We start from the raw sequence: 115343 nt of genomic DNA, 5'->3' as shown, positions 1-115343 counted from the left end.
GTGGTGAACCTGGACTCCCAGGACGCCTACGACGCGATCCCCGAGGGTCACGGGCACGGGTAGTGATCGCGCGGCGCGGCGCCGCCTGAGGCCTCTGCGCCCCACGGCGGCGCCGCTGTGCGGATCCGCACACAGCAGGCCTGCGTCCCCCGGCACTCCGCGGGTGCCGGGGGACCGCTCTGTGTCGGAGCCCGTCCGCGGCCGCGACTCGGGGAGCGACCGCGCCGGCGTACACACCGTGTACCTCAGCACGAGGACGAGGAGCCAGGAGGGCCATGCGCGTCGACGATCCGGGTGCCCGCACCGCCCGCACCGCCCGCACCGCCCGCACCGCCCGCACCGCCCGCACCGGGCGGGCGGCGGCGGTACTGTGCCTGCTCGCTCTGCTCGGCGGCTGCGCCACGGCTCCGGACCCGGCCGAACACCAGGACGGGCAGGGCGCATCGCCCGCGCCGCCGCCGTCGGCCACCGCGGGCATGAGGCCGCGGGAGGGGGCGTCCACCCCGGCTACGCCACCACAGTCGATCTTCGTCTTCAACACCCACGGAAACGAGCAGGGCAAGCCCGAACGGCGCCCCGAGGACCTCGTCGCCAGCCCTTCCACCACCTTCACCGGTCTGGAGTGGAGCACCTGGGGCGGCGGCCCCGCGGTCGCCGAAGGCGAAGTGCAGGGCACCTGGTGCCTGCCCGACTGCCAGGACGACCCCTACCCGGTGACCGTCGAACTCAGCGGCGCCCAGGTCGTCGACGGCGCCGCCTTCTACTCCCGCTACTCCTTCGGCGGCCGTGCCGGCTTCCCCGAACGGATGCGCGAGCGGGTGCGCGAGGTCGGCAGCGGCCGGCTGACACTGCCTTCGGCATGGTGATCCACGGCCCGCCGGCCGTCCCACTGCGACAGCACCGCGTCGAGACCGCACCAGAAATACCCATCTCCGTTTCCTTGCAGGTCAGAAGGTCGGAACGGGGCGGATTCCGGCTCCGCGAACCCGGGTTCGGTGCGCGACGGTGGCCGGGGGTCTTTAGTCTGCTGAGTTGTGGGTGTCTCAGCGGATCAGGCGAGAACGGAGGGTCCCGGCGGCGGCGCCGCGGGGCCCCGGCAGCGGCTGCCCGGACGCACGCGGTCAGAGGGGCCGGTGCCGCGGCACGGCCGCGCAGCCCTGCTGCGCCTGGCGGCCTGGTTCGAGGGCGCCGACCCCCGCTCCGCCCACGAGATCTGCTCCGCTGCCTTCGCCGTGCACGGCGCCACCCACCTCGGCGGCCCCAGCGAGGAGCCCGCCGGCGCCACGTCCAGTTGGTGGAACGCCCCGCTGGCCGGCGGCGCCGCCGCACGCCTGGCCAACGCCCTGCCCGCCGCCCCCGTCCGCGACCACACCGAGCAGCGTTCACGGCTGCGCGACGCCGCCGAGTCCTCCGCGCACTGGCGCCGCTCGGCCGCCCAGGAGCTGCGCCGCGTCCTGGCAGAGGCCACCGGCGGGGACTCCCGCATCCGGCTCTCCACACCCGCCATGGAGGTCCTGATGGAACTGCTCACCGCCGCGCTGGGGAGCGGCGACGCCACACGTCACCCCGTCTCGGCCGGCGACCTCGAACTCGGCATCCGACTGCACATCCGCCACGACCCCCGCGCGGCGATCACCCTCCGCGGCTCCGACGGCGACCTGGGCCTTGAGGGCCTGCGCCTGCGGGTGACCTCCTTCGACACACCCGGCGAGACCGCCGCAGCCCCCGCCACCGAATCCCGCGACCGCCCCACGCCCCCGTCCGGCACCGTTCTGCCGTTCGCACGCGAAGCCTGACGCGCTCCCGCCGGCGCCGCCGGCGCGAGCGCACCGTCCCCGACCGCCCCGCAAGGTCCGCTTCCCCCTCCCCGATCCGGGCCGTATCGCGACCGGGGCAACGAGCAATCCGCCAACAGCGACGCCAGGAGGTGGCGACGACCGTGACGTCCGAGGACATCGCCCTCACGGGGGAGCGCCAGGCGGCCGCGCGGCGGCTGCTGGCCGATCCGATCGTCACCGACCGCACCCATCCCGAGGACTTCGCTCTCATCCGCGCCCACTCCGACTGGCTGATCCAGCGCTTCCGCCGCGTCCTCGGCTACGAGCTCACCATCGCCGCCGACCACGCCCGCCTGGCCAAGACCGGTCTGGCGCGGGACACGGCCCGTCCTCTCGCCCGGCCCAGCGGCGCCCACTTCACGCCCCGCACCTACACCTACCTGGCGCTGTGCCTGGCCGTGCTCGTGGAGGCCCCCGCGACCCTGCTCCTCGAACGCCTGGCCGAGGACGTCGGAGCGGCCGCCGCCGAGGCCGGGCTCGCGCTCGACCCGCGCGAGCGGATGGGGGAGCGCCGCGCATTCACCGCCGCGCTGCGCAAGCTCGCCGAATGGGGCGCGATCGGCGAGGACCGGGGCGGGCTCGCCGCCTACGCCGACGACTCCGGCGAGGAGGTGCTGCTGACCGTGAATCCGGAGGTCGTGCGCCGCGTGGTCGCCCATCCGCCGCACGCCACCGCCGACGCACGCGTGTTCGTCGACGAGAACAGCGCCACCGACCCCGCGGGCGAGGACGCCGGCGAGATCGCGCTGCGCCGAGCGCTCGCCGAGACCGCCGTCGTCTACCGTGCCGACCTGTCCGAGCGCCAGCGCAGAAGGCTCGCCAACCACCAGTGGCGGGCCGCGGCCGAACTCGGCGACCTGCTCGGCTGCGAGGCCGAGATCCGCGCCGAGGGGGTCGCCCTGATCATGCCCTCCGAGGCCGCCGCCGAAGGGGTGGCCGCCTTCCCCAGCGCCGACCCGGTCGGCCAGGCGTCGCTGCTGCTCGTGGAGCGGTTGGTGGCCCGGCTGCGGCCGGTCTCGGTGCCCGAAAGCGGAGTGGAGGTGCCCGAGGACGTGCTGGAAGGCGAACTCGCCGAGGTGCTCGCCGCCGAGACCCGGGCCGAGCCCGGCCGCGGCACCCGGTCGGCACTGCGCCACGAGCCCGACCCCGATACGCTCGCGGCCCGGGCTCTGCGTCTGCTCCACGACACCGGCCTGCTCCACCACCCCGACCCCGCGAGCGGCGATCGCTCGGGGTGGAGGCTGCGGGCGGCGTCCGCGCGCTACGGCGGGCGGCCCTCCGGCGGTTCCCCGACCTCCCCCTCCGGAGGGGCCGCCGGCGAAGGCGGAGCACCGGACGGCGCCGCGGTACCGGCGACCACGGCGCGATGACCGGGCGGCCCGGTTCCATCCGAGTCGGGGAGCCCGCGGCGGGCGCCCGCGGCATCCGGAACAATGGCAGGATCGTCGGCCGCCGGAAGACACTCCGGCGGCGCGGCGCGAGAGGGTACAGAGCGGAGGACGGGCGATGACCGTCGCCAACGCCCACGGGCGGACGGAGCCGTCGCCGCACGGCGGCGGCACCGAGCGGCCGGGCGGCGCCATCGGCGCCCAGCACTCCCCGGCGGCCGGCGCAGCCGCGGCCGGGGAGGCCGCACGCCTGCCCGAGGGGCAGGGGCTCGCGGCCCGAGGCGGCGCGCCTGCCGGAGACCTGCTCGGCGGCGCCGAGGCGCCCGCGGTCGGCGCTCCTTCCGAGGGAGGCGCGGCGACCGGCACCGCTCCCGGCACCGCTCCCGGCACCGACCCCGGAACCGAGGCGCCGACGGAGGACGGCGAGCCCGCGGGCGGCCGCTACCGGCTCAGCCGCGCCGGCATCCACAACGTCTGGCACTACGACGACCACGTCTTCGACTTCGCCGACGGCCGCCTGCTGCTGCGCGGACGCAACGGCGCCGGCAAGTCCAAGGCGCTGGAGATGCTGCTGCCGTTCCTGCTCGACGGCGACGCACGCCGACTGGACACCACCGGCAGCAGTCGCACCAGCCTGCGCTGGCTCCTGCTGGAAGGGCGCGACGACCGCTCGTCGGGATCGCGGCGGCGCACCGGCGACGGAACCGAAGCCGACCCCCTGTCGGAGAACGCCTCCGCGGACGGGGACGCCGCCGAGTCCCCCGCCGCCGGCGCGGACTCCGACAGCGAGGACGGCCCCTCGGCCACCCTCGGCTACCTGTGGGTGGAGTTCACCCGTTCCGCCGACGCCCCCCGAACCTCCTCCGACGAGCACGGCGCCCGGGCCTCCACCGACGACGGCGCCGCCGCTGGCACCCGCCGCATCACCCTCGGCGCCGCCGTCACCGCATCACCCGGCGCCGAAGCCCGCAGCGTGTTCTTCATCACCGACCGCGAGGTCGGCACCGACCTGCTGCTGATCGACGACGGCCGCCCCATGCCCGTCGACCGCCTGCGCGCCGAGGTCGGCCCGCACAACTGCTACGACGCCCCGGTCAACTACCGGGCCCGCGTCATGCGCGAGCTGTTCGGCATCGACGACCCGGTCCGCTACCGCAACCTCATCCACCTGCTGTACCGGTTGCGCCGTCCCACCATCGGCGAGCGCCTGGAGGCCGGCGAGCTCGTCTCCGTCCTCGCCGAGGCGCTGCCGCCCATGGACGAGACCATCCTCGACGAGATGGCGCGCAACATCACCGACCTGGAGCAGGCCCGCGCGCGGCTGCAGGCCCTGCGCTCCGCCCGCGAGCAGGTCTCCGGCTTCCTCACCGACTACCGCGGCTACCTGCAGCGGACCCTGCGCGTCCAGGCCGAGTCCGTGCGTGAGCAGGTCGACGCCTACCGCCGCCGCGACGCCGAGGTCGAGCGGCTCACCGGCGAGCTGGAGGAGCTGGTCACCGCCGAAGGCGCCGTGCAGGAGGAGCGCGACAGGCTGCGCCGAACCCGCGACACCGCCTCGTCCGACGCCACGACGCTCTCGCGCAGCGGCGACGCACCCGAGGACGCCTCCGACTTCGAGCGGCAGGCCCGCGACGCTGCCGTCTCCGCCTACATCCGCGCCGCCGAGGCGACGTCGGCGGCCGCCGGCTACGCCAACACCAACGAGGAACAGGCCGAGCAGCGCCTCGGCGCCGACATCACGGCGATCGAGCGCGCCCTGGACGGGCTGGGACGCCTGCACGAGCGGCTGCGCACCACCGCGCGCGCCGCCGGTGTGGACCCCGCCGGCCTGGGCCAGACCCCCCACCCCGTGCCCACCACGCTCGCTCCCCGCGAGAGCGTCACCCGGGTCAATCTGGAGGGCCTGGAGCAGGCCGTCGAGCGCGAACCCGTCTCCGGGATCGACGTGGGCGACCTGCGCGCGCGCCTGGCCGAGCTGCACGACCTGTTCACCGCGGCCGACACGGCCGCCGCCGAGCGCGAGACCGCCGTCGCCGACCTCATCGACCGGGCCGAGCGGCGCACGGCCGCCGAGCAGCGCGAGGCGGCCCTCGCCGGCGAGGCCGAGTCCGCCGAGTCCGCCTTGGAACGCGCCCGCGAACGTGAGCAGGCGGCCATCGGCTCCGTCCGCTCGGCCAGCGCCGACTACGCCGACCGGGTCCGCGCCTGGTGCACCCGGCTGCGCGAGACCTCGCCCGACGCCGACCTGGGCACGCAGCTGGCCGAGCTGGAGTCCCTGGTCGAGCTGCCGCTGGAGGACAGCCTGCGCGTCCTGGACGCCGACGTGCCCGAGCGGGTCGCCCGCCAGGCCCACGGCACCGTCGACCCGCTCCTGCGCGAGCTGCGCACCCGCCGCGACACCGCGGTGGGGGAGGAGCGGGAGCTCTCCACCGAGCTCGACGAGCTCTCCGAGCGCCGTGGCGCCGCCTCGGGCCACATCGCCCCCGAGCGTCCGGCGTGGGCCACCGCAGGGCGCGACGAGGCCGCAGGCGCCCCCTTCTACCTCGCCGTCGACTTCGCCTCCGATCTGACGTCCGACGAACGCTCCGGGCTGGAGGCCGCCCTGGAGGCCTGCGGCGTGCTTTCGGGCTGGATCGCCGCCGACGGCTCCCTGACCGACGGCACCACCCGCGACCTCCTGCTGGCGCCGGGCCGCCCGGTCAAGGGCCGCAGCCTGCGCGACGTGCTCGTGCCCGCCGACCCGGTGCCCGGCGGCATCACCAGCGGCGCGGTCTCGGCGCTGCTGGACTCCATCGGCCTGCTGCCGCCGCCCGGTGAGGAGGAGCCCGAGCCCCGCCACCGCCGCGACAGCCCTCCGCCGGTCTCCAGCGCCGTCTCCGTGGACGGCCGCTGGCGGCTGGGCGCGGCTTCCGGCGCCCACAGCAAAACCAGCGCCGAGTACATCGGCAAGGAGGCGCGCGCCGAGACCAGCGACCGCCATCTCGCCAACATCGACCGCCGCATCGCCATAGCCGAGGCGCTGCTGGCCGAGGCCGAGGAGCGCCGCGGCGACATCGAGCGGATGCACGCCGCGCTCGTCGAGACCGACAGGGCTCTGCCCGATCCCTCCGGCGTGCTCGCCGCCTGGTCGAGCCTGGACAACGCCCGGTCCTGGCTCGCCGAGACCCAGCGTGCCCACAGCGCAGCCCGCGACGAGTACGACAAGGCCCGCCAGGCCACCCTGAACCTGCGCGCGGAGCTGGCCGAGCCCGCCGCGCGCTACGAGCTGCCCACCGGCGCCGACCAGCTCGCCGCCACCCGGACCGCGCTGGAGCGGCTGCGCACCGGGTTGGCCGCCGCCCATCGCGACCTGGAGGACCTCGCGGTCCTGCTGGAGGACTACCGCGGCCACACCGCGGCCTGGGAGGACGCCCGCTCCGGGCGGGTCCTCGCCGAGGACGCCCGCACCGCCGCCATCACCGACATGATCACCGTGCGGCGCGAGATCGAACTCACCGACCGCGCCCGCACGGCCGCCCCCGACCAGATCTCAGTGGCCGTGGACCAGGTCCGCGATCGGATGGAGGACGCCGCCGGGCAGCTTCCCGAGGTCGAGCGCAAGGCCCAGCGCGCGCGTGACGACCGCGTGGCCGCCGAGACACGGCTGGACACCGCCGTGCTCGAACGCGCCGCGCAGGCCCGCCGCGCCCTCGACTCCGGCGGCGTGCTGCGGGCGATGCTCGCCCGTGAGGACGGCGGCGCCGACACCGCTCTGCTGACCGCCGCCGGAATCGAGTCGATCGCCGCCCACCTGGAGCCGGAGGAGGCCGCAGAGGCCGCCGAGTCCGGGCAGGAGGCCGATGCCGACCACGACGTCCTCGCCGGACGCGTCGCGGCACTCGACGCCCTGCTGTCGGAGCTGGAGGCCGGCCTCGGTGAGCCCGACGCCGACGAGCTCGACGACAGCGGCATCCTGCGCCGCCGCGAGGAGCTGCACGGCGTGCTCGCCGCGAGCGAGGCGGTGGGGGCCTGGACCGAGCTGACCGAGCCCGCGGGCCTCAAGCGGCTCACCGTCCACGGCGACGACGGCAGCCACGACGTCACCGCCTACGCCGACCATCTCGACGAGGCCGCGGCCGCCGCCGAGGAGGACGCGCTGCTGCGCGAGGAGGAGGCCTTCGAACGCCATCTGCTGGGCGAGCTCGCCGGTCATCTGCGCGGGCAGATCGAGGAGGCCCACGCGCTCATCTCCACGATGAACGACGTGCTCGGCGACACCACCACATCCCAGGGCCTGGGCGTGCGCCTGGACTGGCAGCTGGCACCCGACGCGGACGAGGACATCCAGGCCGTCGTGCCGCTGCTGGCCAAACCGCCCGAGCAGCGCACCCGCGTCGAGACCACTCGGCTGCGCGACGCGCTGCGCCGCTGCATCGAGGCCATCCGCCGCCTGGACCCCACCGCCACCGGCGGCGCCCAGCTGCGCGCCGCTCTGGACTACCGTTCCTGGTTCGCCTTCACGGTCTATGTGACCGACGCCGCCCACCCCGGCCGCGAGCGGCGCCTCAGCCACCGGACCGCCCTCAGCCAGGGGGAGCAGCGGGTCGTGGCCTACCTGGTGCTGTTCGCCGCCGCGGCCGCGCAGTTCGGCTCCCTTGCGGCTCAGGCGCCGCAGGCACCGCGGCTGATCCTGCTGGACGACGCGTTCGCCAAGGTCGACGAGCCCACCCACGGCCGCCTGCTGGGACTGCTCGTCGAACTCGACCTCGACTTCGTGCTCACCTCCGAGCGTGTATGGGGGTGCTTCGAGAGTGTGCCGAGCCTGCATATCTACGAGTGCCTGCGCGATCCCGCCGTCCCGGGCATCGCCACCCTGCACTTCACCTGGGACGGCAGCAGGCGCAGACTCGTGGGGGTGTGAGCGGACGCGCGGGCCGAGGATCCGGCCGGACCGGGCCGCCCGGTCGGCGGCGCGGTCGGCGCAGGCGTCCGCACCCGGCGGCGTCGTCTCCGCTCGCGCGCCGACCCGTCGGCGGCGTGCCCAGGGAAACAGGCGGGGGCGCCGCGTCCGGTCCGCCGTCGCGGCCCCCGACGAGTTCGGGCCGTGCTACTGCTTTGCCCTGACCTGTCCTAGTCTGCTGGGCGAGGCCTACAAATGAGCGGGTGTGGTGAGGACAGTGACGACGGGCCCTGCGACCTCCACCGGCGCTGCGCCGCGCCGGTACGACAGCAGTGCTGTGGCCGCGCGTTCGCTCCTGGACCGCCTGGCCGAGTCCGGTCTGGACCCCGCCGCGCGCCGGTGGGTGCTGGCGGCGCTGCAGGGAGACGACGCGCTGGCGGCCTGCGGCCGCGGCGAGGAGGTGCCCGAGCCGCCGCCCGAGCTCGCTGACGCTCCTTCTGCGGGCGCCCCGGCCCACGGCCGCCGCAGTTTCCTGCGCCGCATCGAGGTGCAGGGCTTCCGCGGCATCGGCAGGCCGAGCTCGCTGGAGTTCCCGGCGGGGCCGGGCCTGACCGTGATCGTGGGCCGCAACGGCTCGGGCAAGTCGAGCTTCGCCGAGGCCGCCGAGGCCGCCCTCACCGGCCGCAACCTGCGCTGGGACGCGATGCCCGCCGACTGGCGCGACGGCTGGCGCAACCTGCACTTCGACGACCGAACCGAGATCACCGTCGAGCTCCAGCTCGCAGCCGAAGACGGCCCCACCCGCGTGACCCGCGCCTGGACCGGGGAGAGTGTGCGCTCGGCGCGCGGCGAGGTGGTTTCGCCCGACGGCACCACGGCGCCGCTGCGCAGCCTGGGCTGGGACCCCGAACTGGCCCGGTACCGGCCGTTCTTGTCCTACGACGAACTGGGCAAGGCCGTCACCGGCCGTGCCGCCGAGCTCTACGACACGCTGACGGCCCTGCTGGGCCTGACCGACCTGACCGAGGCCGAGCGCCGCCTGGCCAAGGCCTGCGACCGCCTCTCCAAGCAGCGGGACCGGCCCGGCCACGAGCACGGCCACCTCGTGCGGCGGTTGCGAGCAAGCGACGACCGGCGCGCGGCTCAGGCGGCGGACCTGCTGGAGGCCCGGGACATCGACCTGGACCGGCTGGCCTCCATCGCCGACGACGACGGTCCGGCCGACCGCCAGCAGCACCGGGTGCTGCGCCGCCTGCGCCGCCTCTCGGTGCCCGAGCGCGGCCTGATCGGCGACGTCGTCAACGAGTTGCGCGGTGCGGCGATGGAGCTGGCGATGGCGGCCGGCACCAAGGGCGACCGCGCCCGCGGCATCGTGGAGCTGCTCAACCGCGCTCTGGAGCACCGCGAGCGCCACCCCTCCGAGACCGACTGCCCCACCTGCGGAACCGCCGGCGTGTTCGGCGCCGACTGGGAGCGGCGCGCCCGCGCCGAGATCAAGGCGCTGCAGCCGGTCGCGGCCAACGCCGCGGCGGCCTATGAGCGCGCCGACAACGCCCGCGACCAGGCCCGCTTCCTGATGGCGCCGATGCCCTCCTGGCTGCCGCCCGACAGCGAACTGGGGCGGGTGTGGGCCGAGTGGGAGGCCGGGGCCGAGATCGCCGACCTCACTCAGCTCGCCGAGCACATCGAGACGGTGGGCCGCCGGCTGCGGTCGACGGCGATCGCCGCGCGCAAGGCCGCCGGGGAGAAGCTGGACGATCCCGGCGACGGCTGGGGCGAGCTCGCAGAGCAGTTGGGCGCGTGGGTGCGCGACGCACGGGCCGCGAACGCCGCGAGCGAGACGCTGGGTCCGGCTGAGCGCGCTCTGGAGTGGCTCGCCGGGATCGCCAAGGAGATCCGCGCCGAGCGGCTGCGCCCGCTGGCCTCCCACGCCGAGCAGGTCTGGCACCGGCTGCGCCAGGAGCGCCGCATCGATCTGGAGGCGCTGCGCCTGGTCGGGCGGGGCGCGCGGCGCCGTGTCGCCGTCGACGTGGCGGTCGACGGCTCCGAGAACGAGGGCAACGCGCCCGGCCTGCTCAGCCAGGGCGAGTTCCAGGCGCTGGCGCTGTCGATCTGCCTGCCGCGGACCATGGTCCCCGACAACCCGTTCGGCTTCCTGGTGCTGGACGATCCGGTGCAGGCGATGGACACCGAGACCGTCGAAGGCCTGGCGGCGGTTCTGGCCGAGGTGGGCCGCCACCGGCAGCTGATCGTGTTCACCCACGACACGCGGCTGCCCGACGCTCTGCACCGGCTCGGCCTGCCCTCCGACATCCGGCGCATCCAGCGCGATGCGACGTCCAACGTGTGGGTCGCGGAATCGGGCCGCACGGGTCCTGCGGGGACGCCGGCCGAGGGGGCTCCGCCTGCGGGCGGGGGCGGTGCCGGCTATGGCGGTGCCGGCTCCCGCACCCCGTCGGGGTCGACGGAATCCGGGCATGCGGGCGATCTGCTGGGCGGCGCCGCCGGAGCGGGCTCGGACCCCTGGCGCGACTACGGCTCGCAGCCGGGCCCCTTCTCGGACCTGGGCCGTTAGCCGGGTACGGCGTCCGCGGCGGCGGCGGGAGCGAGTCGCTCGGCCACGTCGGAGACTCCGCCCTGGCGGCCCCGCGGTCGCCGATTTGGCAGAACACCCCCGGATCCCTGTATAGTCATCACCAACGCGAACGGCGGCGAACCCCCAGGGGGAACACCGCACAGGGCGTGCCCCTTTAGCTCAGTCGGCAGAGCGTCTCCATGGTAAGGAGAAGGTCTACGGTTCGATTCCGTAAAGGGGCTCCACCGCTTGATCGAGGTTGCGAACCACTCAAGTGGGAATGCGAACCGGTGGAGCACGTGTTCCCCGGTTCGTCCGGGTTGGGGTAGTCTCTAGAGATGCCCGGTGTGCCCGGGTCCATGGCGGAGTAGCTCAGTTGGCAGAGCAAACGGCTCATAATCGTTGTGTCGTCGGTTCGAGTCCGGCCTCCGCTACTGCCCTCGCCGCCCCTGCTGCGCAGGGTGCTGCGCGGGTTCTGAAGTTGTGTCCACTGTTACCAGCGAGAAAGGCACTCCGACGTGGCTGTCACTGACGTCAGGCCGAAGATCACCCTGGCCTGCCAGGAGTGCAAGCACCGTAACTACATCACGCGCAAGAACCGTCGGAACAATCCCGACCGTCTCTCGCTGAAGAAGTTCTGCCCGAACTGCCGGCAGCACCGCGAGCACCGCGAAACCCGCTAGTCGGCCGCGCCCACCGGGCGCTTCGGCCAGGCCCGGCGAGTGGCGGCGGCCCTACCGAGGCACGCGTGCACGAGCCCAGCGAGCACACCCGCTCGCTGGGCTATTAGTGTGTCGCCTGACCGCGGCCGCTCCGCCTCTGCGGTCGGCGCCGCGGGCGCGCCTGTCGGCGGGGCGCCAGAGGACAGTGAGAGGGAGCCGATGGGGATCAACCGCGAGTACGTGGGCCGGGAGTACCGGTCCCCGCAGCCCTACGAGGTGACCCGGGTCAAGATCCGGGAGTTCGCCGAGGCGATCGGGGACCCCAACCCGGTCTACTTCGACCCCGCCAGCGCGCGCGCCGCCGGCTACGGCGACGTCGTCGCGCCACCGACCTTCCCCGTCATCATGGGCATGGAGGGGATGTCGCAGGCGGTCGTCGACCCCGAGCTGCGGTTGGACTTCTCCCGGGTCGTCCACGGCGACCAGAGCTTCGAGTACCGCCGCCCCTTGCAGGCCGGCGACGTGGTCGAGACGGTCACCCGCATCACCGACGTCTCGGCCCTGGGCGGCAACGAGCTGCTGACGCTGGAGAGCGAGATGCGCACCGTCGAAGGCGAGCACGTGCTCACCGCGAAGAACATGCTTGTGGTCCGCGGCGCCGCCGAGGAGCCCCGCGAGCAGGACGCGAAGGGGCAGGGGAGCAGCGCATGACCGCCACCGTCCGCTACAGCGACGTCGAGGTCGGAACCGAGATCCCCGAGCGTGTCTTTCCGGTGCGCCGTATCGACCTCGTCCGCTACGCCGGAGCCTCGGGCGACTTCAACCCCATCCACTGGAACGAGCGCACCGCCAAGGCGGTCGGCCTGCCCGACGTCATCGCGCACGGCATGTTCACCATGGCCCAGGCCGGGCGCCTGGTGACCGACTGGGTGGGCGACCCCGGCGCGCTCGTGGAGTACAAGGTGCGCTTCTCCGCCCCGGTCGTCGTGCCCGACGACGAGAAGGGCGCCGAGGTCACGGTCAGCGGTGTCGTCAAGGAGAAGCTCGACGGCAACCTGGTGCGTGTCGCCCTGACCGCCCGTTCCGGCGGAGCCAAGGTCCTGGCGCGCTCCACCGCCGTCGTCCGCCTGGCCTGAGTCCAGCGGTCCCCGCCCGCGCGGGCGGGGACCGGCACATCCGTGAAGCAGGGGTTGCCCGTGTCCCGTCCCGAACCCGGCTCCGACCCGGCCGCCGCAGCAGAGCCCCGGCCGGACGGACCGCCCGGCCACGCGCCGCGCGAACCCCGCGGCCCGGAGGTGGCCGCCGACGTGCCGCTGGCCGACTACACGACCCTCGGACTGGGCGGCCCCGCATCCCGCTTCCGTGTCGCAGTCGACACCGAGGAGCTGATCGCCGCGGTGGCCGAGACGGACGCGGCGGGCGACGCGCTGCTCGTCCTGGGCGGCGGGAGCAATCTCGTCGTCTCCGACGCGGGGTTCCCGGGCACGGTCGTGCACGCCGAGTCCCGATCGATCTCCTTCAGCGACACCGACGACGGCCGCGTCCGGCTCCGCGCCGGCGCCGGAGTGCCCTGGGACCCGCTGGTCGCGCGCACCGTCGCCGAGGGGTTCAGCGGCATCGAGTTCCTCTCCGGCATCCCCGGCCGTGTGGGCTCCACCCCCATCCAGAACGTCGGCGCCTACGGCCAGGAGGTCAGCCAGAGCATCGTCGAGGTCCTGGTCTACGACCGGCGTACCGGCGAGCGGCTCACCATGGGCAACGCCGACTGCGGCTTCGCCTACCGCGACAGCGTCTTCAAGGGCGGCGACCGCTACGTCGTCTGCGAGGTCGTCTTCGAGCTGGAGCGCTCGGAGCTGAGCCGGCCCGTCCGCTACGCCGAGGTCGCCCGTGCGCTGGGAGCCGAGGCCGGCGCCCGGGTCCCGCTCGCCCAGGCCCGTGAGACGGTGCTGGAGCTGCGCCGCGGCAAGGGCATGGTGCTCGACCCCGACGACCCCGACACCTACAGCGCCGGCTCGTTCTTCACCAATCCGGTTCTGGACCCGCCCGAGTACGCGGAGTTCGCCCGCCGCGCGGCCGATCACCTCGGCCCCGACGTCCGGCTTCCGGCGCACGTGGACGACGAAGGCCGGGCCAAGATCTCCGCGGCCTGGCTCATCGACCACGCCGGCTTCACCCGCGGCTACGGTTCGCCCGCCCGCATCTCCACCAAGCACACCCTGGCCCTGACCAACCCCGGCGATGCCACCACCGAGGACCTGCTCGCCCTGGCACGCGAGGTCCGCGCGGGAGTCGCCAAGGCGTTCGGTATCACCCTGGTCAACGAGCCGGTGCTGGTGGGTGCGGCGCTGTAGGGAAGCAGCGCTGCAGGGAGTCGCGCGCCGCAGGGCTGCCGGGCTGTCGGAGGGTGCCGCCAGGCGCGTCCGGACGGCGCGGGAGCGGCGCCGGATGCCCGCCCCGCTCTCCGCAGCACCGAGCGACGCCCGCCCCGGCCATCCGCCCGCCGGCCCCGGACGACGCGGACGCGAACACCGCGATCCCGGCCTTCCCGATGCATCCGCGGACAGGCGATAATCCGGCGAATCTTTTTCTTCGTCCGGCCAAACTTGATTATTGGCGCCGCTTGCCCTTGTTAATGGCTTTGCCCATGAATTGCTAAATCATATTCCACTGCTATCGTGGAAAACATCGAAGGGGAGTAGTCCTCCATTCGCGCGGTCGACACACCGGCGGATCTTCGCGGACACAGGAGTCCGTCGCGATCGGCCCGGCCGTGCGGCCTGAGCTGGAAGCAGGCGGACGAGACCTTCGTCCCGGCACGTTTTGCCGCCGGGGCGAGGCGCCCGTTTCCGCTTCCGCCCGGCAAGGACGACGGAGGACGCATGGAATTCCTGCTCGCGCTCGCGGCCAGCACGGCTGTGGTCTTCATCGCAGAAATGGGCGACAAAACCCAGCTGGTCGCCATGTCCCTGGCGAGCCGTTACCGCGCCGCGACGGTCCTGCTGGGAATCACCGCCGCGACCCTCCTCGTCCACGGACTGAGCGTGCTCATCGCCGAGGTGGTGGGGCTGGCGCTGCCCACGGACTGGATCACCCTCGTCGCCGGCGTCGCCTTCGTCGGCTTCGGCGTGTGGACGCTGCTCGGCGACGAGCTGAGCGACAAGGACGAGGAGCGCGCGGCCTCGCGGCGGATCCGCTCCGGGCTCGTCACGGTGGCCGTGGTGTTCTTCACCGCCGAGCTCGGCGACAAGACCATGCTGGCGACCATCACCGTGGGCACCAACTACGAGTGGTTCCCCGTGTGGATCGGGTCCACGGTCGGGATGGTGGCCGCCGACGCGCTGGCGATCGGACTGGCTTTCATCCTCGGCAAGAAGGTGCCCGAGCGCGCCATGCAGATCGGCGCCGCCCTGCTGTTCTTCCTCGCGGGCGGCGCGATGGTGTTCGAGGGAGTGCGCGCGGTCGCCGGCTGATCCGCGGACCCCGCCCGCTAGTCATCCTCCGGCGGCGTGGCCAGCCACGTGTCCACCCCCGCCAGCAGTTCCTTCTTCAGCGCCTCGGGAGCGGCCGACCCGCGGATCGACATCCGTGCCAGCTCGGCCAGCTCCGAGTCGGCGAACCCGAACACTTCCCGCGCGATGCGGTACTGCTCCGCCAGGCGCGGACCGAACAGCAGCGGGTCGTCGGCGCCCAAGGCGATCGGCGCGCCCGCATCGAAGAGCCGCCGCAGCGGGACGTGGCCGAGCTCGTCGTAGACCCCCAATGCCACATTGGAGCTGGGGCACAGCTCCAGGGTCACCCCTTGGGTGGCGATGCGCTCCAGCAGGTAGGGATCCTCGGTGGCGCCGACGCCGTGCCCCAGGCGGTCCGCGGAGAGCTCGTCCAGGCACTCGCGCACGCTGCGGGCGCCGAGCAGTTCGCCGCCGTGGGGGGCCGAGAGCAGGCCCGCGCGCCGGGCGATGCGGAATGCTCCCTCGAAGTCCAGCGCCCGCCCCCGCCGCTCGTCGTTGTTCAGCCCGAAGGAGACCACGCCCCGGCCCGCGTACTGGGCGGCCAGCCGGGCCAGCGCCTTGGCGTCGAGCGGATGCTTGGTGCGGTTGGCCGCGACCATGATCCCGATGGCCACGCCGGTCTCGCGCTCGGCGGCGCGCGCGGCGTCCAGCACCAGCTCCAGCGTGGAGGTCAACCCGTCGAAGCGGGAGGCGTAACCGCTGGGATCGACCTGGATCTCCAGCCACCCCGACCCCGCCGCGCGCTCCTCCTCGGCGGACTCGTGCAGCAGCCGGTACATGGCCTCGGGTGTGGCCAGCACCGAGCGCGCGATGTCGTAGAGCCGCTGGAAGCGGAACCACCCGCGTTCGTCGGTCGCCCGCAAGTGGGGCGGCCAGTCCGTCGCCAGCGCCTGCGGCAGGTGGACGCCGTAGCGTTCCGCGAGTTCGACCAGGGTCGAGTGCCGCATCGAGCCGGTGAAGTGCTGGTGCAGGTGGGCTTTGGGGAGGCGGGAGATGGGACGTTCCATGACCCAAGGGTGCCTCAGACGCGAGCGGCGGCGCCGGGGTCCCGCGGAATCCTCCGGCGCCGCCGCTTCCCGCGCGGGTCGGCCTATGCGGACTCCCCGATCAGCTTCTGGATGCGGCCGACGCCTTCGGCGAGATCGGAGTCGCCCAGCGCGTAGGACAGCCGCAGGTAACCGGGTGTGCCGAACGCCTCACCCGGAACCACGGCGACCTCGGCCTGCTCCAGGATGACCTCGGCCAGCTCGGTGGAGGTCTGCGGGCGCTTGCCGCCGATGTCGCGGCCCAGCAGCCCCTTGACCGAGGGGTAGGCGTAGAAGGCGCCCTCGGGCTCGGGGCACAGCACGCCGGGGATCTCGTTGAGCATGCGCACGATCGTCTGCCGGCGCCGGTCGAAGGCCGCGCGCATGTCGGCCACGGCCGCCAGGTCGCCGGAGACCGCGGCCAGGGCGGCGGCCTGGGGGACGTTGGCGACGTTGGAGGTGGCGTGCGACTGCAGGTTGCCCGCCGCCTTGACGACGTCCTTGGGGCCCACGATCCAGCCCACGCGCCAGCCCGTCATCGCATAGGTCTTGGCGACGCCGTTGACGACGACGGTGCGCTCGGCCATCTCGGGGACCTCCACCGGCAGCGAGGTGAAGCGCGCATCGCCGTAGACCAGGTGCTCGTAGATCTCGTCGGTGAGCACCCACAGCCCGTGCTCGGCGGCCCACTGCCCGACGGCCCGGACCTGCTCGGGCGGGTACACCGCGCCCGTGGGGTTGGACGGGGAGACGAACACCAGCACCTTGGTGCGCTCGGTGCGGGCGGCCTCCAGGTCCTCGACCGAGGCGAGGTAGCCGGTGGACTCGTCGGTGACCACATAGCGCGGCACACCGCCGGCCAGCTTGATCGACTCCGGGTAGGTCGTCCAGTAGGGCGCCACGACCAGGACTTCGTCGCCGGGATCGATAAGTGTGGCGAACGCCTCGTAGATGGCCTGCTTGCCGCCGTTGGTCACCAGAACCTGGGAGGGCTCGACCGAGTAGCCGGAATCGCGCAGCGTCTTCTCGGCGATGGCCTCCTTGAGCTCGGGGAGCCCGCCGGCCGGGGTGTAGCGGTGGAACCGCGGCTCGCGGCAGGCCCGCGCCGCGGCCTCGACGATGTAGTCGGGAGTCGGGAAGTCGGGCTCGCCGGCGCCGAAGCCGATGACGGGGCGCCCGTCGGCCTTCATCGCCTTTGCCTTGGCGTCCACGGCCAGCGTCGCTGACTCGGAGATGCCGCCGATACGTGCGGAGATGCGAGGTCGGTCAGTCATATCACCATGCTTACACGCGCGGACCACTCGTTTTCCGCCTCTGCGGGGAAAGCTTCGGGCCCCGCATACGGGGGGTGCGCTGCCATGGGACCGCCGACGGGGGATTCGGGTTGGTCCCGCACCGCGATTGGGCATACACTCGTGCAACCGACGGTCCGGTCACCGGGCGCCGAGGGTTGTACTTCGGTGCGCGCCATCCGGATCGGAGGCTAGTGTGGGTACCGCGGTATCCGCTGAAGGGCAGTGGCTCAATTGGAAGAGCACCGGTCTCCAAAACCGGCGGTTGGGGGTTCGAGTCCCTCCTGCCCTGCAAAGGACACTTGGGCGAGACACGGCGCAGCTTCGCACTCGCGCGGCAGGCGTCCTCGATCGAGGCAGTTCCGCCGGAACAGTCCAGCCGAACCGTCGACTCCTAAGGACCTCAGGTGACACAGACTGACGCGGACGCCAAGCCGGACAGGGAGCCACAGCGTCGTACCGGTCCGGTGACCTTCACCAAGCAGGTCGTGGGCGAACTGCGCAAGGTCCGCTGGCCCACGCGGCGCGAGCTCGTCACCTACACGATCGTCGTCATCGTGTTCGTGCTCATCATGGTCGGTTACGTCTCCCTGCTCGACTTCGGGTTCGGCGAGGCGGTCACGTGGCTCTACAGCCAGTTCACCCCGGACGCGGGCGGCGGAGCCGGAGCCGGAGCCCCCGCCCCCGGTCAGTAGCGGCGCGCGGGCGAGTGCCCGTAATGGCCGCGACGTGTCCGGCCGGCCCGTAAGCTGGCAGTAACCGGCGGCGGCGCTATCCAAGTGCGCCGTCCAGCGCGCAACCGACGAGAGAAAGAGCTGCCGTGTCCGAGTCCCCACTGAGCCCCGGCGACCTCCCCACCGAGGAGCTGGATCAGTCGTCGGAGGAAGAGGCCGGTCAGCGCGCCGAACACACCGATGCCGCCGACGAGGCCGCGCTCGGGGCCGAACCCGAGCAGGGTGGCGCCGAGGAGTCCCAGGGCGAAGAGGCCGAGGACGGCGACGCGGTCGGCGGTGCCGATGAGGCCGACGCGGCTGGCGAGGCCGACGAAGCCGACGAGGAGGCCGCGCCTCCTCGGATCGACCCCGTCGAGGAGTTCAAGCAGGAGCTGCTGGTGCTCCCCGGCGACTGGTACGTGGTGCACACCTACGCCGGGTACGAGAACCGGGTCAAGACCAACGTGGAGAGCCGCACCCAGTCGCTCAACATGGAGGAGTACATCTTCCAGGTCGAGGTGCCCACTCAGGAGGTCACCGAGGTCAAGAGCGGCAAGCGGCAGCAGGTCACCGAGAAGGTCCTGCCCGGCTACGTCCTCGTGCGCATGGAGCTGACCGACGAGTCCTGGGCCGCCATCCGCAACACCCCCGGTGTCACCGGATTCGTCGGGCTGTCGAACAAGCCCGCTCCGCTGAGCCTGCAGGAGGTCGCCGACCTCCTCGCGCCCGAGCCCGAGGAGCAGCCCGAGCAGCCGCAGAAGGAGAAGGCCGAGCCTCGCGCCGACGTCGCCTTCGACGTCGGAGAGTCGGTCACCGTGATGGAGGGGCCGTTCGCGACCCTGCCCGCCACCGTGAGCGAGATCAACGCCGACACCCAGAAGCTCAAGGTCCTGGTGTCGATCTTCGGCCGCGAGACGCCGGTCGAGCTCGGTTTCAACCAGGTCTCCAAGATCTAGGGAGCCCTCTCCGGGAGCCCTGGCCGAGCGGTCGCCGCGAAAGCGGTGCCGGTCGGCGCATAGACTTGACGGGTTCGCCCTTTGCCGGGCGGACCCGTCGCGCCCCTTTGCGCCGCAGCGCGGGGGCGCGCACGCCTGAGCGGGGATCCGGCGAAGGCGTGGCCTCCACCGCGGACGCGAAGCTTCCGCTGCGGCCCGGCAGGGCGCCGGCCGCTCGGGATCCACGACACACAGCAGATCAGGCAAAGGACCCGATATGCCTCCGAAGAAGAAGATCGCAGCACTGGTTAAGGTCCAGCTGCCCGCCGGCCAGGCGACTCCGGCGCCGCCCGTCGGTACCGCGCTCGGTCCGCACGGCGTCAACATCATGGAGTTCTGCAAGCAGTACAACGCTGCTACGGAAGGCCAGCGCGGGAGCATCATCCCCGTAGAGATCACCGTCTACGAGGACCGCTCCTTCAGCTTCATCACCAAGACGCCGCCGGCGCCGAAGCTGATCCTCAAGGCCGCGGGCCTGGACAAGGGCAGCAACGACCCCAGCCGCAACACGGCCGGCTCGGTGACCGAGGACCAGCTCCGCGAGATCGCGCAGACCAAGCTGCCGGACCTCAACACCGAGGACCTGGACCTGGCGACCAAGATCGTGAGTGGCACCGCCCGTTCCATGGGCATCCGGATCAAGTAACAGCCCGAGTCGGCCCGAAAGCCGACAGGCCGACCGTGGAAGGGCCGGCGCTGGCCCTCACCACACCTCTCGTTTTGGAGAAGCAGTGAAGCGCAGCAAGAACCACGCCAAGGCCAGCCAGCTGGTCGACAGGAACAAGCTCTACGCGCCGCTGGACGCGGTGAAGCTGGCCAAGCAGACCAGCGTCGTGAAGTTCGACCCGACCGTCGAGATCGCACTGCGCCTGGGCGTCGACCCGCGCAAGGCCGACCAGATGGTCCGCGGCACCGTGAACCTGCCGCACGGCACCGGCAAGACCGCCCGGGTCCTGGTCTTCGCCACCGGTGACCGCGCCGAGCAGGCCCGCCAGGCCGGCGCCGACTACGTCGGCGACGACGACCTCGTCGAGGAGATCCAGAAGGGCTTCCTGGAGTTCGACTCCGTCGTGGCCACACCCGACCTGATGGGCAAGGTCGGTCGCCTGGGCCGCATCCTGGGTCCCCGCGGCATGATGCCCAACCCCAAGACCGGCACCGTCACGCCCGACGTCGCCAAGGCCGTCTCCGAGATCAAGGGCGGCAAGATCGAGTTCCGCGTCGACCGGCACGGCAACCTGCACTTCATCATCGGCAAGCTCTCCTTCGACGAGAGCCAGCTGGTGGAGAACTACGGGGCCGCGCTCGACGAGGTCATTCGGCTCAAGCCCTCCGCGGCCAAGGGCCGGTACCTGCGGAAGTCGACCCTGACCACGACCATGGGTCCGGGCATCCCGGTCGACCCCAACATCACCCGGCCCGCCGCCGCCTGACGGCGGCCGTGTGACGGCAGCGCTACGAACGCCCCGGCTCTTCGCGAGGAGCCGGGGCGTTCGTTCGTGCGGCGGCCTCAGGGCAGAAGCCGGGGGCCGCGGGCGGCTAGAGCCGGTGGACCTCGCCCGGCTCGGGGGCCTCGAAGGAGGTGGAGCCGATGTCGGAGAAGGCCAGTTGCACCTCGACGTCGTCGTCGGAGGTCTCCAGGCGCACCGGCAGGCCCTCCTCGTCGATCCACACGGCGAAGGCGACCGGGCCCGCGGCCGGGCCGCCCAGAATCCCTTCGACGGTCTCGCGGGCCTGGCCGAGGTCCTCGACCTCGGCCTGCTTTGCCTCGCCCTCGACGAGCGTCGCGGTGGTGCCGTCGACCTTCTCCGCGTCCTCCTGCGTGATCAGGTCCTCATCGGCGAGTTCCTCCAGCAGGGGCGCCAGCTCGCCGGGAGCCAGGGGCGGCGGCGCGGGCGCCTCGGCGCCTTCGAGACCGCGGACCCACTCGGTGCCGCCCGGGAACGCGCCGTGGCTGTTGGAGATGATCGGCGAGCCGCCGTCCGGCTCGACGATCATGGTGACACTGCTCAGCTCCTCCGCGGAGAGCCCGGCGTCCCGGCCGGTCATCTGCAGGGACTGCAGGATGAGTTCGCCCAGCGCCGGCATGGTCGCGGTGACGCGGTCGGGCAGGTCCGGGCCCTGCACCTCGTAGGTGTTGCTCGCCGAGGACATCGCGGCCTCGGAGTCCACGGCCGCCGCCTCGGCGTCGAGTGTGAAGTTGTCGGTCTCCGCGGTGCTCTCGGCGAGGGTGTCGATGAGGCCGGGGAGCCCGCTCTTCTCCGTCGGCGACGGATCGGCGGTCGCGGTCGGCCCGGAGGACTCCTCGGGCGCCCCGTCCGTTCCACCGCAGGCGGACAGCGGCACGAGGGCGGCCGCAAGCGCGGTGGAGGCCAGGGGCTTTCGGGGGATCTGCACGCGAACGGTTCCTGTTCTTCGTTCGGGGGATTTCGGGCGGTGACGGAGCACCGTCGGTGAGCGGGGGATGCTCCAAAAGGGCGATTATGCCCTAGATGCAGGACATAACATCAGAAACCGGGCGTGCTGCGGGTGGAGGTTACGGTTTCGGTACCGTTCCGCGGCCAGGCGGCTGCCCGGCCCCTCGGGGGCGCCGCGTGTCGCCGATCCGGCCTCGGCCCCGAACGAGGCGGAGCCGAAGCCGCGGGGCACGCGCACCGCCTCGGCCGTGCGGTCCGAGGCCTCCATGCGCAGCGGCATGCCCTCCTGGCCGACCCGTGGCGCGATCTCGGCCACGCACTCGGCCGGACCGACGACCGGCCCCGGCACTCCCGTGCGTCGGTTAGACTGGTACACGCCGAAGACCGCCGGTCGCCACCCCGAGGGTGGCCTAAGGCCCCATGCGAATGGGCGGCCCGCGCAGGTGTCACGAACGAGCGACGGCCATGCCGTGTCGCGCCCCGTGCCTCCTGCGCCCGGGGCTTTTTTTATGTGCCTCCCGCCTGCCCAACCGCCAGGACCTTTGCTTCGGACCGGCGTTCACAGTTGGAAGGAGTCCCATGGCGAGGCCGGACAAGGCAGCCGCGGTCGCCGAGCTCAAGAACGAATTCGAGAGCTCGCAGGGCGCTGTGCTGACCGAATACCGGGGGCTCAGCGTGGCGCAGGTGAGTCAACTGCGCCGCAACCTCGGCCAGAACGCGCGTTTCCGCATCGTGAAGAACACGCTCAGCAAGATCGCGGCCACCGAGGCCGGTCTTGACGACCAGGTCCAGGACCTGTTCGAGGGCCCCTCGGCCATCGCCTTCGTCCGCGGGGACGTGGTCGAGGCCGCCAAGGGCCTGCGTGACTTCGCGAAGGGGAACTCGCCGCTGGTGATCAAGGGCGGTGTCATCGACGGAAAGGTGATGACACCCGAGCAGATCACCCAGCTGGCCGATCTGGAGTCCCGCGAGGTTCTGCTCGCGAAGATGGCCGGCGCGCTCAAGGCCAAGCAGGGCCAGGCCGCCCGTCTGTTCCAGGCGCTTCCCCTCAAGGCTGTGCGGCTCGCCCAGGCGCTGCACGACAAGCGCTCCGACGAGGGCACCGAGGGCTAGCGACGACCCCGTCGGCGTGGCCGCGCCGGCGTCAGGCTCGGCACGGCGCCGCACGGCGCGCGTGTTGGTAGAGAAAGAGAGACCGCAATCATGGCGAAGCTCAGCAACGAAGAGCTCCTCAGCGCCTTCGAGGAGATGACCCTCCTGGAGCTGTCGGAGTTCGTCAAGCAGTTCGAGGAGAAGTTCGACGTCGAGGCCGCCGCGCCGGCCGCCGCCGTCATGGCCGCCCCGGCCGGCGGCGGGGGCGCCGAGGAGGAGGTCGAGGAGCAGACCGAGTTCGACGTCATCCTCGACTCCGCCGGCGACAAGAAGATCCAGGTCATCAAGGAGGTCCGTGGTCTGACCGACCTGGGCCTCAAGGAGGCCAAGGACCTGGTCGACAACGCCCCCAAGCCGCTGATGGAGGGCGTCAGCAAGGACAACGCCGACAAGGCCAAGGAGGCCCTTGAAGGCGCCGGCGCCACCGTCACGCTCAAGTAGCACCGAGCGGACCCCCGCCGTGCCGTGTGCGCGGCTCGGCGGATCTGCGCATAAAGGCGGCCGTCCCGCGGGACGGCCGCCTTTCGTATGTGTCGCCGCGGCAGCGCCGGTGTGCGGAGGCGCGCCCGCGTGCGGCGCGTAGCGGAGCCGACGCCGGGCGGTGCGGCCGCGCCGGCGGTGGACGGGCCCGCCGGCTCCGGAGACCGGGCCGACGGGTGCGGCGGTGGAGGCGTCTCGGGCGTGTCCGCTCCGGCCGGTTTGCGGACACGCCCGAAAGCGCGGTTCAATCGTGTCCGAATACTGACGGCCGATGCGGGCGCCCGACGGTGGCGAAGGACGGGGCGGCGGATGCCCGAGGAGAGCTCCCGCGTTCGCGTGCACGGTCCGCGGCACGGCGCGGAGAGGGCTCTGTCGATGCTGGAAGAGAAGCTACTTTCCCGCATGCCGAGCCGCTCACACCCCGACAGTCGTGTGGGGCCTCTCACGGCATTCGACCCGTGTGCCCGGGGCGACCCGGGCTTGACGGATCCGCCAGTTGGGGCGATGCTGCCTGGTGTCGTGACTGACTCCGGGGCTTGTGGTTGGACAGCGGTGTAGTATTCAGCTACACTGCCCTTTTGCGCTGCCCATTGACGATCCGTGTGCCGGTGTCCGTGCTCCGCGGCCGGATCCCGAGGCTCCCTCGGTGTTGCCGGACCCCACCGTACGTTCTCCATTACGAGGCCCTGACCGATCCATCGGCGGGTCTCAGTCAGACATCCCGGATCGTCCGGCGTGCGCGCGCATCAACCGCCACAAGCCTTCGGAAGGACCCCTGTTGGCAGCCTCGCGCAACGCCTCCGCTAACGAACTTGGTCCGAACCGCGTTTCCTTCGCCCGCATTCGGGAGCCACTCGAAGTCCCGAACCTCCTGGCCCTGCAGACCGAGTCGATGGACTGGCTGCTCGGTAACGAGAAGTGGAGTACCCGAGTCGAGGCGGCTCATAACGCAGGCCGCAAGGACGTTCCGGAGCAGTCCGGTCTCGAGGAGATCTTCGAGGAGATCAGTCCCATCGAGGACTTCTCGGGAACCATGTCGCTCTCGTTCCGCGACCACCGGTTCGAGCCGCCCAAGTACTCCGAAGAGGAGTGCAAGGACAAGGACATGACCTTCTCCGCCCCGATGTTCGTCACGGCGGAGTTCATCAACAACGACACCGGTGAGATCAAGAGCCAGACGGTGTTCATGGGCGACTTCCCGCTCATGACCACCAAGGGCACGTACATCATCAACGGCACCGAACGCGTCGTGGTGTCGCAGCTGGTCCGGTCTCCCGGCGTGTACTTCGACCGGCAGGTCGACAAGACGTCCGACAAGGACCTCTACGGCTGCAAGGTCATCCCGTCGCGCGGCGCCTGGCTCGAGTTCGAGGTCGACAAGCGCGACTTCGTCGGCGTCCGCATCGACCGCAAGCGCAAGCAGGGCGTCACCGTCCTGCTCAAGGCGCTGGGCTGGACGACCGACCAGATCCTGGAGCGGTTCGGCGCTTACGAGTCCATCCGCAACACGCTGGAGAAGGACCCCACGTCGGGTACCGACGACGCGCTCCTGGACATCTACCGCAAGCTGCGTCCCGGCGAGCCGCCGACGAAGGAGTCCGCCCAGGCGCTGCTGGAGAACCTGTACTTCAATCCCAAGCGCTACGACCTCGCCAAGGTCGGCCGCTACAAGATCAACAAGAAGCTCGGGCTCGACACCGCGTTCACACAGGGCACGCTCACCGAAGACGACATCGTCGCCACGATCGACTACCTCGTGCGGCTGCACGCCGGCGAGGAGGAGCTGGAGACCAGCCAGGGCACCCGCCCGGTCGAGACCGACGACATCGACCACTTCGGCAACCGCCGCCTGCGCACCGTCGGCGAGCTCATCCAGAACCAGGTCCGGCTGGGCCTGGCCCGGATGGAGCGCGTCGTCCGCGAGCGGATGACCACTCAGGACGTCGAGGCCATCACGCCCCAGACCCTGATCAACATCCGGCCGGTCGTGGCCTCCATCAAGGAGTTCTTCGGCACGAGCCAGCTGTCGCAGTTCATGGACCAGACCAACCCGCTGGCGGGCCTGACCCACAAGCGCCGCCTGTCGGCGCTGGGCCCGGGCGGTCTCTCCCGCGAGCGCGCCGGCTTCGAGGTCCGCGACGTCCACCCCTCGCACTACGGCCGCATGTGCCCGATCGAGACCCCTGAGGGTCCCAACATCGGTCTGATCGGCTCGCTGGCGGGCTACGGGCGCGTCAACTCCTTCGGCTTCGTCGAGACGCCCTACCGCAAGGTCGTCGACAACAAGCTGACCGACGACGTCGTCTACCTCACCGCCGACGAAGAGGACCGCTTCGTCATCGCCCAGGCGAACACCCCGGTGGACGCTCAGGGCAACTTCGTCGACGACCGCGTGCTGGTCCGCCGCAAGGGCGGGGAGTTCGAGGCCGTCTCCACCGACGAGGTGGAGTACATGGACGTCTCGCCGCGCCAGATGGTGTCGGTGGCCACGGCCATGATCCCCTTCCTCGAGCACGACGACGCCAACCGCGCGCTGATGGGGTCCAACATGCAGCGCCAGGCGGTGCCGCTGCTGCGTGCCGAGTCCCCGCTGGTGGGCACCGGCATGGAGTACCGGGCCGCCACCGACGCCGGCGAAGTGGTTCTGTCCGACAAGGCGGGCGTGGTCGAGGAGGTCACGGCCGACTACATCACCGTGATGGCCGACGACGGCACCCGCAAGACCCACCGGCTGGGCAAGTTCATCCGGAGCAACCAGGGCACCTGCTTCAACCAGCGCCCGCTCGTCGACGACGGCCAGCGCGTCGAGGAGAACCAGGTCCTGGCCGACGGCCCCTCGACCGACCACGGCGAGATGTCGCTGGGCAAGAACCTGCTCGTGGCGTACATGTCCTGGGAGGGCCACAACTACGAGGACGCCATCGTCCTCTCGCAGCGCCTGGTGCAGGACGACGTCCTCTCCTCGATCCACATCGAGGAGCACGAGGTCGACGCCCGCGACACCAAGCTGGGCCCCGAGGAGATCACCCGCGAGATCCCCAACGTCAGCGAGGAGGTCCTGGCCGACCTCGACGACCGCGGGATCATCCGCATCGGCGCCGAGGTCATCGACGGCGACATCCTCGTCGGCAAGGTCACGCCCAAGGGCGAGACCGAGTTGACCCCCGAGGAGCGGCTGCTGCGCGCCATCTTCGGCGAGAAGGCCCGGGAGGTCCGCGACACCTCGCTGAAGGTGCCGCACGGCGAGACCGGCAAGGTCATCGGCGTGCGCGTGTTCAGCCGCGAGGAAGGCGACGAGCTTCCGCCCGGGGTCAACGAGCTGGTCCGCGTCTACGTCGCGCAGAAGCGCAAGATCATGGACGGCGACAAGCTCGCCGGCCGCCACGGGAACAAGGGCGTCATCGCCAAGATCCTGCCGGAAGAGGACATGCCGTTCATGGAGGACGGCACCCCTGTCGACATCGTTCTCAACCCGCTGGGCGTGCCCGGCCGGATGAACGTCGGGCAGATCCTCGAGATCCACCTGGGCTGGCTCGCCAAGAACGGCTGGAAGGTCGAAGGCGACGACGAAGCCTGGAAGCAGGCGATGCACGAGATCGGCGCCGGCGAGATCTCGCCCGGGACCAAGGTGGCCACGCCGGTCTTCGACGGCCTGCGCGAGGACGAGATCGGCGGTCTGCTGGCCTCCAGCCTTCCCAACGAGGACGGGGAGCGCGTGATCGACGAGCACGGCAAGGCCGTGCTGTACGACGGCCGTACCGGCGAGCCGTTCGCCGAACCGATCGCGGTGGGCTACACCTACTTCCTCAAGCTGCACCACCTGGTCGACGACAAGATCCACGCACGCTCCACCGGCCCGTACTCGATGATCACCCAGCAGCCGCTGGGCGGTAAGGCGCAGTTCGGCGGCCAGCGCTTCGGCGAGATGGAGGTCTGGGCGCTGGAGGCCTACGGCGCCGCCTACGCGCTGCAGGAGCTGCTGACGATCAAGTCCGACGACGTCCTCGGCCGCGTCAAGGTCTACGAGGCGATCGTCAAGGGCGAGAACATCCCCGAACCGGGCATCCCCGAGTCCTTCAAGGTGCTCATCAAGGAGATGCAGTCGCTCTGTCTGAATGTGGAGGTGCTCTCCAGCGACGGTATGTCCATCGAGATGCGGGATACCGACGAGGACGTCTTCCGGGCAGCGGAGGAACTGGGAATCGACCTGGGGCGGCGCGAGCCAAGCAGTGTCGAAGAGGTCTAACTTCCGCGATCTTCAAGAGCAGGGGACGAATTAAGTGCTCGACGTCAACTTCTTCGACGAGCTCCGGATTGGCCTCGCAACCGCTGATGAGATCCGACAGTGGTCGCACGGCGAGGTCAAGAAACCGGAAACAATCAACTACCGGACCCTTAAGCCGGAAAAGGACGGGCTCTTCTGCGAGAAGATCTTCGGCCCGACCCGCGACTGGGAGTGCTACTGCGGTAAGTACAAGCGGGTCCGCTTCAAGGGCATCATCTGCGAGCGCTGCGGTGTGGAGGTCACCCGGGCCAAGGTCCGGCGTGAGCGCATGGGCCACATCGAGCTCGCCGCCCCGGTGACCCACATCTGGTACTTCAAGGGTGTGCCCAGCCGCCTGGGCTACCTGCTGGACCTGGCGCCGAAGGATCTCGAGAAGATCATCTACTTCGCCGCCTACATGGTCACCTGGGTCGACAACGAGGCCCGCGAGCGCGACCTGCCTTCGCTGGAGGCGCGCATCTCGGTCGAGCGCCAGCACATGGAGCAGCGCCGCGACACCGCAGTCGAGGAGCGCCACAAGAAGCTTGAGGCCGACCTGGCCGAGCTTGAGGACCAGGGCGCCAAGGGCGACGCACGGCGCAAGGTCCGCGAGTCGGCCGAGCGCGAGATGCGCCAGATCCGCGACCGGGTCCAGCGTGAGATCGACAGGCTCGAAGAGGTCTGGAACCGCTTCAAGAACCTCAAGGTCCAGGACCTCGAGGGCGACGAGATGCTCTACCGCGAGATGCGGGACCGCTTCGGCAAGTACTTCCGCGGCGGCATGGGCGCTCAGGCGATCCAGGAGCGGCTGGCCAACTTCGACCTCGACGCCGAGGCCGAGCGGCTGCGCGAGACCATCCGCAGCGGCAAGGGCCAGAAGAAGGCGCGTGCCCTCAAGCGGCTCAAGGTCGTCTCGGCGTTCCTGAACACCCGCAACAGCCCCATGGGCATGGTGCTGGACTGCATCCCGGTCATCCCGCCGGACCTGCGCCCCATGGTGCAGCTGGACGGCGGCCGGTTCGCCACGTCGGACCTGAACGACCTGTACCGCCGGGTCATCAACCGGAACAACCGCCTCAAGCGGCTGCTCGACCTCGGCGCGCCCGAGATCATCGTCAACAACGAGAAGCGGATGCTGCAGGAGGCCGTCGACGCACTGTTCGACAACGGCCGCCGCGGCCGCCCGGTCACCGGGCCGGGCAACCGTCCGCTGAAGTCGCTGTCGGACATGCTCAAGGGCAAGCAGGGCCGTTTCCGGCAGAACCTGCTGGGCAAGCGCGTCGACTACTCCGGCCGCTCGGTGATCGTCGTGGGGCCGCAGCTCAAGCTGCACCAATGCGGTCTGCCCAAGCAGATGGCGCTGGAGCTGTTCAAGCCGTTCGTGATGAAGCGCCTGGTCGACCTGAACCACGCGCAGAACATCAAGAGCGCCAAGCGCATGGTCGAGCGGTCCCGCCCGGTGGTCTGGGACGTCCTCGAAGAGGTCATCACCGAGCACCCGGTGCTGCTCAACCGCGCGCCCACGCTGCACCGGCTGGGCATCCAGGCCTTCGAGCCCCAGTTGGTCGAGGGCAAGGCCATCCAGATCCACCCGCTCGTGTGCACCGCGTTCAACGCGGACTTCGACGGCGACCAGATGGCGGTCCACCTTCCGCTGTCCGCCGAGGCCCAGGCCGAGGCGCGGCTGCTGATGCTGGCCAGCAACAACATCCTCAAGCCGTCCGACGGCAAGCCGGTGACCATGCCCACCCAGGACATGATCATCGGGCTGTACTACCTGACGACGCAACGGGAGAACGGCGTAGGCGCCGGCCGGGCGTTCCGCACCCCGGCCGAGGCCATCATGGCCTTCGACCTGGGCGAGCTGGACCTGCGGGCACCGATCAAGCTGCGCGTCGACGGCGACGTCCCGCCGCCGCGCGACTGGGTCGAGCCCGAGAACAAGGAGCCGGGCGAGTCCTACGTTCTGGAGACGACTCTGGGGCGGTACCTCTTCAACGAGACCACACCCTCGGACTACCCGTTCGTGAACTACCAGGTGGGCAAGAAGCAGGTGTCCGCGCTGGTCAACGAGCTGGCCGAGAACTACCCCAAGATCCAGGTCGCCTCCACGCTGGACGCGTTCAAGGACGCCGGCTACCACTGGGCGACCCGGTCGGGCCTGACCATCGGGATCTCCGACGTCCTCGCGCCGCCGCGCAAGACGGACATCCTCGAGGGCCACGAGCGCCAGGCCGACAAGATCCAGCGCGAGTTCGACCGCGGTCTGATCACCGACGACGAGCGCCGCCAGGAGCTCACGGAGATCTGGACCAAGGCCACCAACGAGGTCGCCACGGACATGGAGGACAACGCTCCCGCCGACAACCCGGTGTGGATGATGGTGAACTCCGGTGCCCGAGGCAACCCGATGCAGGTGCGCCAGATCGCGGGTATCCGCGGCCTGGTCTCCAACACCCGCGGTGAAACCATTCCGCGCCCGATCAAGTCCTCCTACCGCGAGGGCCTGTCGGTGCTGGAGTACTTCATCTCCACGCACGGCCAGCGCAAGGGTCTGGCCGACACCGCTCTGCGGACGGCCGACTCCGGGTACCTCACCCGGCGCCTGGTCGACGTCGCTCAGGACGTCATCGTGCGCGAGGTCGACTGCGGCACCGACCGCTCGCTGTGGCAGGACGTCGGCGAGACCAACGCGGCGGGCACGGTGGTGCGCAAGCACAACGTCGAGAACACCGGCTTCGGCCGCACCATCGCCGAGGACGTCGTCGCGGACGGCAAGGTGGTCGTCCCCGCAGGGGCCGACATCTCCGAGCCGACCATCGACAAGCTGGTCGCCCACGGCGTCGAGCGGGTGCGCGTGCGCAGCTCGCTCACCTGCGAGGCCAAGATCGGCGTCTGCAGCACCTGCTACGGCCGCTCGATGGCCACGGGCAAGCCCGTCGACGTCGGCGAGGCCATCGGCATCATCGCGGCGCAGTCCATCGGTGAGCCCGGTACCCAGCTGACCATGCGGACCTTCCACATGGGCGGTTCGGCCGGCCAGGACATCACCCACGGTCTGCCGCGTGTGACCGAGCTGTTCGAGGCCCGCATCCCCAAGGGTGTGGCCCCGATCAGCGAGCTCGAAGGCCGTATCCGCATCGAGGACACGGAGAAGAGCCGGAAGATCATCCTGGTTCCCAACGACGGGTCCGACGAGATCTCCTACCCGGTGCCCATGCGGGCGCAGCTGCTGGTCAGCGACGGCGACCACGTGGGCGTCGGCCAGCAGCTCATCCAGGGCGCCATCAACCCGCACGAGGTGCTGCGCATCCAGGGCCCGCGGGCCGTCCAGCAGCACCTGGTGTCGGAGGTGCAGGAGGTCTACAAGTCGCAGGGTGTCTCGATTCACGACAAGCACATCGAGATCATCGTGCGGCAGATGCTCAAGCGGGTGAACCTCCTGGAGTCCGGCGACACCGAACTGCTGCCCGGTGAGATGGTCGAGCGGCCGAAGTTCGAGTCGATCAACCGCCGGGTAGTGGCTGAAGGCGGTCAGCCGGCGGCCGGCCGCCCGGTGCTGCTCGGCATCACCAAGGCGTCGCTGGCCACCGAGTCGTGGCTGTCGGCGGCCTCCTTCCAGGAGACCACCCGGGTGCTCACCGAGAACGCCATCCACGGCAAGAGCGACCCGCTGGTGGGCCTCAAGGAGAACGTCATCATCGGTAAGCTCATCCCGGCCGGTACCGGTCTGCCGCAGTACCGCAACGTCCGGGTCGAGCCGACCGAGGAGGCGAAGGCGTCGATGTACTCGGTGTCGGGCTACGAGGAGCCCAGCGAGTACACCTTCGGGCAGGGCTCGGGAGAAGCCGTGCCGCTGGAGGAGTACGACTTCGGTCCCTACAACAGGTGACCTGAAGAGTCGATCGGCAGAAGCGATTGGTTGGTCGAGCGGCGGCGGTAGTCCACCCGTTTACCGGGTGGGCTGCCGCCGTTCGTCGTTGCGGGTCGGCATACTCGTGTATCGATGGGGAGAGCAGCGCGCACGCGCGGTCGGGAGATCGAGGACAGTGACGGACAACGGGGGACAGCGGTACATACCGCCCGATGGTGATCACGACGCACGCAATGAATCCGCGGACTCGTGGTTCATGCCGAGCGGCGACCGCCACCGGACTCAGTCCCAGTACCAGGACAGCTACGACGATGCCGGCGCCGCCGAGGAGGGCGACGCGGGCCGGTCCGGCGCGCCCGGTGCACAGCCCGGCGAGGAGGGCCCGGCCCAGCCGCGTTCAGGGGAGCAGGACCGTCCGCGGTCGGCTTTCCCCAACAGCGGCGGCTACCCGGGAGCCGGAGGCGACCGCCCGGCGATGGCCGAGCCCTATCCTTCGGCGCTGGGCGACCTCGGTCTCCCCGGCGACCCGCGTAGCGCGGGCGGGGCGCCGGCGAGCGGGCAGGACCCGCCGCCGCTCACCCGCCCCTATGCCGCGCCCCCCGAAGACGCGGAGCGCCGCGGCGCCGACGGCGCCGAGGGGCGGGGCGGCCGCCCGGCGGCCGGCTCGGACGACGACCCCAGCGGCACCGGCTTCGATGATCCCGGCCGCGGTCTCGCGGGTGCGGCGGGCGGCTCCGCGTTCCCGCCCCGACCGGGCTACGGCGAGGCCGGTGATCCCCTGTCGGGGGCCGACTACGGATCGGGCGGCACCGTCGCCGGTTACCGCCTGCCGGACGCTCCCGCGACCGGAGGCGAGAACACTCCGCTGACCTCGGCTGGAGGCGCCGGCGGCTATCCCGACTTCGGGTCCACCGTGCGTTCCGAGCCCGGCGCGGGAGCCGCGGACAGCGCACCGGGCGCAGAGCGCCGGGAGCCCTCGGCAGGGGCGCACCAGGGCCATGGCGGTGGCGAGTGGGGAGCGGCCGGAGCGACCCCGTACGGCTCCGGTTCCCTCGGCCCCGACACCGAGCCCTTCTCCTCCGGTGAAGGACCGGAGGCCGAGGGGCAGAGCCCTCGCCAGGCGCACCGGTCCGGCGAGGCGGATCGCAGCGCCTCCGGCGGCCCCGCCGCCGGGTGGAGCGGCCCGGGCACAGGAGCCGGACCCGGCGACCCCGCGGCAGAGGGCGGCTCCGGGTACGGCCGTGCCGACCCCGGTGCCGGAGAGCCTTTCGCCGGTGCGGGCTCCGCCCCGCCCGGCGCCTGGGAGAGCGTCGGGACTCGGCCCCGGCCCGACTCCGGGTGGCAGGGGCCGGCCGGCCCGGCGCCCGAAAGCACCGGACGGGACGCGGGTCGGCAGCCTCCTGGCGCGTATGAGGACCCCGCGACCGACCGGCCCGCGGGTGCCCCGTGGTCGGCGGACCCCGCGGGGGGCACCGGCGGCTCCTCCGCACACGCCGATCAGCGAGCCCCCCGCGGCGGTTCCGAAGAACCGCGGCGGGCCTCCTCCGGCGAGGACCGGACCGGCCCCGGCGAGCGGGCTTTCGACCACGGCATCGACTCCACCGCCGGGGAGCCCCGCCGCTACGCCTCGGAGTCCGGACACCGGCTCGACCCCGAGCCCGGCCCTCTGCCGCGCTGGGAGCCGGGGGGCGGCGATCCTCTCGACGCTCCCCCCTCCCGGCCGGTCGGCGCCGAGCCTTCCGGACCCGGCGACGCGGACGCCTACGGCGACGAGCTTTCCCGCCCCTACTCGCACCGGATCCAGACCGAGGAGGACCCGTCCCTCCGGCCGGCCTCCTCCTGGTCGCCGGATCACGCCCGCGAACCGTCGAGCCCTCTCGGGGGCGACGCCGCGGGTGACACGCCTTCCTCCCGCAGCGGATCCGGCTTCGACCGCGCCGAGCCCGCGCCTCGCCCGGACCCCGGCGGCGACCCCGTACCGGGCACCGGCGGCGGGCCGGACGGCGGGTTCGGTACCGGCAGCGGCAACACCTGGGCCTTCAGCCGCGACGACACCCGACTGCCCGAGGACGTACGCCAGGCGGTCGAGGAGCAGCGCCGCAAGCGGCGCGACGGCTCGCCCGAGCACACGACGGCCGGGTTCTCGCGTGGTGAGGACACGGGCGGTTCCCCGGACCGGCCCGAGGCCGGTCCCGGCGGGACCCCGCCCGCTCCGCCGCCGACCGCCGACCTCGGTGACGATCCGCTGGCGGCCATCGCGGCGCAGCAGGCCCGCGCCCGCGCCGCCGACGGCTCCGCCGGGGAGTCCGCACCGGCCGCCGACGAGCCGGGCCCCCACGGGCGGGGCTCCGGCGGCTCGTTCCCCGGCGACGAGCTGGGGCCGGACCTGCGGTCGGATCTGCGGGGCTCCGGCGGCTCGTTCTCCGGCGACGAGCTGGGGCCGGATCTTCGGGATTCCGGCGGCTCCTTCGACGGCGACGAGCTCGGGCCCGATCTGCGGGGCGGTGAAGCCGCTCCCTCCCGCGAGGGGGCGGCCGACCGCGGCGGGCAGTACGGCGAGCCCGACGCCTACGGCTCCTATGCGGCCGAGCCGTACGGGCGCCAGGACGAGTACGGGCGCCCGCAGCCCGCGGAGGGCTACGGCGAGTACGGCGAGTACGGCGAGTACGGCGAGTACGGCCGCGGAGGCCCCGAGGGTCCTCCCGCGGCAGGGCACGGCGCGGCCGTCGGCGGATACGGCTCCTATGAACCGCAGGGCCGCCCCCCGGGCGGCTACGGGGTCGGCGACGGTCGTGGGCCGAGTGGACCGGAGGTTCCCGACCCCTTCGCCCAGGCCCGTCCCGAGTACTACACCGACCGGCGCGGCCCCCAGAGCCGCCAGGAGGGCTTCGCCGGGGAGACCGGTACCGCGTATGCGGCCCCGGGGAGTCCTGACGCGCCGCCCGCCGACCACCCGCGGCCGGGCGGGGCCGGAGGACCGGACGGGCCCGGCACCGCCGCCATGGACCTGTCCGGGCTCGGCTCCTACGCCGAGGACGCCGACGCCTACGGGTCCGCCCCGAGCGGCGGCTCCTACGCCGGCGGATACGGCCCCGAGCCCGCCGCCGACGGAGCCGGAGCCTACGGTCCCGGCGGCCGCGAGGGCGCACCCGAGGACGCCTACGACGCCTACGACGGCTACGACGAGCAGGACCGGCGAGCCAGGTCCTCCCGCGACCCCATCAGGGAGGAGTTCCCCGACTTCGACCGGCCCCTGGGAGGCACGGCCGGCGACGACTACCCCGGCTACGACAACATCGACCACTGGCCCGACACCGCACCTGAGGCCTCGGCCACACTGTGGTTGGGGATCTCTGCGCTCGTGCCGGTGATCGGTCTGCTGACCGGCATCGCGGCCCTGGTGATGGGATCGCGCGCCAACCGCGCGATCCGGCGGTCGCAGGAGGAGTTGGAAGGGCAGAACCTGGTGCGGCTGGGCACGGTCCTGGGCTGGATCGGCATCGGGCTGTCCCTGCTGGAGATCGCCGTCTACGCGGGGGGCTTCGTCCTCTCTTGACCCTGTGCGCCCGCCGTTTTCGAGGGGCGGGCCTCCCGGGTGTGCACCGACGCCCCCGGTGCGGCCGCGGCCGCACCGGGGGCGCAGTCGTGTCCAGGCCTCCGCGGACGCCCGGCCGGCGGCGGGAGCGATGAGAACGGCCTGCGCCGATGGGTGATATCCCGCGCAAGCACTCCACAGAGCCCGTACACTAGAGGTGGACCTACGACAGCATGAGGCTGCGGAACGGAGTGCCGGAGCTGGCAGGCGTCATTTTGACCTGCTACAGAGCCTTCGGTACTCTGTAAATTCGTGCCCGTGAGTCGACGGGTCAGCACGTGCGCACTTTGCGAACGGCATTCGCCGGACAGCGCAGAGCGCGGCGCGTGACACCTCCTCCCAGAGTAACGACCGCAGGGTCGGACGTTATCCGGTTTCCGCCATGCTTGGGGTAGATCGCGACACGCCCGGGTTCGGGGGTAGGGGAGGACGGTAAGTCCACCTGGTCACAGGACACATCGGCTAAGAAGAACCGGCGTAGGTCACGAGAAAGACGGAGACGCGGTGCCCACCATCCAGCAGCTGGTCCGCAAGGGCCGACAGGACAAGGTCGCAAAGAACAAGACCCCGGCGCTGAAGGGGAGTCCGCAGCGTCGTGGTGTGTGCACGCGTGTCTACACCACTACGCCTAAGAAGCCGAACTCCGCCCTGCGCAAGGTCGCCCGTGTGCGGTTGAGCAGTGGGATCGAGGTCACGGCCTACATTCCGGGAATCGGACACAACCTCCAGGAGCACTCCATCGTGCTCGTGCGCGGCGGTCGTGTGAAGGACCTGCCGGGTGTGCGGTACCGGATCGTCCGCGGCTCGCTCGACACTCAGGGCGTCCGTAACCGCAAGCAGGCGCGCAGCCGCTACGGCGCTAAGAAGGAGAAGTAAGCATGCCGCGCAAGGGCCCGGCGCCGAAGCGCCAGCTCATCACTGACCCGGTCTACGGATCGCCGCTCGTTACCTCGCTGATCAACAAGGTGCTGCTCGACGGCAAGCGCTCGATCGCGCAGGGCATCGTCTACAAGGCGCTCGAGGGCGCCCAGGAGAAGACCGGCCAGGACCCGCTCGTGGTGCTCAAGCGTGCGCTGGACAACGTGAAGCCCGCCCTCGAGGTGCGCAGCCGCCGGGTCGGTGGCGCCACCTACCAGGTGCCGGTCGAGGTCCGCTCGTCCCGCAGCACGACACTCGCCCTCCGTTGGCTGGTCACCTACTCGCGTCAGCGCCGCGAGAAGTCCATGACCGAGCGGCTGATGAACGAGCTGGTCGACGCCAGCAACGGACTGGGCGCCAGTGTCAAGCGCCGCGAGGACACCCACAAGATGGCGGAGTCCAACAAGGCCTTCGCTCACTACCGCTGGTAATTCCCGCGGCTTTATCGATACGAGACCGAGAGAAGACGAGCCCTCATGGCTACCACTGCTCTTGACCTTGCCAAGGTCCGCAACATCGGGATCATGGCGCACATCGACGCGGGTAAGACCACGACCACCGAGCGCATCCTCTTCTACACCGGCGTGAACTACAAGCTGGGTGAGGTCCATGACGGCGCGGCCACCATGGACTGGATGAAGGAGGAGCAGCAGCGGGGCATCACGATCACGTCCGCGGCTACGACCACCCACTGGGACGACCACACCATCAACATCATCGACACGCCCGGCCACGTCGACTTCACGGTCGAGGTCGAGCGGTCGCTGCGTGTTCTGGACGGTGCGGTCGCGGTGTTCGACGCCAAGGAAGGCGTCGAGCCCCAGTCGGAGCAGGTGTGGCGCCAGGCCGACCGCTACGGGGTCCCGCGGATCTGCTTCGTCAACAAGATGGACAAGATCGGCGCCGAGTTCCAGCGCTGCGTCGACATGTTCCGCGACCGCCTCAACACCACGCCGCTGCCCGTGCAGCTGCCGATCGGCGCGGAGTCGGACTTCAAGGGCGTCATCGACCTGGTCCACATGAAGGCGCTGGTCTGGAGCGCAGAGGCCAAGCTGGGCGAGATGTACGACACCGTCGACATCCCCGACAGCCACCTCGAGGCCGCCCGCGAGGCGCACGACAAGATGATCGAGACGCTGGCCGAGGCCGACGACGAGATCATGGAGCTCTACCTCGAGGGTGTCGAGCCCACGGTCGAGCAGATCAAGCCGGCCATTCGGCGCGCCACGATCGCCGGCACCGCCATCCCGGTGCTGTGCGGTACCGCCTTCAAGAACAAGGGCGTGCAGCCGCTGCTGGACGCCGTGGTCGACTACCTCCCCGCTCCGCTGGACGTCGAGGCCATCGAGGGCCACGACCCCAAGGACGAGAGCGAGAAGGCCGAGCTGTCCCGGCGTCCGGACGAGAGCGAGCCTTTCTCGGCTCTGGTCTTCAAGATCATGAGCGACCCCCACCTGGGCAAGCTCACCTACATCCGGGTCTACTCCGGCGTGCTGGAGACCGGAACGCAGGTGCTCAACAGCGTGAAGGGGCGCAAGGAGCGCATCGGCAAGATCTACCGCATGCACTCCAACAAGCGCGAGGAGATCCAGCGCGTCGGCGCCGGCGACATCGTCGCGGTGATGGGTCTGAAGGACACCACCACGGGCGAGACGCTGAGCGACTCCTCCTCGCCGATCGTCCTGGAGTCGATGACGTTCCCGGCCCCGGTCATCGAGGTCGCGATCGAGCCCAAGAGCAAGAGCGATCAGCAGAAGCTGGGCGTAGCGATCCAGCGGCTCGTCGACGAGGACCCCTCCTTCCGGGTGGCCACCGACGAGGAGACCGGCCAGACGGTCATCTCCGGCATGGGTGAGCTGCACCTCGAGGTGTTCGTCCACCGCATGCGCGACGAGTTCAAGGTCGAGGCGAACATCGGGCGTCCCCAGGTCGCCTACCGCGAGACCATTCGCAAGAAGGTCGAGAAGATCGACTACACCCACAAGAAGCAGACGGGTGGACAAGGCCAGTTCGGCCGCGTCGTCATCGACCTGGAGCCGCTGCTTTCCGAGGGCGGCGACAGCGCGGGCTACGAGTTCGTCAACAACATCACCGGCGGCCGCATCCCGCGGGAGTACATCCCCTCGGTCGACGCAGGCTGCCAGGAGACTGCCGAGTTCGGCATTCTCGCTGGATACCCCCTGGTGGGGATCAAGGTGACGCTGCAGGACGGCGCGTACCACGACGTCGACTCCTCCGAGCTCGCCTTCAAGGTCGCCGGTTCCATGGCCTTCAAGGAAGCGGCGCGCAAGGCCAAGCCGGTTCTGCTTGAGCCGGTCATGGCGGTGGAGGTCACGACGCCCGAGGATTACATGGGCGACGTGATCGGTGATCTGAACAGCCGGCGCGGTCAGGTCCAGTCGATGGAGGAGCGCTCCGGCACCCGGATCATCAAGGCTCAGGTGCCGCTGTCGGAGATGTTCGGCTACGTGGGTGACCTGCGCAGCCGTACTCAGGGGCGAGCCTCGTACACGATGGTGTTCGACTCCTACGCGGAGGTCCCGTCCAACGTCGCAGAAGAGATTGTGGCGAAGGCGCGCGGCGAGTGACCGCGATACGTATCCAGTCCGAGCTAGCAACCATGTACGTCTAGGAGAAATCCAGTGGCGAAGGCCAAATTCGAGCGGAGCAAGCCGCACGTAAACATCGGCACCATCGGTCACATCGACCACGGTAAGACCACGCTTACCGCCGCGATCACCAAGGTTCTGCACGACTCGTATCCGGAGCTGAACCCGTTCACGCCGTTCGAGGACATCGACAACGCTCCTGAGGAGCGCGAGCGCGGCATCACGATCTCCGTCGCGCACGTCGAGTACGAGACCGAGCAGCGCCACTACGCGCACGTGGACTGCCCCGGCCACGCCGACTACGTGAAGAACATGATCACCGGTGCGGCGCAGATGGACGGTGCCATCCTGGTCGTGGCCGCCACCGACGGCCCGATGCCGCAGACCAAGGAGCACGTGCTCCTGGCCCGCCAGGTCGGCGTTCCCTACATCGTCGTCGCGCTGAACAAGGCCGACATGGTCGACGACGACGAGATCTTCGACCTGGTCGAGCTCGAGGTCCGCGAGCTGCTCAACGAGTACGAGTTCCCGGGCGACGACGTTCCGGTCACGCGGGTCTCCGCGCTCAAGTCGATGGAGGGCGACCCCGAGTGGACCCAGAACATCCTCGACCTGATGCACTCCGTTGACGAGAAGATCCCGAACCCGGAGCGCGACATCGACAAGCCGTTCCTGATGCCGATCGAGGACGTCTTCTCGATCACCGGCCGCGGGACCGTCGTCACCGGCCGCGTCGAGCGCGGTGTCATCAACGTGAACGACACCGTCGACATCGTCGGCATCAAGGACGAGAAGCAGACCACCACGGTCACCGGCGTGGAGATGTTCCGCAAGCTGCTCGACCAGGGCCAGGCCGGCGACAACGTCGGGCTGCTGCTGCGCGGCACCAAGCGCGAGGACGTCGAGCGCGGCCAGGTCGTCATCAAGCCCGGCACGACGACCCCGCACACCGAGTTCGAGGCGCAGGTCGTCATCCTGTCCAAGGACGAGGGCGGCCGCCACACGCCCTTCTTCAACAACTACCGGCCGCAGTTCTACTTCCGCACGACCGACGTCACCGGCGTCGTTACGCTGCCGGAGGGCACGGACATGGTCATGCCCGGTGACAACACCGAGATGTCCGTCCAGCTCATCCAGCCGGTCGCGATGGAGGAAGGCCTTCGGTTCGCCGTCCGCGAGGGTGGCCGGACCGTCGGCGCGGGCCGAGTGACAAAGATCATCAAGTAGCACGGACGTGCGGGGGCGGTATCCGGCGGCGACGTCGGCACCGCCCTCGGGGGCGGCCGGGTCTCCCGACCGGAATCCGGCCGCCCCCGACATGACCGACGTCATCGGGCTCTGTAGCGGTGATGCGCCTCAGGGGACAGCCCTGTTGCAGATTCTCAGGTGAATAGAGCCACACGAGGGCAAGCCCCTGTGGGGCAGGCGTGCCGGCGCAGTCGGCACCGTGCCACTACGGACACTAAGCGAAGGACGAAAAGGCCACCATGGCGGGACAGAAGATCCGCATTCGGCTCAAAGCCTATGACCATGAGGTCATCGACAGCTCGGCCCGCAAGATCGTCGAGACCGTGACGCGGACTGGTGCGAGCGTCGCTGGCCCGGTGCCGTTGCCGACGGAGAAGAACGTTTACTGCGTCATCCGCTCGCCGCACAAGTACAAGGACTCGCGCGAGCACTTCGAGATGCGCACGCACAAGCGGCTGATCGACATCATCGACCCGACGCCGAAGACTGTCGACTCGCTTATGCGACTCGACCTTCCGGCCGGCGTCGACATCGAGATCAAGCTTTAAAGGACGCACTGACATGGCCACCAAGCAGATCACGGGAGTACTGGGCGAGAAGCTCGGCATGACCCAGGTCTTCGACGACGCGGGCAAGATCGTGCCCGTGACGGTTCTGAAGGCCGGTCCGTGCGTCGTTTCGCGCGTCCGTACTCCGGAAACCGATGGCTACTCCGCCATCCAGATCGGTTACGGGAAGATCAACCCGCGCAAGGTGAACAAGCCGCTCGGCGATTACCTGCGCAAGCACGATCTCACCCCGCGCCGCCACTACGTCGAGGTTCGCACCAGCGACGCCGCCGAGTACGAGCTCGGCCAGGAGCTGACCGCCGACACGTTCGAGCCCGGCGAGTACGTCGACGTGACGGGCCGGAGCAAGGGCAAGGGCTTCGCCGGCGGGATGAAGCGCCACGGCTTCCGCGGCCTCAGCGCCACGCACGGCACCCACCGCAAGCACCGCTCGCCCGGCGCGATCGGCGGCTGCGCCACGCCCGGGCGCGTGTTCAAGGGCACCAAGATGGCCGGGCGGATGGGCAACGTCCGCAAGACCATCCAGAACCTGTTCGTCCACTCCGTGGACGCCGAAAAGGGTCTGATCCTGGTCAAGGGCTCGGTGCCCGGTCCGAACGGCGGACTGGTGCTCGTCCGCACCGCCGTGAAGGAGGGCAATTAAGCCATGGCGCCGACCATCGAGGTGAAGGACGCCCAGGGCAAGGCCGGCCGCAGTGTCGAGCTGCCTGAGGCGATCTTCGACCAGCAGGTGAACATTCCGCTCATGCACCAGGTCGTGCTGAGCCAGGAAGCAGCGGCCCGCCAGGGCACTCACGCCACCAAGACCCGCGGTATGACCCGCGGCGGCGGCAAGAAGCCCTACCGGCAGAAGGGCACCGGCCGCGCCCGCCAGGGCTCGACCCGCGCCCCGCAGTTCGTCGGCGGCGGCACGGTGCACGGCCCCCAGCCGCGCGACTACTCCCAGCGGACTCCCAAGAAGATGAAGGCCGCGGCACTGCGCGGCGCGCTCTCCGATCGCGTCCGCCACAACCGCGTCCACATCGTCAGCGAGTTCGTGGGCGAGGACGTGGCCAGCAAGCGTACGCAGACCGCCTTGAAGGCCCTGCGGCAGGTCACCGATTCGGAGAAGGTCCTCGTCGTGCTGGACCGCTCGGACGAGCGCAACCGGCTCGCCCTGCGGAACCTGCCCGAGGTGCACATCCTCGACGCCGGCCAGGTGAATACCCGCGACGTGCTCTACGCCGACGACGTGATCTTCACCGAGAGCGGCTACGAGGCCTTCCTGGCGCACGCTCAGGGCACCGCAAAGGCGGCCCGTGAGGAGTCGCAGGAGGAGGACCAGTGAAGATCCCCGACCCTCGGGACATCATCATCGAGCCGGTGATCTCCGAGAAGAGCTACGGGCTGATGGACCAGAACGCCTACACGTTCCTGGTGCAGCCCACGGCCAACAAGACGCAGATCAAGATCGCGGTGGAGAAGATCTTCGAAGTGAAGGTCACCAGCGTGAACACGATCAACCGTCCCGGCAAGCGCAAGCGCACCCGTTTCGGGTACGGCAAGCGCCCCGACACCAAGCGGGCCATCGTGAGCCTGCGTGACGGCGACCGGATCGACATTTTCGGGGCCTGATCGGTTCGCCGCTGCGGCGAGTCGGTCCCCGAGCGATCGAAACGAGTAACACGTAAAGGAATGCGCGAATAAGATGGGCATTCGTAAGTACAAGCCGACCTCTGCAGGTCGCCGCGGCGGAAGCGTGGCCGACTTCGTTGAGATCACGCGCGACCACCCGGAGAAGTCGCTGGTGCGGCCTCTCCACTCCAAGGGCGGCCGCAACCAGAAGGGCCGGATCACCGCCCGCCACCAGGGCGGGGGGCACAAGCGGGCCTATCGCGTGATCGACTTCCGTCGCCACGACAAGGACGGCGTCCCCGCCAAGGTCGCCCACATCGAATACGACCCCAACCGCACCGCGCGCATCGCGCTGCTGCACTACGTTGACGGCGAGAAGCGCTACATCCTGGCGCCCGCCGGCCTCAAGCAGGGCACCCGCGTGGAGAACGGGCCCAACTCCGACATCAAGCCGGGCAACTGCCTCCCGCTGCGCAACATCCCCACGGGTACGTTCGTGCACGCGGTCGAGCTGAAGCCGGGTGGCGGCGCGAAGCTGGGCCGGTCCGCGGGGTCGCAGATCCAGCTGCTGGCCAAGGAGGGCGCCTTCGCCACGCTGCGCATGCCCTCCGGCGAGATGCGCCAGGTCGAGGTGACCTGCCGCGCCACCGTCGGCCAGGTGGGCAACGCCGAGCAGTCCAACATCAACTGGGGCAAGGCCGGACGCAACCGGTGGCGGGGCAAGCGCCCCACCGTCCGCGGTGTGGCCATGAACCCGGTCGACCACCCCCTCGGCGGTGGCGAGGGCAAGAGCTCGGGCGGCCGGCACCCGGTCACCCCCTGGGGGCAGCCCGAGGGCCGTACCCGTAGGCCGAACAAGCCCAGTGACCGGCTCATCGTGCGTCGGCGTAGCAAGAAGAAGCGGTAAGGAGCACGTCCGATGCCACGTAGCCTTAAGAAGGGCCCCTTCGTCGACGACCACCTGATCAAAAAGGTGGAGACGCAGAACGAAAAGGGCACCAAAAACGTCATCAAGACGTGGTCGCGGCGGTCCATGGTGGTCCCGGACATGATCGGGCACACCATCGCCGTCCACGACGGCCGCAAGCACATCCCGGTGTTCATCTCCGAGTCGATGGTCGGTCACAAGCTCGGCGAGTTCGCTCCCACGCGCACTTTCCGCAGCCACGTCAAGGAAGACCGCCGTAGCCGCCGCTAGCGGTTGCAGTAGGAGTAAGAGCCATTTCCCCACGGTGCGTGGGGATGATTTCCGTGAGCGAGGGAAAAGCGATGGGAACGAGGGCACAGGCACGGTTCGTCCGTGTTACGCCCCGAAAGGCCCGCCGGGTGGTGGACCTTATTCGCGGGTTGCCCGCTGACGAGGCACAGGCGGTGCTCCGGTTCGCGCCGCAGGCGGCGAGTGAACCGGTGGGCAAGGTGCTCGCGAGCGCCATCGCCAATGCCGAGCACAACGACAAGCTGGACCGCGAGACGCTGGTGGTCGGTGGCGCTTGGGTGGACGAAGGTCCGACCCTGAAGCGCATTCAGCCGCGCGGCTTCGGCCGTGCGTTCCGGGTCAACAAGCGGACGAGCCACATCACTGTGGTCGTTGAGCCGCGCGAGACCGCGGGCGCCTCGTCGGCCAAGACGAAGGAGAGGACCCGATAGTGGGGCAGAAAATCAACCCGCACGGGTTCCGGCTCGGTGTTACCACCGACTACAAGACCCGGTGGTATGCCGACAAGCTGTACAAGGACTACGTCAAGGAAGACGTGGCCATCCGCCGGATGCTGAACCGCGGCATGGAGCGCGCAGGGATCTCCAAGGTGGAGATCGAGCGCACCCGTGAGCGGGTCCGCGTCGACATCCACACCGCCCGGCCGGGCATCGTCATCGGCCGCCGCGGGTCGGAGGCCGACCGCATCCGCGCCGACCTCGAGAAGCTGACCAACCAGAAGCAGGTCCAGCTCAACATCCTCGAGGTCAAGAACCCCGAGACCGACGCTCAGCTCGTCGCTCAGGGTGTTGCGGAGCAGCTGTCCAGCCGAGTCGCGTTCCGTCGGGCGATGCGCAAGGCCATGCAGAGTGCGATGAAGAGCGGCGCCAAGGGCATCCGCATCCAGTGCGGAGGCCGCCTCGGCGGTGCCGAGATGTCGCGTTCGGAGTTCTACCGCGAGGGCCGCGTGCCCCTGCACACGCTCCGTGCCGACATCGACTACGGCTTCTTCGAGGCCCGCACCACCTTCGGCCGGATCGGCGTGAAGGTCTGGATCTACAAGGGCGACGCTCCCGCGACCCGTGCCGAGCGTGAGGCGGCCCAGGCCGCCCAGCGCGCGCCGGGCGGCGGCGGTGGCGGCGGTGGCGGCGGCGCACAGCGCCGTGAGCGCCCCGGGCGCCGTCGTCGCGGCGGCCAGGGAGAAGCCAAGGCCGGCGCCGGGGCCGAGTCCGGTCAGGGCGCGGAGAAGTCCGGGAACGAGGGGAGCTGACCGATGCTGATTCCCCGCAAGATCAAGTACCGCAAGCAGCACCACCCCGACCTCACGGGCCGGGCCAAGGGCGGCACGAAGGTCAACTTCGGCGAGTACGGCATCCAGGCGCTGGACGCGGCGTACGTCACCAACCGGCAGATCGAGGCCGCACGTATCGCCATGACCCGGCACATCCGGCGTGGCGGCAAGGTGTGGATCAACATCTTCCCGGACCGCCCGATCACCAAGAAGCCCGCCGAGACCCGCATGGGTTCCGGTAAGGGCTCGCCCGAGTGGTGGGTGGCGCCGGTCAAGCCCGGGCGCGTCATGTTCGAGCTGTCGGGAGTCCCGGAGCCGATCGCCAAGGAGGCCATGCGCCGGGCGATGCACAAGCTCCCAATGAAGTGCAAGTTCGTGAAGCGCGAAGTGGAGGCGTGATGGCTAAGTCCCTGACCGCCCAGGAGCTGCGCGGCCAGTCCGTCGAGGACCTGGTCGGAAAGCTCAAGGAGGCGAAAGAGGAGCTGTTCAACCTCCGCTTCCAGGCCGCAACCGGGCAGCTGGACAACCACAGCCGGCTGCGCACCGTGAAGCGTGAGATCGCTCGGATCTACACGGTCATGCGCGAGCACGAGCTCGGAATCATGCCGCTGACCGGTGAGTCGGCTGAGAAGACGAAGGAAGCAGCCGAATGAGCGAGACCACGCAGAGCTCGACGCGGAATTACCGCAAGGTGCGCGAGGGCTACGTCGTCAGCGACAAGATGTCGAAGACGGTGGTCGTCGAGGTGGAAGACCGGATGAAGCACTCGCTTTACGGCAAGGTCATCCGCCGCACGACCCGCTACAAGGCCCACGACGAGGGTGAAAGCTGCGGCGTCGGTGACCGGGTCCGCCTGATGGAGACCCGGCCGCTGTCCGCAACCAAGCGCTGGCGCGTCGTGGAGATCCTGGAGAAGGCCAAGTAACCCCCGGAACCGGCGGCCGGTGCGTGGAGATCGGCCGCCCCAGGGGAGTGACCACCTAGCAGCGCGAGGCCGGCGGGCCGCGCGTGCATATATCAGGAGAAGACGTGATTCAGCAGGAGTCGCGACTCAAGGTCGCCGACAACACGGGGGCCAAGGAGATCTTGACCGTCCGTGTTCTCGGCGGCTCGGGTCGGCGCTACGCGGGCATCGGCGACACCATCGTGGCGACGGTGAAGGACGCCCTCCCCGCCGCGGGCGTAAGGAAGGGCGATGTCGTCAAGGCCGTGATCGTGCGCACCTCTAAGGAGCGCCGCCGGCCCGACGGCTCCTACATCCGCTTCGATGAGAACGCGGCCGTGCTCATCAAGGACGGCGGGGACCCGCGCGGTACCCGCATTTTCGGCCCGGTCGGGCGTGAGCTGCGGGACAAGAGGTACATGCGCATCATCTCGCTAGCGCCGGAGGTGCTCTAGGCGATGAAGATCAAGAAGGACGACGAGGTCGTCGTCATCGCCGGCAAGGACAAGGGTGCCACCGGGAAGGTCGTCAAGGCCCTTCCCCGGGAGCAGCGTGTCGTCGTCGAGGGCGTCAACCTCATCAAGAAGCACAAGCGGGCGAACCCGGCGGGCGGCCAGCAGGGCGAGGTCGTCACCATGGAGGCTCCCATCCACGTGAGCAACGTCGCGATCGTGGAGGACGGCAAGGCCACCCGCGTCGGTTACCGCTTCGAGGAAGACGGAACCAAGGTTCGGGTCTCCCGCCGTACCGGTAAGGACATCTCATGACGGTCGACACCGAGACCTCCGCTCCGCAGGCCCCGGCGATGCCGCGGCTGAAGGAGAAGTACCGCTCGGAGATCATCCCGGCCCTGCGCGACGAGTTCGAGATCCCCAACATCATGCAGATCCCCGGTCTGACGAAGATCGTGGTGAACATGGGTGTGGGCGACGCCGCGCGTGACGCCAAGCTGATCCAGGGCGCCGTAAACGACCTGTCGGCGATCACGGGGCAGAAGCCGCGGATCAACCGGGCGAAGAACTCCATCGCGCAGTTCAAGCTGCGCGAGGGCATGCCGATCGGCGTCAGCGCCACGCTGCGCGGCGACCGGATGTGGGAGTTCCTCGACCGGCTGCTCTCCCTGGCCCTGCCCCGGATCCGCGACTTCCGCGGGCTTTCGCCCAAGCAGTTCGACGGGCGCGGGAACTATACCTTCGGGCTGACCGAGCAGGTGATGTTCCACGAGATCGACCCCGACAGGGTCGACCGCCAGCGCGGCATGGACATCACGGTCGTCACGTCGGCGACCAACGACGACGAGGGGCGCAGCCTGCTGAAGCAGCTCGGCTTCCCCTTCAAGGAGTCCTAGGGGAGACCATGGCTAAGAAGGCACTGATCGCCAAGGCGAACCGGAAGCAGAAGTTCAGCGTTCGCGCATATACTCGGTGCTCGCGGTGCGGGCGCGCGCGTGCCGTCTTCAGGAAGTTCGGCCTCTGCCGTATCTGCTTCCGCGAGATGGCCCACCGCGGCGAGCTGCCCGGCATCGCCAAGGCGAGCTGGTAGGTCTTCCTGCGCCTGTGCCCGGGGAGCGGCACCGCCCCCCGGGCGGGGGCCCGGCCCCGGGCACAGGCGCGGCCGCCGACGAGGCGGCCGCCGGCTTGCGGAGCGGACGTAGGAAACACGGCCCCGGCCACGACCGGGGCGTGTGCACGACGCATTACGACAAAGAACCGACAGGGCACGGTGCCGCGATCGGCACGGTGCCCATGACCACGCCGTAGGTCCTAGAGGAGCCCGCGTCCGGCGCGGGAACAGGTCTTGCAGGGAGAGGCTTGTCCTCGGGGAAACCGCGGTGAGGAAGGGCCTATCGGCCATGACGATGACCGACCCGATCGCAGACATGCTTACACGTCTGCGTAACGCGAATTCGGCGTACCACGACACCGTGGTCATGCCCTATTCCAAGATCAAGGCGCACATCGCCGAGATCCTCCAGCAGGAGGGCTTCGTGCAGGGCTGGCGCAGCGAGGAGGCCACTGTGGGCAAGAGCCTGGTGGTCGACCTGAAGTACGGCCCCACTCGCGAACGGTCCATCGCCGGCGTGCGGCGGGTTTCCAAGCCCGGTCTGCGCGTCTATGCGAAGAAGGACAACCTTCCGCGTGTGCTGGGGGGCCTCGGCGTCGCCATCATTTCGACGTCCGGCGGCCTGATGACCGACAAGCAGGCCAAAAAGCGCGGCGTGGGCGGCGAAGTCCTCGCCTACGTCTGGTAGAAGGGGAGGGATTTCGCCATGTCGCGTATTGGTCGACGGCCGATCTCGGTTCCCAAGGGCGTCGAGGTCACCATCGACGGGCAGGACGTCAAGGTCAAGGGGCCGAAGGGCGAGCTGGGACATCGGGTTCCCGAGCCGATCACGATCGGTTGGGAAGACGACGAGCTGCACGTGAACCGGCCCGACGACAAGCCGGACAACCGCTCGTTGCACGGGCTCACCCGTGCGCTCATCGCCAACCTCATCGAGGGCGTCTCCAACGGCTACACCAAGACGTTGGAGATCCACGGCGTCGGTTACCGTGTCCAGGCTCGCGGCTCCAATCTGGAGTTCGACCTGGGCTACAGCCACCCGATCGTGATGGAGCCGCCCGAAGGCATCACGTTCCGCGTCGAGAAGCCGACAGTGCTGCACGTCGACGGCATCGACAAGCAGCTCGTGGGACAGGTCGCCTCGAACATCCGCAATCTGCGCAGGCCCGACCCGTACAAGGCCAAGGGCGTGCGGTACCAGGGTGAGCGGGTTCGCCGCAAGGCCGGAAAGGCTGGGAAGTAGTCATGGCTAAGACCACGATGCTGGCCCGCAAGGCGACGGCCAAGCGCGCGACCTCCCGTGCGCGGCGCCACCTTCGGGTCCGCAAGAAGATCTCGGGGACCCCGGAGCGTCCGCGCCTGGTCGTGTTCCGGTCCTCCAAGCACATCGTCGCCCAGATCGTGGACGACACGCGCCACCACACGCTGGTGGCGGCCTCCACGCTCGACCGCGACGTCCGCGGCGGCGAGGGCACCAAGACCGAGAAGTCCCGCCAGGTGGGCGAGCTGCTGGCGCAGCGCGCCAAGGACGCGGACATCTCGTCGGTGGTGTTCGACCGCGGCGGCTACCGCTACCACGGTCGTATCGCCGCGCTCGCCGACGGCGCGCGCTCCGGCGGACTGGAGTTCTGATGAACCCGGTCGCAAGCATTTTCACCAAAGGGAAGAGGAACCACTGATGGCTGCAGCTCCGCGGCGCGGCGCCGGTGGCGAGCGGCGTGACCGCCGCGACGATCGCCGCGGCGGCGCCGCAGACAAGGGTGTCTCCTACATCGAGAAAGTCGTGACCATCAACCGGGTCGCCAAGGTGGTCAAGGGCGGTCGGCGCTTCAGCTTCACCGCTCTGGTCGTCGTGGGCGACGGCAACGGCATGGTGGGCGTCGGCTACGGCAAGGCCAAAGAGGTCCCGTCGGCCATCGCCAAGGGCGTCGAGACCGCGAAGAAGAACTTCTTCCGGGTCCCTCGCGTCCAGGGCACGATCACGCACCGGGTCCAGGGAGAGGACGCCGCCGGCGTCGTCCTCCTGCGCCCGGCCGCGCCCGGTACCGGTGTTATCGCCGGCGGTCCGGTCCGCGCGGTGCTGGAGTGCGCCGGGATCCACGACGTGCTGAGCAAGTCGCTGGGCTCGTCCAACCCGCTGAACATCGTGCACGCCACCGTTGCGGCGCTCAAGGATCTCAACCAGCCGGAAGAGATCGCCGCCCGGCGGGGGCTGCCCCTGGAGGACGTGGCTCCGGCCGCCATGCTGCGCGCCCGTGCTGAGGCGAAGGCGGGTACCTGACCATGGCCAACAAGCTGAAGATCACCCAGGTCCGTTCCAAGATCGGCGGCAATCAGAAGCAGCGCGACAGCCTGCGTTCGCTCGGACTGCGCAAGATCGGCTCGTCGGTCGTGCGTGCGGACAACCCCTCCGTGCGCGGGCAGATCACCATCGTCGCGCACCTCGTGAACGTCGAGGAGGTCGACGCATGAGCGACTACACGCCCGACGAACCGGTCAAGCTGCACCACCTGAAGCCGGCCCCGGGCTCCAACAAGGCCAAGGTCCGCAAGGGCCGCGGCGAGGCGTCCAAGGGCAAGACGGCGGGCCGCGGCACCAAGGGCACCAAGGCCCGTTCCACGGTCCCGGTCGGCTTCGAGGGCGGCCAGATGCCGCTGATCAAGCGGATCCCCAAGCTCAAGGGCTTCAGCAACGCCAGGTTCAAGACCACCTACCAGGTGGTCAACCTGGACAAGATCGAGGAGCTCTACCCCGAGGGTGGCGAGGTCACCGTCGAGGGCTTGGTCGCGAATGGCGCGGTTCGCAAGAACCAGCTCGTCAAGGTGCTGGGCGAGGGCGAGATCTCGGTGGCGGTCCAGGTGACCGCCGACGCGTTCTCCGCCTCGGCCCGCGACAAGATCACCGCGGCCGGTGGCAGCGTCACCGAGCGGTAGGAATGATCGCCGCATCGCGCCAGGGGCGCTCACCGGGGATCCCGCACTGCGGGATCCGGTGGGCGCCCCTGCGCGTTGAGAGGCGGGTTGGGGTAGGTTCGGGGGCACTGCCCGCGTGCCATCGTCCGGGCACTGGGTGTAACGCGCCATGGCCTGGACGATCCTCTTCCCCCCGCGATTGGCTGTTACAGTGCGATACTGCTTGACCGAAGACCCCAGGGTCCCGGGACCCCTCCCGGGGCCGCCGTGCTACGACGATTCTGGATCGGCCGCGATGTCTGGAACCGGTTCCGCCGCCGAAACCTCGCAGGAGGAGACGTGCTAGGTGCGTTCATCCGTGCGTTCCGCACGCCTGACCTCCGAAACAAGCTGCTTTTCACGCTGTTCATCCTGACCGTTTTCCGGCTGGGAGCGGTGATTCCGGCACCGGGGATCAACTCGGCGGCCATCCGTGAGCAGCTGGAGGCCGTTCAAGCGCAGGACTCCACCGGAGTCTTCACGCTGCTGAACCTCTTCAGCGGCGGCGCGCTGTTCCAGCTCGCCGTGTTCGCGCTGGGAATCATGCCCTACATCACCGCGAGCATCATCATCAACCTGCTCACGGTGGTGGTGCCACGGCTTGAGGCCCTGAAGAAGGAGGGCCAGTCGGGCCAGGGCAAGATCACGCAGTACACGCGGTACCTGACCCTGCTGCTGGCGGTCCTGCAGTCCTCCAGCATCGTCGCGATGGCGCGCACGGGCCAGCTGTTCCAGGGCCAGATCCCGGTGAGCACCTACATGCCCAACCAGGATCCGCTGACGCTGGTGACCATCGTGATCACGATGAGCGCGGGCACGGCGTTGATCATGTGGTTCGGCGAGCTGATCACCGAGCGCGGTGTCGGCAACGGCATGTCGCTGCTGATCTTCACCACCGTCGTAGCGGGCTTCCCCTCGGCGATGACCACCATGTTCCAGGAGCAGGAGGCCTGGGTCTTCGGCATCATCTGCGTGGCGGGCCTCTTCCTGATCGCCGGCGTGGTCTTCATCGAGCAGGCGCAGCGCCGCATCCCGGTGCAGTACGCCAAGCGCATGGTGGGCCGGCGGATGTACGGGGGCAGCTCCACCTACATCCCGCTGAAGGTCAACCAGGCCGGCATCATCCCGGTGATCTTCGCTTCGTCGCTGCTGTACCTGCCGCAGTTGGCCATCGGCCTGATGGGCCAGGACGCGGACAACCCCGTGGCCAACTTCATCAACAGCTACTTCATCTCGGGCACGCACCCGATCTACATGGCGACCTTCTTCTTCCTGATCATCGGGTTCGCGTTCTTCTACGTGGCCATCACGTTCAACCCCGCTGAAGTCGCCGACAACATGAAGAAGTACGGTGGGTTCATCCCGGGTATCCGTCCCGGGCGTCCGACCGCCGAGTACCTGGACTACGTCCTGACCCGGCTGACGACTCCCGGTTCGCTTTACCTGGGGCTGATCGCTCTGCTGCCGATGGTGGCACTGGGAGCCTCCGGTGCGACGCAGAACTTCCCGTTCGGCGGTACGAGCATCCTGATCATGGTCGGTGTCGGGCTGGACACGGTGAAGCAGATCGAGAGTCACCTCCAGCAGCGGAACTACGAAGGTTTCTTGCGATAGTGCGTGCCGTATTGGTGGGACCCCCGGGAGCCGGAAAAGGCACCCAGGCCCAGATCTTGGCGTCCGAATTGTCTATTCCGAAGGTGTCCACAGGCGACATCTTCCGAGCCAACGTCAGTGGTGGTACCGAGCTGGGTAAGCAGGCCAAGGCCTACATGGACCGCGGTGACCTCGTCCCCGACGAAGTCACCAACGCGATGGTCCGCGAGAGGCTGAAGGAGGAGGACGCCAAGAACGGCTTCCTGCTCGACGGCTTCCCTCGCAACGTCGCCCAGGCCGAGGCGCTGAACAAGATCCTCGACGGACTGGGCCAGCGGCTGGACGCCGTGGTCGAGCTCAGGGCCGACGAGGAGGAGGTCGTCAAGCGGCTCTCCGGGCGCCGGCAGTGCCGCAACTGCAACCGCGTCCACCATGTCGAGTTCGATCCGCCCCGGACCGAGGGCGTGTGCGACCACTGCGGCGGCGAGCTGTTCCAGCGCGACGACGACCGCGAGGAGGTCGTGCGCCACAGGCTGGACGTCTACCGCGAGCAGACCGAGCCCCTCGTGGCCTTCTACGAGGGCGAGGGCCTCCTGGTGGCCATCGACGCGACCGGCGGCGTCGACGACGTCACCAGCCGCGCTCAGGCCGCGCTGCGAAGCGGCGCCTGATGTTCCGCAAGGCCGAGCCGGCGGTGCAGCTGAAGACGGCCGCCGAGATCGCGAAGATGCGCGAGGCGGGCACGGTGGTGGCGCGCACGCTGGACCGGCTGCGCGCCGCCGTCGAGCCCGGCATGAGCACACTCGACCTCGACGCGATCGCCGAGCGCAGCATCCGCGACGCCGGTGCCGTGCCCTCGTTCAAGGGCTACTACGGCTTCACCGGCTCCATCTGCGCCTCCGTGAACGAGGAGGTCGTCCACGGAATCCCGCGCGACTCCAAGGTGCTGCGGGACGGCGACATCATCTCCATCGACTGCGGTGCCATCCTGGACGGCTGGCACGGCGACTCCGCGGTCACGCTCGCGGTGGGCGAACTCCGCTCTGAGGACGCGCGGCTGATGGAGGTCTGCGAGGAGGCCATGTGGCAGGGCATCGCCGAGCTCCGGCCCGGTAAGCGCCTGGGCGACATCGGTGCCGCCATCGACGGATACATCCGCTCGCAGGGCCGCTTCAGCAATGTCCAGGAGTACGGCGGCCACGGTATCGGCACCGAGATGCACATGGATCCGCACGTGCTCAACTACGGCAAGCGCGGCAAGGGCCAGCAGCTCGTCGAGGGCATGTGCCTGGCCATCGAGCCCATGGCCAACGCCGGCGCCCGGCACGTGATGGAGCTGGACGACGGCTGGACCGTGGTTACCCGCGACGGCGAGCGCTCGTCGCACTTCGAGCACTCGGTGGCCATCACCGCCGACGGCCCGCTGGTGCTCACGGCGCGGGAGGAGAACCGGGAGCGCATCGCCGCCCTGGGATTCCCCGACCCCGGTCGCTGACCCGCCCTCACCGCACAGCGGCCCCGGCGCCGGCCGGATTCCGGCGGCGACCTGGGCGGCGCGGCGGTCGCCTACGATGGGCTGCGCGGGCGCGTGTCCGCGGGCGTGCTCAGGCGTGAGGAGAGTGGGCGATGTCGGAGTCCTCACCCCGGATGCGGGCTTCCGACGCCGACCGGGACCGGGTAGCCAAGGTGCTCCAGAGGCACTTCGCCGAGGGACGCCTGGAGAGCGCCGAGTTCAACACCCGGCTGGAGAGCGCCTACACCGCGCGGACCCGCGAGGACCTGGAGCCGCTCACCGCGGACCTGCCCGCAAGCGACCTCACCGCCTTGGCGGCCGAGGAGCAGGCGCCGCCACCGCCGCTGGGCGCGGAAGGCGGGCTGCTGCGCGATCCTGCGCTGGCGATCCCGTGGGCGCTGTGGGGCGGGGTCAACCTGCTGTGCTTCACGATCTGGCTGATCCTCTTCCTCACCGGCACGAGCGACGGCTACCCCTGGTTTCTGTGGGTGCTGATGCCGTGGGGTATCGTGATGGTGTTCATCACCCTCGGGCTGGCGGCCGCGAACCGCGGCGGCCCGCAGAGCGGCGGACGGTAGCCGCCCGCGGCCGCGATCGCGCATGCCGGTGTCCGCCGCAGCCGTGCGGGGGCGTGGCGGCGAAGTCTGCAGCACCCGTGTGTGCGGGGTAGAATGGCTGTGCCCACACTCGGGCTGTTGGGTCGGGCTGTCCGCCTTCGCTCGCGTCGGCTCGCCTGCGCGCGTTGCTGTCGCAGTCGACCTGATCTCTCAGTGTTCGCTATCGCTTCAGTAGTGCCCGGGCGCACAGCTCGGGTCATTCCGTATGTTCCCCGTCGTCGCCGGCGGGAATGATCCCGGTGGAGGATATGGCTAAGAAAGACGGCGCCATCGAAATCGAGGGCTCCGTTATCGAGTCCCTACCCAACGCAATGTTCCGAGTGGAGCTCGACAACGGGCACAAGGTCCTTGCCCACATCAGCGGCAAGATGCGCATGCACTACATCCGCATCCTTCCCGACGACCGCGTCGTCGTGGAGCTGAGCCCGTACGACCTGACGCGCGGGCGCATCGTTTACCGATACAAGTAGTCCGCCGCCGTCGCCGGGAGGACCGGCGGTAGCGGCGCCGGACGAATTCCACGAGTTCGGAGCCACCATGAAGGTCAAGCCGAGCGTCAAGAAGATCTGCGCCAAGTGCCGGGTGATCCGCCGCCACGGCACGATCATGGTCATCTGCTCGGACCCGCGCCACAAGCAGCGCCAGGGCTGAAGCCCTCGACTGCTGGGCGCGCTCGTGAGCAGTGCAGTGCACTGACGCCCTCACACAGCCTCGCGGTCAGCCGCGGCGGCACACAGACAGGCCTGTCCCGATTCCCTCGGAGCGAGGGAAGCACCCCCGGTCGGAGGCCGGGGCCTCGTCGATTGGGCGACGAGAGGGTGGGGCGGGTACGACCTCCGCTACGGAAACCAAGGAGTTCGCCCATATGGCACGCATCGCCGGCGTCGACCTCCCCCGCGAGAAGCGGGTGGAGATCGCTCTCACCTACGTCTACGGGATCGGGCGCACTCGCGCTGCCGAAGCCCTCACCAACACGGGCGTAAGCCCGGAGACCCGGGTCCACGCGCTGGGCGAGGACGACCTCGTCAAGCTGCGCGACTGGATCGACGCCAATTACCAGGTCGAGGGCGATCTGCGGCGTGAGGTCCAAGGGGACATCCGCCGCAAGATGGAGATCGGCAGCTACGAGGGCCTCCGCCACCGCCGCGGCCTGCCGGTGCACGGACAGCGCACGCAGACCAACGCGCGCACCCGCAAGGGCAAGAAGAAGACCGTGGCCGGCAAGAAGAAGGTCGGCAAGAAGTAAGTAGTCCGTCCACGCCGCCGGGACGCCGCGAAGAGGCGACCGGCACCCGCGAACGGACCGATGATCTTGGGAGTTATCAGGTATGCCGCCTAAGGGCCGTCAGGCAACTGCACGCAAGGTGCGCCGCAAGGAAAAGAAGAATATTTCCCATGGCCACGCCCACATCAAGAGCACGTTCAACAACACGATCGTGAGCATCACCGACCCCAACGGCGCGGTGATCTCGTGGGCGAGCTCCGGCCAGGTCGGGTTCAAGGGGTCGCGCAAGTCGACCCCCTTCGCCGCGCAGATGGCCGCCGAGGCCGCGGGGCGCCGCGCCCAGGAGCACGGGATGCGCAAGGTCGACGTCTTCGTCAAGGGCCCCGGCTCCGGCCGCGAGACCGCCATCCGCTCCCTCACGGCCACCGGCCTTGAGGTCGGCTCCATCCAGGACGTCACGCCGGTGCCGCACAACGGCTGCCGTCCGCCCAAGCGCCGCCGGGTCTGACTCCGGCGCACGCGACCGCGCTGCCCCTCGCGCCCCTCGGGGCGCCGGCGGGCAGGGCAGATCGGGCTCCGCGACCGCGGGGCCGTCCAGTGGCCGTCATATAGCGGGCGGCCCGGGGAAAGGAATCATCCACCATGTTGATCGCTCAGCGTCCGACGCTCTCCGAGGAGTCCCTCGGCGAGTTCCGGTCCAAGTTCGTCATCGAACCGCTGGAGCCGGGCTTCGGTTACACGATCGGCAACTCGCTGCGCCGCACCCTGCTGTCCTCCATTCCGGGGGCAGCGGTCACCAGCATCCGCATCGAGGGCGTCGAGCACGAGTTCACGACCGTGCCCGGCGTCAAAGAGGACGTCACCGAGATCATCCTCAACCTCAAGGGGCTGGTCATCAGCTCCGAGCACGACGAGCCGGTGCTGATGTACCTGCGCAAGCAGGGCCCCGGTGTGGTCACCGCCGCGGACATCGCTCCGCCTGCGGGCGTCGAGGTGCACAACCCCGACCTGCACATCGCGACCCTCACGGGCAAGGGCAAGCTGGAGATGGAGCTGACGGTCGAGCGCGGCCGCGGCTACGTCTCGGCGACGCAGAACAAGCAGCCGGGTCAGGAGATCGGGCGCATCCCGATCGACTCGATCTACTCTCCGGTCCTGCGTGTCACCTACAAGGTCGAGGCCACCCGCGTCGAGCAGCGCACCGACTTCGACCGGCTGATCGTGGACATCGAGACCAAGCCCAGCATCCGGCCCCGTGACGCGGTCGCCAGCGCGGGCAAGACCCTGGTCGAGCTGTTCGGCCTGGCGCGCGAGCTCAACGTCGACGCCGAGGGCATCGACATGGGCCCCTCGCCCACGGACGCGGCCCTGGCCGCCGATCTGGCCCTGCCGATCGAGGACCTCAACCTCACGGTGCGGTCCTACAACTGCCTCAAGCGCGAGGGCATCCACTCGGTCGGCGAGCTCGTGGCCCGGTCCGAGCAGGACCTCCTCGACATACGCAACTTCGGCGCGAAGTCGATCGAAGAGGTCAAGCAGAAGCTCATCGACATGGGCCTGTCGCTGAAGGACTCCCCGCCTGGATTCGACCCGAGCACCGCGGCCGACTCCTACGGTTCGGAGGACGACGACGAGGCCTTCGTCGAGACCGAGCAGTACTGATAGACCTTCGTCGCAATGGTCGGCCGCCGCGCCCGCTGCGGCGCGGCGGCCGACCGCACCACTAGGAGAACGACAATGCCCACGCCGACCAAGGGGCCCCGTCTGGGGGCCGGCCCGGCACATGAGCGGCACATGCTGGCGAATCTGGCGACATCGCTGTTCCAGCACGGCCGGATCAAGACCACCGAGACCAAGGCCAAGCGGCTGCGTCCCTACGCCGAGAAGCTCATCACTCTGGGCAAGCGCGGGGATCTGCACGCTCGGCGCCAGGTGCTGGCCAAGATCACCGACAAGGCCGTCGTGCACGAGCTGTTCACCGAGATCGGCCCGCGTTACGAGAACCGGCCCGGGGGCTACACCCGCATCACCAAGATCGGGCCGCGCAAGGGCGACAACGCCCCCATGGCCGTGATCGAGCTGGTCGAGGCGGGCCCCTCCACCCCGCCGGCCGCGACCCGCCAGGCCGCCGCCCAGGCCGAGCAGGCGGGCGAGTCCGAGCAGGCCGAGGCCGAGTCCGGCGCCGAGGCGGCCAACACCGCCGAGACCGCCGAGAAGGAGGTCCCGGCTCAGGAGGCGCAGGCCGCAGAGGGCACCGAGCAGTCCGCCGAGTCGGCCGAGGACGAGAAGTAGCGAACGGCAGATCCTGCCGCAGTCCGACGCGAAGGTGCCCGGATCCCGGAGAACGGGACCCGGGCACCGGCGTGTCGTGAGGGCTGCTGAGGGAGCGGCCGAGGAGGGTGGGCATCCGAGCATGGGGGAGACCGCCGAGGTCCGGCTGCGGCTGGGCGTCGCCTATGACGGCACCGACTTCTCCGGCTGGGCCGAACAGCCCGACCGGCGCACCGTGCAGGGCGAACTGCAGGCGGCGCTGAGCCGTGTGCTGCGGCTCGATCCCCAGGCGGTGCGCCTGACGGTCGCCGGGCGCACCGACGCCGGCGTGCACGCCCGCGGTCAGGCGGCCCACGTGGACGTCCCCGCGGCCGTGTGGGCCGCCGAGGGGCCCGATCGGCTGCTGCGGCGCCTGGCGGGCGTCCTTCCGCCCGACGTGCGTGTGAGCGCCGTGAGCGAGGCGCCTGAGGGCTTCGACGCACGCTTCTCCGCGCTGTTCCGCCGTTACGTCTACCGCGTCAGCGACGCCCCCGGCGGCGTGGACCCGCTGCGGCGGCGCGAAGTGCTGTGGAACCGGCGCCCGCTCGACACCGAGGCGATGAACCGGGCCGCCGCCGGGCTCGTGGGCGAGCACGACTTCGCCGCCTACTGCCGCAAGCGCGAGGGCGCGACCACCGTACGCGAGCTGCTGAACCTGGAGTGGCGCACGGAGGGCGAGCACCTCCACGCCGCGACGGTGGAAGCCGACGCCTTCTGCCACAACATGGTGCGTGCCCTGGTCGGCGCGATGCTGGCCGTGGGCGAGGGCCGCCGCGGCGAGGACTGGCCCGCACGCGTGCTCGCCGCCGGAGAGCGCGACTCCGCCGTGCACGTCGTCGCACCGCACGGCCTCACGCTGGAGGAGGTCGGCTACCCGCCGCCGGAGGAGCTGGCGGCGCGGGCCGCCGCCAGCCGCAGAGTCCGCACCCTGTCCGCTCCCCGGACGGAATGAGCCGGCCGGCCGGCGCGACCGTTCCACGCGGTACCTCTGCCGGCGGAGCAGGCCGGCTGACCATCGTGACGCGCATGCGCGGGCCCCGGAACCCGACTCGGGTTCCGGGGCCCGCGTGTGTCCGGCGGCGCCTGCGTTCGGCGAATCGTCAGACGCTGTCACCCAGCGATTCCAGCGGGACCTCCAGGAAGTCCTCGCTGATCTCGGCCAACTCGTCGGCGCGGCCGTCGTTGACGCGTCCGTCGCTGGCCGCCGCCAGGGAGAAGACCTGGTACGGACCCCAGCGCGCGCCCGAACCGTGGCCGCCGGCGATGTCCATGCGCTCCGCGCCGCTGCCGTCCTCGCCCTGCAGTCCCGCGAACCACTCCGAGGAGCCGAGGTCCTGCTCGCGCTCGACCGCCTGGGCCTCTTCAGGACTGCCCAGCGAGGCGATCCCGACCGTGACCGCGGCCGACTGGTCCTCGGCGACGTAGGTGGCGCGCACGATCTGCACGCAGCTGTTGTCGGCCAGCACCTCGCCGTAACCGCCGTGGGCGGCGGTCTGGCACTCGTCGGTGTCGTCGGTGGTGGTCAGGCTGTAGCCCTGCCCGGCGACGTCGACGGTGTCGGGGAACAGGTCCCCGGTTTCGAGCTCGGTGGGAGTCTCGGGAGCCTCGCCGGCGGCCAGGTCGGCGTCGGAGCCGGCCCCGCTGGTCGCGACGAGGAACGCGGCGCCGCCGCCGACGACCAGGACCGCCACGAAGCCGGCCACCAGCAGGAGCATGTTGTTGGGCAGGAAGCTCCGGCTCCCGCTGTCGTAGCCGTCATCGATCTCGGACAGGTCGATCTCGGCGGTCGTGTGCCCGCCCGAACCCGAAGGCGCGTCGCCGCGGAACATGGGGCGGCCGCCGAACTCGTCGCCGACGCGGTTGGCGGAGGGGGCGGCCTCGCTGGAGACCGCGTTCATGTTCTGGGTGGAGGCGCCGGCGTCCGCGGGGAACAGCGGCTCCTCCTCGACACCTTCGGGCGTGGGGCTGCCGGGGGTCATCACGCGGCCCTGTATGGGCTGGTTGGGGTGCGGCGGCTGCTGGGGCGCGCCGGGCGGCTGGGGCGCCGTGCCCGGGTGCGGGCGGCCGCCGGGCATGCCGCCCATCGGAGCCTGGCCCTGGGGCGGCTGCTGCGGACGGCCCGCCCCGTGCGGAGGAGACTGCCCACCGCCGGGCGCGGCTGCGCCGGGTGGCGGCTGATGAGGCGGCGGGGGCGGCTGGGGACCCGGCGCTGAGCCGAGGGCGGGCCGCCCCGGCTGGGGTGCCTGCCCCGGCGGCGGCCCGCCCGGGGGCTGCTGGGGCGTGCCGGACTGCGGTGCCTGGGGCGCGCCCTGCTGGGGCGTGCCGCCGGGCGCGCCGTAGCCGCCCGGGTGCTGCGGCTGAGCGGGGTGGGGCGGCTGCTGTGCGGGGCCCTGCCCGGCGCCGCCGGGCTGGGGCGGGGGAGGTCCGGCCGAAGGCTGCTGCGGCGGGGCCTGCTGCCACGGCTGCTGCGGTCCGGGTCCCGCTGCCGCCGGAGGCTGCTGACCGCCGGGAAACCGGTGCGGGGGTTGGGGACCGCCGTCGGCGGGCGGCTGCCCCGGCGCGCCGGGGTGGGGCTGCTGGGGCCCCGAGTGCCGCGGCGGCTGGGCAGGCTGCACGGGTTGGCCCGGCTGCCCCGGGTACTGCGCCGCCTGGTGAGGCTGCTGGCCGCCGGAGGGGGTGTTGTGCGGCGGATAGGACTGCTGCGGCCCGGACGCCGGCGGCTGCTGGCCGCCGGAGGTGTGCTGGGGCTGCTGGGGGTAGTGGCCGGCGGGGCCCTGCGGACCGGAGGGGCCGGACGGAGGCGTCGGCGGCGAGGCGTTGCCCGCCGGAGCCTGCGGACCCACCGGACTCTGCGGTGCTCCAGGTGCGGCAGGGGCGGCCCCGTGACCAGGGGATCCCGGGGCCTGCGGCCCGCTTCCGCCGGGCGCGTGACCAGGGGGAGCGGGGGCCTGCGGACCGGAGGGCCCGACCGGAGGCGTCGGGTGGTGGGCGCCCGCCGCCGGACCCTGCGGACCTGTGCCGCCGGGCATGTCACCCGGAGCGGGAGGAGGGGTCAGCGGGTTCTGGGCACCCGGTTCGGGCGCCCCGCCGCTGAGGATGTCTCCCCCGTCCGCCGGAGCGGTGTAGTGCGGGTGCTGCGGTCCGGCTGCCGCGGCGGAGTCCGGGGGCGTGGCTGGGTGCCGCGGCTCGGGACGGCCGTCAGGGTCGCCGAGGCCGTCGTTCGGCTCATAGGGATGCGATGCGATGGCGGTACTCCGAAGACTGTCCAGGGGAGGCGGATGGGGTCGAGGGCGGGCGGCCGCCGTCTCGCGGTGCCCGGCGGGGACCGGCGGTCGCGGCCGCAGGTTCCCGGCGGGCAGGACGTCCGGCATCGGCTGGGGTCGGCGGCGGGCCACCGCTACGGGGCCGCCGGCACTGTCGCCGCTCCTATCGGCGGTTCCGGGTGGCTGCCGCGGCGGAGCGGCGGGCGCTGTGCGCTTCGCGCTCGGCCGGTCGTATCGACGGTGCGGGCCCGAGGATAACGCCTCGGCGCCCGCGCGCGCCGCGACGCGGGACGGGTAGGCGGTCCGCCGGCGGCCCGCGCGGACTCGGGCGGCCGCGGCGCGTGCTGGGCGGGGACGGGGGCGGATGTCGGTGGTGCGGACAAAGCACTCGCTGGGCAAGGCATAATGGAAGGCGGAGTATCCACGTGTCGCCGTGCCGCTGCGGGTCTGTGCATGACTCGGCAGTGTAGGATCGACGGTCGCTTTGACCGGCAGTGCGTTCGGGCGATAGTATATTCTGCTGTTCGTGCGTTGAGTTGCCGTAGGCACCCATATGCTCTATCCGTGGGAGTCGGTGACGCATCCTCCGCACCCATTCGGCGGCCGCACGCCCCTCGACGGGCGCGGCAGCCTAGCCAGTAATTGAGTTCTCCATCTCCGTCCGCGGGGATGGGCCCCGCCGACTGAGACGAAGGCTTACGATCGTGCGCACATACAGCCCTAAGCCCAGCGATGTCCAGCGTCAGTGGCACGTCATCGACGCCAGCGATGTCGTGCTGGGGCGGCTGGCCAGCCACGTCGCCACTCTGCTCCGAGGCAAGCACAAGACCTACTACGCGCCCCACATCGACACCGGCGACTTCGTGATCGTGATCAACGCCGGCAAGGTGGCGCTGACCGGTAACAAGCTGCAGCAGAAGCGCGCCTACCGGCACTCCGGCTACCCCGGCGGTCTGCGTTCGGTCGCCTACGGCGAGCTCCTGGAGAAGCACCCGGAGCGGGCCATCGAAAAGGCGGTCAAGGGCATGCTGCCGAAGGGCTCTCTGGGCCGCAAGATGTCCAAGAAGCTCAAGGTCTACGCCGGGGCGGAGCACCCGCACCAGGCGCAGCAGCCGGTGCCCTACGAGTTGAAGAAGATCGATCAGCCCGCCTAGGCGTTCGCGAGACTGAAGGAAGTACGAGGAGAACCGTGGTCGAGCCGACCGGTATCGAAGACGTCGCAACTCAGGACAACGAGGGAAATCCCGAGGATTTCCCCGCTGAGTACACCAGCGAGACCCCCGAGGCCGCCGCTGCCGCCGGGTACGTCCCGACCGCCTCCGGCCCGGGTGCCGGCACCGGCCGGCGCAAGCAGGCGATCGCGCGCGTTCGCATCACGCCCGGTTCGGGAGAGTGGAAGGTCAACGGCAAGCCGTTGGAGGAGTACTTCCCCGACAAGGTGCACCAGCAGGTCATCAAGGAGCCGCTGGTCTCGCTCGGCTTCGACGGTGCCTACGACATCTTCGCGCGGCTCAACGGCGGCGGGCCCAGCGGCCAGGCCGGCGCCCTGCGCCACGGCCTCGCCCGTGCGCTCGCCGGGCTGGACGCCGACAACAACCGCCCGGTGCTGAAGAAGGGCGGCTTCCTCACCCGTGACGACCGCGAGGTCGAGCGGAAGAAGGCCGGCCTGAAGAAGGCCCGCAAGGCTCCGCAGTACTCCAAGCGCTAAGCGCTCCGCCGCGATGCCGTCGGCTCCGGTCGGCACATCCGGTCACGGCCCGCCTTTCCTCCCGATCTCCGGGTGGTCTGAGCGGGCCGTACGTCTTTCCGCCGGTTCCATCCTCATTCGGTGCATGCGTACGGGTACCTCGGCCGACCGCGCTCTCGCCCCGTTCCGCGAGCGCGGGCCCGCGCCCCCGACTGCAGCAGACCGCGGCCCCGTTCCGGATGCGACCGGTATCGCAACTACCCACGAAGGGGCGATTGGTTCGTGACTCGGCTGTTCGGTACCGATGGAGTACGTGGGGTCGCGGGTCGCGACCTCACCGCCGCATTCGCGTTGGAACTGTCCGTCGCCGCCGCACGGGTGCTGCCCGGCGAGCACGGCGATCACAGGCGTCCTAAGGCGGTCGTTGGCCGCGACACCCGGGCCTCGGGCGAGTTCCTGGAGGCGGCCGTCGCCGCAGGGCTGGCCAGTGCCGGCGTGGACGTCGTCCGGCTGGGCGTGCTGCCCACCCCCGCTGTCGCCTATCTCACCGCCGAACTGGACGCCGACTTCGGCGTCATGCTCTCGGCCAGCCACAACCCGGCTCCCGACAACGGGATCAAGTTCTTCGGGCGCGGCGGCCAGAAGCTCCCCGACGCCGTCGAGGACAGGATCGAGGCCGCGCTGAAGGAGCCGTCCGAGGGGGCCGTGGGCGCCTCCGTCGGCCGGGTGGCCGACGCCGTCGACGACGGGGCCGATCGCTACATCCGGCACGTCGTGGGCACGATCCCGCACCGCCTCGACGGTCTCCGCGTCGTGGTGGACTGTGCCAAGGGCGCCGCCGCCGCGGTGGCTCCCGAGGCGCTGCGGCGCGCGGGCGCCGAGGTCGTCGCCATCCACGACGACCCCGACGGCCTGAACATCAACGAGGGGTGCGGCTCCACCCACCTGGACGCGCTGCGCGACGCCGTCCGCGAGCACGGGGCCGACGTCGGCATCGCCCACGACGGCGACGCCGACCGCTGCCTGGCGGTGGCCGCCGACGGCTCGGTGGTCGACGGCGACCAGATCATGGGCATTCTCGCGCTGGAACTGCACGAGGCCGGTCGGCTGTCCAAGGAGACCCTGGTGGTCACGGTCATGTCCAACCTCGGACTGAAGCTGGCCATGCGCGAGGCGGGGATCACCGTGGTGGAGACCCCCGTGGGCGACCGCTACGTGCTGGAGACCATTCGCGAGGGCGGGTACTCGCTGGGCGGCGAGCAGTCCGGCCACGTGGTGCTCACCGACCACGCCACCACCGGCGACGGCCTGTTGACCGCGCTGCACCTGCTGTGCGCGATGAGCCGGCGCGGCCTGGCGCTGAACGAGCTGGCCAAGGTGATGACCCGGCTGCCGCAGGTGCTGATCAACGTGCGCGGTGTGGACAAGACCCGGGCGAAGTCCTCGGCGGCTCTGGCCGAGGCGGTGAGCGCCGCCGAGACCGAGCTCGGCGACACCGGTCGCGTGCTGATCCGCCCCAGCGGAACCGAGCCGATGGTCCGCGTCATGGTCGAGGCCGCCGCCGAGCCCCACGCCCGCGAGGTCGCCGAGCGCCTCGCCGGAGTCGTGCGCGAGGACCTGGTGATCGGCTAGCCGGGTGTGACGCCCGGCGGGGGAGCCGGCCCCGCCCCGGCGAAACGCAGTGCCCGGCACCGCGGTGCAGACGAGCACAGAGGGCGGCACGCGCGCGCGTGCCGCCCTCTGCTTCGTCCGCTGGAGTCGGAGGTCGGGCCGCCGGTGCGACGAAGCGCTCCGACGGCGGGTTCACTCCGCCGACGAGCGCGGTACGCCGGGGGCGGCCGCCGCGGCGTCGGGCGCGGTGTCGTGGGCGCCCACCGGAACCACCAGCGGGGTGCCCGAGACGGGATCGGGGATGACAGCGCACCGCAGGCCGAACACCTCGTTGAGCAGGCCGGGGGTCAGCACCTCTTCCGCCGCGCCCGTCGCACGCACCTTCCCTTCGCACATCGCGACGAGGCGGTGGGCGTAGCGGGCGGCCAGGTTGAGATCGTGGAGCACCATGACGACGGTGCGCCCGTGCCGCTCGTTGAGTTCGCGCACCAGGTCCAGAACCTCGATCTGATGGGCGAGGTCGAGGAAGGTCGTGGGCTCGTCCAGCAGGAGCAGGTCCGTCTCCTGCGCCAGGGCCATGGAGATCCACGCGCGCTGGCGCTGCCCGCCTGAGAGCTGCTCCAGGGTGCGGTCGGCGCAGTCCAGCATCCCCGTCAGCCGCAGCGCGTGGGAGACCGCCGCTCTATCGGCCGAGGACCACTGCCGGTACCAGCTCTGGTGCGGATGCCGGCCGCGCGCTACCAGGTCGGCGACGGCCAGTCCCGGCGGTGCCTGCGGCGACTGCGGCAGCACCGCGACGGTGCGGGCGACCTCGCGCGGGGGAACCGATCGGATCGGGTGGCCGTCCAGCATGATCCGACCCGCGCCGGGACGCAGCAGCCGCCCCAGCGCACGCAGGAGCGTGGACTTTCCGCATCCGTTGGGGCCGATGATGGCGGTGACCTCGCGATCGGCTACGGCGAAGTCCAGGTCCCGGGAGACGACGGTGTCGCCGTAGCCCAGTGTGACCTGCTCGGCGCTCAGCCGAGCGGACTCGGCGGGGGCGGCGGGATCGGGGGTCAAAGCCGGGCCTCCCGGTGGCGAAGGACGATGAGGTACATCAGATAGGGCGCGCCCAGCACGGCGGTGAACACGCCGACGGGCAGCTGGAGGGGTGCGAACAGCCCTGCCGCGAGCTGATCGGCGACCAGGGTCAGCGCACCGCCCATCAGCATCGCGGTGAACGGCGGCGGCTGCGCGCAGCGGCACAGCCGCATGGCGATCTGGGGGGCGGCCAGGGCCACGAAGTTGATGGGCCCCGAGGCCGCGGTGGCCACGCACACGAGCAGAGCGGAGAGCACCAGCAGCACCAGCCGCGCGGCGCCCACCCGCACACCCAGCCCGAGGGCGGCGTCGTCGCCCAGCCCCAGTGCCCCGAGCGTACGGCCGGCCCCCAGCGCGAGGGGTATCAGCACCGCCAGCGCGACGGCGGCGGTTCCGGCGCGGTCCCAGTCGGCCGCGTGCAGGCTGCCGGTGACCCAGGTCTGGGCGCGCGCCGCGCTCTGCAGATCGGTCCAGGTCATGAGCCAGTAGACGAGGTTCGCGCACGTCAGCGAGACCGCGATGCCTACGAGCAGCAGCCGGTTGCTGTGCACGCCGGAGCGCCAGGAGAGGCCGAAGACCACCACGGCCGTGGCGAGACCGCCGACGATCGCGCCCGCGGGTACGCCGAACCGGGCCGCGGCCCCGCTCACGCCGCCCGCGCTGCCGCCGAACACGATCACGGTGACGGCGCCGATGGCCGCGCCCCAGCCGATACCCAGGGTGTCGGGACTGGCCAGCGGGTTGCGGGCGAGGGACTGCAGAAGGGCGCCGGAGAGCCCCAGCGCGGCGCCCACCAGCGCGCCCGTCGCCGCCCGCGGCATGCGCAGTTCCAGGACGATGAAGCGCTGGCCGGGGTCGCCCGCGCCGAGCAGTACCGCCGCCGTGTCGGCCAGGCCCACGCTGGAGGAGTCGAAGGCCACCAGAGCCCGCAGGAACGCGGCCGCCAGCAGCACGGCCACCGCCAGGCACACCAGCACGGTGCGGGGGCGCCAGGGCCACGTCGCCGGACCGATGCGCAGCACGGGCCGGTCCAGCGCTGCGCCCGGCGATGTCTCGGGTGCGGGGGAGGGGGGAGCGGAGGCGCTCAAAGTTCGATCAGCCTCCTGCGGCGGACGAGCGCGACGAAGAAGGGGCCGCCCAGCACGGCGAGCACGATACCCACCTCCACCTCGCCGGAGCCGCGCAGCACGCGCCCGGTCACGTCGGCGGCCAGCACGAGCGAGGCGCCGCACAGCGCCGCGTAGGGGACGAGCCATCGGTGGTCGGGTCCGGTGACGGCCCGGGCTGCGTGCGGGGCGACCAGGCCGACGAACCCGATCGGTCCGGCGGCGGCCACGGCGCCGCCCGCGAGCAGCGCGATGGCGGCGACGCCGGACGCCCGCACGAGCCGCACCCGGTGCCCGAGGGAGGTGGCCACGTCGTCGCCCAGTGCCAGGGCGTTCATGCCCCGTGTGCCGAGCAGGGCCAGCACCAGCCCGGCGGCGACGAAGGGCAGGATCTGGGCGGTCACGCCCTCGGGCCGGCCGCTGAGCGAGCCGATGCGCCAGAACCGGTAGACCTCCAGGCTGCTTTCGTCCAGGAGCACGACCGCCGAGGCGATGGCGCTGAGCAGGGCGCTCATCGCGGCACCGGCCAGCAGGAGGGTCACCGGAGTGGGGCCGCGCGAGCCGCCGGATGCGACGGCGAACACGGCGACGCTGGCGGCCAGCGCGCCGCCGATCGCGAACCAGACGTAGCTGGAGACGTCGCTGAGCCCGAGCAGGAAGACGCTGAAGACCACGGCGCACGCCGCACCGTAGGCCACGCCCAGCAGGCTCGGGTCGGCGATGGGGTTGCGGGTGTGGCTCTGCATGAGCACCCCGGCGACCCCCAGCGCGATGCCGACGACAGCACCCAGCAGGGTGCGGGGCAGGCGCAGCGCGTGCACGATCGTGCTGGCCTCGCCGCCGTCGGGTGTCAAGAGGCTGCGCCAGACTTCGGCGGGGGCGATGCCGCGCGCGCCCACTGCGACGCTCAGCACCGCGCACACGGCCAGTACGGCCAGCAGCAGGGCCAGACCCGCAAGGCGGCGCGGCAGCCGCGGTCCGGCGTCTGCAGGCGCTGCCTCCTCGGCGCCCTGCGGCGGGGCGGTCGCGCTCGTCGTCACCGCGGCAACCCTCTCCTTCGCAGGTGGACCGGTCGTCGGCCCTGGACAAACCAGCGTAAAACTCGCATACTCCCAGTTTCACGACATTGTCGTGTGTTAGGCAAGACGAACCTAATCTAACGTGAACAGCAAAGGGAACCTGATGGCGCCTACCGCCTGCCTGCGCACCCGTGCGCGGACGCTCGCCACCGCCTCCGCGGCCGCCGTGCTGGTCCTGCTCACCGCTTGCGGCGCAGACACCGGCGGAGCCGACGACGCCTCCGGAGACTCCGGCGGCTCCGGCGGCTTCCCCGTCACCGTCGAGCACGCCATGGGCGAGACGAAGATCGAGTCGGCGCCCGAGACCGTCGTCGTGCTCGACACCAGCTACCTCGACTCCGCGATCGGACTCGAGATGGACGTCATCGGCCGCACCGCCTACTCCGACGGCGAGGGACTGCGCGACTACCTCGGCGAGCAGGGTCGCACCCATGCCGGCGACGCCGAGGTCGTGGGGTCCCTGGAGTCGCCCGACCTCGCCAAGATCGCCGAGCTGCAGCCCGACCTGATCCTCTCGGCCAAGGTCCGCCACGAGGACGTCTACGACCAGCTCGCCAAGATCGCCCCGACCGTCTTCTCCGAGACCACCGGCGCCACCTGGAAGCAGAACCACATGCTGGTCGGCGAGGCCGTGGGCAAGCGGGACACGGCCGAGAGCCAGATCGCCGACTTCGAGGAGCGGGCCGCGGACCTGGGGAAGGCCGTCGCCGAGAAGAACGGCGGCGAGGCTCCGACCATGACGCTGGCCCGCTTCGCCGGCGAGCCGACCGTGCGCCTCTACGGCCCTGACTCCTTCCCCGGGATCGTCCAGAAGGACGTGGGCCTGCCGCGTCCCGAAGACGCGCCCATGCCCGAGGAGGGCGCCATCGCCGCCAACCTGAGCCCGGAGCGGATCCTCGACCTCGAAGCCGACCACATCATGGTCTCCACGTGGGACGACGGCAGCGGAGAGTCCGCGGAGAAGGCCGAGAAGTTCACCGGGAACCCGCTGTGGGGCCAGCTCGAGGGCGAGAAGCACACCGTCGCCGACGAGGTGTGGCTGTCCTCGGTGAGCCTTCAGGGCGCCCACACCGTGCTCGACGACATGGCCGACATCTTCGGGGTGGAGGCGCCGCGGTAGAGCCGCGCTCCCGCACGGGGACGCCCCCGGCTACCGCACGCGGGCCCCTCGCCCCGGCCGCTGCGCGCATCCGCGCTCCGCGGGCCGGGAGGCCCGCGTGCGGTGCCGGACCGGCCGTGCTGCTCGACCGCCCGGCTACTCGACCGTCACGCTCTTGGCGAGGTTGCGCGGCTGGTCGACGTCGTTGCCCTTGGCCAGCGCCAGCTCGCAGGCGAACACCTGCATCGGGATCGACGAGATGATCGGCTGCAGCAGGGTCGGCACCGCCGGGATGCCGATCAGCTCGTCGGCGTAGGGCCGCACGCTCTCGTCGCCCTCCTCGGCGATGACGATGGTGCGGGCGCCGCGGGCACGGATCTCCTGGATGTTGGAGACGATCTTGTCGTGCAGCACCCCGCGCCCTTCGGGCGAGGGCACCACAACGACCACCGGCAGGCCGTCCTCGATCAGCGCGATCGGCCCGTGCTTGAGCTCGCCGGCGGCGAAGGCCTCGGCGTGCATGTAGGCCAGTTCCTTGAGCTTGAGCGCGCCCTCCAGCGCCACCGGATAGCCCACGTGGCGGCCGAGGAAGAGCACGGTCCCGGCGCCGGACAGCGAACGGGCCAGTTCGCGCACCGGGCCGACAGTGCCCAGCACCTTCTGGACCTGCTCGGGCATTCGGGCCAGCTGCGCGATGACGGCGTTGACCTCGTCGCCGAACTTGGTGTTGCGCACCTGGGCGAGATAGAGCCCGATCAGGTAGCAGGCCACCAGCTGGGTGAGGAACGTCTTGGTGGCCGCGACACCCACCTCCGGTCCGGCGTGGGTGTAGAGCACGCCGTCGGACTCGCGCGGGATCGTGGAGCCGTTGACGTTGCAGATGGCCAGGACGCGGGCGCGCTGCTCGCGGGCGTAGCGCACCGCCATCAGCGTGTCCATGCTCTCGCCCGACTGCGAGATGGCGATCACCATCGTCTGCCGGTTGAGGATGGGATCGCGGTAGCGGAACTCGCTGGCGACCTCGACCTCACACGGGACGCGGCACCAGTGCTCGATCGCGTACTTGGCGATCAGCCCCGCGTGGTAGGAGGTGCCGCAGGCGATGATGACGATCTTCTCGATCTCGCGCAGCTCGGAGGGGGCCAGCCGCATCTCGTCCAGGGTGAGCGTCCCGTCGACCCCGACGCGGCCCAGGAGGGTGTCGGCGACGGCCTGCGGCTGCTCGACGATCTCCTTGAGCATGAAGTACTCGTAGCCGCCCTTCTCGGCGGCCGAGGCGTCCCAGTCGACGTGGTACTCGCGCACCGGGGCGAGGTTGCCGTCGTAGTCGGTGACGGTCACCGAGTCGCGGCGCAGCTCCACCACCTGGTCCTGGCCCAGCTCCACGGCGTCGCGGGTGTGGGCGATGAAGGCGGCGACGTCGCTGGCGAGGAAGTTCTCGCCGTCGCCGCGGCCGACGACGAGCGGCGAGTTGCGGCGGGCGGCGACCACCATGTCGGGATCGCCCGCGTACATCGCCACGAGCGTGAAGGCGCCGTCCAGGCGGCGGCAGACCGCGCGCATGGCCGCGGCCAGGTCCTCGTCCTGCGCCTTGACCTCCTCGCCGAGCAGGTGGGCGACCACCTCGGTGTCGGTCTCGGAGGTGAACTTGCAGCCGCGCTCCTCCAGCTCCAGGCGCAGCGCGGCGAAGTTCTCGATGATGCCGTTGTGGATGACGGCCACCCGGTTGTCGTTGTCGACATGGGGGTGGGCGTTGACGTCGTTGGGTGCGCCGTGGGTGGCCCAGCGGGTGTGCCCGATGCCGATGCCGTCGGCCGAACGCGGGGTCTCGGCCAGGGCCGCCTTCAGGTTGGCGAGCTTTCCGGCGCGCTTCTCGGTCTCCATCCGGCCGTCGGCCAGTACGGCGACACCCGCGGAGTCGTATCCGCGGTACTCCAGCCTTTTGAGGCCGTCGACCACCACCTCAAGCGCCGGTTGCGGCCCGACGTAGCCAACGATTCCGCACATGGGGGCCAGCGTAAGCGATGGGCGGGCCGCGGCCGACCATCCACGCCCCATACCATTAAGCGTTTACGCAGGTAACGGTATAGACCATTTGGTGACCGCGATAAGACCGCGCACGTCAGAGGGTCGCTGGCCGCACAAGGCGCTGCCGCCGAGGCGCTCTTGGGGCCGCAGAAGAATCTCCGCACATGTCCGATGTCGGCCGTGTCGCTCGTCCCGCGTGGTTAAGCGGCGGTTAAAGATCGCTCCATGACCGCGCATCCCCCCGTGTCCCTCGCCGCCCCTGAGGCGGCCGCCGCACAGTGTCGGGAGTCGTTGGCCGGCCGATCCGACGGGGGCGACATGCACAAGGCGGCACCTGGTAGACCGGCGCGCGCCGCCAGGACGATGGCGATGATCGTGCTGCGGGCCGGCGGGAGCCGCTCCGCCGCAGTACCCGGGGACTAGCGTCCTCGCCTGATCGTCCGGTGGTGGTGGGGGGAAACGGCATCCCGCACCACCACCGGGCCCTTTCCAGCGGCGGTTCGATGCGTTCTCCAGGGGGAGCGCGCATCAGGGCGGGCCCTCTCCTCTAGTGTGGGCAGGCGTGGCTTCGACGAAGAACGGCTTTTCAACGCCGTATGTGGAACTCGACCGGCCGGCGTGGGCGGCACTGCGCGACACGACACCGCTCCCGCTGACCGAGGACGACCTCGAAGCCGTGCGGGGAACGACCGACCCCACGTCGCTGGACGAGGTACGCGACATCTACCTGCCGCTCTCGCGGCTGCTGAACCTGTACGTCAGCGCGACCCGGCAACGGCACGCGGCGGTGCGCGACTTCCTCGGCGAGGGCGACCAGCCGGTGCCCTTCATCATCGGCGTGGCCGGCAGCGTCGCCGTGGGCAAGTCGACGACCGCCCGGCTGCTGCGCACCCTGCTGGCCCAGTGGCCCGACCATCCCAACGTCGAGCTGGTCAGCACCGACAACTTCCTCCACTCCAACGCGGTCCTGCAGGAACGCGGGATCATGAACCGCAAGGGGTTCCCCGAGAGCTACGACCGGCGTGCCCTCGTACGGTTCGTGTCGGAGATGAAGGCAGGCGCGCCGCGGATGGACATCCCGGTGTACTCGCACCTGGCCTACGACCTCCTCCCCGGTGAGACGCAGACCGTGCAGCGGCCCGACATACTCGTCCTCGAAGGGATCAACGTGCTCCAGCCGCCGCTGCCGGGACGGCTGGCGGTGGCCGACTTCTTCGACTTCTCGATCTACGTCGACGCCAAGCCCGAGCACATCCGCTCCTGGTACCTGGACCGCTTCCAGGAGTTGCGGCGCACCGCCTTCTCCGACCCGCGCTCCTACTTCCACGCGATGGCCAGCGAGCTCGACGAGGAGCAGGCCGTCGAGTTCGCCACGGGCGTGTGGCGCAGCATCAACGAGGTCAACCTGGTCGAGAACATCCTGCCCACGCGCGGGCGGGCGACGCTGGTGCTGCACAAGGGCGCCGACCACGCCATCCGCCGTGTGCGGCTGCGCAAGACCTGAGCCGGACGCCTCCAGGCCCGCGCTGCGGTGCGGACCGGGCCGACCCGGTCGGCCCGGTCGGGGTCAGGCCGGTTCGGAGCGGGCGCTCCTGCGGTGGCCGGTCGTCGCCGAGCACGCCGCGAAGGGGCCGTGGGGGGAGCGCAGCCGCTCCAGCACGGGGTCGAGATGCTCGCGGTGCCACACGGCCGGACCCGAGGGGCCCGAGACCCGGGTGTCGGACAGCTCCTGATACGCCAGCCGCAGCGCGTGCAGTCGACCGACCGCCGCGTGGTGCTCCCACCACACGGGGCACCAGGCCGCGCGTCCGCCTCCGTCGCTCTTCAGCTCGTCGCCCGTACCCACATACACGGGTACGAGGAACTCGTTCACCCAGGTGACCAAGTCCGCAAGCTCGCCCTTGTAGGCCTCGCGCGACATGTTGAAGATGAAGGGGGTCGCCTCGGCGGCCTCGTCCTGTTCGGGTTCGCGGTCCGGAGCCGCGGCGAGTTCGGTGAGCTGTGTCTGCAACCTGATGACGTCCGCGCCGAGCCGGTGCATGGCGTTCTGCAGGTGCGCCACGTGCTCGAACAGTCCGTCGTGGGTCAGCCCGTCTTCGGTGGCGATGCGGTCGTCTGTGGAGGTCATGCGGCAAGTCCCGTGGCTGCTGTGCGTGTCCGGGAGCGCCGTCCCGGTCGAGTGGTCACAAGTGGGTCGGTTGCCGACACCCGGATGCCGTGCACGCGGGCGTCCGGTGCGGTGGTGAGGGCTCTTCCAGACCGTATGCCACACCGGGCGCCCGCCGATCCGGCCGGGGCCGCGGTGATGCGCGCGGCGCTCGGCGGGAAGGGCGGGAGCGCGCGGGGATCCCGAACCCGTCCGTACCTCCCCGATCACCGATTCGACGAGATTCTCCCTGTTGGGGCGGTTCCCTCGGCGTGATCATCGGCCATAGGTTTGGCGCGACGGACCTACTGGTGCGGGTGCCGGGAGTGCGGGGGCCTCGGGACGGCCGGGCTGCGATTCGCGAAGGAAGCGCCATGGAGTACATCCTCGTACACGGAACCACGCAGTCTCCCCGGGGCTGGGACCGCCTCGCCGAGGCACTGGTCGCGCGCGGGCACCGGCCCGTCCCCGTCGACCTGCTCGCGGGCGGAACCGACCGCTCCGCCGAGGAGTATGCGGATCTCGTCGCCGAACAGGTGGCGGCGGCGACGGCGGAGGGGGCCGCGTCGCCGGCAGGAGAACCGGACGGCCGCGGCGTGGGCCGACGCGCGGACGACGGCGGGAACGGCCCGACCGTGGTGGTGCACTCGGGTGCGGGCGCCCTGGCGGCGGCGGTCGCCGCGCGCGTGGGGGCCGGCCGGGTGGTGTGGCTGGCGGCCTTCGTGCCGGACACCATCGGCGGGCGCAGCCTCCTCGACGAGATGCAGGCCTCGCCCGCGCAGATGTTCAACTCCGAGTGGACGCAGCTGGTCGCGCCGCCGACCCAGGATCCGGTGACGGCGGGCTACTTCCTCTTCCACGACGGCGACCTGGCGACCCTGCGCTGAGGGCTGGAGACCGTGCGACTGTTCCAGCCCGCCCGCGCCTTCGCCCAGGCGCCGCGCGCTCTGCCCCGCGGTGTGGTGTCGACCTATCTGCTCCCGCTGCGCGACCGCACCCTGCGCCCGCACTGGATGCGCGTGGCCGCGGAGGTCCGCCTCGACGTCAAGGCCGTGGAGGTCGACGCCGGCCACTGCCCCCACGTGTCGGCGCCGGAGGAGGTCGCCAGCATCATCGCGGAATGAGGGGCCGGACGCCCCTCCGCGGATGCTGCGACTCGCCGGAGCGCGTGGGTACCGACCGTCGGCGGCGGGCCGGGTGTCGCGGTCGGCGCCGATTGCGGCATGCTCGCAGTAGTGCCGATCCCGGCGCGGGATCCGGCGACGACGCGACGAGCGACGAGGAGGCCCCGGTGCGCAACGCACACGCGGTGGCGACGGTGCGCAAGGCCGAAAGCGCGTTGATGGCCCGATTGCCCGAGGGGGCGCTCATGCAGCGGGCCGCGGCGGGACTCGCGGCCGCGTGCTCGCGGGTGCTGCGGCGCACCTACGGGGCACGGGTGGTGCTGCTGGTGGGCAGCGGCGACAACGGCGGCGACGCGCTGTACGCGGGAACGCTCCTGGCCCGCCGCGGCGCCTCGGTGCGCGCGGTACTGGTCGGCTCACGCGTGCACGAGGGCGGAGCGGCTGCGCTGCGCTCGGCCGGCGGCCGCACGGTCGCAGCGCCCCGCGAGGCCGAGAGCGTCGGCGACTCCGAGGCCGCGGCCGAGATCGCCGCCGCCGACCTCCTCGTGGACGGGCTGGTAGGCATCGGCGGCAGCGGCGGCCTGCGCGAGCCCCACTCCGCCGTCGCCGCGCTGGCCGGCGCCGCCGAGGCGCCGACGGTCGCTGTCGACCTGCCCAGCGGCATCGACGCCGACACCGGCACCGTGGACGGTCCCGCCGTGCGCGCCGACGTCACCGTCACCTTCGGCACCCACAAACCCGGCCTCTTCGTCGACCCCGGCGCCGGGCACGCCGGCGTGGTGGAGTTCGTCGACATCGGGCTGGGCCCCGAGCTGCCGGGGCCGAGCCTGGAGTGCCTGCAGGCCGAGGACGTCGCCCGCCTGCTGCCGCACCCCACGGCCGAGTCCGACAAGTACCGGCGCGGCGTGCTCGGCATGGCGGTGGGTTCGGACCGCTACCGGGGTGCCGCGGTGCTGGCCGTGGGCGGGGCGATGCGCACCGGGGTGGGCATGGTCCGCTACGCGGGTGCCGAGGGCGTCGTCACCGAGGTGCTCAACCGCTGGCCGGAGACCGTGGCCTCGACCCTGGACCCGATGGACCCGCTCGGTTCGCTGCCCGGCCGGGTGGCCGCGTGGGTCGTCGGCCCGGGCCGCGGCCTGCACCCCATGGCCCAGGCGGAGCTGGAAGCCGTGCTGGCCACCCCGCAGCCGGTGCTCGCCGACGCCGACGCGGTCACGGTCGTGTCGAAGAAGCCCGAGCTGGTGCGCGAACGCTCGGCGCACACGCTGCTGACGCCGCACGCCGGCGAGCTGGCGCGGCTGCTGCCGGACACCGAGCGCGCGGACGTCGAGGGCGACCGGCTGTCCTCGGTGGCGCGCGCCGCCGACGAGTACGGGTGCACGGTCCTGCTGAAGGGGTCGACCACGGTCGTCGCGGAGCCGGGCCACCCCGCGGTCGCCAACCCCACCGGGAGTCCGCTGCTGGCCACCGCCGGCACCGGCGACGTGCTCGCGGGCGTCATCGGCGCGTTCCTCGCCGCCGGCCTTGCGCCGCGCGAGGCGGCGGCGGCCGGCGCCTACGTGCACGGCCTCGCCGCGCGGATCGCCCACGACGGCGCCGCGATCTCGGCCTCCGACCTCTTCGACGCCCTGCCCCTCGCCCTGGCCGAGATCGGCTGAGAGGGGCGCCGGGCGGCTACACCGCCTTGGCGCGGGCGAGTCCCAGGGCGGCCGTTTCGGCGACGAAGGTGTCTCCCGGGTTGCGGCTGTCCTGCAACAGGTCCAGCTCCTGCTCGCCGATCCAGCGGAACTCCGTGTGCTTGCCGGGCTCCAGGCGCGGCGCGGACAGGTCCCCGGCCACGCGCACGAGGTAGTCGGACTCGTGCCGCCGAACCCCGTCGTCGGGGGTCCACACCAGGTGGTCGAGCTCCGCGAGGATCGCGGTCAGCCGCCAGCCGGTCTCCTCGGCGATCTCGCGGGCGAGCGCCTCGGGCATCGACTCTCCCGGCTCGACGTGGCCGCCGACGAGGTCCCAGCAGCCGGGGAACAGCCGCCGGTCCGGTGAGCGGCGCTGTACGAAAACGTGCCCCCGGCCGTCGGTGATCACGGCGCCCGCTACCCACCGTGCGCCGTCCGCCGTGTCCGGGAAGCGGATACCCGGCGCCACACTGATTCGGTCCGACAACGCTGCGTCCCCCGTATCGACGATCCGTAGCTGCCATCGCCTGCCCGCGTGGGAGGCGTCTGCGGCGCGGCGGCCGCCGTGGGCGGCGGAGGCCGTCCCTGGCTTCACGGCAGGCAGTGGTGGTACACGTGAACAGTAAGTGATGGGGCCGACGCAAGGGACGGGGACAGCCGTGGCTCGAACGAAGGGCGCCGTACCCTCCTCCGGTCCGAGGGCGGGTGGCGGCAGGCTGCACCGGCTCGCTCAGGCGCCTCGGGCGCTCGGTCGATCGGCGGAGTCCGGCGGCGGGCGCCGGGGGTGGGTCACCGCGGTCGCCGCGGTGTCAGTGCTGCCGTGGGGGGTGTGGGCCCTCGTCCGGCTTACCGGAGCGGAGTCCGGATTCCCCGCTGTGGCGCTGATCGCGTTCACGCCCTACGTCGCGGCGACCTCCGTCCTTCCCGTCGCCCTGGCGCTGCTTGCGCGGCGCGGCTGGGTGGCGCTGGCGGCGGCCGCGACGGCCGTCGCCCTGGTGGGCTGCGTCCTTCCGCGAGGGCTGCCGGGCTCGGCGCCGGATGCGGGCGGTCCGCGGCTGACGGTGCTGTCGGCGAACGTCTACTTCGGCCTCGCCGACCCCGACGCTCTAGTGCGGCTGGTGCGCGAGCACGGGGTCGAGGTGCTCAGCCTGCAGGAGCTGACGCCGCAGTTCGACGACGCCCTCACCCGCTCGGGCCTGCGCTCCCACCTTCCCTACGGCGTCACGGACGCCGCCACGGGACCGGTCGGGGGAGCGGTCTACTCCGCGCACCCGGTCGACGAGATCGGGGGCACCGACCGCAGCGCCTACTTCGCGATGCCCCGCGCCCGTCTGCGGGTCCCGGACGCGATGCCGGTCGAGGTCGTCTCGACGCACGCCATGCCGCCGAGCGATGCCGCGGCCGTCCCCGCGTGGCGGGATTCCCTGCGGGAGCTGCCCGACGCCCGCCCGAACGGCCGCGTCCGCGTGCTCGCCGGCGACTTCAACGCGACCCTCGACCACGCCGTGTTCCGCTCCCTGCTGGACACCGGCTACAGCGACGCGGCCGCCGCCACGGGCTCCGGCTGGACCGCCACATGGCCCGTCGACCGCCCACTGCCCGGCACCGCGATCGACCACATCCTGGTCGACCACCGCGTGGCCGTGCACCGCACCTCGGTGCACACCGTCCCCAACACGGACCACCGCGCGGTCCTGGCCGAGCTGACCCTGCCGCGGGCGTGAGGAGGCCCGCCGCGGGCCCGGGTGCAGGTAGTCGGCCGGCGGCGGCGCGCGCTCGGGCCGGCGAGGGCGTTCGGGACGCGGCTCCGGGCGCCGACCCGACCGCGGGGACCGGACCGGCGGGCGGCGGGAGACGCGCGCCGTACCGGGCTCCCCCTTCCGCGGCCGGTACCGGTCACCGGACTCGCCCGTCCCGGCCTTCACACCCGCATCCCCGTCCAGGACGGCGGTCCGGGGGTACGGGCCGTGCGGCTCCCGCGATAGCGTAGGCGGTCGCCTTCGCCGACGCGTGCGGCCGAGGCGGATCCTCTCGACATACCCGGGCCCGGCGCCCTGACCGGCCGGGATACCGCCGTAGGGGGCTTATGGACGAGCAGGCCATGATCACCCGCGATCTCGTGCTGCGGCTATGCGCCAACGCGACCGAGTTCGACCAGGGGTGGATCGAGGCGGACGCCAAGATCGTCGTCCCCTTCACCGCGCCCCGGGATACAGCGCTGATCGAGCGCGTCGTCGCGGCGGGGCGCGCGCTGGGCGTGAAGCGGCTGCTGGTATGCCGTACCCGCGCGGAGTTCGCCTATGAACCGGTCACCGAGGTCGCCGCCGATGCCGGCAGCGTCGTGCACGTCATCCGCACGTGGGGCGACGAACCCACCGACGTGCTGGTGGCGGTCGAGGACTTCTCCGCGGCCGTGCTCGTCACCGCCACGACGCTGACCGTCGCGGTCGGGCCTCCGGATTTCCTGCGGCCGCTGGTCGGGCCCGACTTGGAGTCGGCCCGCACAGCGTTCGCCGACGAGGCGCGGGAGAGCCGCGACCCGGATCTGCTGCACGCCGCCCAGGCGTACGGCTGCCTGGAGCCCGGTGCCCGGCACGCCCGGAACCCGCGGGGACCGGGCCCCGACCTGGCCGAGCGGCTGTCGGTGCGCGCGCGGTCGATGCGCGAGAACGCCCCCGGTGGCGTCGCGGCTCTGCGCGCACTGCGGGGCGGCTGGGCGTGGGCGATGGTGGCCGTGCTGCTCGTGGCCCCCGTGTTCGTCCCCGCGACGGCCGCCGCGCTGCCCGTGACCGCGGGCATGCTCTGGCTGGTGGTGCAACTGGCGTGGCTGTCGCGCTCCCGCACGGTCGCCTTCTCCACGCTTGTGCGGATCCTGCTGCTGGGCGCGCTGCTGGTGTGGCCGCTGGCCGCGGTGGAGGACGCGCTGACCGCCGCGTCGGGGGCGGACCCGTGGGTCGCGCACACCTACATCGCGGCGTGGGTCGAGGAGGCGGGCAAGCTTCTGCCCCTGCTGCTGCTCATGCCGCCCGCACGGCGCCGGTTCCGCCGGCTGGCGGCAGTGGACTACCTGCTGCTCGCGGCGGCTTCAGGCGCCGGTTTCCAGGCTGCCGAAACCCTGCTGCGCGCGCTGCCCGCCGGCGGATCCGCGGCGCTGCCCCCTCCGGCTCCGGCCACCTTCCTGCCCGGCGCGGTCGTCGCGCCGGAGTTGGGTGTGCACTTCTCCGGGCACGGCGTGCTGACCGGCCTCGTCGGGGTCGCGCTGGGGCTCGCGATCGTCGGCCGACGGCTCTTCGGAAGGTGGCTGTGGCTGCTGCCGCTCGCCGCCTTCGCCCTGGCGGTGCTGCAGCACACGATGTTCAACGCCGCCGTCGCCGAGGCCGTGCTCGGCGCCCCGCTGGAGCCCCACCCCGCCACTGCCGTCCTGCACGGGCTCACCGGCGGAGGGGCGGCCGACCGGTGGCTGCTGCTGGTCCTGCTGGGGGCCGCCGTGCTGCTGGACTACCGCACCGCCCGGTGCGCCGCCGACGTGACGCCGCCGCTGCCCGGCCGCCCTCCGCTGGGCGGGTTGCGCCGTCGCGCCTATGGGCGGGCGATCCGGCTGGGTGTGCGGGTGCCCGGCGACATCGCGCCGCTGTTCCGCCGCGCGGCGCTGCTGTGGGCGCGGGCACCGCTGCGGCTCGCACTCACACTGTCCGAAACCGTGCACGAAGCGGCGGTGATGCTGGTCGCCGCGCGGCGCGGTCCCGCCGTCCTCGCCGCGGCGTGGCGGTTCCTGCGCGAGCGGCGCGCCTACGCGATGGGCGCGGCGCGCGCGGGGGAGCGGCCCTGGCGCCGGTTCCCCGCGCGCGAGGACCTGCGCGCGACCGCGGAAGGGCTCGACGCGTCCTTCTTCGGCGTCGCGGCCGCCGCGTCGGCGGCGGTGGCTGTGACCGCGGTACTCGCGGCGGGGTTCGCCGGGACGGGGCCGGCGGGCGGCGGCCACGCCGCCTACGCCGCCGAGGCGCTGCGCCAGGCCGCCGGATGGTACGAGGCGCTGCCGCCCTCGTCGCTGCCGTGGGTGTGGGCCTGGGGCGTCGCGCTGGCCACCCTGCCGGCGGCGGGGTGGTCGGTGCCTCGCGAGTACCCCGACGCGGGCGCCTTCCTGCGCGAGCCGTCGCGGATGGCGGGGCGGATACTGGGTGCGCTGGCGCCGGGCCAGGTGCCCTACGCGGTGGCGGGGCTGGCCGGGCTGCTGCTGCCGCGCGGGTCGGATCGGCTGCTGCGCCGCCGCTGAGGCCGGATCGGTACCGGGAGGGCGTCCCGCCGCCCGCGTGCTGCGGCGGGACGCACCGCGTCCAACCCGTATCCGCGCGGGTCAGTCTCCCTTGCCGTACCCCTTGTGCTCGTCGTGGCCGCGGTCGTCGCCGTGGTGGCCGTAGTAGCCGTCGTGACCGTGGTGGTCGTCGTGGCCGCGGTCGGCGGCCCGGTGGTCGCCGTGGTGGCCGTGGTACCCGTCATGGCCCTTGCCGGCAGTGTGCCGGTCCTGCTCGTCCTGCTCCCCCGGGAGCCCGAGCAGGCGGTCGTAGCCGTGGCCGGCGTCGGCGGTCTGCATGCTCGCCGAGTGCGCGTCCGAGTGGTAGCCGTCGTAGCCCTTCGCGTCGTCGGCCTGTGCGGCCCCGGCGCTGAAGAGTGCGATGGCGGCGCCCGCGGCGGCGGTCAGGGAGCCGGCGGCGACAGTGCGTTTCAAGGACACGGAGAATCCCCTCGTGTGCGATTCATTGGTTACTGACGGTGTTCACTGTAATGAGCGTGAGACGGCACCTCCAGTACCGCGAGGGCGCGCGGGCCGATCGGTGCGCCCGGCGTGAGTAGGGGTTTTACCTGCGGTTTCCCGTGGTCGTCCGCGGCGCGGGTGCCGCAGTGGACGGGCGCGGCGGCGTGGGGTCGCGCCGGACGCCCCGCGGTATCGGCTACGCCGGGTAGCAGCGGACCTCGGTCGCCTTCACACCCGCCCATACCTCGACGCCGCCGCCCAGCTCCAGCTCGGCCAGAGCTTCGGGGGTGATGTCGGCCAGCAGCGGGAAGTCGCCGTCCAGGTGAACCCGCACCTGGTCGCCGAACCGCTCCACACCGTCGATGCGCAGCCGCCACAGATTGCGCGGCGTGCCGTCGGGCCGCTCCCGGTACAAGGCGACGGAGCGCGGCGGGAACGCGACGAAGACCTCGCCTTCCCGGCGCTCGGACAGCGACACCTCCGCGTGCTCCCCCTGCGCCGCGCCCGCCACGGCCACGCGGGTGCCGCGGGCATGTCCCCGGTACAGATTGAGGCCCACCAGCCGCGCGACGTAGGCGGTGCGGGGATGCTGGGCGACCTCACCGGGCGGGCCCTCCTGCACGACTGCGCCCGCTTCGAGCACCGTGATCCGGTCGGCGAGCACCATCGCGTCGAGCGGGTCGTGGGTGACCAGCACCGTCGCGCAATCGAGGTCGGCGAGGCGGCGACGCAGCTCGGAGCGGACCGACGCGCGAGCGTGCACGTCCAGCGCGGCCAGCGGTTCGTCGAGCAGCAGCAGCCGGGGGCGCACCGCCAGCGCGCGCGCCAGCGCGACCCGCTGCGCCTGCCCGCCGGAGAGCGCACCCGGGCGCGCGTTCGCATACTCGGCCAGCCCCATCCGCTCCAGCAGCTCGGCGGCGCGGGCGCGCGCCTCGGCGCGGCCGGCGCCCTGGCAGCGGGGGCCGAAGGCGACGTTGTCCAGCGCGTCGAGGTGGCCGAAGAGCAGGTAGTCCTGGAACACCATGCCGACGGGGCGGCGCTCGGCCGGCATGGTGGTGATGTCCTCGCCGCCGAGCACGATCCGCCCGGCCGCCAGCGACTCCAGCCCGGCCAGCGCCCGCAGCGCGGTCGACTTGCCCGATCCGTTGGGTCCCAGCACCGCCACGACCTCGCCGGGGCGCGCCCGCAGCGCCGCGTCCAGCCGGAACGCGCCCCTGTCGAGCGCCAAGCGCGCGTCCAGTCCCGCCCCGGCGTCCTCGCCGCCGGTGGAACCCGTCTCCTGTTCCGTCACACCGCCCCCACCCACCGGTCGCGCAGCGCCACCAGGATCAACAGCGACACACCCAGCAGCACCAGGCTGAGCACGATCGCCGACTCCGGGCTCTCCTGCATGGCCAGATAGATCGCCAGCGGCATGGTCTGGGTGCGCCCGGGGAAGTTGCCGGCGAAGGTGATGGTGGCGCCGAACTCGCCCAGCGCCCGCGCCCAGGCCAGTACCGCCCCCGCGAGGACGCCGGGCCCCACCATCGGCAGGGTGACCCGCCGGAAGACGACGGCCCGCGACGCGCCGAGGGTGGCGGCGGCCTCCTCGTAGCGCCGGTCGGCGCCCCGCAGCGCACCTTCGACGCTGATGACCAGGAACGGCATCGCCACGAACACCTGCGCGATCACCACCGCGACCGGAGTGAACGGCAGGGTCAGGCCGAACCACTCGTCGAGGTGGCGCCCGAGGATCCCGCGCCTGCCCAGTGCCAGCAGCAGCGCGACACCGCCGACGACGGGCGGGATCACCAGCGGCACCGTCACCAGGGCGCGCGCCACGCGGCGGCCGGGGAACTCGGCGCGCGCCAGCAGCCAGGCCAGCGGCACCCCCAGCACCACCGCGACCGCGGTGGCGGCGGTGGCGGTGGTCAGCGACAGCCACAGCGCTCCGCGCACCTCGGGCAGCAGCAGCCTGGTGCCCAGCGTCGCCCACGGCGCGCGGGCCAGCAGTCCGGCGAACGGCAGGACGAGGAACGCCAGCCCGATCAGGGCGGGCACGACGAGCAGCCACGGGAACCGGCCCGCGCGCACGCGCAGGCGGCCCCCGGCCGCCTCAGACGGCGGTGAAGCCCGCGTCATCGAAGACCTCGGCGCTCTCGTCGGAGAGGACCAGCTCCATCCACGCGCGCGCCGGCCCGGTCTGCTCGGCGCCGGTAAGCACGGCGATGCTGTAGTCGTTGGCGGCCTGTTTCGCCTCGGGGAAGGCGATCCCCTCCGCCTCCCCGCTCGCGCGGACGTCGGTGCGGTAGACCAGCGCGGCGTCGACCTCGCCGAGCTCGGTCTTGGTCAGCGCCGCCTTGACGTCGCGCTCGCGCGAGACCGGTGTCACGTTCACGCCGGCGGCCCCGAGCGCTTCGGCCGCCGCCGCTCCGCAGGGCACCTCCTCGGCGCACAGGGCGACCTTGACGCCGGGATCGGACAGGTCGGACAGGGATTCGATGCCGGCCGGGTTGTCCGGGGGCACGGCGATGCGCAGGGTGTTGCGGACGAATACCGCGGGGTCCGTGGCGGTGCGGCCCCCGTCGGCGGCCGCCCGCATGGTGCGGCTGTCGGCCGAGGCGAACACGTCGGCGGGCGCGCCCTCGCCGATCTGGTTGGCCAGGTCCGAGCTGCCGGCGAAGTTGAACTCCACGCGGATGTCGGGGCGGTCCCGCTCGAAGCGCTCCCCGAGTTCCTCGAAGACCTCGGTCAGCGACGCCGCGGCGAACACGGTGAGGGTCCGCTGCGCCTGCGCACCGCCCGGCCCGCCGCCCTCCTCCACCGGCGCGCAGGCGGCGAGCGCCGCCAGCAGCAGTCCCGCCGCGGCGGCCGCGGCACGGCGCCTATCCATGGCGCTGTCCCCGCACCGGCTCGTTCTCGACGACGACGTGGGTCGACTTCACGATCGCGGCGGCCACCGATCCGACGTCCAACCCCAGCTCGTCGGCCGCTTCGCGGCTCATCAACGACACCACGCGGTGCGGCCCGGCCTGGATCTCGACCTGAGCCATCACCCCGTCGCGGCGGACCGCGGTCACCAGGCCGCGGAACCGGTTGCGCGCCGAGGACACCTGGCGCGCCGGATCGTCGGGGACATCGGCCCGCAGGAACGCGGCGAGGTCGGCGCCGTCGACGGTGCGGTGCCCGTGGGGGCCGCGTGCGGCGGGTAGCCGCCCGGAGTCGATCCAGCGGCGGACCGTGTCGCCGCTGACCCCCGCCAGGCCGGCTACCTCGCTGATCCGAAAAGTCTGCACGCCCTGGAATCTACACCTCGCAGATGCACAGGGAAAGTTCGATAACGCACGCGCAAGCGGGTCCGATCCGCCTGTCTCCCTCGAAAGTGCGAGACTAGGGGGTCCGCGCTGACACGGTAGGGCTAGCACGACCCTCCCGCGGCGTGGTCGCGTCATGGCGCGCCGGTAGCCACGCCTCCTAAGTTTGATAGCACCACAGGAGGACCTTTCGGGGCCACCGGACGGGGAGGGGTGGCGATGGTGGGCGCGGCGGCCGAGGATACGGCAGGCGCTGCCCGGCTCGGCGACGCCGAGACGGGGACGGTCAAGGACAGGCTGTTCGGCCTGCTCCACCTGCTGACCTCCTTCGCGCTGTCCATCGGCTACCTGCTCCCGGCCCTGCTGGTGATCCTGCCCGCCGTGGCGCTGGTGCTGAGCTTCTCCAGCGGACTCCTCGAAGGACTGCCCGAGGGCCTCCTGCCCCCGATCCCGGTCCTGGCCGCACTCGCCGTCCCGCTGCTGGCCGCCGGGACCCTCCTCGGGCGGCTGGCCTGCCGCATCCAGCGCCACCGCCTGGAGGACGTGTTCGGCATCGTCGAGTCCCGCACCGAAGAGCCGTCGGCCGCTCCGCCGCGCAACCCGACGCTGCGGCTGCTGCTCGGTCTCGACTACCTCTACGGCCGCGACGCCTGGACCGCGGTCGTCTGCGCCACGCTGACCGGCGTCCAGGGCGTGGTCCTGGGCGGCATCGCACTGGGGCTGGTCGTCTACGGAACGGCCCTTGCGCTGGGATCCCTGGTCGGCCTGGGATACGCGCTGGTCAGCGGCTCGCTGGAGTCCGTGGCGGCGCCCTTGGCGGCGGTGTTCCTGGGGCCGGTAGGCGCGGCCGTGGGGCTGTGGGCGGTGCCGCCGCTGGTCCGCCTGGAGGTCGAGGTCAGCCGGCGGCTGCTGCTCGACGCACCCGAGATGGTGATGCGCCGACGCCTGGCCCAGGTGCGGAACAGCCGGCTGCGCATGGTCGACGCGGCCGAGGCCGAGCGCCGCCGCATCGAACGCGACCTGCACGACGGTGCGCAGCAGCGGCTGCTGCTGGTGACCATGGCGCTGAGCCGGGCGCGCACGCGCGCGTCCGAGCCCGACGAGGTGCGCGCCCTCATCGACGAGGCCCGCGGCGAGGCCAAAGCGGTGATGGCCGAGCTGCGCGAGGTCGCCCGCGGCCTGCACCCCCGCGTCCTCACCGACCACGGTCTGGAGGCCGCGCTGCCGGTGGCCGCCGGCCGCTGCCCGGTGCCCGTGCACGTGCGGGCGGACCTGGACGAGCGGCCCTCGGCCCGCGCCGAGGGCGTCGCCTACTACGTGGTCTGCGAGGCGCTGGCCAACGTGGCCAAACACGCCGGAGCCGAAAGCGTCGAGGTCCGCGCCGAACGCGTGGCCCACGACGACGGCGCCCTGCTGCGCATCACCGTCAACGACGACGGCAAGGGCGGCGCCGACCCCGACCCCGACCCCGATTCCGGTACCGGCCTCTACGGCCTGTGGGACCGGGTCAACGCCGTCGACGGAACGCTCACGGTGCACAGCCCACCGGGCCGGGGCACCGCCGTCACCGCCGACATTCCCTGGGAGGCATGATCGTGCGCATCATCATCGCCGAGGACTCCGTGCTGCTGCGCAGCGGCCTGGTCAAACTCCTGGCGGACGCCGGGATCGAGGCACTCGCCTGCGTGGGCGACGCCGACGAGCTGCTCGCCGCCGTCGACTCCCACCCCGACCTCGATCTGTGCGTGGTCGACATCCGTATGCCGCCCGACTTCTCCGAGGAAGGTCTGCAGGCCGCGATCGAGATCCGCCGCCGGCGGCCCGGCGTGGCGGTGCTGCTGCTGTCCCAGCACGTGGTCAGCCGCTACGCCGCCGAGCTGCTGGGCGACGACACCGGCGGCGTGGGCTACCTGCTCAAGGACCGCGTGGCCGACGTCGACGAGTTCGTCGGCACGCTGCGCCGTGTCGCCGACGGCGGTACGGCCATCGATCCCGAAGTGGTCTCCCAGCTGCTCAGCCGCCGGGAGAACAGCGCCGCCGAACGGTTGAGCCCGCGCGAGAACGACGTGCTCGGCGCGATGGCCGAAGGCCTCAACAACGCGGGGATCGCCGCCAAGCTGTTCATCACCGAACGCGCCGTGGAAAAGCACATCCGCGCCATCTTCACCAAGCTCGACCTCGGCCAGGACGACCACGACCACCGGCGGGTGCGCGCGGTCCTGGAGTACCTGCGCGGCGGCGACCGCCGCGACGCCGCACCCTGACCCCGCACGGGCCACCAGTCCCGCCCAACCCCGCAGCAAGAGGGGAGCACATCCCCCGGAAGGAAGCACCATGACATTCACCGGACGCGGGCTCTACGCCGCATCCAGCAAGGTTCCGCGCGGCCGGCGCTCCGGCTGGCTGGTCATCGGGGCCGTCGTGGCGCTGGCGGTCCTGCTGGGCGGCGCGCTTGCCGCCTTCGGCAGCGTCCAAGTGGGCGGCGACACGCGCAGCGACGACTTCACGGGAGCGAAGAAGGTCGAGATCCACAGCGGTTCAGGCGTCGACGTCGAGGTTCACCGCGTCGAGGGCGACGCGGTCACCGTCGAGCGCACGCTGCGCGGAACCCCCCTCGCCGAACCCCGCGAACGGCTCGACATGGACGGCGGCACGGTCAAGGCCGAGGTCTCCTGCAGCGGGTCGTGGTTCTTCAGCGGCTGCGAGATCGAGTACTCCGTCGGCGTGCCCGAAGGCACGGCGGTGGCGGTCGAGGCGACCTCCGGCGACATCGAACTGGCGGGGACGACCGGCGGCGTCGACGCCGAGAGCGCCTCCGGTTCGATCAGCGGCGAGAACCTCTCCGGCGGGATCCACGCGGCCACCACCACCGGCGACATCGACCTGAGCGGTGTCGAGGGCGACCTGGACGTCGAGACCAACACCGGTTCCGTCGACGCCGAGGGCAGCGGCGGCACCGTCACCGCCGAGACCACCACCGGCCGGATGGACCTCGACGAGTTCACGGCCGAGCGGTTCGACATCGAGACCACGACCGGCGGCGTCGAACTCGACGCCGGGTTCGCCGAGGCGCGGATCGAGACCACCACGGGCTCGGTCGACGTCGAGGCCGTGGAGGAGTTCCGCCGCCTGGACGTCGACACCACCACCGGATCGGTCGAGGTGCAGGTCCCCGAGGGCGCGTACCGCGTTACCGGCGACTCCGCGACCGGCGACCGGGACATCGACGTCGAGACCTCCGCCGACGGCGGCGGGCCGCAGATCGCCGTCTCCACCACGACCGGATCCGTCGAGGTACGCGCCGACGACTGACCGTTCCCGGCAGCGCCCGGGCGGAACCGCGCACGGTCCGCGCCCATCCACGGGGGCGTCCGGCCATCGGGACGGGCGCCCCCGCGCCATGCTCTACAGTTTGGCGCCGGAAGGGCGATCGATGGGAGAGCGGGCCGATGGAAGCGACAACGTTCGGGGACGTCTGGCAAGAGGCCTTCTCCGTCCAGACGCCGCCGCCCACGTGGCTGATCATCGCCACCGGCGTGGCGGCGCTGATCGTGGTGATCACGCGCGGTCCCTGGCGGATCGCCCGCAACGTCGTCACCATCGCCCACGAGGGCGGGCACGCGATCACGGCGCTGCTCAGCGGCCGCCAGCTGACCGGAATCCGCCTGCACTCCGACACCTCGGGGGTGACGGTCTCGCGGGGCAAGCCGCGAGGGGTCGGCATGATCCTTACCGTCGCGGCCGGCTACATCACCCCCTCGATCGTGGGCCTGCTGGCCATCCTGCTGCTGGTCAGCAACCGCACCACCGCGCTGCTGTGGATGAGCATCCTGGTGCTGGCGGCCATGCTGCTGCTGATCCGCAACGTCTACGGCGTGGTCTCGGTGGTGGGTACCGGCGCGGTGGTCTTCCTCGTCTCCTGGTTCACCCCGGCGCAGGTGCAGGCGGTGTTCGCCTACTTCTTCACGTGGTTCCTGCTGCTGGCAGGCATCCGCCCGGTGTTCGAGCTGCAGTCCCAGCGCAGCCGCCAGCCCTCGCCGCAGTCCGACGCCGACCAGCTGCACCGGCTGACGGGGCTGCCGGGGATCGTGTGGGTGCTGTTCTTCGGCGTGGTCAACGTCGCGGTGACCGCGGCCGGCATCTGGCTGCTGATGTTCTGACCCGGGGCGCACCGCGCGAGGCCCCGGCATGACGAAGGCGCCGCACGCGGGGCGTGGGGCGCCTTGCTTCGCCGGGCGGCGGGTTCAGCTCGCGCTCGAACTCTCCTGCGGGGCCGCCAGCGCGGCCTCGACGCTGGGGAAGACGGGGACGCGCGTGTCGATCGCCGTCACGTGCAGGAGGCGGGCGATCCGATCGGAGACGGACGCGACGGCCAGGCTGCCACCGGCGGCCTTGGCGGCCTTGTGCGCCTGGATGAGTACGCGCAGCCCGCTGGAGTCGATGAAGGCCAGCTTGGTGAAGTCGAGTACCAGGCGGCCCTGCGGCCGTGCGTCGACGGCTTCGCGCACGGCCCGGTTGAACTGCTCCTCTGCGGCCATGTCGATTTCGCCGCTGAGTACGAGGACGACGCCGTCGTCGCGGTCGCGGCGGGTGATCTTCAGCGCGGCCATGTTCGCTCCGGGGTGTTGCACCGATGCCGTTGCCCTGGGGACCGGTGCGGCGGCTCCGTCGCCTCCAGGGCGGGGACTCTTCCCCAACGAGCCGTTCAGCACGTTGGTCGGCGCGCCGCATGGGCGAGGCTGGTTGTTCAAAGTCGGTTACCCCCATGCTGACAACCGGTGTGTCAGGCATACGTGGATCTACGCTGCCTGCCATGCCATAGTGCTGCGGGCGCGTAGACGGCTGAAGGCGGTCGGCGGCAGATGGCTCCGGCCTGCTCGGCCCGATGAGCGGCTCGCGCTGCGCGTGCGCCGCTTCCCCTCATTCCTAAGATGCTTAGAATCAAGCATCCGTCGGGGACACTACCACAGGGCTGTGGCCTTTTCGTGACGTGAGTGACGCTCATGCGTGTCCCGTGCGGCGGCGAAACCGCTCGACCTGCGCCTTCTTCCCTGAGCTGAACCCCGCGGGGCGCCGGAGCGACTTCCGCCACATCGATACCGGCCCGGGGCTGCGCGCGGCCGCGCACCCGCCGCATCCGTCACATCCGCCTCGCAGGTCGCCCGCGCGCACCCCGCCACCGGGGGCCGGCAGGTACGTCCCCGCGAGGCAGGGCCGCGGCCGCGCCGCAGGGCGACGGCCCAGGGCACGTTTTCACACGTCGCCTCAACGGTAGGGGAACCCGTGCGCCGCCCCGTGGCGCGGCGTCGCTCGGCACCCGTGCGCTTGCGGGAACGGGCGCACGCACGGCTGCGCCTTGCGCACCCGTCACCGTGGGGAGATCCCGATGAATGAGACAGGTGCCGCGGCCGCCGCGGGGGACACCGCCGCCACAGCCTTCGTGCTGAGACTGGGCGACGACGCTCTCGTGGCGGGCCACCGGCTGGCCGAGACCGAGGGCAGCGGACTGTGGCCGGGCACCGCGGACGACGCCGCCGCCCACGACGCCGGGGCCGAGGCGGCCCGCATCGCCCGCAGCCTGCTGCGTCTGGCCCGCTCGCTGCTGGCCTATGCCGGGCGCATGGAGGAGCAGCTCACCGGTGTGCTGCGCACCGAGGAGGACCTGGTGCGCAACCGCAGCGCCGACCAGTTCCACAACCTTCAACTGGTGGAGCTGCCCAACACCGACCTCGCGCACACGGTCGTACGCCAGCTGCTGTTCTCGGCCTACACGCTGGAGCTCTACACCGCGCTGACCGCCTCCACCGACGAGACCTTGGCCGACATCGCCCGCACCGCGGTGCGCGAGCTGCCCTTCCACCGCGACCACGCGGTGCGGTGGGCCCTGCGCCTGGGAGCCGGCGACGACGATCGCCGGCGGCTCGGCGACGCACTGGAGGAAGCGTGGCCGTGCACCGGTGAACTGTTCCTCTCCGACGAGATCGCCCGCACCGCCGCCGAGACCGGATTCGGCGTCGATCCCGCGCGGCTCCGGCCCGCATGGGAGGCCGTCGTCGACGGGGCGCTGCGCGAAGCGCGGCTGTCGAGGCCCGGACCGGTGCCCGTGGCGGAATCGGCGGCGATGTGCGGCCGCGCCGGTGTGCACCCCGAGCCCTTCGACCGCACCCTCGCCGACATACGCCGCGACCGCGCGCCCGGCTGAGCCGCGCGCGAGCCGCATCGCGCGCGGCGCAGAGATCCTCCTCCGCAACGGCGACGGAGCCCGGCCCCCGAGGGGACCGGGCTCCGTCGGCTCACAGGCGGCCCGATGGCTTCGGGAGGGCCTTCACTCGCGTGGCAGGCGTGTGCTGCGGTCTGGATCGTCGGCGCGGTGCCGCCCGCTGGAGCGGCGCGTCGGCGGCTCGTTCAGGGCGTCGCGGAAACCGCTGGAATAGCCGGAGTCGTCGTACTCGGAGCCCTCGGACGCGTCCTGGTCGATCCGCTCGCGCCTGCGGCGCCGTACGGCTGTGGCGCCCACGCTGATCAGCAGCGAGACGATCGCGATTCCGGTGACGGCGTTGATGGCGGCGGTGGCGAGCTGGCTGGGCAGCGCGGCCTGCTGGGCGAACGGGCTCACGGCCGCCACCACCGTGGCCAGACCCACGATCCACCCGAAGAACGTCGTGGCGCGCGGTGCGCTGACCAGCAGCAGGTGCAGTAGAGCGGTGGCCACCAGCGCGGCGATGCCGGCCGTGACCGCATAGGCGGCGGTTCCGGCGCCGCCGATGTAGCCGGCCTCCTCCGGAGCGAGGATCGGTATGCCCAGCACGCCCCGCACCACAAGCGTGCCGACCAGGGCGATCAGGGCCGCGACGACGGCGGTGGCGAGTCCGCCGGACCATAGCCTGACGGCGTTCACACGCCGTTCGCTGCCATATTCGCTCATGCCGTTTCCCCCCGATACGGCCCGAACACGGTTGCTGCCCCCCTACCCGGCCTCAACCTGCGAAAACCACGGCGGGTGCGCACGCAGGCGCCGTCGTTCCGAGGATGGACCGTGCCGAGAGCCGGGGCCGAGGCGCTTGCTCCGGCCGCCTCGGCGGTGGACCCGTGGATCGGCTCGGCCGCCAGTGCGCGTGGCCGGAAGCGAAGGCCCGAGCCGGCCCCGGATGCCGCGGTACGGGTGTGCGGGTGGCGGGTAGTGGAGGACGAACACGTCGCGTCGCAGGCCGCCGCTCCCGCGCTTCGCGCCCGCGCGCCACGCCGAACGGGAAACAAATGTGACAGAAATCACAGCGTGGATCCTCGGCTGAACGGTGCCCGAACGTGTGATGGCACACAGGAGCGCAGGGTACGGCGGCGCCCGGCCCGCGGTGCCGAAGGCGGCTGTTCGGGGTGTCCGGTCGGCGCTGTCCGCACCCCGCAGACCAGCGCAAAAGCCGGTCGGGGCGGCTTTTCGGCGCCGCCGCGAAGGGGCGCGGTACCCCTCTGCGGGGGCCCGCCGAGGGGCCGCGTCGGTCGCCGAGGGTGCGCGGATCCGAAACATGGAGAACGCATTATAGACTACCGAGAATTCTCCATTGTTTTCAGGTTGCCGTTTCAGAATTCGCGGTGCGTCCTGCGCAATGTGTTGCGTAGTGCGGTTCGCCAGGGGCTCGAAAGGAGCTCACAAGCCTGCTCACAGGCGGTGGGGACCCTGTGTCGCATTGATGACCCGGGGTGAATTTTTCGCTCCTGACCTGCATGAACGCCCTATCAATGGCTCTCGCCACTTGAACTAAGGTGGGGGTCATGGCTTTCAATGTATATGCGCGAAGTTTGACCCTCGGCGTCGTGTGTGTCTGGTGAGAGGGTTTTTCGAGTGTGAGGAGTCGAACAATTAAGGGACAGGATCAGCAAGATTTTGGTGACGACCCGCTGGCCGTTCGCGACACCGATCACTACAAAGACGAGTACGTGACGGGGTTCGTCGACAAGTGGGACGAGCTGATCGACTGGAAGAAGCGCTGGGCAAGTGAGGGCGACTTCTTCGTGCAGCAGCTCAAGGACCGCGGTGTCGAGAAGGTCCTCGACGTTGCGACCGGTACCGGCTTCCACTCCGTCCGCCTCCTCGAAGAGGGGTTCGAGACCGTCAGCGCCGACGGCAGTGCGGAGATGCTGGCCAAGGCCTTCTCCAACGGCCAGGGCTACGGTGGGCACATCCTGCGTGTCGTCCAGGCCGACTGGCGCTACCTGAACCGGGACGTTCACGGGACCTACGACGCCATCATCTGCCTGGGCAACTCGTTCACCCACCTGTTCTCGGAGCGCGACCGCCGCAAGGCGCTGGCTGAGTTCTACGCGATGCTCAAGCACGACGGTGTGCTCATCCTGGATCAGCGCAACTACGACGCCCTGCTCGACGGCCAGTACGGGAACAGCCACACCTACTACTACTGCGGCGAGGAGGTCTCGGCCGAGCCGGACCACGTCGACGAAGGCCTGGCGCGCTTCCGCTACACCTTCAACGACCAGTCGCAGTACTACTTGAACATGTTCCCGCTGCGTAAGAACTACGTGCGGCGGCTGATGCGCGAGGTGGGCTTCCAGCGGGTCGACACCTACGGCGACTTCCAGGAGACCTACCAGGCCGACGAGCCGGACTTCTTCATCCACATCGCGGAGAAGGGCTACCGCAGCGACGACGAGCTGACCGAGGCGTACTCGTCGGCGGTGCAGACGGCGCGGGAGTACTACAACTCCTCTGACGCCGACACCTTCTACCACACGATCTGGGGCGGAACCGACATCCACGTCGGCCTCTACCAGTCCGAGAACGACGACATCGGCGAGGCCAGCGTGCGCACCGTCGAGCGCATGGCCGAGAAGGTGCGGATCACCCCCGACACCAAGGTCATCGACATCGGCGCCGGCTACGGCGGCTCGGCTCGGTGGCTCGCCCGTACCTACGGCTGCCACGTCACCTGCCTCAACCTCAGCGAGGTCGAGAACGAGCGCAACCGGGAGAAGAACCGCGCCGAGGGTCTCGACCACCTCATCCACGTGATCGACGGCTCCTTCGAGGACATCCCGGTCCAGGACAACGGGTTCGACCTCGTGTGGTCGCAGGACGCCTTCCTGCACAGCGGCGACCGCATCCGCGTCATCGAGGAGGTCGCTCGGGTCATCCGCCGCGGCGGCGACTTCGTGTTCACCGACCCGATGGCCACGGACGACGCGGACCGCCAGGCGCTCAAGCCGATCCTGCAGCGGCTGCACCTGGACACCATGGGCACCCCCGGGTTCTACGACCGCGAGACCGCGCGTCTGGGCATGACGAAGGCGGAGTTCGACGACCTCACCTCGCAGCTGCCCAACCACTACGGTCGTGTGCTCGCCGAAACCGAGCGCCGGGAACCGGAGCTGAAGGGCAAGATCAGCGACGCGTACCTGGAGCACATGAAGACCGGGCTGCGCAACTGGGTGAACGGCGGCAAGTCGGGATCCCTCGCCTGGGGCATTTCGCACTACCGCGCCTGATTCCCCTCTGGCGACTCACCAGCGGCCCCGCGGCCCTTCCGCGGGGCCGCTGGTGTCTCGGCCGGGTGTCGCCTCCGCCGCCCCCGGGTAGACGGCAGGCGGAGCACCGCTGCGATCCGGGGGCGGTTGCCTCGCCGCCGGCTCGGGGTATCACCGGGGCGAAAGCCCCGGCCGCGCCCGTTTCGGCGGGGGCACCGCTCCGGTAGAGAGGGAGCGCGACATGAACGGCACGCCGGAGAAGCGCTGGATCGTCGTGGGTGTCGACGGCTCCGACTCCAGCCGCTACGCGCTGGAGTGGTCGGCCAACCAGGCGGCGCAGCGCGGCCGCGGCCTGACCGTCCTCACGGCGGTGGGCCCGCCCGACGCCGCGGGCGCCTTCCGCGAGATCGTGCCGCGCGGCGGCGAGCAGGAGACCTCCGACCGGCTGCGCGACGCCCAGGCGCTGGTGGACTACGCACGCGAGTGGATCCAGCGGCTGTTCCCCGAGCTCGACGTGCGCACCCGCATGCCCACCGCGCGCGCCGCCGACGCGTTGCTCGAAGAGGCCGAACTGCCCGACACCGCGGCCGTGGTGGTGGGTTCGCGCGGGCTGGGCGGACTGGCCTCGGCGTTTGTGGGCTCGGTGGGCGTCGAGCTCGCCGCGCACGCTCCGGTACCTGTCGTCGTGCTGCCGAAGAAGCACGAGACCGCGCACAGAACCAAGGGCCGCGTCGTCGCCGGCGTGGACGGATCGGAGTCCAGCCGGCGTGCTGTGGCGTTCGCCTTCGCGCAGGCCAGGTGGACCGAGAGCGAGCTGGTGGCCGTGTGCGCCTGGCAGCCCATGGCGGCCTTCGTCTCGGCGATGGGGCCGGTGCCGCCGGAGGCCTTCGACGACGACGCCGTCGAGGCGTCGGCCCGGCGCACCGCCGAGGCCGAGCTCGACGAGATGCGCGCGGACTACCCCGGCGTTTCCGTGGACCTGCGCACCGTGCGCGCCCACCCTGTGGTGGCCCTCCTGGACGAGGCCACGCCCGCCGACCTGATCGTCGTGGGCTCGCGCGGCCGTGGCGGGTTCGGCGGCCTGCTGCTGGGCTCGGTCAGCCAGTCGGTGCTGCACGGCGCCCACGGGCCGGTGGCCGTGGTGCGCTGACACTGTCCGCGCCGCGGCGCGCGGACGACGAGGCCAAAGCGTGCGCAGTAGGCGCAGCATGCCCGCATCCGACGGAGGCCGGTGTCGGCCGGCTCGGGGGACGGGTGTCTCGGTCGCACTTGACGGGCGGGCGCGCGTCGCGGTTGACTCGGACGGACCGACCAGTTGGTATCCCGAGTCTGCGGAGGCGGCCAGTGAAAGCGTTGCGGGTGCACGAGACCGGTGAGCCCACCGACGTCCTGCGTCTGGAAGAGGTCGAGGACCCGCGTCCGGGGCCCGGTCAGGTGCTGGTACGGGTCCGCGCCGCCGCGGTGAACTTCCCCGACGCACTGCTGTGCCGGGGTATGTACCAGACCAAGCCGCCGCTTCCCTTCATCCCCGGCGTCGAGCTGTGCGGTGACGTCGCCGAGCTGGGGGAGGGTGTCACCGGCCTCGACGTGGGCGCACGCGTCATCGGCGGCGCCGACCTGCCCTCCGGTGCCTTCGCCGACTACGCGCTGATGAGCGCCGAAGCCGTCTTCCCGGCGCCCGAGGCCCTCACCGACGATGAGGCCTCGTCGCTGTTCATCGGATACCAGACCGGCTGGTTCGCCCTGCACCGCCGTGCGCATCTGCGCGAAGGCGAGACCGTGCTGGTGCACGCCGCGGCCGGCGGGGTCGGCAGCGCCGCCGTGCAGCTCGCCAAGGCAGCGGGCGCCCGCGTCGTCGGGGTCGTCGGCGGCCCCGAGAAGGCCAAGACGGCCGCCGCCCTGGGCGCCGACGTGGTCGTCGACCGCCGCAGCGAGGACTTCGTCTCCGTGGTCAAGGACCTCACCGAGGGCCGCGGCGCCGACGTGGTCTTCGACCCGGTCGGCGGCGACTCCTACCAGCGCTCCACCAAGTGCATCGCCTTCGAGGGCCGCATCGTCGTCATCGGGTTCGCCAGCGGCACGATCCCCACCCCCGGGCTCAACCACGCGCTGATCAAGAACTACTCGATCCTCGGCCTGCACTGGGGGCTCTACCGCCAGCGCGCGCCCGAGACCATCCCCGAGGCCCACGAGCGGCTCACCGAGCTCGCCGGTCGCGGGCTGGTGAAACCGCTGGTCAGCGAGCGCCTCGGTGCCTCGGAGCTGGCCGAGGGAGTGCAGCGCCTGGCCGACGGCGACACCGTCGGCCGACTGGTCTTCACCCCCTGATCCCGTTCGCGGGGCCGTATCCACCGCTCCTGCGAGCGCGCGGATGCGGTCCCCGCGTGCCCGACGGGCGCCGGCCGGCGCGGCGGCCCCGGCCCGCCGTCCCTGCCGACACGCCGCCCTGCCAGTGAAGGAGTCCCCGCATGGCCGAACCGTTCTCCATTCCCGGGACGACCGCGGTCGTCACCGGAGCCGCCGGCGGCATCGGGCTGGCGCTCGCCCGGCGGCTGCTGCGTGAGGGCGCGGCACGGGTGGTGATCACCGACCTCGACCCCGACCGCGTCACCGCGGCGGCCGAGGAGCTGGGCGAGCGTGCCCACGGCATGGCCTTCGACGTCGCCGACGAGGCCGCCGTCGCCGACACCGTCGCCCGCATCGAGCAGGACCTCGGACCCGTCGACCTGTGGTGCTCCAACGCCGGGATCGCGACGGGGGACGGATTGGGTGACGACGCCTCGTGGGAGGTCTCCTGGCGGGTGCACGTGATGGCGCACGTCTACGCCGCTCGCGCGCTGTTCCCCCGCATGGCCGAACGCGGCGGCGGCCACCTCGTCGTGACCGCGTCGGCCGCCGGCCTGCTCACCCAGCTCGACTCCGCGCCCTACTCGGCCACCAAGCACGGCGCCGTCGCCCTGGCCGAGTGGCTGGCCATCCGGCACGCCGACGAGGGGATCTCCGTCTCCTGCCTGTGCCCCCAGGGCGTCAACACCGACATGACCGCAGGAGACGGCGGCGCCTCGGCCACACGCCTGGGCGGCGAGTACATCGACCCCGAGGACGTCGCCGAGTCCGTCGTCGCCGCGCTGCACGCCGGCCGGTTCCTCGTCCTCCCGCACCCTGAGGCGGCCGACTTCGAACAGCGCCGCGCCAAGGACCGCGACCGCTGGATCGAGGGCATGCGCCGCGCCTGGGCCAAGATCCGCCCGGGCGCCGCCGCGGGCAACTGAGAGAGGCGAGCATGGACTTCACTTACGACGAGACCACCCGCGGCTACCTGGAGCGCCTGCGCGCGTTCATGGACGAGCGGATCGTCCCCGCCGAGCCCGTCTACGCCCAGCAGGCCGCCGAGCGCAGCGACCCCTGGTCGACGCCGCCGATCATCAAGGACCTGCAGGCCCAGGCGCGCGAGCGCGGCCTGTGGAACCTCTTCCTGCCCGCCGGCTCCTACGGCGCCGGGCTGACCAACCTGCAGTACGCGCCGCTGGCCGAGATGACCGGCCGCTCGCCCGGCCTGGCGCCCAGCGCCCTCAACTGCGCCGCCCCCGACACCGGCAACATGGAGATCCTCGCCATGTTCGGCACCGAGGAGCAGCGCAAGCGGTGGCTGGACCCCCTGCTGGGCGCGGAGATCCGCTCGGCGTTCTGCATGACCGAGCCCGAGGTGGCCTCCTCCGACGCCTCCAACATCCGGCTGAGCATCACCGCCGACGGTGACGACTACGTGCTCAACGGGCGCAAGTGGTGGAGTTCGGGGGCGCTCAACCCCGACTGCGAGCTGTTGATCGTCATGGGCGTCACCGACCCCGACGCCGATCCCTACCGCAGGCAGAGCATGGTGCTGGTGCCCAAGGACACCCCGGGCGTGGAGGTCGGGCGCGGGCTTCCCGTCTTCGGCTACACCGACGGCACCAAGGGCGGCCACGCCGAGGTCGTCTTCACCGACGTGCGCGTACCCAAGAGCAGCATCCTGCTCGGAGAGGGAGAGGGCTTCCGCATCGCGCAGGAGCGGCTGGGCCCGGGGCGCATCCACCACTGCATGCGCTCCATCGGTGTGGCGGAGCGCGCGCTGGAGCTCATGTGCACCCGCGCCGCCGAGCGGGTCGCCTTCGGCAAGCCGCTGGCAGAGCAGGGCGTGGTACGCGAGTCGATCGCACGCGCCCGGGTGCGCATCGAGCAGGCCCGGCTGCTGGTGCTCAAGACCGCGTGGCTGATGGACACGGTCGGCAACAAGGGCGCGCGCACCGAGATTTCGGCGATCAAGGCCGAGGTGCCGCGGATGGTCCAGGAGGTGCTCGACGACGCGATCCAGGTACACGGCGGCGCGGGCGTCTCCGACGACTTCCCCCTCGCGCAGCTGTGGGCGGCCAACCGCACGCTGCGGCTGGCCGACGGGCCCGACGAGGTGCACTTCCGCTCCATCGCGCGCCGGGAGCTGAAGCCCTATCTGGCGGAGCGCACGGCGTAGGCAGGGCACGGCGGCGGCACGTTCGCCGGTCCGCGGGGGCAGAGGTGTCGGGTCGCGCCGTCGGCCACTGGCGCGGCACGTCCTCTGCCTGCGGAAACGGTCGGCGTGCCGCCGCTTCCGCTGCGGGCGGCGGCCGGGCCGCCGTGTGGCGGGCCGCAGTGCGAAATCCCCTTCAAATCTCGCAATACTTCGGCGAAGTCGCTTTCGGAGCGCGCCGGCGCCGATACGTTCGGTGGCGCGGGCAGGCCGTCCACGGACCGGACTGTCCCCGAAGCGGATCCGGCCCGCGATCCGCAGACGCCGGCGGGGCGACGGAAGGGGTTGTGAGGCGTGAGGAGACCCAGCACGATGCGGCTGTACCTGGCCGCGGGCGCCACCGCGCTGCTGGCGGCCTCGGGGTGCAGCGGGGACCCCGCCGAGGGCCGCTCCAGCGATGCCCCGGACCTTCCGGGCGAGGGCGCCTCGAACAAGGTCGCGGCCACGCTCGGCGTCGCCGACGACACCGCGGCCGGGAAGGTCGTCACCGACTCCGACGGCTACACGCTCTACACCTACGCCGGCGACGGAGCCGACCCCTCCTACTCCGCCTGCACCGGCGAGTGCGCCGAGCAGTGGCCGCCGGCGCTCGTCCAAGGGCGGGTCTCCACCAAGGGCGTCGACAAGAGCCTGGTGGACCGCATGGAGCGCACCGAGGGCGGTACACAGATCACGCTGTCGGGCCGGCCGCTGTACCGGTTCTCCGGCGACGTCGACCCGGGCGACGTCAACGGCCAGGGCGCCGACGGCACCTGGTTCGCCGTGCGGCCCTCCGGAGCCCGCGCCGATAACCTGCCCCACGGCGAGGAGGAGGGCACGGGAGGCCTGCCCGGCGACTGATCGGAGGGGCGGAGAAGCGCCCTCCGGGAACCGCCCGAGGCCGCCTCCGGTGGTGCCCCTCCAGCCGAGGCGTGCACGCCGCACCGTCGCGCGGGAGCCGCCCCCACCGGAGCCGTCGCGCGCCAGCCGCACCGCCGAGCCGGTACGCCACTGGGATGTGATGGGAATCATGTCGACTGAAGGTGCTGCGGCGGATCGGGTGCGGCGGGCGGGCTCGGGACCGTGAGCAACCGCTTTCCGGAGTCCTGGTCCGACGGTCGCCGCTGCGCCTCCGCCACGGCCGAGCACTCTCGTTTCATTTCTGTTACCTGCGAAAACGAGGATGCGTGCCCGTCGCCGCGTGCCGTGGCACGGTCCACCGGCGCCGCGTCCCGGCGGTCGCGGCCGCGCGCCGGCGCCCCCGCGCGGCGCCGTCCGGCCCCGGCGGCGCGCTCGGCGGTGGTCCACCCGCGGTGCGGGTTCTCCGGTGCGGCCGATTCCAGGGCTGGGCAGGAAAATCGCGTCATTCTAGACCATTGGTCTACACCAGCTGTCTAGGCCAACTGGCCTGATCGCCGCGGCGTCGACGATGATGCGGACCTGACGTTGACGAAGGAGCCGCTGTGTCGCAACAAGTGACGGGCCTGGATGTGGCCCCCACGGACCACAAGGAACTGACCGACTGGGTTCGCGAGGTAGCGGACCTGACACGGCCGGACGAGGTCGTGTGGTGCGATGGCTCGGAGGCCGAGTGGGAGCGACTCACCGGTCTATTGGTCGAACAGGGCACGTTCGTCCGCCTCAATCCCGAACTGAGGCCCAACAGCTTCTACTGCCGGTCGGACCCCAGCGACGTCGCGCGGGTGGAGGACCGCACGTTCATCTGCTCCGAGCGCGAGCAGGACGCCGGTCCCACCAACAACTGGGTCGACCCCGCCGAGATGCGGGCGACCTTCGCCGACGTCTTCGACGGCTGCATGCGCGGCCGCACCATGTACGTCGTCCCGTTCTCCATGGGCCCGCTGGGCGGCAACATCTCCCAGTTGGGCGTGGAGATCACCGACTCGCCCTACGTTGTCGTCTCCATGCGGATCATGGCCCGCATGGGCGAGCAGGCCCTGCGGCGGATCGAGGAGCGCGGCTCGTTCGTGAAGGCCGTGCACTCGGTCGGCGCCCCGCTGGAGCCCGGCCAGCAGGACGTCCCCTGGCCGTGCAACAGCACCAAGTACATCTCGCACTTCCCGGAGACGCGTGAGATCTGGTCGTTCGGCTCCGGCTACGGCGGCAACGCGCTGCTGGGCAAGAAGTGCTACGCGCTGCGCATCGCCTCGGTGATGGCGCGCGACGAGGGCTGGCTCGCCGAGCACATGCTCATCCTCAAGGTCACTCCGCCCCAGGGTGAGCCCCGCTACGTCGCCGCCGCCTTCCCCAGCGCGTGCGGCAAGACGAACCTCGCGATGCTCTCGCCGACGATCCCCGGCTGGAAGGTCGAGACGGTCGGCGACGACATCGCCTGGATGCGCTACGACGACGAGGGCCGGCTGCGGGCGATCAACCCCGAGGCCGGGTTCTTCGGCGTCGCGCCGGGGACCGGGGAGTCGACCAACCGCAACGCCGTCGAGGCGCTGTGGGGCAACAGCATCTTCACCAACGTGGCCCTGACCGACGACGGCGACGTCTGGTGGGAGGGGCTCACCGAGGAGCCTCCGGCGCACCTGGTCGACTGGAAGGGCCGCGACTGGACGCCGGACTCCGACGAGCCCGCCGCCCACCCCAACGCGCGCTTCACCACCCCGGCCAGCCAGGCGCCGACGATCGCGCCGGAGTGGGAGGACCCCGCCGGCGTGCCGATCTCGGCGATCCTGTTCGGCGGGCGCCGGGCCACCGCGGTGCCGCTGGCCAACGAGTCCTTCGACTGGCAGCACGGTGTGTTCCTGGGCGCCAACGTCGCCTCGGAGAAGACGGCGGCGGCCGAGGGCACGGTCGGCGAGCTGCGCCGCGACCCCTTCGCCATGCTGCCCTTCTGCGGTTACAACATGGGCGACTACTTCGGCCACTGGCTGGAGGTCGGCCGGGCGACCGACCCGGAGAAGCTGCCGCGGATCTTCTACGTCAACTGGTTCCGCAAGGACGACGACGGGCGCATCGTCTGGCCGGGCTTCGGGGAGAACGGCCGGGTGCTGAAATGGATCGTCGAGCGCCTCAACGGCACGGCCGAGGCGCGGACCACGCCGATCGGCAACGTGCCCACGCCCGAGTCGCTGGACACCAGCGGGCTCGACATCTCGCGCGCGGACCTGGAGTACCTGCTCTCGGTCGACCCCGACACCTGGCGCGAGGAGGCCTCGCTGATCCCGGAGTTCTTCAAGGTCTTCGGCGACCAGCTGCCCGATGAGCTGTGGGACGAGTACAACGCCCTGCTGAACCGGCTGGGCTGATCCTGGGGAGCCGGGTCCGCCCGCCCCGCGTGGCGACGGAGGCGGCGGACCCGGCGCCGCGCCGAGCACGGCCCCCGCGCCGCCGCACCGGCGGCGCACCAGGGGTGGGGCCGTGCCGGCGGCGGGACCGACGGATCGAGGATGCGGCGGCGCGTCCGATCCGCCGCGCTGTGCGCGGGCGGCCCGGCGCTCGCGGGACCTTCCGGCCGCCTTGGGCACCGCCGCACCGCACACCGTGATACCACCGGCGGCCGACGACGCCGGGACGGTGCCCGCTCCGTCGACCGGTGTCCGCGTGCGCCTCGGCCCGTTTGTCGGCGCCGCGGTTTAGGCTCGCCTCGACTACCCGCAGCGCCGCCGGTCCAGCGGGGGCGGCCGACCGAGGAGAGAGTGCCGCAGTGGCCGATGTGGTTTATTCGATGATCGCGTCGGTGGACGGCTACATCGCCGACACCGAGGGCCGTTTCGACTGGGCGGAGCCCGACGCGGAGGTGATGGCCTTCGTCAACGACCAGGAGCGCCCGGTCGGCACCCACCTCTACGGGCGCCGCATGTACGAGATGATGGCGGTCTGGGAGACCGACCCGTCGCTGGCCGAGCAGTCGCCCCTCATGCGCGATTTCGCCGGGATCTGGCAGGCCGCCGACAAGGTCGTGTACTCCACGACGCTCGACGAGCCCTCCACCTCCAGGACGCGCCTGGAGCGGCGCTTCGACCCCGGCGAGATCCGCCGCCTCAAGGCCGAGGCCGGCAGCGACATCTCCATCTCCGGCCCCGGCCTCGCCGCCCACGCCTTGGAAGCGGGCGTGGTCGACGAGTGCCAGTTGTACCTGGTCCCGGTGGTGGTCGGCGGAGGCACGCGCGCACTCCCCGACGGCCTCAGCCTCGACCTGGCGCTGAAAGACGAACGCCGCTTCGCCAACGGCACGGTGTACCTGCGCTACGCGGTCGGCGCCTCCTGAGGCGCTGGAACACGCATCTGCGGTGCGCCCCGTCCGCGCTCGCGGCACGGACGGCGGTCCTCACTCGCTCCACTACTCGGGCGCCTCCTGGAAGCCGTCGTCCTCCAGTTCGACGCGCTCCGTGCGCCGCTCGCCCCGGACCGTCTGCTGCTCGGTGACCTCGCTCTTGACGACACGGACGCGCTCCACGGGAACGGATTCCTTCGAGACCGTGGCGTGCTCCTCGTACAGAGTGATCTCCTGGTCGTCGGCCTCCATCCGGGTGTCGCCGAGTCCGGAAGCCTCCACCGGCTCGCGTTCGACGGTGATCTCCTCGCGTGTGAGGGGCACGGTCTCCTGGAACTCCTCGGTGTCGACGTGCTTGCGCAGATGGACCCGGCCGGCCTCCGCGCGCTCCGTGCCGACGTGGATCCGCTCCTCGAAGCGCGTCATCGCGGCTTCCTCCGTGCCGGAGCTCATCGCGGCCTCCGCGCTCGGTGCGGTCTCGGCCTCGGCGGTACCGGCCTGGGTGCCGGCCGCTTCGGCCTCCGTGTCCGTTCCGGTTTCGGCGCTGCCGGTGCCCGCGGTCATCCCGGTCTCCGTACCCGCCGTGCCGGCGGCAGCGCCCGTTCCGGTTGCGGCGCCGGACGTTCCGGTCTCTGCGTCGGCGCTCTCGGCGCCGGACGCCGCGTGGCGGCCATCCGCCTCGCTCGCGCGCATCTCCTCGGAGCTTTCACGCTGTCCCGGGACGCCGGAGCGGGCCTTGTCGTAGTGCTGGAAGATCTGCCTCTCCTCGTCCGCGGAGATGCGCTGGCCGACGTCGAAGTGCGGCGCGTCCTTGATCGTCTGCCTGTCGTAGGGGACCTGGATGTCCTCGTCGACCTGGCTCGCCCCCTTCAGCGGCACGAAGCTTTCACGAGTGCCGAAGACCCCCGTCCGCACCGTCACCCATTTCGCGACGTCGGATTGGTCGTCGTAGTAGACCTCGCCGATCTTTCCGGCGCTGTTGCCCTGGTTGTCCAGGACGCGGTGTCCGATCAGCCCTCCCGCGCCCAGTTGTGTCGCCATCGCCGATCCCCCCGATCGCCGCGTCCTCCGCGGCGCACGCGTAGGTGTACTAAAAGCGTCATCCACATCGTTACCGCCTCAACCATGAGCATTACGGACATTAAGCAATCAATGCTGACATTGGGGATGCTGTTTACGTGCCCCCGGATCTCCGGCCCCGTACGCTCGCCGCCGGCGCGCGAGCGGGCCGGTCCCGCCGCTGCGGGACCGGCCCTCATGGTGCGGTCGGGCGTCTGGGCCTACCCCTCGGTCAGGGAGAACCCGCTCAGCCTCAGGTCTCCTGTGAAGACCAGGTAGACGTCGCGGTGTTTCCCGCCGACGGTGTCGAGCTCGGCTGACACGTCCGTGTACTCGTAGACCCCTCCGGTGGAGGGGACCCCGGCGGTGCCCAGCAGGCGGCCGTCGGGTGCGCCGAGGCGGACCTCCAGGCCCGCTGCGCCGTCCTGGGCTCGGGCCGCCTGGACGGTGAACGACGACAGGCCGCGCAGGTCGGAGTCGTCGAAGGCGATCCAGTCGCCTTCCGACCCCGCGACCGCGTCGCCCTTCGCCTTGGTCTCGTCGACCAGCGCGACGCCGGAGGAGTAGCGGTCGAAGTCGGCCGCGCGGGTGTCGGCGGACAGGTCGCGGGGCGGGATGCGCTCCCCGTCCACCTTGATGCGGGCCGTGCGCCGGATGTCCTCCGACGACGACCCGACCAGCACGTCGTGGCCCGCCCGCTCCACGACCGTCGATCCGCGGGTGACGTCCCAGAACGCCAGGTCGGCCGCCTCGATCTCCAGCTCCACGGTGGCGGTCTCGCCGGCCTCGACGTGCACCCGTTCGAAGTCGCGCAGCTCCTTGACCGGCTGCTCCACCCGAGAGCGCTTCTGGCTGGTGTAGAGCTGGACCACCTCGTCGCCGTCGCGCTCGCCGGTGTTGGTCACCGGCACCCGCACCGTCACCGTGCCGTCCTCGCCGATCCGCTTGCGGTCCAGCTCGGGCTTGCCGTATTCGAAATCGGTGTAGGAGAGTCCGTACCCGAACGCGTACAGCGGATCGCCCTCGAAGTACTGGTAGGTGTGCCCCGAGTCGATGATGTCGTAGTTCGCCATGTCCGGCAGGTCCTCGACCGACCGGTACCAGGTCTGCGGCAGCCGGCCCGCGGGGTTCGCGTCCCCGTAGAGGACCGACGCCAGCGCATTCCCGGTCTCCTGCCCCGCGTGCGAGGTCCACAGCAGCGCCGGCGCGTTCTCCTGCGCCCACGGCATCGACTGCGGGTAGCTGGACTCCAGAACCACCACGGTGTTCGGATTGGCCTCGGTGACCGCCCTGACGAGTTCGCGCTGCGCCTTCGGCAGCGCGATGTCCTCGCGGTCGTCGGTCTCGCGCGCGTTGATGAAGGGCATGTTGCCCACGACGACGACCGCCGCGTCCGCGCCCGAGGCCGCGTCCACGGCCTGCTCGGTCCCGCTCGCCAGCGTGTCGATCTCGAAGCGGGCGGCCTGGTCGGGGGTGTCGGCGTCGACGGTCAGCGCGCCGTCCTCGCCGACGGAGACGTACTTCCGGTTCCACTCGTCGTATCCGTCGTACTTCAGCACGACCTGGCCGTCGCCGACCTCCTCGAAGCGGAACAGCTGCTGGACGAACCACCCGTTGGGCTGCTCCTGGTCGTTGAACAGGCGGTTGCCCTCGCCCAGGCCCACGACCCTGCCGTTGGACTCGGTGCGCAGTGTCACCACGCCCTCGCCCCACTCGAAGACGCTGATCTCCTCGGCGTCGCCGCCGCCACCGGAATCCTGGACACGCAGCACGCCGCCGTCCTCGGCGGACGAGGCGGTGACCACGCCGCCGTCGGGCGTCGCGAGCCGGATCCTGTCGGCGCCCTCGGCCGCGGACACCGAGCCCTCCTCGCCGAGCCGGTCGGCGATCCCGCCGGCCGGGGTGACCTCGTAGGGCATCGTTCCGCTGTACCAGTCCTCGTAGAGGGTGTCGGCGAGCGGCCCGACCACCGCCACGGCACCGTCCTGCTCGGGGTCCAGCGGAAGTGCGCCGTCGTTCTTCAGCAGTGTCATCTGCTCGGTCGCGGCCTCGCGCGCGAGTTCGCGGTGCTCGGGGGAGTCGATCACATCCGGCGTGATGTCGGAGTAGGGGTTGCGCCGGTCGGGGTCGAACTCACCCAGCCGGAACCGGATCGACAGGCTGTGGCCCACCGCCCTGTCGACGTCCTCCTCGGTGATCAGCCCCTGCTCCAGCGCCGACGTGACCGCGTCGACGGTCAGCGAGGAGTCGGTGTCCTGGTCGGTGTAGCTGTCGATGCCCGCCTTGAGCATCGCGGCGTGCGACTCGGCGTGGTTCTCGTAGTAGCCCTGGCTGCCAGCCACGTTGGAGGGCCCGTAGGCGTCGCTGACGATCATGGTCTCGTCCTCGGACCAGGACCGCACGTCCTCCAGTAGCGGCGACACGTGCGCGGGCCGCCCGTTGACCAGGTTGTAGGCGGCCATCACCCCTGTGGCGTTGCCCGACTCGACGGCCGGGCGAAACGCCGGGTAGACGTACTCGTGCAGCGCGCGCGGCGGGACGGTGACCGACACCCTGTCGCGCCGCTCCTCGATGTTGTAGCCGGCGAAGTGCTTGAGCGTAGGGGCGGTTTTCAGGTAGAAGTCGTCGTCGCCGCTCAGGCCGCCGGTGTAGGCGTCGGTCATCGCGCCGACGAGTGCGGGATCCTCGGAGTAGCCCTCCTCGTTGCGTCCCCAGCGGGGGTCGCGCAGCGGGTCGGCCACCGGCGCCCACACGTTGAGCCCGTGCGCGGCGGGGTCCTGGGCGTGGAAGCCGCGCATCTCGGTTCCGGTGGCGTCGCCGATGCGTTTCACCAGCCCGGTGTCCCAGGTGGCGCCGAGGCCCACCGACTGCGGGAAGACGGTGGACTCGCCCAGCCAGGCGACGCCGTGCAGCGCCTCGGATCCGGTGCGGAACGCGCCGATGTCCAGGCGCGGGATCGCCGGCTGGTACTGGTGCAGCATCGCGATCCTCTCGTCGCGCGTCAGCCGCCCCAGCAGATCGGCGACCCGCTCGTCTACGGGCAGGTCGGGATCGCGGAAGGGGAGGTCGTCGGCTGATGCGGGGGCCGCGGCCGCGCCCGCGGCGAGGACGGCCGCCAGGGCGAGCGCCGCCGTGCGCCGCAGCACACCGCGGAGGCCGCCGGCGGCGGCGCGCGGGGGAGAGGGGGCGCTGGTCGGGGGCGGAGATTGGGGGATGCTCCGGTTCACCGTGCTACCTCGCTTCGTTTCGGATCGTGCTGAGGATCGTGTGCTGCTCTTCTTCCATTCGGGTGCTCCGTTGGGACTCCTGCTGCCGCGGATCGCGGTCCGCGGCCCGCAGGTGGTGCGCGCGGCCGCCGGAGGAGGTCGGCGGCCGCGCGCCCCGCTCGGCCCCCGCCGGGGCGGGCGCCGCGGACACGGGTCGGCCGGTCAGCCGGCCACGGGCACCGAGGCGCCCTCGCGCACCAGCACAGGCACGCGCTCCAGCGGTGCCGCGAGGCGCGCCGACGCGCCCCCGGGGAACACGTCCCCGCTGTAGGGGTCCTGCCAGCGGGTCCCCTCCGGCAGGTACACGTGCTGTTCGCGCGCCCCGTACTCGGCCACCGGTGCCACCAGCAGATCGGGGCCGAACATGAACGCGTCGTCGACCTCCCAGGCGCGCGCGTCGTGGGGGAAGTCCACGAACAGCGGGCGCATCGGCGGCATACCGCGCTCGTGGGCGGCGCGCATCTGCTCCATGACGTAGGGACGCAGCCGCTCGCGCAGGAGCAGCAGCTCGCGCAGGCGGCCGTAGACCTCCTCGCCGTAGGACCACACCTCGTTGGGCCCGCCCGACATCTGCGGGTGCAGGGCGTCGACGAAGGGTTCGCGGAAGCCGTGCAGGCGCAGCAGGGGGCAGAACACCCCGTACTGGAACCAGCGCACCAGCAGTTCGCGGTACTCCGGGGAGTCCTGGTCGCCGCCGTGGAACCCGCCGATGTCGGTGGTCCACCACGGGATGCCCGACATCGCCACGTTCAGCCCCGCCCGGATCTGCGTGCGTAGCGACGCGAACGTCGCGGCGATGTCGCCCGACCACAGCGCGGCACCGTAGCGCTGGCTGCCCGCCCACGCCGAGCGGCACAGTGTGACGACCTCGGACTCCCCGGCCGCGCGCATGCCCTCGTAGAACCCGCGCGCGTGCTCGGCCGGGTAGATGTTGGCCACCTCGGCCCCCGGCCCGGCGTGGTAGTGCAGGTTGTGCTGGTGTCCGGGCTTGATCTCGGGCTCGCAGGCGTCCAGCCACCACACGCGAACGCCCAGGTCGTGGTAGTTGCGCCGCACCGCGTCCCACAGGAACGCGCGCGCCTGAGGGTTGGTGGCGTCGTAGAAGGAGACCTGCACCTTGCCTTCGACGCCTTTCTCGGCCCAGTCGGCGTGCACCGGCGGACCCTGCTCGGTGGCCACCAGCAGGCCGCGCCGCAGCATCTCGGCGAAGTTCTCCGACAGCGGGCTGACCGAGGGCCACACCGACACCATCAGCTCGGTGCCCATCTCCCGCAGCTCGCGGACCATCCCCTCGGGATCGGGCCACTCCCGGGGATCGAACTTCCAATCGCCCAGGTGGGGCCAGTGGAAGAAGTCGGCGACGATCACCGACAGCGGCAGCCCCCGCCGCCTGTGCTCGCGCGCCACCTCCATCAGCTCGTCCTGGGTCTTGTAGCGCAGCTTGCACTGCCAGAACCCTGAGGCCCACTCCGGCAGCATCGGCGCGTGGCCGGTGGCGCCGGCGTAGTTGGCCATGATCGCCGCCGGGTCGGCGCCCGCGGTGACCCAGTAGTCGATCTGGCGGGCGCTGTCGGAGACCCAGCGGGTGCCGTTGCCCGCCAGCTCCACCCGCCCCACGGCAGGGCTGTTCCACAGCAGTCCGTAGCCGCGCGAGGAGAACAGGAACGGGACGGAGACCTCGGCGTTGCGCTGCACCAGGTCGACGACAGCGCCCTTCTGGTCGAGCAGGCCGTGGGTGTGCTGGCCCAGGCCGAACATCCGCTCGCCCTCGTATGCCGCGAAGAGCTGCTCGATGCGGTAGTAGCCGTTTCCGGCGGAGGTGTAGGCGCGCGGGCCCGGCCACCAGAAGTGGGCCCGCTGCTCGGCCAGCAGCTCGGCATGCGAGGAGCTGCGCAGGAACCGCAGCATCCCGTCGTCGCCGACCTCGGCGGTGACTTCGCCGTTGAGCAGGTGGGCGGTGTCGCCTTCGATGCGGATCTTGGCCTCGGTGCCGGGGCGCTCGCCCAAGGCACCGGGGATGTCGGAGCGCAGGCGGTAGAGCCCGGCGCGCACGCGGACGCTGTCGGCGCCCCAGGGTTCGACGCGCACGACCTGGTGGCCGCCGTGCCATTCGACGCCACCGTCGATCTCGTGCAGCACGCGTTGTCCTCTCCTTCTATAGCCGGTAGACGGATTGCAGAGGCCGCCCCGGCTCCCGTCGCGGGGCGGGCGGTGGGCGGGCGGTGGGTGGGCGGATGGGAGTCGGAGAGCTTGCCGGCGGTGTGGGCGGCCCCGCCGCGCCCGCATCCGGTCGGGGAGCGGGCGCGGCGGAGCGGGCGGATGCTCCTAGGGACGTCAGTCCTTGAGCGCGCCGCCGGTGACCCCGGCGGCGACGTAGCGCTGGGCGACGACGAGCAGAATGGCGGCGGGCACGGACGCGATCACGCCGGTGGCCATGACGCTGTTCCAGTCGGCGGTGTGGGCGCCGATGAAGCGGTAGATGCCGACTGTGACCGGCATGACCGCGTCGTCGGAGTTCAGTGTCACCGCGAACAGGAAGTCCGCCCAGGCGAACAGGAACGCGAAAAGCGCCGCGGTGATCATCGCGTTGCGGCTGACCGGTATGACGACCGACCACAGCACGCGCGCGTGCCCCGCGCCGTCGACCATGGCCGCCTCGCCCAGCTCGTCGGGGATGGTGACCATGAACGCCCGCAGGATCAGCACCGCGAACGGCACGGCGACCGTCGAGTCGGCCAGGATCAGCGCCGCATACGTGCTCAGCAGCCCGGTCTGGTTCATCACCGCATACAGCGAGTTGGCCATCACGATCCCGGGCACCATCTGCACCAGCAGCAGCGCGAACATGAGCGCGCCCGCGCCGCGGACACGGAACCGGCTGAGGGCATAGGACGCCGGAACCGACAGCACCAGGGTCAGCGCCACGGTGCCCGCCGCCACGACCACGCTGTTGACCAGCGGCCGCCCCTGGCTCTGGAACGCTTCGCGGTAGCCCTCCAGGGTTCCGCCGACGGGGAACCAGCGCGGCGGGGTCTCCAGCAGGCCGGTGGCCGGCTGCAGCGAGGCGTTGACCATCCAGTACAGAGGGAACAGCAGCACCCCGACGATGACCACCGCGGCCACCGTGGTGAAGGCGGTGCGCACCCGTGTGTGCACAGCCACGGCTACCTCCTCTCCCGAGCCGGTGCCGGCCCCGACGAGCGCAGTCCGCGCAGGTAGAGCACGGCGAACAGCAGCGCGATGACGATCAGCAGGTTGCCCACGGCCGCGCCGAGGCCGAAGTCCAGCTCACCGAAGGACAGCGAGTAGGACCAGGTCGTCAGGGTCTGGGTGGCGTTGGCCGGACCGCCCTGGGTGAGGACCATGATCACGTCGAACACCTTCAGCGTGTAGACGAGCCCGAGCATCAGCACCACCGCGCTCACCGGGCGCAGCAGCGGCCACGTGACGTGCCGGAACCGTTGCCAGCGCCCGGCGCCGTCCAGGGCCGCCGCCTCGTACAGGTGGGCCGGGATGCTTTGCAGACCGCCGTAGAGGATGACCATGTTGAACGGGATGCCGACCCAGATGTTGGCGGCCGTCACCGACGGCAGCGCCATCGCGGTGCTCGACAGCCAGGGCACCGCCGTGTCGACGACGCCCAGGGCCAGCAGGGTCTGATTGAGGACCCCGTACTCCTGGTCGAAGATCCACCGCCACACCGTTCCCGAGACCACCAGCGGCAGCAGCCACGGGATCAGCAGCAGCGAGCGCAGGACCCCGTTCAGCGGGAAGTGCCGCTGGAAGAACACCGCCAGCGCCAGCCCGATGCCGAACTGGAAGAACAGCGAGGCCGCGGTGAACACCGCTGTGTTGGTCAGCGCCGTGGTGAAGACCGGGTCGCCCATCACCGCCGCGTAGTTGGCGAGCCCTACGAAGGGGGCGTCGCCGGTGTAGAACGACGCGGCGGTGTACTCCCGCAGGGCCATAGTGAAGTTGGCGGCCAGCGGGTACCCGAAGAACAGGACCAGGTAGGCGACGATGGGCGCGAGGAACCCGATGCGGGCGGCCATCAGTTCTCCGGCACCGACTGCTGCGCCTGGCTCAGCGCCTCCTCGGCCGAGGTCGATCCCGCGAGGGCCTCCTGGACCGCGTCGGCGATCGCCGTGGAGACGTCGGGGTACTCCTCACCCAGCTCGGCGGTACGCGACCGGGCGGTGGGCACCGACTCCACGAACGGCGCCATCCGCGGGTCGTCCTCGGCGAGCTGCCGGGCCAGCTCCTCCTTGGCGGGAACGTAGGCGTTCAGCTCGGCCCACTGGCGCATGTTGTCGTCGCTGAGCAGGCACTCCAGCACCTCGACGGCCTTCTGCTCGCGCTCGCCGCCGTTGCGCGCGACCGCCCAGACCTCGCCGCCCATGGGCGTGGCGGGGTCGGCGCCGGCCTCGGGGACGGGCAGCGGGACCACGTCGTAGTCGAGGTCCTCCTCATCGAGCACCGGCAGCTGCCAGGAGCCGTTGATCATCATGGCGGCGCGGTCGCCGAGGAACTGGTCGTTGACGTCGGCCTGGGACCAGTTGACGACCGACTGGGAGACCGACCCCTCCTCGACCAGGTCCGACCACAGCTCCAGCGCCTCGACCGCCTCCGGGGAGTCCAGCTCGGTGAGCGTGGCGCCGTTGCTCCACAGGAACGGCTCGAAGGTCCAGGTGCCCTCCTCGTGGCCGATGGCCGAGAACGCGAAGCCCTTGGTGTCGCCCTCGGTGAGTTCGGCCGCGGTGTCGCGAAGCTCGGCCCAGGTCTGCGGCGGCTCGACGCCCGCCTCGTCGAGCACGGCCGTGTCGGTGAACAGGGCGAGGCCGTTCACGCCCGGGGCGATGCCGTAGACGGTGTCCTCGTGCGTGCCGGCCTCCAGCACGCTGGGGTAGTAGCCGCCGGTGTCCAGCCCGGCTTCGTCCAGTGGGAGCAGTGCCCCGGTGGCGGCCACCTGGGGAAGGTCGGGATTGTCGATGAGCATCAGGTCGGGCAGGTCCTGCTGGGAGGCGCCCTGCAGCAGCCGCGGCATGAGCTGGTCGCGCGGCTGGGCGTCGCGTTCGATCTCGACGCCGGCCTGATCGCCGCACTCCTTGAGCATCGTCGCGGTGGTGCCGTTCTGCGGCTCGGCGAGGTTGTAGTCCATCGCCGTGAGCGAGGTGACCTCCTCCTCGCCGCCTCCGCCCGCACAGGCGGTGGACAGGGTGAGCAGTCCGGCGGCGACCAGGGCGGAGGATCCGCGCAGACGGGGCGTACGGGGGATGCGCGCTGATGGCATGGTGCGCTCCTTACGTGTGTCGAAGCGCTTCGATTGCGCTGACGAACGGGAACGAGGACGGGGACGGCGCGGGTGCGACGGGCCGCCGGTGCGGTCGTCGGACCGGCGGGTCGTACGAGGAGAGGCCTGGTGCTGGGGGTGAACGGAGGTCGGGGGTCGGTTCAGGGAAGGGCGGGTCGGGCTGCGGCGCTCGCCCGCGGCACGAGGCGCGGCGGAAGGAGTGTCACTTCCGGGGGACCGAGGTCGTCGAGCTTGTCCATGAGTAGCGAGACGGCGCGCCCGCCCACTTCCTCGGCGGGCAGGCTCACCGAGGTCAGCGGCGGCGACGCTTCGGTGGCGAGGTCGTCGGGCGCGATGGCCACGACCGACAGGTCGGCGGGCACCTCGCGGCCGAGGCCGCGCACGGCCTCCAGCAGCGGCGTGACGGCCGGCTCGTTGTGCACCACGAGCCCGGTGACTCCGGGGCGCTCGCGAAGCAGGTCGGTGGCCGCTGCGGTCACCGCGGCGGGAGCGGCGTCGCAGGGGACGACGGTCGCCTCGACGCCGCGCTCGCCGGCCTCGGCTTCGAAACCGGCGACGGTGCGTTCGGCGAACCCGGTGCGCCGCTCGTAGACCGAGGGCGGCTGGCCGATCAGCGCGATCTCGCGGTGTCCCAGATCGGCGAGGTGGGCCACGCAGGCGCGCCCGGCGGCGTCGAAGTCCAGGTCGATGCAGGTCAGACCCTCGGTTTCGGCGGGTACGCCGATCAGCACCGAAGGGTGTGACAGTGAGCGCAGTGTGGGGATGCGGGCGTCGTCCACCTCGACGTCCATGACGATGATTCCGTCGACCATCGAGGTCCCGGCGACGCGGCGCAACCCGCCCTCGCCCTCGGCCTGGGTGAGCAGCAGGACGTCGTGCTCGCGGTCGCGGGCGCTGGTGACCACGGAGACGGCGAACTGCATGGCGACGGGTACGTGGATGCCCGGCCGCAGCGGGACGACCAGGGCGATGACGTTCGAGCGGTTGCTGGCCAGCGCGCGGGCTCCGGCGTGCGGCTGGTACCCGAGCACCTCGATACTCTCCAGTACCCGTTCGCGGGTGGCCGGGGAGATCGACCGCTTGCCGCTGAGCACATAGGAGACCGTGCTGGGTGACACGCCGGCGTGCCGTGCTACGTCGGAGATGCGCATGTCGGCCTCCTGAGTCGAACCGCTTCGACTCGCCGGATGTTACGCGTCTCACACCCGAGGCGCAATGGGGGCGTCGGCGTGCGTGCGGTCGGCCGGGCCTCGCCGCGACCGCTCGTCGTCCGTGTCGACGCAGGCCCGCCGGTCCGCTGAATTCTTCGGTGGATACACCGGGACAGAAAGACGTAAATACGGAAAGGCGACGTTTTGCGGTACTCCTGTGAGTGATCAGGTGGCCAGGTCGGTACGCGCGGTTCCGGGCTGATGAGGGCTGTTTACTCAAGCGTCACAGCGGCGCGCGAACGTCTGTGGCGTCCGGAATCCGACGTCCCGGATCCGTCCGCCGAGGTGCGGCGGTTCAGGTGCGCCGAAAAGGCGATGAATCGCTTCCGGGTCGCCGGTACCGCGGTTCTGCACGGTTTCCGGCAAGGGAGCGGAGCGGCGGAGTTTCCGCGGGATTCCGTGGTAAATCATAGGCGGCCGGAAGCGGTTTCCCCGTCCCGCCGCGAACCCGCACACGATCGACTACGGCTTCCGTTACCGCCTGGAACCCTCCGTTCGGGAGAGCCATGACAGTCAGCCTCATCGTGGTCTTCGTCGTACTCGCCCTGCTCCTGGTGGTCGGCATCGTGGTGGCACGCAAGTTCGTCATCTCCACCGACGACTCCGACGGCCCCATCGGCACCCTCATCGCTCCCTGCGTGTTGTCCATCTACCTCATCGCGCTGGCGATGGGCCTGGTCATCGGATGGGAGAACAACCGCGGGGCCGAAGACGGCTCCGTGGCGGAGGCCGGGCACGCCACCGCCCTGTACTGGAACACCACCGCGTTGCCCGCCGAGGAAGGGGCGCGGGTGCGCGCCGACGTGCGCGACTACGCCCGCGCGATCATCCGCGAGGACTGGCCGGCGATGGTCGAGCGGCGCGAGCTCGACCAGGACGCCTCCGCGGCGCTGGACGACCTGCGCATCAGCGTCGCTCGAATCGCCTCCGACGATCCCGCCGCCGCGGTGGAGAGCATGCACGCGCGGCAGAACGTCACCGACCTCGTGCAATCGCGGGTGCGGCGCGCTGACTCGACGGGCGACCACATCCCGCGCTTCGTCACGCTGGCGACGGCCGTGAGCGGGCTCGCGGTCGTGGTACTGCCGTTCGGCATGCAGGTGCGCGGTTCACGGACGCGGGTCTTCTGGGCGATGGTGAACCTGGTGTTCGTGGCGGCGATGCTGGTCGTGCTGCTCTTCATGGACAACCCCTACTCCGGGGTGCTGGCCACCGAACCCGAGGCGTTCCAGGACGCGTTGCAGGACTTCGACCGCATCGACGCCACCATCGCGGGAGGCTGAGTCCAGCAGTGCCGGGCCGCGGCTCCGGAGCCCGAAGGTGGGTCGGGCTCCGGAGCCGCCTGTTCGTGGGGAGGGGCTCAGGCCTCGTCGATGCGGTCGGCCAGCTCGGCCAGGTCGTCGGCGTGCAGGTCGAACCGGTCGGAGGAGGCGGGCGGGTCGCCGACGGGCCTGGCGACGTAGGCGGTGCGCAGACCCAGGACCTGCGCCGCGCGTAGATCCCAAGCATGGGCCGCCACCATCAGCAGCCGTTCCGGAGGCCGATCGGCGACGGTGACGGCCAGGCGGTAGACCGCCGGATCCGGCTTATAGGTCCGGGCGTCTTCGGCCGACAGGGCTTGGTGCCAGCGCAGTCCGGCATGGGCGTCGAGCTCCAGCAGCGCTGTTCGGCTCGCGTTGGAGAGCCCGATCAGCGGAAACCGCCCTGCGAGCCCTGCGAGCCCTGCCGCGGCGTCGGGCCAGGGCGGAAGTCGGCGGCCTGACAGCGCCAGCTCGACTACGGCGGCCGGGTCGTCGACTCCGGCCGCCTGGGCCACGACCCGGGCGGCTTCCCGGTCGAGGACGTCGCTGGTGGCGTAGGGACGACCGCCGCTGAGGATACGGTGCTGTTCGCGGTCGAGGTGCTGCGCCCACAGCGACCTGAGCCGCTCGATCCCGGGGTCGTCGAGCGACGGATCGAGCCGGCGTATGCCGGCGCGGATACCGGCCGGTTCGTCGACGAGCGTGCCGAGCACATCGAATACGACGGCCTCGATCTCCAGTGTTGCCATGGGTGGGATCTCCTCGATGAATCGGGCGTGGGCGAAGGCATCTCCTCGCCGACCAGGCCGGGGCGGTCCCTCCGGCCCCACTCATGTAAGGGGTTAAATTGGATTTAACCGAAACTAATGGAGCGTGCGTACGAGATGCAAGTGGCGCTGGACGACTACAGCTGGGCGGCGGGGGTCGCGACCGATCTGGTCAACACCGCCCCCGAGGTATGGCGCGGCGACGACCGCCTGCCCGACCAGGCCGCCCTCATCGCGTTCGCCGATCTGCACTGCGCACGGTCGGGAGGCGACGACGCTCCGGGTGCGCTGTCCGAACTCGCCCATCGCGGCCGAACGGCCGACCTTCATGCGGTCCACGCGCTCCGGACGACCGTGCGTGACCTGGTCGATCACCCCGAGCGCGACCGCCTCGTGTCCGGAGCCACCGCGCTCACCGCGCCCGCCCGCGGCGCCACCCTGATTCCCGATCCCGTGCACGAGGCCCGCACACGCTGGGCCGCCCCGCTCCACGACGGAGCGACGGTCGCCGACGCCCTTTCCGTCGTCTGCGGCATCGGCGTCCTCGGAGTCGTACACGCCCTCGGCGAGCGGCGATTCCGCCCGTGCGGCGCGCCCGCCTGCCGAGGGGCGTTCATCGATACCACCCGGCCCGGTCGCCGCCGCTACTGCATGCCTGGGCTGTGCGGAAACCGCACCAACGTCGCCAACCACCGCTCCCGCCGAGCCGAGACGGGCCACGGGCGCAACCGCGCCGAGTAGACCCGCGGACGAGCGGCCGGAATCGGCAGCCCGATGCGGCTCCGGAGCCCGAAGGCGGGGCGGACTCCGGAGCCGCCTGCTCGTGGGGCCGGGGCTCAGCGGCGGGCCCCCGAGGATCCGACGGCCGCCGCGACGGCGACCAGCACGATGACCACCATGATCTGCATCGGCTGGAAACCGTTGGGGCCGTCGCCCTCCGGGCTGTCGATCAGCGGGGCGCCGACGAACTGCGCCTCCGCGGGCGGTTGCGGCCGAGGAGCGGGCTCGGACGGGGTGGGCCGGTCCTGCCGCTGTGGCGGTCGGTCCTGGACCACGGGTGCGGGGCTGGCCTCAGGCGGAGCGGGAACCTCCGGCTCGGCGGGTGCGGGTTCCGGTTCGGGCTCGGCCTCCGGAGGTGCGGGCTCCGGAGGCGCCGGTTCAGGCGGGTCGGGCGGCTCAGGCGGCTCAGGCGGCTCTGGAGGAGGTTCAGGGGGGTCGGGCGGTTGCGGGGGCTGGGGTTCGGGCCGGTCGGGGCAGTCCGGCGGGATCGGGGGCGCGGGCGGGTGCGGCGGGTGCGGTGCGTCAGGAGGCGGCGGAGGTCCGGGCGGCTGCGGCGGATCGGGCGGAGCGTCCTGCTCGGGCGGCGGGGGCGGCTCCGGGGGAGCGGCGGGGGCCGCGGCCCCCGCCGGTGAAGC

Annotated in this window: 107 protein-coding genes and 3 tRNA genes (1 of these 110 running past the window's edge); 84 read left to right on the top strand and 26 right to left on the bottom strand. The window is 71.4% G+C overall.

Annotated features, from left to right (window positions below; genetic code table 11):
• The 13 genes from LP52_RS17235 to LP52_RS17175 all read left to right on the top strand — a co-directional run.
• Positions 1–63: the end of a hypothetical protein gene (locus LP52_RS17235; protein WP_040274968.1), read on the top strand. It extends 225 nt beyond the left edge of the window; 63 of the gene's 288 nt are visible here — the last part of the coding sequence; its start codon lies beyond the left edge, outside the window; the stop codon is at positions 61–63.
• 212 nt (positions 64–275) lie between these two features.
• A complete protein-coding gene (locus LP52_RS25860; protein ID WP_052809956.1) occupies positions 276–866 on the top strand; it encodes a hypothetical protein in 591 nt (196 codons plus the stop codon).
• Positions 867–1133: 267 nt separating this feature from the next.
• Positions 1134–1796, top strand: a complete 663-nt coding sequence (locus LP52_RS17225; protein ID WP_238580958.1) for a DUF2397 family protein — start codon at positions 1134–1136, stop codon at positions 1794–1796.
• Positions 1797–1939: 143 nt separating this feature from the next.
• Positions 1940–3208 carry a TIGR02678 family protein gene (locus LP52_RS17220; protein WP_052809955.1) on the top strand — a complete coding sequence of 423 codons (1269 nt, stop codon included), beginning with the start codon at positions 1940–1942 and terminating at the stop codon, positions 3206–3208.
• Positions 3209–3344: 136 nt separating this feature from the next.
• Positions 3345–8126 (top strand): TIGR02680 family protein, encoded by a 4782-nt coding sequence (locus tag LP52_RS17215; RefSeq protein ID WP_084723277.1) that lies wholly within the window; start codon positions 3345–3347, stop codon positions 8124–8126.
• 244 nt (positions 8127–8370) lie between these two features.
• The gene (locus LP52_RS17210) at positions 8371–10680 is read left to right on the top strand and encodes an AAA family ATPase (protein ID WP_084723276.1); all 2310 of its coding nucleotides are present in this window, start codon (positions 8371–8373) and stop codon (positions 10678–10680) included.
• A gap of 169 nt (positions 10681–10849) precedes the next feature.
• Positions 10850–10925 (top strand) — tRNA-Thr (locus tag LP52_RS17205).
• Between the two features lie 116 nt (positions 10926–11041).
• Positions 11042–11114 (top strand) — tRNA-Met (locus LP52_RS17200).
• Between the two features lie 84 nt (positions 11115–11198).
• Positions 11199–11363, top strand: coding sequence for a 50S ribosomal protein L33 (rpmG, locus tag LP52_RS17195; protein WP_040274966.1), 165 nt, complete (start codon positions 11199–11201; stop codon positions 11361–11363).
• A gap of 198 nt (positions 11364–11561) precedes the next feature.
• A complete protein-coding gene (locus tag LP52_RS17190) occupies positions 11562–12053 on the top strand; it encodes a MaoC family dehydratase N-terminal domain-containing protein (RefSeq protein ID WP_040274965.1) in 492 nt (163 codons plus the stop codon).
• Positions 12050–12478: a MaoC family dehydratase gene (locus LP52_RS17185; RefSeq protein ID WP_040274964.1), complete on the top strand. Its 429-nt coding sequence runs from the start codon at positions 12050–12052 to the stop codon at positions 12476–12478. Before LP52_RS17190 ends, LP52_RS17185 begins: the two co-directional genes overlap by 4 nt.
• A gap of 159 nt (positions 12479–12637) precedes the next feature.
• Positions 12638–13693, top strand: a complete 1056-nt coding sequence (locus LP52_RS17180) for a UDP-N-acetylmuramate dehydrogenase (protein ID WP_193790009.1) — start codon at positions 12638–12640, stop codon at positions 13691–13693.
• 528 nt (positions 13694–14221) lie between these two features.
• Positions 14222–14812, top strand: coding sequence for a TMEM165/GDT1 family protein (locus tag LP52_RS17175; protein WP_040274963.1), 591 nt, complete (start codon positions 14222–14224; stop codon positions 14810–14812).
• A gap of 17 nt (positions 14813–14829) precedes the next feature.
• Here LP52_RS17175 and LP52_RS17170 read toward each other — a convergent pair whose 3' ends face one another.
• Together LP52_RS17170 and LP52_RS17165 are read right to left on the bottom strand one after the other, a co-directional pair.
• A complete protein-coding gene (locus LP52_RS17170) occupies positions 14830–15858 on the bottom strand; it encodes an adenosine deaminase (protein ID WP_040274961.1) in 1029 nt (342 codons plus the stop codon).
• A gap of 83 nt (positions 15859–15941) precedes the next feature.
• A complete protein-coding gene (locus LP52_RS17165) occupies positions 15942–17150 on the bottom strand; it encodes a pyridoxal phosphate-dependent aminotransferase (RefSeq protein ID WP_040274959.1) in 1209 nt (402 codons plus the stop codon).
• 237 nt (positions 17151–17387) lie between these two features.
• Between LP52_RS17165 and LP52_RS17160 the strand changes: the two genes are divergently transcribed.
• From LP52_RS17160 to rplA, 5 genes are all read left to right on the top strand, one after another.
• Positions 17388–17460 (top strand) — tRNA-Trp (locus tag LP52_RS17160).
• A gap of 115 nt (positions 17461–17575) precedes the next feature.
• Positions 17576–17863, top strand: a complete 288-nt coding sequence (gene secE / locus LP52_RS17155; protein WP_040274958.1) for a preprotein translocase subunit SecE — start codon at positions 17576–17578, stop codon at positions 17861–17863.
• Positions 17864–17988: 125 nt separating this feature from the next.
• Complete coding sequence (gene nusG / locus LP52_RS17150; RefSeq protein WP_040274956.1) at positions 17989–18837, top strand: transcription termination/antitermination protein NusG; 849 nt, start codon at positions 17989–17991, stop codon at positions 18835–18837.
• Between the two features lie 256 nt (positions 18838–19093).
• Positions 19094–19522: a 50S ribosomal protein L11 gene (gene rplK, locus LP52_RS17145; RefSeq protein WP_040274955.1), complete on the top strand. Its 429-nt coding sequence runs from the start codon at positions 19094–19096 to the stop codon at positions 19520–19522.
• An 85-nt stretch (positions 19523–19607) separates the two neighbouring features.
• Positions 19608–20309, top strand: a complete 702-nt coding sequence (gene rplA / locus LP52_RS17140) for a 50S ribosomal protein L1 (protein ID WP_040274953.1) — start codon at positions 19608–19610, stop codon at positions 20307–20309.
• Positions 20310–20415: 106 nt separating this feature from the next.
• Here rplA and LP52_RS17135 read toward each other — a convergent pair whose 3' ends face one another.
• Positions 20416–21273, bottom strand: a complete 858-nt coding sequence (locus tag LP52_RS17135) for a hypothetical protein (RefSeq protein ID WP_040274951.1) — start codon at positions 21271–21273, stop codon at positions 20416–20418.
• 599 nt (positions 21274–21872) lie between these two features.
• Between LP52_RS17135 and rplJ the strand changes: the two genes are divergently transcribed.
• The 41 genes from rplJ (at position 21873) to truA (ending at position 57769) form a co-directional block, all read left to right on the top strand.
• Entirely contained in the window at positions 21873–22406 is a 534-nt protein-coding gene (gene rplJ / locus LP52_RS17125; RefSeq protein WP_040274948.1) for a 50S ribosomal protein L10, read from the top strand.
• A 90-nt stretch (positions 22407–22496) separates the two neighbouring features.
• Positions 22497–22886, top strand: coding sequence for a 50S ribosomal protein L7/L12 (rplL, locus tag LP52_RS17120; RefSeq protein ID WP_040274946.1), 390 nt, complete (start codon positions 22497–22499; stop codon positions 22884–22886).
• An 817-nt stretch (positions 22887–23703) separates the two neighbouring features.
• Positions 23704–27171 (top strand): DNA-directed RNA polymerase subunit beta, encoded by a 3468-nt coding sequence (rpoB, locus tag LP52_RS17115; RefSeq protein WP_040274945.1) that lies wholly within the window; start codon positions 23704–23706, stop codon positions 27169–27171.
• A gap of 34 nt (positions 27172–27205) precedes the next feature.
• The gene (locus LP52_RS17110) at positions 27206–31081 is read left to right on the top strand and encodes a DNA-directed RNA polymerase subunit beta' (RefSeq protein WP_040274943.1); all 3876 of its coding nucleotides are present in this window, start codon (positions 27206–27208) and stop codon (positions 31079–31081) included.
• A 238-nt stretch (positions 31082–31319) separates the two neighbouring features.
• Positions 31320–34619, top strand: coding sequence for a hypothetical protein (locus LP52_RS17105; RefSeq protein ID WP_040274941.1), 3300 nt, complete (start codon positions 31320–31322; stop codon positions 34617–34619).
• Between the two features lie 543 nt (positions 34620–35162).
• Positions 35163–35534 (top strand): 30S ribosomal protein S12, encoded by a 372-nt coding sequence (rpsL, locus tag LP52_RS17100; protein ID WP_040274940.1) that lies wholly within the window; start codon positions 35163–35165, stop codon positions 35532–35534.
• A gap of 2 nt (positions 35535–35536) precedes the next feature.
• Entirely contained in the window at positions 35537–36007 is a 471-nt protein-coding gene (gene rpsG / locus LP52_RS17095) for a 30S ribosomal protein S7 (protein WP_040274938.1), read from the top strand.
• 45 nt (positions 36008–36052) lie between these two features.
• Positions 36053–38164 carry an elongation factor G gene (fusA, locus tag LP52_RS17090; protein ID WP_040274937.1) on the top strand — a complete coding sequence of 704 codons (2112 nt, stop codon included), beginning with the start codon at positions 36053–36055 and terminating at the stop codon, positions 38162–38164.
• Between the two features lie 54 nt (positions 38165–38218).
• Positions 38219–39412, top strand: a complete 1194-nt coding sequence (tuf, locus tag LP52_RS17085; protein ID WP_040274935.1) for an elongation factor Tu — start codon at positions 38219–38221, stop codon at positions 39410–39412.
• A gap of 260 nt (positions 39413–39672) precedes the next feature.
• On the top strand, positions 39673–39981 hold the full coding sequence (gene rpsJ, locus LP52_RS17080) for a 30S ribosomal protein S10 (protein ID WP_017621536.1): 309 nt from the start codon (positions 39673–39675) through the stop codon (positions 39979–39981).
• 13 nt (positions 39982–39994) lie between these two features.
• Positions 39995–40645 carry a 50S ribosomal protein L3 gene (gene rplC / locus LP52_RS17075; RefSeq protein ID WP_040274932.1) on the top strand — a complete coding sequence of 217 codons (651 nt, stop codon included), beginning with the start codon at positions 39995–39997 and terminating at the stop codon, positions 40643–40645.
• A gap of 3 nt (positions 40646–40648) precedes the next feature.
• Complete coding sequence (gene rplD, locus LP52_RS17070; RefSeq protein WP_040274930.1) at positions 40649–41329, top strand: 50S ribosomal protein L4; 681 nt, start codon at positions 40649–40651, stop codon at positions 41327–41329.
• Entirely contained in the window at positions 41326–41616 is a 291-nt protein-coding gene (gene rplW / locus LP52_RS17065; RefSeq protein WP_040274929.1) for a 50S ribosomal protein L23, read from the top strand. The genes rplD and rplW overlap by 4 nt, the downstream gene beginning before the upstream one ends.
• Before the next feature lie 73 nt (positions 41617–41689).
• On the top strand, positions 41690–42523 hold the full coding sequence (gene rplB, locus LP52_RS17060; RefSeq protein ID WP_040274927.1) for a 50S ribosomal protein L2: 834 nt from the start codon (positions 41690–41692) through the stop codon (positions 42521–42523).
• A gap of 12 nt (positions 42524–42535) precedes the next feature.
• On the top strand, positions 42536–42814 hold the full coding sequence (gene rpsS, locus LP52_RS17055; RefSeq protein ID WP_040274925.1) for a 30S ribosomal protein S19: 279 nt from the start codon (positions 42536–42538) through the stop codon (positions 42812–42814).
• Between the two features lie 71 nt (positions 42815–42885).
• The gene (rplV, locus tag LP52_RS17050) at positions 42886–43263 is read left to right on the top strand and encodes a 50S ribosomal protein L22 (RefSeq protein ID WP_040275067.1); all 378 of its coding nucleotides are present in this window, start codon (positions 42886–42888) and stop codon (positions 43261–43263) included.
• Positions 43263–44081, top strand: a complete 819-nt coding sequence (rpsC, locus tag LP52_RS17045) for a 30S ribosomal protein S3 (RefSeq protein WP_040274923.1) — start codon at positions 43263–43265, stop codon at positions 44079–44081. The genes rplV and rpsC overlap by 1 nt, the downstream gene beginning before the upstream one ends.
• A 3-nt stretch (positions 44082–44084) precedes the next feature.
• Entirely contained in the window at positions 44085–44501 is a 417-nt protein-coding gene (rplP, locus tag LP52_RS17040) for a 50S ribosomal protein L16 (RefSeq protein ID WP_040274922.1), read from the top strand.
• A complete protein-coding gene (gene rpmC / locus LP52_RS17035) occupies positions 44501–44755 on the top strand; it encodes a 50S ribosomal protein L29 (RefSeq protein WP_040274920.1) in 255 nt (84 codons plus the stop codon). Before rplP ends, rpmC begins: the two co-directional genes overlap by 1 nt.
• Positions 44752–45027 (top strand): 30S ribosomal protein S17, encoded by a 276-nt coding sequence (rpsQ, locus tag LP52_RS17030; protein ID WP_040274919.1) that lies wholly within the window; start codon positions 44752–44754, stop codon positions 45025–45027. Before rpmC ends, rpsQ begins: the two co-directional genes overlap by 4 nt.
• A 104-nt stretch (positions 45028–45131) precedes the next feature.
• Entirely contained in the window at positions 45132–45500 is a 369-nt protein-coding gene (gene rplN, locus LP52_RS17025; protein ID WP_040274917.1) for a 50S ribosomal protein L14, read from the top strand.
• Positions 45501–45503: 3 nt separating this feature from the next.
• Complete coding sequence (rplX, locus tag LP52_RS17020) at positions 45504–45812, top strand: 50S ribosomal protein L24 (RefSeq protein WP_040274916.1); 309 nt, start codon at positions 45504–45506, stop codon at positions 45810–45812.
• Positions 45809–46393, top strand: a complete 585-nt coding sequence (gene rplE / locus LP52_RS17015) for a 50S ribosomal protein L5 (protein WP_052809954.1) — start codon at positions 45809–45811, stop codon at positions 46391–46393. The genes rplX and rplE overlap by 4 nt, the downstream gene beginning before the upstream one ends.
• 8 nt (positions 46394–46401) lie before the next feature.
• The gene (locus LP52_RS17010) at positions 46402–46587 is read left to right on the top strand and encodes a type Z 30S ribosomal protein S14 (protein WP_040274914.1); all 186 of its coding nucleotides are present in this window, start codon (positions 46402–46404) and stop codon (positions 46585–46587) included.
• Between the two features lie 310 nt (positions 46588–46897).
• On the top strand, positions 46898–47296 hold the full coding sequence (gene rpsH / locus LP52_RS17005; protein WP_040274912.1) for a 30S ribosomal protein S8: 399 nt from the start codon (positions 46898–46900) through the stop codon (positions 47294–47296).
• Positions 47297–47314: 18 nt separating this feature from the next.
• Positions 47315–47851: a 50S ribosomal protein L6 gene (gene rplF / locus LP52_RS17000; RefSeq protein WP_040274908.1), complete on the top strand. Its 537-nt coding sequence runs from the start codon at positions 47315–47317 to the stop codon at positions 47849–47851.
• 2 nt (positions 47852–47853) lie between these two features.
• Positions 47854–48240, top strand: a complete 387-nt coding sequence (gene rplR / locus LP52_RS16995) for a 50S ribosomal protein L18 (protein ID WP_040274907.1) — start codon at positions 47854–47856, stop codon at positions 48238–48240.
• Positions 48241–48286: 46 nt separating this feature from the next.
• A complete protein-coding gene (rpsE, locus tag LP52_RS16990) occupies positions 48287–48889 on the top strand; it encodes a 30S ribosomal protein S5 (protein WP_040274905.1) in 603 nt (200 codons plus the stop codon).
• A 2-nt stretch (positions 48890–48891) separates the two neighbouring features.
• Positions 48892–49080, top strand: coding sequence for a 50S ribosomal protein L30 (rpmD, locus tag LP52_RS16985; protein ID WP_040274904.1), 189 nt, complete (start codon positions 48892–48894; stop codon positions 49078–49080).
• Positions 49077–49541, top strand: a complete 465-nt coding sequence (rplO, locus tag LP52_RS16980) for a 50S ribosomal protein L15 (RefSeq protein WP_040274902.1) — start codon at positions 49077–49079, stop codon at positions 49539–49541. Before rpmD ends, rplO begins: the two co-directional genes overlap by 4 nt.
• A 318-nt stretch (positions 49542–49859) precedes the next feature.
• A complete protein-coding gene (gene secY, locus LP52_RS16975; RefSeq protein ID WP_040274901.1) occupies positions 49860–51173 on the top strand; it encodes a preprotein translocase subunit SecY in 1314 nt (437 codons plus the stop codon).
• Positions 51173–51823 (top strand): adenylate kinase, encoded by a 651-nt coding sequence (locus LP52_RS16970; RefSeq protein ID WP_084723275.1) that lies wholly within the window; start codon positions 51173–51175, stop codon positions 51821–51823. Before secY ends, LP52_RS16970 begins: the two co-directional genes overlap by 1 nt.
• A complete protein-coding gene (gene map, locus LP52_RS16965; protein WP_040274898.1) occupies positions 51823–52647 on the top strand; it encodes a type I methionyl aminopeptidase in 825 nt (274 codons plus the stop codon). Before LP52_RS16970 ends, map begins: the two co-directional genes overlap by 1 nt.
• 131 nt (positions 52648–52778) lie before the next feature.
• Entirely contained in the window at positions 52779–53243 is a 465-nt protein-coding gene (locus tag LP52_RS16960; protein WP_040274896.1) for a DUF1707 domain-containing protein, read from the top strand.
• 287 nt (positions 53244–53530) lie between these two features.
• Positions 53531–53752, top strand: coding sequence for a translation initiation factor IF-1 (gene infA / locus LP52_RS16955; RefSeq protein ID WP_017593374.1), 222 nt, complete (start codon positions 53531–53533; stop codon positions 53750–53752).
• Positions 53753–53819: 67 nt separating this feature from the next.
• Entirely contained in the window at positions 53820–53933 is a 114-nt protein-coding gene (rpmJ, locus tag LP52_RS16950) for a 50S ribosomal protein L36 (RefSeq protein ID WP_040274893.1), read from the top strand.
• Between the two features lie 214 nt (positions 53934–54147).
• Positions 54148–54528, top strand: coding sequence for a 30S ribosomal protein S13 (gene rpsM / locus LP52_RS16945; RefSeq protein WP_040274891.1), 381 nt, complete (start codon positions 54148–54150; stop codon positions 54526–54528).
• Positions 54529–54610: 82 nt separating this feature from the next.
• Positions 54611–55015 carry a 30S ribosomal protein S11 gene (gene rpsK / locus LP52_RS16940; RefSeq protein WP_040274890.1) on the top strand — a complete coding sequence of 135 codons (405 nt, stop codon included), beginning with the start codon at positions 54611–54613 and terminating at the stop codon, positions 55013–55015.
• A 134-nt stretch (positions 55016–55149) separates the two neighbouring features.
• Positions 55150–56169, top strand: coding sequence for a DNA-directed RNA polymerase subunit alpha (locus tag LP52_RS16935; RefSeq protein WP_040274888.1), 1020 nt, complete (start codon positions 55150–55152; stop codon positions 56167–56169).
• Between the two features lie 75 nt (positions 56170–56244).
• On the top strand, positions 56245–56799 hold the full coding sequence (gene rplQ / locus LP52_RS16930) for a 50S ribosomal protein L17 (RefSeq protein ID WP_040274886.1): 555 nt from the start codon (positions 56245–56247) through the stop codon (positions 56797–56799).
• A 121-nt stretch (positions 56800–56920) separates the two neighbouring features.
• Positions 56921–57769, top strand: coding sequence for a tRNA pseudouridine(38-40) synthase TruA (gene truA / locus LP52_RS16925; protein WP_040274885.1), 849 nt, complete (start codon positions 56921–56923; stop codon positions 57767–57769).
• 148 nt (positions 57770–57917) lie between these two features.
• Here truA and LP52_RS28445 read toward each other — a convergent pair whose 3' ends face one another.
• Positions 57918–59660, bottom strand: coding sequence for a hypothetical protein (locus tag LP52_RS28445; RefSeq protein WP_238580957.1), 1743 nt, complete (start codon positions 59658–59660; stop codon positions 57918–57920).
• Between the two features lie 1124 nt (positions 59661–60784).
• Between LP52_RS28445 and rplM the strand changes: the two genes are divergently transcribed.
• The 3 genes from rplM (at position 60785) to glmM (ending at position 63399) form a co-directional block, all read left to right on the top strand.
• Positions 60785–61234: a 50S ribosomal protein L13 gene (rplM, locus tag LP52_RS16915; RefSeq protein WP_040274882.1), complete on the top strand. Its 450-nt coding sequence runs from the start codon at positions 60785–60787 to the stop codon at positions 61232–61234.
• Between the two features lie 35 nt (positions 61235–61269).
• Positions 61270–61788, top strand: a complete 519-nt coding sequence (gene rpsI / locus LP52_RS16910; RefSeq protein ID WP_040274881.1) for a 30S ribosomal protein S9 — start codon at positions 61270–61272, stop codon at positions 61786–61788.
• 261 nt (positions 61789–62049) lie between these two features.
• Entirely contained in the window at positions 62050–63399 is a 1350-nt protein-coding gene (gene glmM / locus LP52_RS16905) for a phosphoglucosamine mutase (protein WP_040274879.1), read from the top strand.
• 171 nt (positions 63400–63570) lie between these two features.
• On the opposite strand, the gene LP52_RS16900 is transcribed toward glmM, so the two are convergent.
• The 3 genes from LP52_RS16900 to LP52_RS16890 are packed head-to-tail and all read right to left on the bottom strand — an operon-like array spanning position 63571 to position 66607.
• Positions 63571–64440, bottom strand: coding sequence for an ABC transporter ATP-binding protein (locus tag LP52_RS16900; RefSeq protein WP_052809953.1), 870 nt, complete (start codon positions 64438–64440; stop codon positions 63571–63573).
• Positions 64437–65549, bottom strand: a complete 1113-nt coding sequence (locus LP52_RS16895) for a FecCD family ABC transporter permease (RefSeq protein ID WP_040274878.1) — start codon at positions 65547–65549, stop codon at positions 64437–64439. Before LP52_RS16895 ends, LP52_RS16900 begins: the two co-directional genes overlap by 4 nt.
• Positions 65546–66607, bottom strand: a complete 1062-nt coding sequence (locus tag LP52_RS16890; RefSeq protein ID WP_040274876.1) for a FecCD family ABC transporter permease — start codon at positions 66605–66607, stop codon at positions 65546–65548. The genes LP52_RS16895 and LP52_RS16890 overlap by 4 nt, the downstream gene beginning before the upstream one ends.
• 121 nt (positions 66608–66728) lie before the next feature.
• On the opposite strand from LP52_RS16890, the gene LP52_RS16885 reads away from it, so the two are divergent.
• Complete coding sequence (locus tag LP52_RS16885) at positions 66729–67766, top strand: ABC transporter substrate-binding protein (protein ID WP_394298208.1); 1038 nt, start codon at positions 66729–66731, stop codon at positions 67764–67766.
• Positions 67767–67901: 135 nt separating this feature from the next.
• Here LP52_RS16885 and glmS read toward each other — a convergent pair whose 3' ends face one another.
• On the bottom strand, positions 67902–69752 hold the full coding sequence (gene glmS, locus LP52_RS16880; protein WP_052809952.1) for a glutamine--fructose-6-phosphate transaminase (isomerizing): 1851 nt from the start codon (positions 69750–69752) through the stop codon (positions 67902–67904).
• Positions 69753–70371: 619 nt separating this feature from the next.
• Between glmS and coaA the strand changes: the two genes are divergently transcribed.
• A complete protein-coding gene (gene coaA / locus LP52_RS16875; RefSeq protein ID WP_040274874.1) occupies positions 70372–71277 on the top strand; it encodes a type I pantothenate kinase in 906 nt (301 codons plus the stop codon).
• Between the two features lie 63 nt (positions 71278–71340).
• Here the strand turns inward: coaA and LP52_RS16870 are convergent, their stop codons facing one another.
• Positions 71341–71901 (bottom strand): DUF4913 domain-containing protein, encoded by a 561-nt coding sequence (locus LP52_RS16870; protein ID WP_040274873.1) that lies wholly within the window; start codon positions 71899–71901, stop codon positions 71341–71343.
• Between the two features lie 392 nt (positions 71902–72293).
• Between LP52_RS16870 and LP52_RS16865 the strand changes: the two genes are divergently transcribed.
• The 3 genes from LP52_RS16865 (at position 72294) to LP52_RS16860 (ending at position 74701) form a co-directional block, all read left to right on the top strand.
• A complete protein-coding gene (locus LP52_RS16865; RefSeq protein ID WP_052809951.1) occupies positions 72294–72806 on the top strand; it encodes an alpha/beta fold hydrolase in 513 nt (170 codons plus the stop codon).
• Between the two features lie 12 nt (positions 72807–72818).
• The gene (locus tag LP52_RS28060) at positions 72819–73043 is read left to right on the top strand and encodes an alpha/beta fold hydrolase (protein WP_052809950.1); all 225 of its coding nucleotides are present in this window, start codon (positions 72819–72821) and stop codon (positions 73041–73043) included.
• A gap of 167 nt (positions 73044–73210) precedes the next feature.
• Entirely contained in the window at positions 73211–74701 is a 1491-nt protein-coding gene (locus tag LP52_RS16860; RefSeq protein ID WP_040274871.1) for a bifunctional ADP-dependent NAD(P)H-hydrate dehydratase/NAD(P)H-hydrate epimerase, read from the top strand.
• A 16-nt stretch (positions 74702–74717) separates the two neighbouring features.
• Here the strand turns inward: LP52_RS16860 and LP52_RS16855 are convergent, their stop codons facing one another.
• Positions 74718–75188 (bottom strand): NUDIX hydrolase, encoded by a 471-nt coding sequence (locus LP52_RS16855; RefSeq protein ID WP_040274869.1) that lies wholly within the window; start codon positions 75186–75188, stop codon positions 74718–74720.
• A 190-nt stretch (positions 75189–75378) separates the two neighbouring features.
• Here LP52_RS16855 and LP52_RS16850 point away from each other — a divergent pair, with 190 nt between their 5' ends.
• On the top strand, positions 75379–76443 hold the full coding sequence (locus tag LP52_RS16850) for an endonuclease/exonuclease/phosphatase family protein (protein ID WP_238580956.1): 1065 nt from the start codon (positions 75379–75381) through the stop codon (positions 76441–76443).
• 362 nt (positions 76444–76805) lie between these two features.
• On the top strand, positions 76806–78992 hold the full coding sequence (locus tag LP52_RS16845) for a PrsW family glutamic-type intramembrane protease (RefSeq protein ID WP_040274866.1): 2187 nt from the start codon (positions 76806–76808) through the stop codon (positions 78990–78992).
• 81 nt (positions 78993–79073) lie between these two features.
• On the opposite strand, the gene LP52_RS16840 is transcribed toward LP52_RS16845, so the two are convergent.
• The 5 genes from LP52_RS16840 to LP52_RS16820 form a co-directional block, all read right to left on the bottom strand.
• On the bottom strand, positions 79074–79451 hold the full coding sequence (locus LP52_RS16840; RefSeq protein WP_157036361.1) for a hypothetical protein: 378 nt from the start codon (positions 79449–79451) through the stop codon (positions 79074–79076).
• A gap of 217 nt (positions 79452–79668) precedes the next feature.
• The gene (locus LP52_RS16835) at positions 79669–80763 is read right to left on the bottom strand and encodes an ABC transporter ATP-binding protein (protein WP_040274863.1); all 1095 of its coding nucleotides are present in this window, start codon (positions 80761–80763) and stop codon (positions 79669–79671) included.
• Positions 80760–81593 (bottom strand): ABC transporter permease, encoded by an 834-nt coding sequence (locus LP52_RS16830; RefSeq protein WP_052809948.1) that lies wholly within the window; start codon positions 81591–81593, stop codon positions 80760–80762. The genes LP52_RS16835 and LP52_RS16830 overlap by 4 nt, the downstream gene beginning before the upstream one ends.
• The gene (modA, locus tag LP52_RS16825) at positions 81568–82344 is read right to left on the bottom strand and encodes a molybdate ABC transporter substrate-binding protein (protein ID WP_040274861.1); all 777 of its coding nucleotides are present in this window, start codon (positions 82342–82344) and stop codon (positions 81568–81570) included. The genes LP52_RS16830 and modA overlap by 26 nt, the downstream gene beginning before the upstream one ends.
• Complete coding sequence (locus tag LP52_RS16820; RefSeq protein WP_040274860.1) at positions 82337–82747, bottom strand: TOBE domain-containing protein; 411 nt, start codon at positions 82745–82747, stop codon at positions 82337–82339. Before LP52_RS16820 ends, modA begins: the two co-directional genes overlap by 8 nt.
• Before the next feature lie 237 nt (positions 82748–82984).
• Here LP52_RS16820 and LP52_RS16815 point away from each other — a divergent pair, with 237 nt between their 5' ends.
• The 4 genes from LP52_RS16815 to LP52_RS16800 all read left to right on the top strand — a co-directional run bounded on the left by LP52_RS16815 (position 82985) and on the right by LP52_RS16800 (position 86925).
• Complete coding sequence (locus tag LP52_RS16815) at positions 82985–84358, top strand: sensor histidine kinase (RefSeq protein ID WP_040275057.1); 1374 nt, start codon at positions 82985–82987, stop codon at positions 84356–84358.
• 2 nt (positions 84359–84360) lie between these two features.
• Positions 84361–85029, top strand: coding sequence for a response regulator transcription factor (locus LP52_RS16810; protein ID WP_040275055.1), 669 nt, complete (start codon positions 84361–84363; stop codon positions 85027–85029).
• Positions 85030–85099: 70 nt separating this feature from the next.
• Positions 85100–86077, top strand: coding sequence for a DUF4097 family beta strand repeat-containing protein (locus LP52_RS16805; protein WP_040274858.1), 978 nt, complete (start codon positions 85100–85102; stop codon positions 86075–86077).
• Positions 86078–86214: 137 nt separating this feature from the next.
• Entirely contained in the window at positions 86215–86925 is a 711-nt protein-coding gene (locus LP52_RS16800; RefSeq protein WP_040274857.1) for a M50 family metallopeptidase, read from the top strand.
• Positions 86926–87009: 84 nt separating this feature from the next.
• On the opposite strand, the gene LP52_RS16795 is transcribed toward LP52_RS16800, so the two are convergent.
• A complete protein-coding gene (locus LP52_RS16795; protein ID WP_040274856.1) occupies positions 87010–87375 on the bottom strand; it encodes an STAS domain-containing protein in 366 nt (121 codons plus the stop codon).
• Positions 87376–88151: 776 nt separating this feature from the next.
• Here LP52_RS16795 and paaC point away from each other — a divergent pair.
• A complete protein-coding gene (gene paaC, locus LP52_RS16790) occupies positions 88152–88967 on the top strand; it encodes a 1,2-phenylacetyl-CoA epoxidase subunit PaaC (RefSeq protein WP_040274854.1) in 816 nt (271 codons plus the stop codon).
• Between the two features lie 123 nt (positions 88968–89090).
• Here paaC and LP52_RS16785 read toward each other — a convergent pair whose 3' ends face one another.
• Entirely contained in the window at positions 89091–89690 is a 600-nt protein-coding gene (locus LP52_RS16785) for a DUF6069 family protein (RefSeq protein WP_040274853.1), read from the bottom strand.
• Positions 89691–90607: 917 nt separating this feature from the next.
• Here LP52_RS16785 and LP52_RS16780 point away from each other — a divergent pair.
• From LP52_RS16780 to LP52_RS16745, 8 genes are all read left to right on the top strand, one after another.
• Positions 90608–92263, top strand: a complete 1656-nt coding sequence (locus LP52_RS16780) for a glycine/sarcosine N-methyltransferase (RefSeq protein WP_052809947.1) — start codon at positions 90608–90610, stop codon at positions 92261–92263.
• Between the two features lie 220 nt (positions 92264–92483).
• Entirely contained in the window at positions 92484–93392 is a 909-nt protein-coding gene (locus LP52_RS16775) for a universal stress protein (protein ID WP_040274849.1), read from the top strand.
• 194 nt (positions 93393–93586) lie between these two features.
• Positions 93587–94570, top strand: coding sequence for an NADPH:quinone oxidoreductase family protein (locus tag LP52_RS16770; RefSeq protein ID WP_040274848.1), 984 nt, complete (start codon positions 93587–93589; stop codon positions 94568–94570).
• Between the two features lie 140 nt (positions 94571–94710).
• Complete coding sequence (locus LP52_RS16765) at positions 94711–95514, top strand: SDR family oxidoreductase (protein ID WP_040274846.1); 804 nt, start codon at positions 94711–94713, stop codon at positions 95512–95514.
• 11 nt (positions 95515–95525) lie between these two features.
• Complete coding sequence (locus LP52_RS16760; RefSeq protein ID WP_040274844.1) at positions 95526–96752, top strand: acyl-CoA dehydrogenase family protein; 1227 nt, start codon at positions 95526–95528, stop codon at positions 96750–96752.
• A 330-nt stretch (positions 96753–97082) separates the two neighbouring features.
• The gene (locus LP52_RS16755) at positions 97083–97628 is read left to right on the top strand and encodes a COG4315 family predicted lipoprotein (RefSeq protein ID WP_157036360.1); all 546 of its coding nucleotides are present in this window, start codon (positions 97083–97085) and stop codon (positions 97626–97628) included.
• Positions 97629–98230: 602 nt separating this feature from the next.
• Positions 98231–100045 (top strand): phosphoenolpyruvate carboxykinase (GTP), encoded by a 1815-nt coding sequence (locus LP52_RS16750; RefSeq protein WP_084723272.1) that lies wholly within the window; start codon positions 98231–98233, stop codon positions 100043–100045.
• Positions 100046–100443: 398 nt separating this feature from the next.
• Positions 100444–101007: a dihydrofolate reductase family protein gene (locus tag LP52_RS16745; protein ID WP_040274840.1), complete on the top strand. Its 564-nt coding sequence runs from the start codon at positions 100444–100446 to the stop codon at positions 101005–101007.
• A 72-nt stretch (positions 101008–101079) separates the two neighbouring features.
• Here LP52_RS16745 and LP52_RS16740 read toward each other — a convergent pair whose 3' ends face one another.
• From LP52_RS16740 to LP52_RS16710, 7 genes are all read right to left on the bottom strand, one after another.
• Positions 101080–102054 carry a YsnF/AvaK domain-containing protein gene (locus LP52_RS16740; protein ID WP_040274839.1) on the bottom strand — a complete coding sequence of 325 codons (975 nt, stop codon included), beginning with the start codon at positions 102052–102054 and terminating at the stop codon, positions 101080–101082.
• A 239-nt stretch (positions 102055–102293) separates the two neighbouring features.
• The gene (locus LP52_RS16735) at positions 102294–105053 is read right to left on the bottom strand and encodes a glycoside hydrolase family 3 protein (protein WP_238580963.1); all 2760 of its coding nucleotides are present in this window, start codon (positions 105051–105053) and stop codon (positions 102294–102296) included.
• A gap of 447 nt (positions 105054–105500) precedes the next feature.
• Complete coding sequence (locus tag LP52_RS16730) at positions 105501–107477, bottom strand: glycoside hydrolase family 31 protein (RefSeq protein ID WP_040274837.1); 1977 nt, start codon at positions 107475–107477, stop codon at positions 105501–105503.
• Between the two features lie 195 nt (positions 107478–107672).
• On the bottom strand, positions 107673–108500 hold the full coding sequence (locus tag LP52_RS16725; RefSeq protein WP_238580955.1) for a carbohydrate ABC transporter permease: 828 nt from the start codon (positions 108498–108500) through the stop codon (positions 107673–107675).
• A 2-nt stretch (positions 108501–108502) separates the two neighbouring features.
• Positions 108503–109390 carry a carbohydrate ABC transporter permease gene (locus LP52_RS16720; RefSeq protein ID WP_052809945.1) on the bottom strand — a complete coding sequence of 296 codons (888 nt, stop codon included), beginning with the start codon at positions 109388–109390 and terminating at the stop codon, positions 108503–108505.
• Entirely contained in the window at positions 109390–110628 is a 1239-nt protein-coding gene (locus LP52_RS16715; RefSeq protein WP_052809944.1) for a sugar ABC transporter substrate-binding protein, read from the bottom strand. The genes LP52_RS16720 and LP52_RS16715 overlap by 1 nt, the downstream gene beginning before the upstream one ends.
• Positions 110629–110789: 161 nt before the next feature.
• Positions 110790–111800: a LacI family DNA-binding transcriptional regulator gene (locus tag LP52_RS16710; protein WP_040274833.1), complete on the bottom strand. Its 1011-nt coding sequence runs from the start codon at positions 111798–111800 to the stop codon at positions 110790–110792.
• 566 nt (positions 111801–112366) lie between these two features.
• On the opposite strand from LP52_RS16710, the gene LP52_RS16705 reads away from it, so the two are divergent.
• On the top strand, positions 112367–113143 hold the full coding sequence (locus LP52_RS16705) for a bestrophin-like domain (RefSeq protein ID WP_040274832.1): 777 nt from the start codon (positions 112367–112369) through the stop codon (positions 113141–113143).
• Between the two features lie 77 nt (positions 113144–113220).
• Here LP52_RS16705 and LP52_RS16700 read toward each other — a convergent pair whose 3' ends face one another.
• On the bottom strand, positions 113221–113910 hold the full coding sequence (locus LP52_RS16700) for a haloacid dehalogenase type II (protein WP_040274830.1): 690 nt from the start codon (positions 113908–113910) through the stop codon (positions 113221–113223).
• Between the two features lie 117 nt (positions 113911–114027).
• Between LP52_RS16700 and LP52_RS16695 the strand changes: the two genes are divergently transcribed.
• Entirely contained in the window at positions 114028–114669 is a 642-nt protein-coding gene (locus LP52_RS16695; protein ID WP_238580954.1) for a CGNR zinc finger domain-containing protein, read from the top strand.
• 95 nt (positions 114670–114764) lie between these two features.
• Here the strand turns inward: LP52_RS16695 and LP52_RS16690 are convergent, their stop codons facing one another.
• On the bottom strand, positions 114765–114983 hold the full coding sequence (locus LP52_RS16690; protein WP_040274829.1) for a hypothetical protein: 219 nt from the start codon (positions 114981–114983) through the stop codon (positions 114765–114767).
• Positions 114984–115343 lie beyond the last annotated feature (360 nt).

The sequence above is a fragment of the Streptomonospora alba genome, assembly GCF_000826685.1.
In the GTDB taxonomy this organism is placed as follows: domain Bacteria; phylum Actinomycetota; class Actinomycetes; order Streptosporangiales; family Streptosporangiaceae; genus Streptomonospora; species Streptomonospora alba.
Note: the sequence above shows the minus strand (reverse complement) of the source record. Positions and strands in the feature narration are given on the sequence as shown.

Bases quoted from the DNA above. Each gene is read 5' to 3' on its own strand.
- LP52_RS25860 (WP_052809956.1), top strand. From the start codon at position 276: ATGCGCGTCGACGATCCGGGTGCCCGCACCGCCCGCACCGCCCGCACC.
- LP52_RS17215 (WP_084723277.1), top strand. From the start codon at position 3,345: ATGACCGTCGCCAACGCCCACGGGCGGACGGAGCCGTCGCCGCACGGC.
- LP52_RS17190 (WP_040274965.1), top strand. From the start codon at position 11,562: ATGGGGATCAACCGCGAGTACGTGGGCCGGGAGTACCGGTCCCCGCAG.
- LP52_RS17185 (WP_040274964.1), top strand. From the start codon at position 12,050: ATGACCGCCACCGTCCGCTACAGCGACGTCGAGGTCGGAACCGAGATC.
- LP52_RS17175 (WP_040274963.1), top strand. From the start codon at position 14,222: ATGGAATTCCTGCTCGCGCTCGCGGCCAGCACGGCTGTGGTCTTCATC.
- LP52_RS17170 (WP_040274961.1), bottom strand. From the start codon at position 15,858: ATGGAACGTCCCATCTCCCGCCTCCCCAAAGCCCACCTGCACCAGCAC.
- LP52_RS17165 (WP_040274959.1), bottom strand. From the start codon at position 17,150: ATGACTGACCGACCTCGCATCTCCGCACGTATCGGCGGCATCTCCGAG.
- rplK (WP_040274955.1), top strand. From the start codon at position 19,094: ATGCCTCCGAAGAAGAAGATCGCAGCACTGGTTAAGGTCCAGCTGCCC.
- rplJ (WP_040274948.1), top strand. From the start codon at position 21,873: ATGGCGAGGCCGGACAAGGCAGCCGCGGTCGCCGAGCTCAAGAACGAA.
- rplL (WP_040274946.1), top strand. From the start codon at position 22,497: ATGGCGAAGCTCAGCAACGAAGAGCTCCTCAGCGCCTTCGAGGAGATG.
- LP52_RS17105 (WP_040274941.1), top strand. From the start codon at position 31,320: ATGCCGAGCGGCGACCGCCACCGGACTCAGTCCCAGTACCAGGACAGC.
- rpsG (WP_040274938.1), top strand. From the start codon at position 35,537: ATGCCGCGCAAGGGCCCGGCGCCGAAGCGCCAGCTCATCACTGACCCG.
- fusA (WP_040274937.1), top strand. From the start codon at position 36,053: ATGGCTACCACTGCTCTTGACCTTGCCAAGGTCCGCAACATCGGGATC.
- rpsJ (WP_017621536.1), top strand. From the start codon at position 39,673: ATGGCGGGACAGAAGATCCGCATTCGGCTCAAAGCCTATGACCATGAG.
- rplC (WP_040274932.1), top strand. From the start codon at position 39,995: ATGGCCACCAAGCAGATCACGGGAGTACTGGGCGAGAAGCTCGGCATG.
- rplD (WP_040274930.1), top strand. From the start codon at position 40,649: ATGGCGCCGACCATCGAGGTGAAGGACGCCCAGGGCAAGGCCGGCCGC.
- rplB (WP_040274927.1), top strand. From the start codon at position 41,690: ATGGGCATTCGTAAGTACAAGCCGACCTCTGCAGGTCGCCGCGGCGGA.
- rpsS (WP_040274925.1), top strand. From the start codon at position 42,536: ATGCCACGTAGCCTTAAGAAGGGCCCCTTCGTCGACGACCACCTGATC.
- rplV (WP_040275067.1), top strand. From the start codon at position 42,886: ATGGGAACGAGGGCACAGGCACGGTTCGTCCGTGTTACGCCCCGAAAG.
- rplP (WP_040274922.1), top strand. From the start codon at position 44,085: ATGCTGATTCCCCGCAAGATCAAGTACCGCAAGCAGCACCACCCCGAC.
- rpmC (WP_040274920.1), top strand. From the start codon at position 44,501: ATGGCTAAGTCCCTGACCGCCCAGGAGCTGCGCGGCCAGTCCGTCGAG.
- rpsQ (WP_040274919.1), top strand. From the start codon at position 44,752: ATGAGCGAGACCACGCAGAGCTCGACGCGGAATTACCGCAAGGTGCGC.
- rplX (WP_040274916.1), top strand. From the start codon at position 45,504: ATGAAGATCAAGAAGGACGACGAGGTCGTCGTCATCGCCGGCAAGGAC.
- rplE (WP_052809954.1), top strand. From the start codon at position 45,809: ATGACGGTCGACACCGAGACCTCCGCTCCGCAGGCCCCGGCGATGCCG.
- LP52_RS17010 (WP_040274914.1), top strand. From the start codon at position 46,402: ATGGCTAAGAAGGCACTGATCGCCAAGGCGAACCGGAAGCAGAAGTTC.
- rpsH (WP_040274912.1), top strand. From the start codon at position 46,898: ATGACGATGACCGACCCGATCGCAGACATGCTTACACGTCTGCGTAAC.
- rplF (WP_040274908.1), top strand. From the start codon at position 47,315: ATGTCGCGTATTGGTCGACGGCCGATCTCGGTTCCCAAGGGCGTCGAG.
- rplR (WP_040274907.1), top strand. From the start codon at position 47,854: ATGGCTAAGACCACGATGCTGGCCCGCAAGGCGACGGCCAAGCGCGCG.
- rpsE (WP_040274905.1), top strand. From the start codon at position 48,287: ATGGCTGCAGCTCCGCGGCGCGGCGCCGGTGGCGAGCGGCGTGACCGC.
- rpmD (WP_040274904.1), top strand. From the start codon at position 48,892: ATGGCCAACAAGCTGAAGATCACCCAGGTCCGTTCCAAGATCGGCGGC.
- rplO (WP_040274902.1), top strand. From the start codon at position 49,077: ATGAGCGACTACACGCCCGACGAACCGGTCAAGCTGCACCACCTGAAG.
- map (WP_040274898.1), top strand. From the start codon at position 51,823: ATGTTCCGCAAGGCCGAGCCGGCGGTGCAGCTGAAGACGGCCGCCGAG.
- LP52_RS16960 (WP_040274896.1), top strand. From the start codon at position 52,779: ATGTCGGAGTCCTCACCCCGGATGCGGGCTTCCGACGCCGACCGGGAC.
- infA (WP_017593374.1), top strand. From the start codon at position 53,531: ATGGCTAAGAAAGACGGCGCCATCGAAATCGAGGGCTCCGTTATCGAG.
- rpmJ (WP_040274893.1), top strand. From the start codon at position 53,820: ATGAAGGTCAAGCCGAGCGTCAAGAAGATCTGCGCCAAGTGCCGGGTG.
- rpsM (WP_040274891.1), top strand. From the start codon at position 54,148: ATGGCACGCATCGCCGGCGTCGACCTCCCCCGCGAGAAGCGGGTGGAG.
- rpsK (WP_040274890.1), top strand. From the start codon at position 54,611: ATGCCGCCTAAGGGCCGTCAGGCAACTGCACGCAAGGTGCGCCGCAAG.
- LP52_RS16935 (WP_040274888.1), top strand. From the start codon at position 55,150: ATGTTGATCGCTCAGCGTCCGACGCTCTCCGAGGAGTCCCTCGGCGAG.
- rplQ (WP_040274886.1), top strand. From the start codon at position 56,245: ATGCCCACGCCGACCAAGGGGCCCCGTCTGGGGGCCGGCCCGGCACAT.
- truA (WP_040274885.1), top strand. From the start codon at position 56,921: ATGGGGGAGACCGCCGAGGTCCGGCTGCGGCTGGGCGTCGCCTATGAC.
- glmS (WP_052809952.1), bottom strand. From the start codon at position 69,752: ATGTGCGGAATCGTTGGCTACGTCGGGCCGCAACCGGCGCTTGAGGTG.
- LP52_RS16870 (WP_040274873.1), bottom strand. From the start codon at position 71,901: ATGACCTCCACAGACGACCGCATCGCCACCGAAGACGGGCTGACCCAC.
- LP52_RS16865 (WP_052809951.1), top strand. From the start codon at position 72,294: ATGGAGTACATCCTCGTACACGGAACCACGCAGTCTCCCCGGGGCTGG.
- LP52_RS16845 (WP_040274866.1), top strand. From the start codon at position 76,806: ATGGACGAGCAGGCCATGATCACCCGCGATCTCGTGCTGCGGCTATGC.
- LP52_RS16830 (WP_052809948.1), bottom strand. From the start codon at position 81,593: ATGACGCGGGCTTCACCGCCGTCTGAGGCGGCCGGGGGCCGCCTGCGC.
- modA (WP_040274861.1), bottom strand. From the start codon at position 82,344: ATGGATAGGCGCCGTGCCGCGGCCGCCGCGGCGGGACTGCTGCTGGCG.
- LP52_RS16815 (WP_040275057.1), top strand. From the start codon at position 82,985: ATGGTGGGCGCGGCGGCCGAGGATACGGCAGGCGCTGCCCGGCTCGGC.
- LP52_RS16805 (WP_040274858.1), top strand. From the start codon at position 85,100: ATGACATTCACCGGACGCGGGCTCTACGCCGCATCCAGCAAGGTTCCG.
- LP52_RS16800 (WP_040274857.1), top strand. From the start codon at position 86,215: ATGGAAGCGACAACGTTCGGGGACGTCTGGCAAGAGGCCTTCTCCGTC.
- LP52_RS16795 (WP_040274856.1), bottom strand. From the start codon at position 87,375: ATGGCCGCGCTGAAGATCACCCGCCGCGACCGCGACGACGGCGTCGTC.
- paaC (WP_040274854.1), top strand. From the start codon at position 88,152: ATGAATGAGACAGGTGCCGCGGCCGCCGCGGGGGACACCGCCGCCACA.
- LP52_RS16785 (WP_040274853.1), bottom strand. From the start codon at position 89,690: ATGAGCGAATATGGCAGCGAACGGCGTGTGAACGCCGTCAGGCTATGG.
- LP52_RS16775 (WP_040274849.1), top strand. From the start codon at position 92,484: ATGAACGGCACGCCGGAGAAGCGCTGGATCGTCGTGGGTGTCGACGGC.
- LP52_RS16765 (WP_040274846.1), top strand. From the start codon at position 94,711: ATGGCCGAACCGTTCTCCATTCCCGGGACGACCGCGGTCGTCACCGGA.
- LP52_RS16760 (WP_040274844.1), top strand. From the start codon at position 95,526: ATGGACTTCACTTACGACGAGACCACCCGCGGCTACCTGGAGCGCCTG.
- LP52_RS16740 (WP_040274839.1), bottom strand. From the start codon at position 102,054: ATGGCGACACAACTGGGCGCGGGAGGGCTGATCGGACACCGCGTCCTG.
- LP52_RS16735 (WP_238580963.1), bottom strand. From the start codon at position 105,053: ATGCTGCACCAGTACCAGCCGGCGATCCCGCGCCTGGACATCGGCGCG.
- LP52_RS16720 (WP_052809945.1), bottom strand. From the start codon at position 109,390: ATGGCCGCCCGCATCGGGTTCCTCGCGCCCATCGTCGCCTACCTGGTC.
- LP52_RS16715 (WP_052809944.1), bottom strand. From the start codon at position 110,628: ATGCCATCAGCGCGCATCCCCCGTACGCCCCGTCTGCGCGGATCCTCC.
- LP52_RS16710 (WP_040274833.1), bottom strand. From the start codon at position 111,800: ATGCGCATCTCCGACGTAGCACGGCACGCCGGCGTGTCACCCAGCACG.
- LP52_RS16705 (WP_040274832.1), top strand. From the start codon at position 112,367: ATGACAGTCAGCCTCATCGTGGTCTTCGTCGTACTCGCCCTGCTCCTG.
- LP52_RS16700 (WP_040274830.1), bottom strand. From the start codon at position 113,910: ATGGCAACACTGGAGATCGAGGCCGTCGTATTCGATGTGCTCGGCACG.
- LP52_RS16695 (WP_238580954.1), top strand. From the start codon at position 114,028: ATGGAGCGTGCGTACGAGATGCAAGTGGCGCTGGACGACTACAGCTGG.